General features: G+C 55.5%; 87 protein-coding genes, 1 tRNA gene and 1 pseudogene (1 of these 89 running past the window's edge). 60 read left to right on the forward strand and 29 right to left on the reverse strand.

From position 1 onward, the window contains the following. On the forward strand, positions 1 to 607 hold the final stretch of the coding sequence (locus CR155_RS17380; protein WP_158238297.1) for a helix-turn-helix domain-containing protein. Its footprint begins 1349 nt before the window's first position; only the last 607 of its 1956 coding nucleotides appear in the window; its start codon lies beyond the left edge, outside the window; it ends in the stop codon at positions 605 to 607. A gap of 28 nt (positions 608 to 635) precedes the next feature. Here CR155_RS17380 and CR155_RS17385 read toward each other — a convergent pair whose 3' ends face one another. Both CR155_RS17385 and CR155_RS17390 read right to left on the reverse strand, forming a co-directional pair. Next, a complete protein-coding gene (locus tag CR155_RS17385) occupies positions 636 to 1094 on the reverse strand; it encodes a CBS domain-containing protein (RefSeq protein WP_102071301.1) in 459 nt (152 codons plus the stop codon). Beyond that, complete coding sequence (locus CR155_RS17390; RefSeq protein ID WP_102071302.1) at positions 1078 to 2487, reverse strand: YihY family inner membrane protein; 1410 nt, start codon at positions 2485 to 2487, stop codon at positions 1078 to 1080. The genes CR155_RS17385 and CR155_RS17390 overlap by 17 nt, the downstream gene beginning before the upstream one ends. A 76-nt stretch (positions 2488 to 2563) precedes the next feature. On the opposite strand from CR155_RS17390, the gene CR155_RS17395 reads away from it, so the two are divergent. From CR155_RS17395 to pdeR, 15 genes are all read left to right on the forward strand, one after another. Next, positions 2564 to 2938: a DUF2069 domain-containing protein gene (locus CR155_RS17395; RefSeq protein WP_102071303.1), complete on the forward strand. Its 375-nt coding sequence runs from the start codon at positions 2564 to 2566 to the stop codon at positions 2936 to 2938. A gap of 9 nt (positions 2939 to 2947) precedes the next feature. Next, entirely contained in the window at positions 2948 to 4423 is a 1476-nt protein-coding gene (locus CR155_RS17400; RefSeq protein ID WP_102071304.1) for a protein adenylyltransferase SelO, read from the forward strand. Between the two features lie 62 nt (positions 4424 to 4485). After that, a complete protein-coding gene (gene aroC / locus CR155_RS17405) occupies positions 4486 to 5544 on the forward strand; it encodes a chorismate synthase (protein WP_102071305.1) in 1059 nt (352 codons plus the stop codon). 30 nt (positions 5545 to 5574) lie between these two features. Further along, positions 5575 to 6414, forward strand: coding sequence for a M48 family metallopeptidase (locus CR155_RS17410; RefSeq protein ID WP_102071306.1), 840 nt, complete (start codon positions 5575 to 5577; stop codon positions 6412 to 6414). Between the two features lie 161 nt (positions 6415 to 6575). Further along, positions 6576 to 7979: a 3-isopropylmalate dehydratase large subunit gene (gene leuC, locus CR155_RS17415; protein WP_102071307.1), complete on the forward strand. Its 1404-nt coding sequence runs from the start codon at positions 6576 to 6578 to the stop codon at positions 7977 to 7979. 9 nt (positions 7980 to 7988) lie between these two features. Continuing rightward, positions 7989 to 8639, forward strand: coding sequence for a 3-isopropylmalate dehydratase small subunit (leuD, locus tag CR155_RS17420; RefSeq protein WP_102071308.1), 651 nt, complete (start codon positions 7989 to 7991; stop codon positions 8637 to 8639). A 95-nt stretch (positions 8640 to 8734) separates the two neighbouring features. Continuing rightward, on the forward strand, positions 8735 to 9811 hold the full coding sequence (gene leuB, locus CR155_RS17425) for a 3-isopropylmalate dehydrogenase (protein ID WP_102071309.1): 1077 nt from the start codon (positions 8735 to 8737) through the stop codon (positions 9809 to 9811). Positions 9812 to 9849: 38 nt separating this feature from the next. Beyond that, a complete protein-coding gene (gene asd, locus CR155_RS17430) occupies positions 9850 to 10980 on the forward strand; it encodes an aspartate-semialdehyde dehydrogenase (RefSeq protein WP_102071310.1) in 1131 nt (376 codons plus the stop codon). A gap of 41 nt (positions 10981 to 11021) precedes the next feature. Next, complete coding sequence (locus CR155_RS17435; protein ID WP_158238298.1) at positions 11022 to 13064, forward strand: FimV/HubP family polar landmark protein; 2043 nt, start codon at positions 11022 to 11024, stop codon at positions 13062 to 13064. A 5-nt stretch (positions 13065 to 13069) separates the two neighbouring features. Then, on the forward strand, positions 13070 to 13882 hold the full coding sequence (truA, locus tag CR155_RS17440; protein ID WP_102071312.1) for a tRNA pseudouridine(38-40) synthase TruA: 813 nt from the start codon (positions 13070 to 13072) through the stop codon (positions 13880 to 13882). A 138-nt stretch (positions 13883 to 14020) separates the two neighbouring features. Continuing rightward, a complete protein-coding gene (locus tag CR155_RS17445; protein WP_102071313.1) occupies positions 14021 to 14650 on the forward strand; it encodes a TRAP transporter small permease subunit in 630 nt (209 codons plus the stop codon). Positions 14651 to 14652: 2 nt separating this feature from the next. Further along, on the forward strand, positions 14653 to 16341 hold the full coding sequence (locus tag CR155_RS17450; RefSeq protein WP_102071314.1) for a TRAP transporter large permease: 1689 nt from the start codon (positions 14653 to 14655) through the stop codon (positions 16339 to 16341). A gap of 18 nt (positions 16342 to 16359) precedes the next feature. After that, on the forward strand, positions 16360 to 17037 hold the full coding sequence (locus CR155_RS17455) for a phosphoribosylanthranilate isomerase (protein WP_102071315.1): 678 nt from the start codon (positions 16360 to 16362) through the stop codon (positions 17035 to 17037). After that, entirely contained in the window at positions 17031 to 18281 is a 1251-nt protein-coding gene (gene kynU / locus CR155_RS17460; protein ID WP_102071316.1) for a kynureninase, read from the forward strand. Before CR155_RS17455 ends, kynU begins: the two co-directional genes overlap by 7 nt. Positions 18282 to 18623: 342 nt before the next feature. Continuing rightward, positions 18624 to 20612: a cyclic di-GMP phosphodiesterase gene (pdeR, locus tag CR155_RS17465; protein ID WP_102071317.1), complete on the forward strand. Its 1989-nt coding sequence runs from the start codon at positions 18624 to 18626 to the stop codon at positions 20610 to 20612. A gap of 93 nt (positions 20613 to 20705) precedes the next feature. Here the strand turns inward: pdeR and CR155_RS17470 are convergent, their stop codons facing one another. Then, entirely contained in the window at positions 20706 to 21575 is an 870-nt protein-coding gene (locus CR155_RS17470; RefSeq protein WP_102071318.1) for a crotonase/enoyl-CoA hydratase family protein, read from the reverse strand. A 436-nt stretch (positions 21576 to 22011) separates the two neighbouring features. Then, positions 22012 to 22088, reverse strand: a tRNA-Val gene (locus CR155_RS17475). A 373-nt stretch (positions 22089 to 22461) separates the two neighbouring features. Between CR155_RS17475 and thrS the strand changes: the two genes are divergently transcribed. The 6 genes from thrS to ptsP are packed head-to-tail and all read left to right on the forward strand — an operon-like array spanning position 22462 to position 28510. Continuing rightward, on the forward strand, positions 22462 to 24384 hold the full coding sequence (gene thrS, locus CR155_RS17480) for a threonine--tRNA ligase (protein WP_102071319.1): 1923 nt from the start codon (positions 22462 to 22464) through the stop codon (positions 24382 to 24384). A gap of 36 nt (positions 24385 to 24420) precedes the next feature. Then, entirely contained in the window at positions 24421 to 24990 is a 570-nt protein-coding gene (infC, locus tag CR155_RS17485) for a translation initiation factor IF-3 (RefSeq protein ID WP_233214404.1), read from the forward strand. 59 nt (positions 24991 to 25049) lie between these two features. After that, complete coding sequence (gene gshB / locus CR155_RS17490; RefSeq protein WP_102071321.1) at positions 25050 to 26009, forward strand: glutathione synthase; 960 nt, start codon at positions 25050 to 25052, stop codon at positions 26007 to 26009. After that, entirely contained in the window at positions 26010 to 26402 is a 393-nt protein-coding gene (locus tag CR155_RS17495; RefSeq protein WP_102071322.1) for a PTS sugar transporter subunit IIA, read from the forward strand. A gap of 51 nt (positions 26403 to 26453) precedes the next feature. Beyond that, complete coding sequence (locus tag CR155_RS17500; protein ID WP_102071323.1) at positions 26454 to 26723, forward strand: HPr family phosphocarrier protein; 270 nt, start codon at positions 26454 to 26456, stop codon at positions 26721 to 26723. 29 nt (positions 26724 to 26752) lie between these two features. Next, entirely contained in the window at positions 26753 to 28510 is a 1758-nt protein-coding gene (gene ptsP, locus CR155_RS17505) for a phosphoenolpyruvate--protein phosphotransferase (protein WP_233214400.1), read from the forward strand. On the opposite strand, the gene CR155_RS17510 is transcribed toward ptsP, so the two are convergent. Next, complete coding sequence (locus CR155_RS17510) at positions 28507 to 29733, reverse strand: ammonium transporter (RefSeq protein WP_102071325.1); 1227 nt, start codon at positions 29731 to 29733, stop codon at positions 28507 to 28509. The two genes, ptsP and CR155_RS17510, sit on opposite strands and share 4 nt — an antisense overlap. Positions 29734 to 29813: 80 nt before the next feature. Further along, positions 29814 to 30152 (reverse strand): P-II family nitrogen regulator, encoded by a 339-nt coding sequence (locus tag CR155_RS17515; protein ID WP_102071326.1) that lies wholly within the window; start codon positions 30150 to 30152, stop codon positions 29814 to 29816. Positions 30153 to 30659: 507 nt separating this feature from the next. On the opposite strand from CR155_RS17515, the gene CR155_RS20840 reads away from it, so the two are divergent. From CR155_RS20840 to CR155_RS17565, 10 genes are all read left to right on the forward strand, one after another. Further along, positions 30660 to 31148: a hypothetical protein gene (locus CR155_RS20840; protein WP_158238299.1), complete on the forward strand. Its 489-nt coding sequence runs from the start codon at positions 30660 to 30662 to the stop codon at positions 31146 to 31148. Between the two features lie 118 nt (positions 31149 to 31266). Beyond that, complete coding sequence (locus tag CR155_RS17525; protein ID WP_102071328.1) at positions 31267 to 31542, forward strand: accessory factor UbiK family protein; 276 nt, start codon at positions 31267 to 31269, stop codon at positions 31540 to 31542. 133 nt (positions 31543 to 31675) lie between these two features. Then, on the forward strand, positions 31676 to 33190 hold the full coding sequence (locus CR155_RS17530) for a YifB family Mg chelatase-like AAA ATPase (protein WP_102071329.1): 1515 nt from the start codon (positions 31676 to 31678) through the stop codon (positions 33188 to 33190). Between the two features lie 164 nt (positions 33191 to 33354). Continuing rightward, complete coding sequence (gene rpmI, locus CR155_RS17535; protein ID WP_073101588.1) at positions 33355 to 33552, forward strand: 50S ribosomal protein L35; 198 nt, start codon at positions 33355 to 33357, stop codon at positions 33550 to 33552. 19 nt (positions 33553 to 33571) lie between these two features. Then, a complete protein-coding gene (gene rplT, locus CR155_RS17540; RefSeq protein ID WP_102071330.1) occupies positions 33572 to 33931 on the forward strand; it encodes a 50S ribosomal protein L20 in 360 nt (119 codons plus the stop codon). 70 nt (positions 33932 to 34001) lie between these two features. Next, positions 34002 to 35024, forward strand: a complete 1023-nt coding sequence (pheS, locus tag CR155_RS17545) for a phenylalanine--tRNA ligase subunit alpha (protein ID WP_102071331.1) — start codon at positions 34002 to 34004, stop codon at positions 35022 to 35024. A gap of 100 nt (positions 35025 to 35124) precedes the next feature. Continuing rightward, entirely contained in the window at positions 35125 to 37533 is a 2409-nt protein-coding gene (gene pheT / locus CR155_RS17550; protein ID WP_102071332.1) for a phenylalanine--tRNA ligase subunit beta, read from the forward strand. A gap of 15 nt (positions 37534 to 37548) precedes the next feature. Further along, positions 37549 to 37872, forward strand: coding sequence for an integration host factor subunit alpha (locus CR155_RS17555; RefSeq protein WP_102071333.1), 324 nt, complete (start codon positions 37549 to 37551; stop codon positions 37870 to 37872). Positions 37873 to 37957: 85 nt separating this feature from the next. Beyond that, the gene (locus CR155_RS17560) at positions 37958 to 38362 is read left to right on the forward strand and encodes a MerR family transcriptional regulator (RefSeq protein ID WP_102071334.1); all 405 of its coding nucleotides are present in this window, start codon (positions 37958 to 37960) and stop codon (positions 38360 to 38362) included. A gap of 20 nt (positions 38363 to 38382) precedes the next feature. Then, positions 38383 to 39768: an L-serine ammonia-lyase gene (locus tag CR155_RS17565; RefSeq protein ID WP_102071335.1), complete on the forward strand. Its 1386-nt coding sequence runs from the start codon at positions 38383 to 38385 to the stop codon at positions 39766 to 39768. 13 nt (positions 39769 to 39781) lie between these two features. Here the strand turns inward: CR155_RS17565 and CR155_RS17570 are convergent, their stop codons facing one another. From CR155_RS17570 to CR155_RS17590, 5 genes are all read right to left on the reverse strand, one after another. Continuing rightward, a complete protein-coding gene (locus CR155_RS17570) occupies positions 39782 to 40858 on the reverse strand; it encodes an anti-sigma factor domain-containing protein (RefSeq protein WP_102071336.1) in 1077 nt (358 codons plus the stop codon). Continuing rightward, positions 40855 to 41382 carry a sigma-70 family RNA polymerase sigma factor gene (locus CR155_RS17575; protein WP_102071337.1) on the reverse strand — a complete coding sequence of 176 codons (528 nt, stop codon included), beginning with the start codon at positions 41380 to 41382 and terminating at the stop codon, positions 40855 to 40857. Before CR155_RS17575 ends, CR155_RS17570 begins: the two co-directional genes overlap by 4 nt. Positions 41383 to 41492: 110 nt before the next feature. Continuing rightward, on the reverse strand, positions 41493 to 42467 hold the full coding sequence (locus CR155_RS17580) for a Bug family tripartite tricarboxylate transporter substrate binding protein (RefSeq protein WP_102071338.1): 975 nt from the start codon (positions 42465 to 42467) through the stop codon (positions 41493 to 41495). A 26-nt stretch (positions 42468 to 42493) separates the two neighbouring features. Next, complete coding sequence (locus CR155_RS17585) at positions 42494 to 42862, reverse strand: AtuA-related protein (RefSeq protein WP_102071339.1); 369 nt, start codon at positions 42860 to 42862, stop codon at positions 42494 to 42496. 6 nt (positions 42863 to 42868) lie between these two features. Beyond that, a complete protein-coding gene (locus tag CR155_RS17590) occupies positions 42869 to 44215 on the reverse strand; it encodes an acyclic terpene utilization AtuA family protein (RefSeq protein ID WP_102071340.1) in 1347 nt (448 codons plus the stop codon). Between the two features lie 93 nt (positions 44216 to 44308). On the opposite strand from CR155_RS17590, the gene CR155_RS17595 reads away from it, so the two are divergent. The 11 genes from CR155_RS17595 (at position 44309) to CR155_RS17645 (ending at position 55922) form a co-directional block, all read left to right on the forward strand. After that, positions 44309 to 45202, forward strand: coding sequence for a LysR family transcriptional regulator (locus CR155_RS17595; RefSeq protein ID WP_102071341.1), 894 nt, complete (start codon positions 44309 to 44311; stop codon positions 45200 to 45202). Between the two features lie 97 nt (positions 45203 to 45299). Then, positions 45300 to 47282 (forward strand): acyltransferase family protein, encoded by a 1983-nt coding sequence (locus tag CR155_RS17600; RefSeq protein WP_102071342.1) that lies wholly within the window; start codon positions 45300 to 45302, stop codon positions 47280 to 47282. Next, entirely contained in the window at positions 47279 to 49081 is a 1803-nt protein-coding gene (locus CR155_RS17605; protein WP_102071343.1) for an ABCB family ABC transporter ATP-binding protein/permease, read from the forward strand. Before CR155_RS17600 ends, CR155_RS17605 begins: the two co-directional genes overlap by 4 nt. 79 nt (positions 49082 to 49160) lie before the next feature. Continuing rightward, positions 49161 to 49658, forward strand: coding sequence for an SUF system Fe-S cluster assembly regulator (locus CR155_RS17610; RefSeq protein ID WP_102071344.1), 498 nt, complete (start codon positions 49161 to 49163; stop codon positions 49656 to 49658). Then, complete coding sequence (sufB, locus tag CR155_RS17615) at positions 49655 to 51100, forward strand: Fe-S cluster assembly protein SufB (protein ID WP_102071345.1); 1446 nt, start codon at positions 49655 to 49657, stop codon at positions 51098 to 51100. The genes CR155_RS17610 and sufB overlap by 4 nt, the downstream gene beginning before the upstream one ends. A 12-nt stretch (positions 51101 to 51112) precedes the next feature. Continuing rightward, positions 51113 to 51886, forward strand: a complete 774-nt coding sequence (gene sufC / locus CR155_RS17620) for a Fe-S cluster assembly ATPase SufC (protein ID WP_102071346.1) — start codon at positions 51113 to 51115, stop codon at positions 51884 to 51886. Further along, on the forward strand, positions 51883 to 53190 hold the full coding sequence (gene sufD, locus CR155_RS17625; protein ID WP_102071347.1) for a Fe-S cluster assembly protein SufD: 1308 nt from the start codon (positions 51883 to 51885) through the stop codon (positions 53188 to 53190). Before sufC ends, sufD begins: the two co-directional genes overlap by 4 nt. Further along, on the forward strand, positions 53187 to 54449 hold the full coding sequence (locus CR155_RS17630; protein ID WP_102071348.1) for an aminotransferase class V-fold PLP-dependent enzyme: 1263 nt from the start codon (positions 53187 to 53189) through the stop codon (positions 54447 to 54449). The genes sufD and CR155_RS17630 overlap by 4 nt, the downstream gene beginning before the upstream one ends. Then, positions 54442 to 54897 (forward strand): Fe-S cluster assembly sulfur transfer protein SufU, encoded by a 456-nt coding sequence (gene sufU / locus CR155_RS17635; RefSeq protein ID WP_102071349.1) that lies wholly within the window; start codon positions 54442 to 54444, stop codon positions 54895 to 54897. The genes CR155_RS17630 and sufU overlap by 8 nt, the downstream gene beginning before the upstream one ends. 15 nt (positions 54898 to 54912) lie before the next feature. Further along, complete coding sequence (gene sufT / locus CR155_RS17640; protein WP_102071350.1) at positions 54913 to 55467, forward strand: putative Fe-S cluster assembly protein SufT; 555 nt, start codon at positions 54913 to 54915, stop codon at positions 55465 to 55467. A 29-nt stretch (positions 55468 to 55496) separates the two neighbouring features. Beyond that, on the forward strand, positions 55497 to 55922 hold the full coding sequence (locus CR155_RS17645) for an OsmC family protein (protein WP_102071351.1): 426 nt from the start codon (positions 55497 to 55499) through the stop codon (positions 55920 to 55922). 65 nt (positions 55923 to 55987) lie between these two features. Here the strand turns inward: CR155_RS17645 and CR155_RS17650 are convergent, their stop codons facing one another. From CR155_RS17650 to CR155_RS17700, 11 genes are all read right to left on the reverse strand, one after another. After that, positions 55988 to 56806, reverse strand: a complete 819-nt coding sequence (locus CR155_RS17650; RefSeq protein WP_102071352.1) for a response regulator transcription factor — start codon at positions 56804 to 56806, stop codon at positions 55988 to 55990. Between the two features lie 280 nt (positions 56807 to 57086). Continuing rightward, positions 57087 to 57395 carry a curli-like amyloid fiber formation chaperone CsgH gene (gene csgH / locus CR155_RS17655; protein WP_102071353.1) on the reverse strand — a complete coding sequence of 103 codons (309 nt, stop codon included), beginning with the start codon at positions 57393 to 57395 and terminating at the stop codon, positions 57087 to 57089. A 118-nt stretch (positions 57396 to 57513) separates the two neighbouring features. Next, positions 57514 to 58215 carry a hypothetical protein gene (locus tag CR155_RS17660; RefSeq protein ID WP_102071354.1) on the reverse strand — a complete coding sequence of 234 codons (702 nt, stop codon included), beginning with the start codon at positions 58213 to 58215 and terminating at the stop codon, positions 57514 to 57516. A gap of 92 nt (positions 58216 to 58307) precedes the next feature. After that, positions 58308 to 59249: a CsgG/HfaB family protein gene (locus CR155_RS17665; RefSeq protein WP_102071355.1), complete on the reverse strand. Its 942-nt coding sequence runs from the start codon at positions 59247 to 59249 to the stop codon at positions 58308 to 58310. After that, on the reverse strand, positions 59246 to 59710 hold the full coding sequence (locus CR155_RS17670; protein ID WP_233214401.1) for a curli assembly protein CsgF: 465 nt from the start codon (positions 59708 to 59710) through the stop codon (positions 59246 to 59248). Before CR155_RS17670 ends, CR155_RS17665 begins: the two co-directional genes overlap by 4 nt. Then, positions 59711 to 60235 carry a curli production assembly/transport protein CsgE gene (locus CR155_RS17675; RefSeq protein WP_102071356.1) on the reverse strand — a complete coding sequence of 175 codons (525 nt, stop codon included), beginning with the start codon at positions 60233 to 60235 and terminating at the stop codon, positions 59711 to 59713. It lies immediately after the preceding gene. Positions 60236 to 60491: 256 nt separating this feature from the next. Further along, positions 60492 to 60974, reverse strand: coding sequence for a poly-beta-1,6-N-acetyl-D-glucosamine biosynthesis protein PgaD (gene pgaD / locus CR155_RS17680; protein ID WP_102071357.1), 483 nt, complete (start codon positions 60972 to 60974; stop codon positions 60492 to 60494). Continuing rightward, a complete protein-coding gene (pgaC, locus tag CR155_RS17685) occupies positions 60971 to 62299 on the reverse strand; it encodes a poly-beta-1,6-N-acetyl-D-glucosamine synthase (protein WP_102071358.1) in 1329 nt (442 codons plus the stop codon). Before pgaC ends, pgaD begins: the two co-directional genes overlap by 4 nt. Continuing rightward, the gene (pgaB, locus tag CR155_RS17690) at positions 62292 to 64325 is read right to left on the reverse strand and encodes a poly-beta-1,6-N-acetyl-D-glucosamine N-deacetylase PgaB (protein WP_102071359.1); all 2034 of its coding nucleotides are present in this window, start codon (positions 64323 to 64325) and stop codon (positions 62292 to 62294) included. Before pgaB ends, pgaC begins: the two co-directional genes overlap by 8 nt. Before the next feature lie 9 nt (positions 64326 to 64334). Beyond that, the gene (gene pgaA / locus CR155_RS17695; RefSeq protein WP_102071360.1) at positions 64335 to 66788 is read right to left on the reverse strand and encodes a poly-beta-1,6 N-acetyl-D-glucosamine export porin PgaA; all 2454 of its coding nucleotides are present in this window, start codon (positions 66786 to 66788) and stop codon (positions 64335 to 64337) included. 403 nt (positions 66789 to 67191) lie between these two features. Beyond that, entirely contained in the window at positions 67192 to 67467 is a 276-nt protein-coding gene (locus CR155_RS17700) for a hypothetical protein (protein WP_102071361.1), read from the reverse strand. Positions 67468 to 67531: 64 nt separating this feature from the next. On the opposite strand from CR155_RS17700, the gene acuR reads away from it, so the two are divergent. From acuR to CR155_RS17735, 7 genes are all read left to right on the forward strand, one after another. Then, entirely contained in the window at positions 67532 to 68167 is a 636-nt protein-coding gene (acuR, locus tag CR155_RS17705) for an acrylate utilization transcriptional regulator AcuR (protein WP_233214402.1), read from the forward strand. 57 nt (positions 68168 to 68224) lie between these two features. Beyond that, positions 68225 to 69211, forward strand: coding sequence for an acrylyl-CoA reductase (NADPH) (gene acuI, locus CR155_RS17710; protein WP_102071362.1), 987 nt, complete (start codon positions 68225 to 68227; stop codon positions 69209 to 69211). A 1-nt stretch (position 69212) separates the two neighbouring features. Beyond that, positions 69213 to 70376 (forward strand): acyl-CoA dehydrogenase family protein, encoded by a 1164-nt coding sequence (locus tag CR155_RS17715; RefSeq protein ID WP_102071363.1) that lies wholly within the window; start codon positions 69213 to 69215, stop codon positions 70374 to 70376. A 49-nt stretch (positions 70377 to 70425) separates the two neighbouring features. Further along, entirely contained in the window at positions 70426 to 71403 is a 978-nt protein-coding gene (locus CR155_RS17720; protein ID WP_158238300.1) for a Bug family tripartite tricarboxylate transporter substrate binding protein, read from the forward strand. 35 nt (positions 71404 to 71438) lie between these two features. Continuing rightward, positions 71439 to 73031: an AMP-binding protein gene (locus CR155_RS17725; protein WP_102071387.1), complete on the forward strand. Its 1593-nt coding sequence runs from the start codon at positions 71439 to 71441 to the stop codon at positions 73029 to 73031. Positions 73032 to 73263: 232 nt separating this feature from the next. After that, complete coding sequence (locus CR155_RS17730; protein ID WP_102071365.1) at positions 73264 to 74034, forward strand: ComEC/Rec2 family competence protein; 771 nt, start codon at positions 73264 to 73266, stop codon at positions 74032 to 74034. 450 nt (positions 74035 to 74484) lie between these two features. After that, positions 74485 to 75024: a DUF8426 domain-containing protein gene (locus CR155_RS17735; RefSeq protein WP_102071366.1), complete on the forward strand. Its 540-nt coding sequence runs from the start codon at positions 74485 to 74487 to the stop codon at positions 75022 to 75024. Positions 75025 to 75661: 637 nt separating this feature from the next. On the opposite strand, the gene acnA is transcribed toward CR155_RS17735, so the two are convergent. Genes acnA through CR155_RS17755 form a run of 3 tightly spaced genes read right to left on the reverse strand, consistent with a single transcriptional unit; the run spans position 75662 to position 79969 of the window. After that, entirely contained in the window at positions 75662 to 78340 is a 2679-nt protein-coding gene (gene acnA, locus CR155_RS17745) for an aconitate hydratase AcnA (protein ID WP_102071388.1), read from the reverse strand. Positions 78341 to 78383: 43 nt separating this feature from the next. Continuing rightward, positions 78384 to 79244, reverse strand: a complete 861-nt coding sequence (locus CR155_RS17750) for an isocitrate lyase/PEP mutase family protein (protein WP_102071367.1) — start codon at positions 79242 to 79244, stop codon at positions 78384 to 78386. Positions 79245 to 79264: 20 nt separating this feature from the next. Continuing rightward, entirely contained in the window at positions 79265 to 79969 is a 705-nt protein-coding gene (locus CR155_RS17755; protein ID WP_102071368.1) for a GntR family transcriptional regulator, read from the reverse strand. A 196-nt stretch (positions 79970 to 80165) separates the two neighbouring features. On the opposite strand from CR155_RS17755, the gene CR155_RS17760 reads away from it, so the two are divergent. Genes CR155_RS17760 through CR155_RS17770 form a run of 3 tightly spaced genes read left to right on the forward strand, consistent with a single transcriptional unit; the run spans position 80166 to position 83228 of the window. Beyond that, the gene (locus CR155_RS17760) at positions 80166 to 81179 is read left to right on the forward strand and encodes a Bug family tripartite tricarboxylate transporter substrate binding protein (protein ID WP_102071369.1); all 1014 of its coding nucleotides are present in this window, start codon (positions 80166 to 80168) and stop codon (positions 81177 to 81179) included. 36 nt (positions 81180 to 81215) lie between these two features. Further along, positions 81216 to 81716 (forward strand): tripartite tricarboxylate transporter TctB family protein, encoded by a 501-nt coding sequence (locus CR155_RS17765; protein ID WP_102071370.1) that lies wholly within the window; start codon positions 81216 to 81218, stop codon positions 81714 to 81716. A 15-nt stretch (positions 81717 to 81731) separates the two neighbouring features. After that, positions 81732 to 83228, forward strand: coding sequence for a tripartite tricarboxylate transporter permease (locus CR155_RS17770; protein WP_102071371.1), 1497 nt, complete (start codon positions 81732 to 81734; stop codon positions 83226 to 83228). A 30-nt stretch (positions 83229 to 83258) separates the two neighbouring features. On the opposite strand, the pseudogene CR155_RS17775 reads toward CR155_RS17770, so the two are convergent. Continuing rightward, positions 83259 to 83753 (reverse strand): annotated as a pseudogene (locus CR155_RS17775) (IS3 family transposase); the annotation flags it as partial. 89 nt (positions 83754 to 83842) lie between these two features. Beyond that, positions 83843 to 84772, reverse strand: coding sequence for a reverse transcriptase domain-containing protein (locus tag CR155_RS17780; RefSeq protein WP_369406187.1), 930 nt, complete (start codon positions 84770 to 84772; stop codon positions 83843 to 83845). A 172-nt stretch (positions 84773 to 84944) separates the two neighbouring features. Here CR155_RS17780 and dctP point away from each other — a divergent pair, with 172 nt between their 5' ends. The 3 genes from dctP to CR155_RS17795 all read left to right on the forward strand — a co-directional run bounded on the left by dctP (position 84945) and on the right by CR155_RS17795 (position 87890). After that, complete coding sequence (gene dctP / locus CR155_RS17785) at positions 84945 to 85973, forward strand: TRAP transporter substrate-binding protein DctP (RefSeq protein WP_102071372.1); 1029 nt, start codon at positions 84945 to 84947, stop codon at positions 85971 to 85973. Positions 85974 to 86035: 62 nt separating this feature from the next. Next, positions 86036 to 86563 (forward strand): TRAP transporter small permease subunit, encoded by a 528-nt coding sequence (locus CR155_RS17790; protein ID WP_102071373.1) that lies wholly within the window; start codon positions 86036 to 86038, stop codon positions 86561 to 86563. Between the two features lie 16 nt (positions 86564 to 86579). Continuing rightward, a complete protein-coding gene (locus tag CR155_RS17795; RefSeq protein WP_102071374.1) occupies positions 86580 to 87890 on the forward strand; it encodes a TRAP transporter large permease in 1311 nt (436 codons plus the stop codon). A gap of 39 nt (positions 87891 to 87929) precedes the next feature. Here the strand turns inward: CR155_RS17795 and CR155_RS17800 are convergent, their stop codons facing one another. After that, on the reverse strand, positions 87930 to 88709 hold the full coding sequence (locus CR155_RS17800; RefSeq protein ID WP_158238301.1) for an IclR family transcriptional regulator: 780 nt from the start codon (positions 88707 to 88709) through the stop codon (positions 87930 to 87932). Between the two features lie 176 nt (positions 88710 to 88885). On the opposite strand from CR155_RS17800, the gene CR155_RS17805 reads away from it, so the two are divergent. Genes CR155_RS17805 through CR155_RS17820 form a run of 4 tightly spaced genes read left to right on the forward strand, consistent with a single transcriptional unit; the run spans position 88886 to position 95328 of the window. Further along, on the forward strand, positions 88886 to 90961 hold the full coding sequence (locus CR155_RS17805) for a hydantoinase/oxoprolinase family protein (protein ID WP_102071376.1): 2076 nt from the start codon (positions 88886 to 88888) through the stop codon (positions 90959 to 90961). Positions 90962 to 90963: 2 nt separating this feature from the next. Next, entirely contained in the window at positions 90964 to 92637 is a 1674-nt protein-coding gene (locus tag CR155_RS17810; RefSeq protein ID WP_199171813.1) for a hydantoinase B/oxoprolinase family protein, read from the forward strand. Then, positions 92634 to 93962, forward strand: a complete 1329-nt coding sequence (locus CR155_RS17815) for an aspartate aminotransferase family protein (RefSeq protein ID WP_102071378.1) — start codon at positions 92634 to 92636, stop codon at positions 93960 to 93962. Before CR155_RS17810 ends, CR155_RS17815 begins: the two co-directional genes overlap by 4 nt. Before the next feature lie 43 nt (positions 93963 to 94005). Then, a complete protein-coding gene (locus CR155_RS17820) occupies positions 94006 to 95328 on the forward strand; it encodes an aspartate aminotransferase family protein (protein ID WP_102071379.1) in 1323 nt (440 codons plus the stop codon). 121 nt (positions 95329 to 95449) lie between these two features. Here CR155_RS17820 and CR155_RS17825 read toward each other — a convergent pair whose 3' ends face one another. Next, entirely contained in the window at positions 95450 to 96031 is a 582-nt protein-coding gene (locus CR155_RS17825; RefSeq protein ID WP_102071389.1) for a hypothetical protein, read from the reverse strand. Positions 96032 to 96293: the final 262 nt, after the last annotated feature.

Below are 96293 nucleotides of genomic sequence, written 5' to 3' on the forward strand. Positions count from 1 at the left end.
ACGGGCGACCTACATCGCGCAGCAGTTGCGCCGGCTGCTGGACGGCTTCCATGCTCTCTTCGACGAAGTCGGCGATGCATTGGTTTTCGTGGTCGACCAGATTTCGCTCGCGCGCCTGAAGGAGTCGCTGACGCGTTATTTTGTCGAACGCCGCCTGGATTTCACCGGCGTCGTTTCGGAGCCCACTGCCGATCCATCGCGTATTCCGGCCTCTTACCAATCCGCGAGCAACTGCCTGCGCTTCCTGGGTGTGCTGGAACGCCGAGGTGAAATTTTCCGGGAACGCGAACTTGGCATGTACTCGTTTCTGTTCGGAAGACTGGATCCGCTCGAGATTGACGCCTACTTGCAGTCGATATTGGGACCCTTATATCAGGCTTGCGACCCCCGGAAGGTGGAGTTGGGACGTTCGTTGCTTGCCTACCTGGATCATGGCTATAACGCGCGTACCGCTGCCCGTGCGCTGGACATACACATCAATACATTTCGTCAGCGCCTGGATGGGCTGGACAGGCTGTTGGGGGCATGGCGCGACTCGGCCCGTGCCCTTGAAGTTCATATCGCGTTGCGTTTGTGGCGTTTGCGCGACCCGTCTGTCGTGGGATAAGGCGAGTCGCGCGCCGATGCAGCTTCGCCTACTGGCTGGCTGCTTCCGAGTCAGATGGCCAGTCGCGGATATAAGCCTTGAGCATGTTGTTCTCGAAGGCTTGGGCGGCAACGATGGCTTGCGCCATGTCGTAAAAGGAAATGACCCCCATCAGAATGGGGCCGTCCATGACAGGCATATAGCGCGCATGCTTTTCCAGCATCAGGCGCTGAACTTCGTCGGCGCTGGTATTGGGCGAGACGCTTACGGGTGCATCGTCCATGATGCTGCGTACCGTGTGCGTGCCGGTATTGCCATGGTTATCGTGCAGATGGCGGATGATTTCCCGGAAGGTCAGCATACCCACTAGTTGGCCATGTTCCATAATGACCAGCGAACCGATGTCTTGCTCGCTCATGGTTTCTAGCGCTTGCAGGATGGGCATATCTGGCGTGGCGGTATAAAGGGTGTCGCCCTTCACGCGTAAGATTTCACTGACTTTCAACATGGTTTTGCTCCTGTGTTTCCCCGTGCGCCACGGTAGACCTATTTTGCACCATATATGTGCTTTCGGGTAGTGCTATATGGCCGTCCATCAAGTCTGCCAGTCTTTGATCCGCATGTGTCAAAGATATGGAAAGCGCATCAAGCAGTAAATCCTCTACGGCCAGCCCAGGCTGGTTTCGATCGATGAGGAGGCCATCGATCAGAGGCCCGATCGTCGTTTCACGCTGGTCGCAAGCCAGAACCCACTGGTCGGCATCCTGGCCTTCGGTGTCCACGACGTAACCCAGTTTTCTCAGCGCACTCAATACGGCACTGAGTTCGTCCTGGTGCAGTTGTAGACGGGCACAGAGAAAGCGCATGCTGCGCCCGGGCGGTTGGGCGCCTTGCGCCAGCCACAGTAAGCGCAATACCCGGATGGCGTCGACAAACAGGGCGCCGGGGTAGTGTTGAAGTTCCCAACGACGCTGTTTTAGCGCGGGAAGGGTGGCTGCGACCGTGGCGCCCAGCAAAATGGCCAGCCAGGAAAGATAGATCCATAACAGGAATATCGGCAAGGTGGCAAAGGCGCCATACACGATGGTGTATGAGGGAAACTGGGTAAGGTAATAGGCAAAGCCCGCGCGCATTATTTCCAGCACAATGGCGGTTCCCATGCCGCCGACCAGCGCATCGCGCCACAGTACACGGCGATTCGGGACACCGACAAAAAGGGCGGTAAACCCCAGACCGGTGACAATCAAGGGTACAAAAGAAAGTGCGAAGCCGACAATGGCCGGAAGTTCTTCGACATGGCCCAAAGACTCCCTCGCCAGCATGGACGTCGCCCACAGGCTGCCGCCAGCCAGTATGGGGCCCAGGGATATGATTGCCCAATAGACCAGCATGCGCTGGCGCAGCGGCCGCTGGCGTTCGACCTGCCAGATGTCGTTGAATGCTTCGTCGATGGTCATGAATAGCATGACTGATGTGACGATCAGGAAAAGCGTACCGGCGGCGGTAAGACCCGAAGCCTTGGCGGCAAACTGGTTTAAGTACTGCATGACGTTTTCCGACACGGACGGCGGCATCAGGCTGCTGGTCAGAAAACTTTCCAGTGCAACCCTGAACTCCGCAAACAGTGGGAAAGCGGTAAAGAGCGAGAGCACGACGGCGAGCAGAGGCACTATGCTCAGGACGGTGGTGAAGGTTAAGCTGGCGGCGACCTGAGTGAGCTTTTTTTCGGCGGCGCGTTGCAAGGCAAAGGTGGCTATTTTTTTTGCGTTGTTAAAGCCCACTGCCGGTGTGCTGGTGTTTTCCAGTCGCGGCCCTTCCGTTGGGTCGTTTGGGGCTGGCAATGCCGCGCCATCGGCAGAGCCGGAGGGCGAGGGCTTGTCGCTGATCGGGTCAGTAGTCATGGTAGCGGCGCTCTTAGCTTTACATTCCGGAGCATTGTTCGGGCGAGACTCGTCCCTTTCGAGTCATAATACCAGTATGAATACGCAACTTAACCCTGTTTTGCGCCATGGCGCGTCGGCATCGCTCATCGGGCTCATCGTTTTATGCCTGTTGTGGGAGATGTACATCGCGCCGCTGCGGCCCGGTGGCTCCCTGCTGGCTTTGAAAGTTCTACCGCTGTTGTTGCCCCTGCCGGGCGTCCTGAAGGGACGCTTGTACACGCTGCAATGGGCCGCGATGCTGATAATGCTCTATTTTATGGAAGGCGTGGTGCGGGCATGGTCCGACCCTTCTCCCATGTCAGCACTCATGGCGGGCTTCGAGATACTGTTCTCGCTGGTGTTCTATTTATGCGCTATCTTCTATCTTAGGCCTGCAAAGCAGGCCTCCAAGAAGAAAGCCGCAGCCTAAGGACGTAGCATGATCAATTCCATTGAACAGCTCCGGGTGGAAAACTCCTTTGCGCAATTGCCCGCGGCATTCTATACACGGCTGGAGCCGCAAGTCTTGCGCAACCCGCGCTTATTGCACGCCAATGCCGATGTCGCACGCTTGCTGGGGTTGTCCCAGGCGGCACTGGATACCCCGGAATTCCTTGATGTGGTCGCCGGATCGGCTCCGTTGCCAGGTGGCTTGACACTTGCCGCTGTCTACAGCGGACATCAATTTGGCGTCTGGGCGGGTCAATTGGGCGATGGCCGTGCACACTTGCTGGGCGAGGTCGTCAGTTCATCGGGATCGTGGGAACTGCAGCTGAAAGGTTCTGGACGAACTCCTTATTCGCGCATGGGCGACGGGCGGGCGGTACTACGCTCGTCAGTACGAGAGTATTTGGCCAGTGAGGCGATGGTCGGTCTGTCCATACCAACGACACGGGCCCTGGCGCTCGTCGTATCGGACGACCCGGTTTATCGCGAAACGGTGGAAACGGCTGCCATAGTCACCCGGGTGTCCCCAAGTTTCATACGGTTCGGTTCATTCGAGCATTGGTCCTCCTCACCCGATAATCTGCGCATCCTCCTGGACTACGTCATAAATCGGCATTACCCGGAATGCAGGGATGCGGATCCCGGCGAGGGTGGCGGTGACGACGGCGCCGTGTTGCGGTTCCTGAAATCGGTCGTCGTGAAAACGGCACAACTGGTGGCCCATTGGCAAACAGTGGGGTTTTGCCACGGCGTCATGAATACCGACAACATGTCGATTCTGGGTCTGACCATCGACTACGGCCCTTACGGTTTCATGGATGCGTTTCAGGCCAATCATGTGTGCAATCACAGCGATGAGCAGGGCCGTTACGCGTGGAACGCCCAGCCCTCCGTGGCCCACTGGAATTTGTATCGCCTCGCCAGTAGCTTGCTGTGCCTGGGTGTGGATGCGCAAGCACTCAAAGAGCAAATTGCGCATTTCGAACCTGCTTTCCTCGACGCCTATCGTGGCGATATGTGCAAAAAACTGGGCTTGAGCCAGTGGGAGCCGACTGACGAAAAACTGGTGGACGACTGGTGGGCCTTGTTGCACGGTCAGCGCGCGGATTTCACCTTGAGTTTTCGCGGTCTAGCCAACGCGCCACGGGACAATGACGCGTTTGTGGCCGCGTTCGAGGACGCGGCTGCCGCGCAGACATGGCTCGATCTCTATGTGGCGCGGCTGTCCCGGCAGGCGCTTCCCGATCAAGAACGACGTGCGCTGATGAATAGTGCAAACCCCCTCTATGTACTGCGGAATCATCTGGCAGAGGCGGCGATACAGGCCGCCAGCAAGGGCGATGCGAGCGAAATCGAAACATTGCTCAAGCTGCTGCGTGATCCTTATACCGAACGGCCCGGCTATGATGCCTATGCGGCCAAACCGCCTGAATGGGCATGCCAGCTCGAGGTCAGTTGTTCGTCATGATGCTTGCCGGACCAGTGTCCGTCTTGCTTGTTTTTCACCGTCTTGAATCATAAAAATCGACTATGTCCGGTAATACTCTAGGTAAGCTCTTCTGCGTCACCAATTTTGGCGAATCGCATGGCCCCGCCATTGGGGCTGTCATCGATGGTTGCCCGCCCGGACTCGCATTGACCGAAGCGGATCTCCAGATAGAGCTCGACAGGCGCCGTCCCGGCACGTCGCGGCATGTCACCCAGCGCCAGGAAGCGGATCAGGTCGAAATTCTTTCAGGAGTCTATCAAGGGGTCAGCACGGGCACGCCTATCGGGATACTCATCCGCAACACCGATGCGCGCAGTAAAGACTACGGTAATATTGTCGACACTTTCCGTCCCGGACATGCCGACTACACGTATGATCGCAAGTTCGGCGACCGAGACCCGCGCGGTGGAGGCCGGTCATCGGCGCGCCTGACGGCGCCTACGGTCGCCGCGGGTGCCATTGCCAAAAAGTGGCTGGCCCAAACCCATGGCATTAAGATTCGAGGCTACATGAGTCAGTTGGGCCCTGTGTCCATTCCCTTCGAATCATGGGACGAGGTCCCCAACAACCCATTCTATGCTCCGAATGCGCGGGTCGTACCCGAACTCGAGGCCTACATGGATCAATTGCGCCGGGACGGTGACTCCATCGGGGCGCGTATCGAAGTTGTCGCGGAAAATCCGCCTGCCGGGTGGGGCGAGCCGCTGTATGATCGGCTGGACGCCGATATTGCCCATGCCATGATGGGCCTGAACGCTGTAAAAGGGGTATCCATCGGGGCGGGCTTTGCCTGTGTGACACAGCGCGGATCGGAACACGGCGACGAGATCACCCCGGAAGGTTTTCTCAGCAACCATGCGGGTGGTGTGCTCGGGGGCATCTCTTCGGGACAGGCCATCACGGTCTCCGTGGCTATCAAGCCGACATCCAGCATACGGATCGAGCGCCAATCGATAAATCGCGCGGGCGAAGCCGTTAAGGTACAGACTCTGGGTCGCCATGACCCTTGCGTTGGCATACGCGCCACACCTATCGTTGAGGCGTTGCTTGCCATCGTTTTGATGGACCATGCATTGCGTCATCGCGCGCAATGCGGCTGAATAAACATGCGACCACAGAAAGGAACTCTCATGCACACTAAAACCTCGATTTCCCGAGTACTTTCCGGACTGGGCATTGCCTGCGTCATCACAGCACTTTCAGCCTGCTCGACCGTCGAAACGACAGGTGCGGGTTCAGTAGGTGTTGAACGCAAACAATATATGTCCGGCATGGTGTCGGCCCAGGCTCTCGACCAGGAAGCAGCGCAACAATACGCAACCCTGGTGTCGCAGGCCAAGGCTCAGGGCGCGCTCGACGCCGACCCGGCGCAAACCCGGCGCGTTAAGGCCATCACTCAAAAGCTGATACAACATGTCGGAAGTTTCCGGCCGGATGCCACCGGCTGGAATTGGGAAACCCATGTATTCAGTTCCGACGAGGTCAATGCGTGGTGCATGCCCGGCGGCAAGATTGCCGTCTATACAGGTCTGATTAACAAGATCAAGCCGACAGATGCCGAACTCGCTGCGGTCATCGGGCACGAAATGGCGCACGCCTTGCGTGAGCACTCGCGTGAGCAAGTGTCTCAGAAAATGGCTACCAGCGTAGGCTTGTCGGTGCTTTCGGCCGTAACGGGCGTCGGCGGCGCGGCCGACCTGGGCAGCGCGCTCAGCGAGGTCATGTTCACCTTGCCCAACAGTCGGACGCATGAGACCGAAGCCGACCGCATTGGCGTGGAATTGGCCGCACGTGCGGGCTACGATCCGCGCGCCGCGATCACCCTATGGCAAAAAATGGGATCACTGAGCGCCGGCAGTTCGCCACCGGAATTCCTGTCTACTCATCCCTCGGCGGCCAGCCGTACCGGCGATTTGACCGAAGCCGCCAACAAAGTCATGCCTTTGTATCAACAAACGGGCGGCAAATAAGGCGCAAGGTTTGTGCTTGGCCGGTGGAGAGCCGGCTCAATCGAATTGAACGTGCAGGGTGGCACTCGGTATACCAGTATACGTACTAGTCTTGTACCAGGTTAAGGGACTGGCATAATTAGGGGAGGTTTCTTTTTCCCCTTATTTCAAAGAGCAATGCCATGGCACAAACCTTGTACGACAAGCTCTGGAATGCGCACGTAGTGCATCAGGAGTCCGACGGTACCTGTTTACTGTATATCGACCGCCACCTGGTCCACGAGGTCACCAGCCCTCAGGCCTTCGAGGGGTTGGGACTCGCCGGCAGAAAGCCATGGCGCATCAGCGCCAACCTGGCGGTCGCCGACCATAACGTTCCGACCACAGCACGCGCGGCCGGCATCGCCGATCCGATCTCGCGTCTCCAAGTTGATACGCTGGACGAAAACTGCGAAAAGTACGGTATTACCGAATTTCGCATGAACGATGTGCGCCAGGGTATTGTGCACATCATCGGGCCGGAGCAGGGCGCAACCTTGCCTGGCATGACGGTCGTCTGCGGCGATTCCCACACCAGCACTCATGGCGCGCTGGGTACATTGGCATTCGGGATCGGCACGTCGGAAGTCGAACACGTACTGGCTACGCAAACATTGCTCATGAAGAAAAACAAGAGCATGTTGATCAAGGTTGATGGCGAGCTTCCGTTTGGCTGTACGGCCAAGGACCTGGTTCTTTTTGTCATCGGGAAGATCGGCACGGCTGGTGGTACGGGCTATGCCATCGAATTTGGCGGCAGCACAATACGGTCGTTGTCCGTCGAGGGTCGCATGACGGTATGCAATATGGCTATCGAAGCGGGCGCCCGTTCCGGAATGGTCGCCGTCGACCAGAAGACTATTGATTATTTCCGGGGTCGTCCTTATGCGCCCTCCGGCATCTTGTGGGATCAGGCCGTCCAGTACTGGAGTACATTGCACACCGATCAAGGCGCCCATTTCGACCGCGTCGTGGAAATCAATGCGCGTGACATCATGCCGCAAGTTACGTGGGGTACGTCGCCCGAAATGGTTTTGTCGGTCGATGGCCGAGTGCCGGATCCGGACAAAGAGAAAGACGATGTGCGACGCAGCGGCATGGAGCGCGCCTTGCAGTATATGGGTCTGAAACCCAATACACCTCTGGTCGACATTCCCGTCGATCGCATTTTTATTGGTTCCTGCACCAATGCCCGTATCGAAGATCTCCGTGCCGCGGCGCTCGTCGCACGCGGCAAACGGGTTGCGTCTTCAGTCAAGCAGGCCATGGTGGTTCCCGGCTCGGGGCTCGTCAAGCTCCAGGCAGAACGGGAAGGCTTGGACAAGATCTTTCTGGAAGCCGGGTTCGAGTGGCGTGAGCCGGGCTGCTCCATGTGCCTGGCAATGAACGCTGACCGCCTGGAACCCGGCGAGCGCTGTGCTTCGACATCGAACCGCAATTTCGAGGGGCGTCAGGGTCAGGGAGGACGCACTCACCTGGTGAGCCCTGCGATGGCTGCCGCCGCAGCCATCGCCGGTCATTTTGTTGACGTACGCAATTTTCGATAGGAAGCCATCATGCAAGCATTTACGACCCATCATGGCCTGGTAGCGCCGCTCGACCGTGAAAACGTCGATACCGACCTGATCATTCCCAAGCAGTTTTTAAAGTCCATCAAGCGTACAGGTTTTGGCGAGAACCTATTCGACGAGCTGCGGTATCTGGACCACGGAGAGCCGGGCATGGACAACAGCAAGCGCCCTCTGAATCCGGATTTCATCCTGAACCAACCGCGATACCAGGGTGCTTCCATTCTGCTCGCGCGGAAGAATTTCGGCTGCGGATCGAGTCGCGAACATGCGCCCTGGGCACTTGTGCAGTTTGGGTTTCGCGCGGTCATTGCGCCGTCTTACGCCGACATCTTTTTCAACAACAGTTTCAAGAATGGCCTTTTGCCCATTGTCCTGCCTGAGCTTCAGATTGCGCGCCTATTCGACGAGGTGAAAGGATTCGTCGGCTACAAGCTGCGTATCGATCTCGAACGCCAGGTCGTCATTACTCACGATGGTCGTGAGTTGGCCTTTGACATCGAGCCTTTTCGCAAGCATTGTTTAATAAATGGCCTGGATGAAATTGCGCTTACTCTGCAAAAAGCCGATGTGATTCGTGCGTTCGAGGCTGATCGGCTGGCGCGCCACCCGTGGCTGGAAGCGCATCCGATTGCTTAGGGACCTTGTCCCGGTTCGCCAAGAAAAGAGAAGGGCCGCCGGGACGCAGCCCTTTTCTGTTGTATATAGCCAACAAATTAGTTTAGGAAAAAATAATGAGTCACAAGATTGCCGTACTGCCGGGCGATGGGATCGGTACCGAAATAACCGAGCAGGCTGTTCGGGTATTGACCGCGCTGGGCCTGGACCTGGAATTGCATAGCGAGCCGGTAGGGGGAGCCGCTTTCGATGCCCATGAGCACCCACTGCCGCCGGCCACGCTGGACTTAGCCAAAAATTCCGCGGCAATCCTGTTTGGTGCGGTAGGCGACTGGAAATATGACACCTTGCCACGCGAACTGCGTCCCGAACAAGCCATATTGGGACTGCGCAAGGCATTAGGCCTGTTTGCCAATTTGCGTCCCGCCATCTTGTATCCTCAATTGGCCAATGCTTCGTCGCTGAAGCCCGAAGTGGTGTCGGGCCTCGACATTCTTATTGTCCGCGAGCTGACGGGTGACATTTATTTCGGGCAGCCGCGTGGCGTCCGGCAGGTGGAAGACGGGCCTTACAAGGGTGAACGCCAGGGGTTCGACACCATGCATTATGCCGAATCCGAAGTGCGGCGCATTGCGCACGTAGCATTCCAGGCCGCCCGCAAACGTGACAAGAAATTGTGCAGCGTCGACAAGGCCAATGTGCTTGAAACATCGCAGTTCTGGCGCGACATCATGATCGCGGTCGCCTCCGACTACCCGGATGTCCAGCTTTCACATATGTATGTGGACAATGCAGCAATGCAGCTTGTTCGCGCTCCGAAGGAATTTGACGTCATTGTTACCGGCAATCTGTTCGGCGATATCCTTTCCGATGAAGCGGCAATGCTTACCGGTTCCATCGGCATGCTACCTTCGGCGTCGCTGAATTCATCCAATCAGGGGCTATACGAACCCAGTCATGGCTCCGCTCCGGACATTGCCGGGAAGAATATCGCCAACCCCCTGGCGACAATACTGTCGGCAGCAATGCTGTTGCGCTATTCATTGAATGAAGCCGGGCAGGCCGAACGCATCGAGGCCGCGGTCCAGGCGGTTCTCGAGCAGGGCTTGCGCACGGCTGACATCCATGAGGCTGGGACGACCAAGGTTTCGACCTCGCAAATGGGCGACGCCGTTCTCAAAGCATTAAACTAACAATTCAGATCTATTTCTATTTTTAAAGTGACAGCAACATGAACCAAGTAGTCGGATTGGTCGGCTGGCGTGGCATGGTGGGTTCGGTCCTCATGCAGCGCATGCGCGACGAGAATGATTTTTCCCTTTTCGAGCCCGTGTTTTTCTCGACCAGCGACGCAGGTGGATCCGCGCCAACGTGGGCCCAAGCTGCGGGTCCATTGCAAGATGCCTACGACATCGACGCGCTCAAAAAACTGCCCATCATTCTCACCGCTCAGGGTGGGGACTACACCTCGGCCGTGTATCCCAAACTGCGTGCAGCGGGCTGGTCCGGAATCTGGATCGACGCGGCCAGCACCTTGCGCATGGCCGACGACGCCATCATTGTCCTCGACCCGGTCAATCGTCCCGTTATCGATGCCGCGTTGCAACGCGGTGTGAAGAACTTCATCGGCGGAAACTGCACGGTCAGCTGCATGCTCATGGGTCTATCGGGCCTGTTCAACAATGATCTCATCGAATGGATGAGCAGCATGACCTATCAAGCGGCGTCGGGAGGCGGCGCCCAGCATATGCGGGAATTGCTCACCCAGTTCGGCGCGCTGAACGCAGCGGTCAAGCTGCAGCTGGACGACCCCGCATCGGCAATTCTCGACATTGACCGCGGTGTGCTTCGTGCGCAGCAAGATCCCGATCTTCCCCACGAACACTTCGGCGTACCACTGGGCGGCAACCTTATACCGTGGATTGACAAAGACCTCGGCAACGGCATGTCGCGCGAAGAGTGGAAGGCCGAGGCTGAGACCAACAAGATTCTCGGCCGGGGCGCGGCGTTCGGCACGGCGTCTACGCCTATCGATGGCCTTTGCGTTCGGATCGGGGCCATGCGTTGTCACAGCCAGGCTTTGACCATCAAGCTCAAGCGCGACGTGCCCTTGGACGAAATTTCCTCCATGCTGCGGGAAGGCTCGGCATGGGCCAAGGTTATTCCGAACGAGCGCGATATAACCATGCGACAGCTGACTCCCGTTGCGGTCACCGGCACCTTGGATATTCCGGTGGGTCGCTTGCGGAAAATGTCAATGGGACCAGAGTATCTAAGCGCTTTTACCGTAGGAGATCAGCTATTATGGGGGGCGGCCGAACCGCTGCGCCGAATGTTGCGAATTACTCTGGGTGAACTATAAAAATGTATATGTCCCGCCGCGTGTCTACGTCTGCTCCCGCAATGCAGAAACCGAGGTTCCTGGTTGGGGTCTTGGCGACGGCATTGCTGATGTGTACAACGGCACACGCGGCGGGTTTCGGACATTCTCGTATCCTATCCACGCTGGGGCAGCCGCTACGCATTGATGTGCCGGTCAAGCAGCTTAGTGCCGAGGACTTGCGGACCCTTCAGGTCAGTCCCGCTCCAGCCGCCGCCTGGGCGCAGGCTGGCCTCACACCTCCGGTCGACCTCGGTACCCTGAAAACGCGGATCGCTGACGGTCTGACTCCGGGTAGTAAAGTCATACAGGTAAGTTCCTCGCAGGCTTTCGATAAGCCTGTGGCCGATCTATTACTCGACATCCGCACGGCTTCGGGCCAGCAACGGTATCAGGTCAGTCTCCTGACGCATTCCAGCACGTCGGCAAAAGCGGGTGGCGTGTCGCGCTCCATCCGCGTGCAGCAGGGCGACACCATGTTTGACATCGCGCAGCGCCATGCCGTGCCAGGTGTCACGGTTTACCAAATGATGGTAGCGCTGCAACGGCAAAACCCGAAAGCCTTCATCGAAAACAACCTTAACCTTGTCAAGGCTGGCGCCACGCTGACCATGCCGGGCAGGGCACAACTCACTGCCATTTCCGATCGCGAGGCGCGACGGATTTTTCAAAAGCAGGCACAAGCTTTTGCCTTATATCGTCAGCGTCTGGCAGGGCAGGCCCCCATAGTCGGGCAGGAAGGCAGTCCAGCCAAAGGCGTCGTCTCCGCAGCTGGCGCCCTGGACGAAGCCCAACCCGAGCAAGGGCAGCGCGATCAGTTGCGTTTATCCGGTAGCCCGGGTCCATCGGTTGGCGCTGACGGCGCGTCGGGCGGCACCGCCGCACAAGCCAGCGGCCAAGATGCCGCCGGGGCGGGCAATGAAACCTCCAGTGGGCAACCATCATCCGACGTGCGTGCAGATGACCGTCTAGCAACGCAAAAAGGCATTAAAGATTCTGAAGCACGCGTGTCACAACTTGAGCGTAACGTCAAAGACTTGAATCAGGCCTTGCAGGCGCAGGGCGAGGCGGCCACAGATCTGCTGGTCGATGGCGCCAAGGGGTTGGGCATCACGTTGCCGGGCATGGCAGGCGATGCGGGCACGGCTGGCAGCGCCCGTACCGGTGTTGCACCGGGAAATACAAATGCCACGCCCGCCTCTGGTACGAATGCCAATGTCGCTGGTGGCTCAAGTCCATCAAGTAGCGTCGGTAGTAGCAAAGCCAATACGCTTGTCGATTCAGCGTCCGCGCCTGCGGATGGCAACGCGACAGAAACCGGCTCGAATCAGGCGCGCGCCCCGAGTGGCGATTCCGCAGGCACTGCTGCAGCGGTGAACGGCGTGCCTGCGAGAAGCCAAACCGGTACGGGCCAGGGCGCCGCTTCCAGTACTAACATCGGGTCTGGCCAGGATACGGGCGTGGCGCCCGGGCAGCGCGCAGGCTCCAGCCAGAGTGCGGACTCGGCGACCGGTGAGGGTGCAGGCTCAACACCCGGTGTGGATGCAGATTCGAAACCCGGTGTGGATGCAAGCTCAACACCCAGTGAGGCGACAAGTGCTGGCATTGGCCAGGGCTCCAGTCAAAATGGCGGCGGCGACTCCGCGGCGGCGGGCACATCAGCCAAGGACAGTACTTCGAGGACGACGGCAGCAACGCCGACACCGTCGGAATCACCGGCCGCCGCAGACAAGTCCAACGCCAATACTTCCGGACCCGATAACAGCAATGCAGGCAAATCATCGTCGCTATCCGGGGCCAACGAACCGGATGGCGTGACAGAATCCATTTCAAGCAAGGCAGAACAAACCGTGTCGTGGATACAAGAACATATGCTGGGTGTCATTACTGGCCTTCTGGCATTGGTGGTACTGATCATCGCCTGGATATTGCGTCGGGCAAACGCGGCGCACGACGACGATCACCCAGGGCTCGTCACAGAGGCCATGGTCAAGGAAAAACTTGATCAGATCAATCTGGATCTCGAACACTCGACACCGGGTGAACCATCGGCACCTAGGCGCTAGATACCGTGCCGCGTATGGCTCTTGGCGTCGCCTACGACGGTTCGTTCTGGCAAGGGTGGCAAACGCAACCTAGCGGGCGCACCGTGCAGGACCGCGTCGAGAACGCGCTCAGCACGTTTCTGACAGAAGAGGTCGGCACTATTTGCGCGGGTCGTACCGATACCGGCGTGCATGGACTGGGCCAGGTGGTCCATATCGACACCGCCGTCCAGCGACGCATGGAATCCTGGGTGCGTGGACTCAACGCCTTGCTTCCAGACAGCATTGCCGTACAGTGGGCGCAGACGGTGCCGGACAGCTTTCATGCGAGGTTTTCCGCCGCTTCCCGTACCTATCTTTATATTGTTCGCAATGCGCGTGTGCGGTCGCCGATGTTGTACGGTCGCGCTGGTTGGGTCTATCATGCCCTTGACCTTGCCCGCATGCGCGAAGCCGCGCAGATGCTTGTCGGCGAACACGATTTCAGTTGTTTTCGTTCTTCCCAGTGCCAGGCCGCCAGTCCGGTCCGAACTTTACAGGCATTGGAGATAGATCAACACAGCGATTTTTTTCTATTCACCTTCAAAGCGAATGCCTTCCTGCATCACATGGTGCGCAATCTGATGGGTGCGCTCCTGTATGTGGGCCAAGGGAAGAACGAACCGTCATGGATGGCCGAATTGCTGCGGCATCGCGATCGCCGGCTGGCTGCGCCCACATTCTCGCCTGACGGCCTCTATCTGGCCAAAGTCGACTATCCGCAGGAGTTCAACCTTCCGGATATATCCGCACGCGAAGCTTTGTTTTCGCATCTCGGGATCAGCTTGGCGCGCTGCTGACCCTGGGCATATACCGACATCGTAAATCGGTGGGATCGTCTAAAATCCGTTCCGTTTCTTTTAGCAACATGGTCTATACTTGCAGGCTTTTCGCCTTGCGGATGGCACCAGCGTTTTGCTTCTCTTCGAGTTGATCTCATGAAATTCCTTCTGACTTTGTCCAGGTTGATTGACACGCTGAACGTGAGGGTTGGGCAGGCCGTTATATGGCTCACGCTTGTCGTCGTGCTGGTCAGCGCCTCAAACGCGGTCGTACGCAAAGTGTTCAATATCAGCTCCAACGCATGGCTCGAGTTGCAGTGGTATTTGTTCGGTGCAATTTTCCTCTTGGCAGCCGGATATACCTTCTTGCGAAACGAACACGTGCGCGTGGATGTGCTTGCACAGCGGTTTTCCAGGCGTACACAAATAATGATCGAGATCTTCGGGGTCATTTTCTTTCTGTTCCCTGCTTGCATTCTCATTTTTTGGCTATCCCTGCCATATTTCTACGAGTCCTTTGTGCTGAACGAGCTGTCGTCCAATACGGGTGGCCTGATCCGCTGGCCGGCAAAATTGTTGATTCCCGTCGGCTTTGGCTTATTGATACTCGCCGGCCTCTCGCACCTCATTAAATGCGTCGGCTTTCTGATCGGGGTTTGTCCCGATCCTACCGTCCGAACGAATGGAAAGACTGCCGAAGAAGAACTGGCCGATGAAATCCGCCGGTTGGCGGAACAGGATCCGGTCGCAGCTGAACGAAACATAGCCTCAGGAAAGGGCCGTTAATCATGGAGTTTTTTGTCGATAATCTGGCCCCGATCATGTTCATCAACCTGATCGTGTTCCTGTTGCTGGGGTTTCCCGTGGCCTTTTCACTGGCTGCCAACGGTATCCTGTATGGTCTTGTGGCGATCGACCTCGGATTGATGCAACCTGCGCTGTTTCAGGCCTTGCCTCAGCGGGTGTTCGGTATCGTGGCCAACGACACCTTGCTCGCCGTGCCATTCTTCACGCTCATGGGGCTTATTCTCGAGCGCTCCGGAATGGCGGAGGACCTTCTTGAAACTGTCGGGCAGTTATTCGGGCCCATACGCGGTGGGCTTGCCATTGCGGTCGTGCTGGTGGGCGCCATGCTTGCGGCAACCACGGGCGTGGTATCTGCGTCGGTGATCTCGATGGGGCTTATTTCGCTGCCCATCATGTTGCGATATGGCTATGACCGGCGACTGGCCACCGGTGTCATTGCGGCATCCGGAACCCTTTCGCAAATCATCCCGCCTTCGCTGGTGCTGATTATCCTTGCCGATCAGCTGGGCCGATCCATCGGCGACATGTATCGCGGCGCCATGATCCCAGGTATGTTGCTTGCGTTGTCATACATCGCTTATGTCGTGGTCGTGTCTCTGATCACGCCGGCGAAAGCGCCCGCACTGCCGGAAGAAGCCCGCATCTATGTTAAGCCGGACGGCAGCCGAGGCTTGCGTTCACTGGCCATTCTGACCATCATTGCCTCCATCGTTTCCTATTTCGGGGCGGAATACTATTTCAGCGAACACACCCAGGTCCCGGTGGACGAGCGCGTTGTCATCTACCTGATGGGCTGGGGCATAACCGCACTGATTATTGCCTTGGTGAACAGGGTGCTGCGTCTGGGGTTGCTCTCCGAGATCGCCGAGCGTGTCACCTTCGTGATGATTCCGCCTTTGTTCCTGATTTTCCTAGTGCTCGGTACCATTTTCATCGGCGTGGCCACGCCCACTGAAGGCGGTGCAATGGGGGCCGTGGGCGCATTGATAATGGCGGTCTCCCGGGGCAGGTTTAGCTGGACATTGCTCAAGCAGGCGATGGACACTACTACCAAGCTGTCGTGCTTCGTGGTTTTCATCCTGGTAGGTTCCACGGTGTTCACCCTGAGCTTTCGGGGTGTCAACGGCGATCTGTGGGTGGAGCACTTGCTGATCGGCCTGCCTGGCGGCGAGTGGGGCTTTCTTATCGTCGTAAGCCTTCTCACGTTTTTCCTGGCGTTTTTCCTCGACTTTTTCGAGCTGGCATTTATTATTGTTCCGCTGCTCGGTCCCGTAGCCGATAAAATGGGCATAGACCTGATTTGGTTTGGCGTGCTGCTTGCCGTCAATATGCAAACTTCTTTCATGCACCCGCCGTTTGGGTTTGCCTTGTTTTATCTTCGTTCGGTGGCGCCGAAAGACGACTATCAGGATCGTGTTACGGGCAAGCTCATACCGAAGGTCACCACGGGGCAGATATACTGGGGTTCGGTGCCGTTCATTTGTATCCAGATCGCGATGGTCGCCGCCGTCATGCTTTTTCCGGGGATGGTTACGCACTATAAAGATGACGTTGTGGTGGTCGATCCAGCCACCATCAAGTTTGGGACGGAAGACGCATATGGATCTGATTCCTACGATTCAGGTTCCAGTTTTGACGGTGCGCCGGACCCCGGCGCCGCGTTCAAGTAATTACAGGAGCATTCAAGCATGTTGGCGGCCGCTCGCACTCGCATAAAGATATGTGGCCTGACGCGGCCTGACGATATTCTTTCGGCTGTACAAGCGGGCGCCGATGCCATCGGCCTCGTGATGTATTCGAAGAGCTCCCGGGCACTCACGGTAGATCAGGCCCGCGCCTTGCGATCAGGAGTCCCCGCCTTCATTTCAGTGGTTTGCCTGGTTGTCAACGCATCGGAATCCGAGGTAATGGAGGTCATCGAAAAGGTGCAGCCAGACCTCCTGCAATTCCACGGCGACGAGTCTCCCGAATATTGCCAGCGGTTTGGCCGCCGATATGTACGGGCCTTCCGTATCGGAGCACCTGGCCTGGACAGCGCTGATGCTGTTCTACAGCAGTGCAGGCTGTATCAGTCGGCCAGTGCCTGGTTGTTCGACAGCTACAGTGAAGGCTATGGCGGGAGCGGCCGGACGCTCGATACGTCCTTGCTGCAGGCGGTTCAAAGTGCCGATGACAGCCGACCCATGATTCTGGCTGGGGGCTTGACGCCGGACTCCGTCTGCGCATCCGTACAAAAAGTTCGGCCTTATGCCGTCGACGTCAGCAGTGGTGTCGAGACGGCGCCTGGCATTAAATCGCCTGATAAGATCCGCCGATTCGTAGCTGCCGCTCAGGCATTCAACTTGTCTGGTGTACCAGATTGTTGAGTCGTAACGAGTGTGTCGCGCTGGACCAGCACGACCCGCTGGCGCCTCTCAGGAACGAGTTCCTTCTGCCCGAAGGGCTGATTTACCTGGATGGCAATTCGTTGGGCGTCACCCCCAAAGCGTCGGTATCCCGGGCTCGCCAATTGGTCCAGCACGAGTGGGCCGCAAACTTGATACAAAGCTGGAACAAGGCAGGGTGGTTCGATCTGCCGACAAGGCTGGGCGACAAGCTTGCGCCCTTGATAGGGGCCAACGCCGGAGAAGTCGTGGTTACGGACTCGACCTCGATCAATCTGTTCAAGGCGCTTGCGGGAGCCCTGCGCATCCAGAGCCTCGAACCAGCGACGGCGCAGCGCAAGGTCATTGTCACCGAGCGCAGCAATTTTCCCAGCGACATCTATATCGCCCAGGGCCTGTCCCAATGGCTCAATCGCGGATACCAGCTGAGACTCGTGGACAGTCCCGAGGAACTCCACGAAGCGATCGACAGCGATACAACGGTGGTAATGCTCACCCACGTCAATTACCGCAGCGCTCATATGCTGGATCTGCAGGGCGTCACCGCCCATGCTCATCGTCAGGGCGCCTTGATCATATGGGATCTTGCACATTCGGCTGGTGCGGTTCCAGTCGAACTGAATCTGGCCAATGCCGATTTTGCCGTGGGATGCACATACAAGTATTTGAATGGTGGACCAGGCTCACCCGCCTTCATATGGGTGGCGCCCAGGCACCAGGCACACTTCTTCCATCCTCTGTCCGGATGGTGGGGCCATGCCGCGCCGTTTGCCATGGACCCGTCGTACCAGGCGGGTTCGGGCATCAAGCGGGCCCTCTGCGGTACGCAGCCCGTGATATCACTGGCGCTCGTAGAATGCGGACTGGATATATTCTCCCGGACTGATATGGGTGCAATTCGCAAGAAATCGCTGGCCTTGACGGACCTGTTCATCGACCTCGTGGAAACCCGTTGCGCAATGCATCCGCTGAAGCTCGCGACACCGCGTGAACATCATCTGCGTGGGAGTCATGTCAGCGTCGAGCATCCTGACGGCTATGCCGTCATGCAGTCACTTATTGAACGCGGGGTCATAGGCGACTATCGCGAACCACATATCATGCGTTTTGGGTTCACACCCTTGTATCTGCGATTCAGCGACGTATGGGACGCCGTGGATACCCTGTTCGATATTCTTGATAGTTCTGCGTATCAGTCTGGGCAGGCTCGTGTTGCCGTCACGTAACGGGGTTCGACGCAGTACGTCACCGATTTTCTGCCCCTATGTCCCGACCCACGAACCTTGATCCGCGCTCGCCATTATGGGCTTGCTGGTTATGGCTGGACCTCGACAGGCTGGGTCGGCGCAGCGCTGGCCACCAGGGGATTGCTGATTTTTGGGGTGGCGCGGCGGCGACTACATAGGAAAAACATGAAATAGGCATACTTTAAAGTTAAAGTCTGAAATAATTGTTAAGAAACTACACAGTAACGGTATACTCCAACAAGTTATTGCCAACGCGTCTGTATCAGTTTTCTAAATAAACGGTTGCGTACGCACGGCCAACCTGTCAAAGAAGAGAGTGCTATGCTCGACGGGCTTTCCGACTCATTATTGTTTGCGTATTTCGGCACCAGGAGCCCTTTCTGGGAACTGACATCCGATAGCGATGCCTTGCAATTGGCCGGCGCCAAAGGCTCTCCGAACCTCGCAGTGGCGTTGGTCCCCGATCAGGCCGACGAAATCCGCGCGTTTACCGGGGTGACCTCACATGCGATCATTGATATCAAGCTTTTCGGTGAGTCCCAGAAGCTGAGCTTGGTCGGCAAGAAGAACGGAAGCAACTCATGGCTGGGTACGGCCTCCGACTATAGCGACGCCCCGGCGGTGGCCAAAGATCTGGCCCATGGACTCGACTTCGCCGAGCAAGTCATATCTGAAGTCAATTCGCTGGTGGTGATCATCGACCACAACAGCAACATATTAAGATTTAATCGCTTATGCGAAGAAATCACAGGCTTGCGCGAAGAAGATGTTATCGGGAAAAATGCACATGCTTTCATGCAGTCCGATCAGCAAGCCGCATCGAGGGCAAATATAACTGATTTCTTCAAAGCTTCCACGGCTTACGAAGTTGAGCGAAACATTAATACGCTGAACGGCATGCGGACCATTTTATGGCGCAATAAGTTTGTGCAAAGCGGCAGCGGTCCAGACGAGCGGTATCTGGTTTGTTCCGGTACGGATGTCACTGAAGAACGCAAGGCGCAGGCAAGGCTGCTTGAACTTGCCACCGTCGATACGCTCACAAGCTTACCGAATCGACATGCCATTTACGAAAAAATCACCGCTGCCATTAAGCTGGGTGACCGCTTTGGCGTCATTTTCCTGGACCTGGACAACTTCAAACAAGTCAATGATCATTACGGCCATTTGATAGGCGACAACCTTATTCAGGCCGTAGCGCTTAACATCAAGACTTGCTTGCGGGACGGCGATATCGTAGCCCGCCTCGGCGGCGACGAATTTCTGGTCTTCGTAAAGGATGGTACCGACGCCTTGATGGAAGGGGTAGCGCAGCGCATCATGGATCGACTCAGGATGCCCATCAGCCTCGGCCTCATCGAAGTCTATACAGGGTGCTCCATCGGTATCGCAATGTTCCCGGCGCACGGACAGACGCTCGACGATCTCATCCGCTGCGCGGACACTGCCATGTATGTCGCCAAGGATGCAGGGAAACGAACTTACCGGATGTTCGCGCCCCAAATGGATGACAAGGTTTCCGAGTACATCTGGCTTGATCGCAACCTCCGTAAGGCACTCGATCTTGACCAGCTCGAGCTTTATTATCAGCCTAAGCTCTGCCTCGAAACAGGTGTTGTGCGTAGCGTAGAGGCATTGCTTCGGTGGGACTCGCCAGAAAGAGGCAGGATATCGCCCATTGACTTCATCAAGTTTGCTGAAGACAGCGGACTCATCGTTCCGCTTGGCAAGTGGGTGATGAGGACAGCCGCCAAGCAGGCTGCCTCGTGGCTGGCTAGCGGCTTGAACATTCGTGTCGCCATTAATGTATCTGCACGACAGCTAAGCAATTCTTTTGTCGTCCAAGATTTTGCGCAGGCCATCCGCGAGTCGGGACACGCTTCGTGTCTGCTAGATATTGAGCTGACCGAAAGCTGCCTCATCGAAGATGAGGCCATGGCCTTGGCGGCAATCCGCCAGTTCCGTGAACTCGGCGCTCAAATACATCTGGATGATTTCGGAACAGGTTATTCTTCGTTGTCGCAGGTGGCGCGCTTGCCGCTGGACATGATTAAACTAGATCGCAGTTTTGTCAGCGCCATCAACGAGAAGCCAACGTCACAGGCCCTGGTGCGATCCATGGTCGCTGTCGCGGAGCAACTGAAGATCCAGGTCGTGGCTGAGGGTGTGGAAACAGATGCCGAAGCAGAATTCCTCAAGAGTATCGGCGTCGATTATGCCCAGGGCTACCTGTATGCAAGGCCTATGCCGGCCAAAGAGTTTGCGGACTGGTTGAATAACAAGGGCAAGAAATTGAGACTTGTCGCCTGACGGGCATCACGGTGGCGGGGCTGTGGATCTTTAAATAAATGCGTGCATTGCAGGCAGGCAATGGCACAGTTGCTCAGGATGGGTATAACGGGCTTACGCCGCCCTCTGGCTACCGTTTCTAACATGTTTATTCTGCAGCATGACCAAACGTTCGATGTAGGCAAGATCCTTCTCTTCTATGGTGAACGCCGCAGCAGCCCAGTCTTCGGTTATCTCCATGAGTTCAGCGCGATCGAGCGGCAGTACGCGCTGCCGGGTACGCAACATGGCACGAATACCGTTCAACTTGGGGCGAATGACATCTATAAAGGTACGGGTGGCCTTGAATGCGCCGCCTTTCTCGAACACGCTATCCACCAGGCCTCTGTCCAGGTACCATTCGGCGGTATGCGACTCGCCCGTGCTGATTAACTCTTCGGCCAACCGCATGTGCGACTTGCGCGCCACCAACGAATAGCCTCCCATGCCGGGAAAGAGATTGAAGGCAATTTCGGGGAAACCCATTTTTACGTCTTTTTGGGCAAGTACGTACTGATGTGCCAACGCGGCCTCGAAACCGCCTCCTAGTGCGGTGCCCTCTACCATGGCGATTGAAATCGCTCCTGTGTTGAAGCCGGTTGCGGCCTGATAGACTGCGTCGATGCATGCGCGCGCGTACGCCAGTAGGGGTTCGTATTCGCCAGCACGGATGTGTTGCGCGAAAAGCTGTAAATCGCCACCGACATTATAAATTTGCGGTACCGAAGAGCCGGTAACCCAAAAATCGATGCGAAGTCCACTGCCACGGGCCGCTCTTCCCAGCTGAGCTATATCTCGAAGGAGGTCGAGATTGAAGCAGGGCCGAGGTTGAGCGTTGAGCATCATCCACAGGATGTTGCGGCCTTCTTCATAATAGGGATCAATCTGCGTGAGATTTCCTGCCTCAGTGAAGGGACGACAGGCCGGATGGTCCTCTAGGTTCATGTTTCAAAGCCGCCTGATGAACGTCCAGATCTTGACGTGGACGAGTGGAGGCCGACGAGCCACCTGACGCCGCAGCGGAAATCCAGTAATGGAAGCGTGTCCGATTTCGGACCATAGATGGCATATTGAAGCGCGGTCATGGGTTCCTGTACTGACTACACCCAGGCTAAATGAGGATCGCTTCTGCGCATCCATATACTGTTCACTTCGCAGGGGAATTCAATCGCTGAAAGGAATACGGCATCCAGCATACTACCAGAGAAGCCCACTTTCGGATTAAATTCGCCGCATAATGTTACGTTCTGTTTTATGTTGGGCGCTTTTGCGCCCGATGCAATAGTTCGGTGTCAATCCGAAGCTCGATGTAAAAAATCCCGCAAAAGCAAGGTGCTTCTGCGGGATTTTAAAACCATTGCGTGGCGCAACAATTTGAATTTGGTAGGCAGTACTGGGTTCGAACCAGCGACCTCTACGATGTCAACGTAGCGCTCTAACCAACTGAGCTAACCGCCTAGGAAGAACAGCATTCTAGCGCGATTAATGGGGCTTTGTCAAAACGCCATTTCGCTGTGGTTTTTTAACAGGTCTATTCAGCCGAATCTCCAAAACGTGTCTTATGTGGGATACGGTTTGGTATTTTCACAACACACTGGATTTCCATTGCGTCATCAAGGGAGGAATCTCCGCCAAGCAAGGCGGTTCGTGGGCTCCAGGTGTTACACTGAAACAACGATTCCATTACTTATATTTTGATAGCCATGAACTCCACGTTTACGCGAACTACGACTTGTTGTGCCTAATTCCCCCGCGTATTGTGCAGTTCGGACGGTAAATTAATAAAACCAAAACGCGGCGAATGCCGCGTTTTTGCATTCCAGGACAACCCATGGTTCAAATTACCTTGCCTGACGGCTCGCAACGCGAGTATCCGGGTCCCGTATCCGTTAGCGACGTGGCGCACTCCATCGGCGCCGGATTGGGGCGGGCCGCCCTGGGTGGGCGTGTTTCGGTAGAAGGCAGTCAAACCAATCTTGTCGACACAAGCTATGTCATCGAATGCGACGCTAAACTGGCGATCGTAACGGCCAAGGACGCCGATGGCCTCGACCTGATCCGTCACTCCACAGCCCACCTGTTGGCGTATGCCGTCAAATCGCTTTTTCCCGACGCGCAGGTCACCATCGGTCCGGTCATCGAAAACGGCTTTTATTACGACTTTTCCTATAAGCGTCCTTTCACTCCCGAAGATCTCGAAGCCATCGAAAAGAAAATGACCGAGATCGTGCGCAGAAATGAGCCAGTCACACGCGAAGAATGGCTGCGCGACGATGCGGTTGCCTATTTCAACGGTATTGGCGAGCACTACAAGGCTGAAATCATCGCCTCCATACCTTCCAACGAACCTATCAGTCTGTATCGTGAAGGCGATTTCATTGATTTGTGTCGGGGTCCCCACGTACCGTCCACTGGACACCTGAAGGTGTTCAAGCTTATGAAGGTTGCGGGCGCCTATTGGCGGGGCGACAGCAAGAACGAGATGCTCCAGCGCATCTACGGGACCGCTTGGGCGTCCAAGGATGACCAATCCAATTACCTGACTATGCTGGAAGAGGCGGAACGGCGCGATCACCGCAAGCTGGGTCGCGAGCTCGACTTCTTTCATTTCCAGGACGAAGCGCCGGGGCTGATTTTCTGGCATCCCAAGGGCTGGACGCTATGGCAGCAGGTGGAACAGTATATGCGCGCGGTGTATCGCGACAATGGCTACCAGGAAGTCAAGGCGCCGCAGATTCTTGACCTTTCCCTATGGAAGAAGACGGGGCACTGGGACAATTACGCCGAGAACATGTTTACGACGGAATCGGAAAATCGTACATATGGCCTCAAGCCCATGAATTGTCCTGGCCATGTGCAAATATTCAATTCTGGCCTGCATTCCTATCGCGAGTTGCCCATACGCTATGGGGAGTTCGGCCAGTGTCATCGGAACGAGCCGTCCGGCTCGCTCCATGGCATGATGCGAGTACGGGGTTTCACTCAGGACGACGGCCATATTTTTTGCACTGAAGACCAGTTGCAGGAAGAGTGCGTCGCCTTCACTGCCTTGTTGCAAAAGGTATACGCCGATTTTGGCTTTACAGAGATCCTGTACAAGGTCGCAACGCGTCCCGAAAAACGCATCGGCTCCGATGAGGTGTGGGACAAGGCAGAGCAGGCCCTTATGGACAGCTTGAACCATACCCAGTGTCAGTACGAAGTCTCGCCGGGCGAGGGCGCATTCTATGGTCCGAAAATCGAATATACGCTGAAAGACGCTATTGGGCGCCATTGGCAATGTGGCACAATCCAAGTTGATTTCTCGATGCCTCAGCGTTTGGGTGCCGAATATGTCGATCAGGCCGATCAACGCCAAACGCCAGTGATGCTGCACCGTGCCATACTTGGCTCATTCGAACGATTCATAGGCATGCTTATCGAGAATCATGCTGGCGCCATGCCCGCGTGGCTGTCGCCCGAACATGTCGTCGTATGCTGTATTTCCGAGCCTTCGGCCGAATATGCTGGCGAAATCGTTCAACGCTTGAAAAAACAAGGCTTTAGAGCCACCTCTGATTTGCGCGCTGAAAAAATCACCCGTAAAATCCGAGAACACAGCATGCAAAAAATACCGTACATTCTAGTGGTTGGCGAAAAAGAACGTGAAGCCGGCAGCGTGGCGGTACGCGGCAGGGGTGGAGTCGATCTGGGGGTAATGTCCCTGGATGGTTTCTCCGTACTGCTGCAAAACGAAATCAACGCCCGGGCGTAATACCGGGCAAGCCAGCAAAGGCCTGATTTTTTATTAATTCTAGGAGTCTCAGACATCGCAACCGAAAAACCACATCGCATCAATGGTGAAATCCGCGTCCCCGAGGTGCGTCTTATCGGAGTAGAGGGTGAACAGTTGGGGGTTGTCAAGACCGCTGATGCTCTCGTTCTCTCGGAACAAAACGAAGTAGACCTGGTCGAGATTGCACCCAATGCGGAACCACCGGTCTGTCGACTGATGGATTATGGCAAGTTCAAATATCAAGAACAAAAGCGCCAACAAGAAGCACGCTCGAAGCAAAAGATTATCCAGGTAAAAGAAGTCAAGTTTCGTCCCGGAACCGACGAAGGCGATTACCAGGTCAAGCTGCGCAATTTGCGCCGCTTTATCGAGGAAGGCGACAAGGCAAAGGTCACGCTGCGTTTCCGCGGCCGCGAGATGGCCCACCAGGAACTCGGTATGCGCGTACTCGAGCGCGTACGCGACGATCTCGTTGAATTGTGCTTGGTCGAAGCCATGCCCAAGCTCGAAGGGCGCCAAATGGTGATGGTGTTGGCACCCCGTAAGAAAGTGACTCCGGGCAAGCCCGGCGATGCTGCTTCCTGAACTGAACCTTTACATTCCACCCCTCGGTCCATCCGGCGGGTGGAAGCCTGCAGGTGTCTATGCACGTCCTATTTGTTATTGATCCCTTACTCTCTTTAAGGGCCTATAAAGACTCTTCAGTAGCAATGATGCGTGCGTTGACCGCCCGCGGCCACACCCTGAGTGTCACCCATCAGGGCGATCTGTACATTGATGAAGGCACGGTCAAGGCCGTAACGACAGGAATTACCCTGGTCGACGGTGCCGACCTGAACGGCACTTCATGGTGGCGGGAACGCGGTGCTAGCAGCGAGAATACGCTGTCAGAGTTCGACGCGGTGCTCATGCGCAAGGATCCGCCTTTCGACATGGAATACGTGTATGCGACGCATCTGCTTCAGTACGCGCAAACCCAGGGTGCGCGCGTTGTCAATTCGCCAGACGCAATTCGCAATCATCCTGAAAAACTGGCGATTATCGAGTTTTCCTCTTTCACCGCGCCTACTCTGGTCACCCGCGACATAGCCCGATTGCGCGCATTCCATAGGAAATATCAAGACGTCATTGTCAAGCCGCTGGACGGGATGGGTGGAACCGGTATTTTCCGCCTGCGCGAAGCCGAACATAATGTGGGCGCCATCCTCGAGACGCTCACAGACGACGGTACACGTACCATCATGGCGCAACGCTATATCCCTGAAATACTATTGGGTGACAAGCGTATCCTCCTGATTGCCGGTAAACCGGTGCCGTATGCGCTGGCCCGCGTCCCACTTGCGGGCGAGACTCGCGGCAACCTGGCCGCCGGGGGGCAGGGGATGGCTCAGCCACTGTCGGCGCGTGACCTTGAACTGGCAAATGCGATAGGTCCGAAATTGAATGCGCGTGGATTACTGCTCGTCGGTCTCGATGTCATCGGCGATTACATCACCGAAATCAACGTAACCAGTCCCACGTGTTTCGTGGAAATCACAGAGCAAACCGGTTTTGATGTCGCAGACTGTTTCGCGACAGCAGTTGAACAGGCCGTAGGTATTTGAATGACACGCATCGTACTGGTCATGCACGAACCCCTGGGTTCCGGATTCGCTGCATGTGCCGAACATGTTTTGGGCCAGAAACCAGAACTCACCGTCTTCGACGTCGAGGCCGACGCGCAGCCGTCTGAACTGGTTCCCGAGCTCACACGGCAACTCTTGCAAGATCCCGACGAAGCAACGCTGGTTTTATGCGACATATTTGGCGCAACACCGTTCAATATCGCCAAGCAGGCGCTTAAATTGGCTAGCGAACAGGGTTTGACAGCGCATCTGATCACCGGCACCAATCTTTGCATGGTCCTCAAAGCGCTGACCGATCAACAGGAAAACCCGGATAAGCTCAGCGAGAGCGTCCGGCTTGGTGCCTTAAGAGGCATCGTCAATGCCGATTAGACAAGCTGATTCCCAGTCCGCCGTGCATGCCGTTAAACCGAAATGAACTCTATGCCTTCCATCGACATCGTAATTTGCAACAAGTTGGGCCTGCACGCCCGCGCGGCGGCCAAGCTCACCCAACTGGCCAGCAGGTTCAGCAGCGATATTTTCATTGCCCGCGGAGCTCAGCGCGTCAATGCCAAGAGCATAATGGGCGTCATGATGCTTGCTGCCGGCCTGGGCGTTACGGTTAAGGTGGATGCCACTGGAACTGATGCCGAACAGGCTCTGCTCGATATCCAGTCTTTGTTCAGCAACAAGTTCGGTGAACACGAATAGAAGCGCCACGACAGCCTGGATATCGCTTAATGACCTCACGCTCATCTCACGGCAATTGTGGATTCGGGTCCACGTTGTGTATGCAGGGACAAGGCGTTGTCAAAGGCTATGCCATAGGCAGAGCGGCAATCATGAGCGCGGCGGCACTCGAGGTTGTGCATTACCGTATTGCAGAGCAGGATGTCGAAGCCGAATGCGAGCGTCTGAAAAAGGCCCTGGCCACCGCCAGTGGCGAACTCCAGGCCATGGCAGTGTCCTTGCCAGACGATGCGCCACGTGAACTTGGTCCATTGTTGACCGTGCACAGTCTGTTGCTCGATGACGCGGCGCTCTTGCAAGAGACGTGTGATCTCATCATAAATCGTCACTACAACGCCGAATGGGCGTTGACCACACAGGGCCAACTGCTGGCCGAACAGTTTTCCGTCATGGAAGACGAGTATTTGCGTGAGCGGGGCGCCGACATACGCCAAGTCATCGAACGTGTGTTGCGAGTCCTGTCGGGATCCACCGCTTTACTGCCTAGCCTTGAGGCAGGAGACGCCGGCGATTCGCTTATTGTCGTGGCTCGCGACATTTCTCCTGCCGATATGCTCAAGCTGCGTGGCGCCCGGTTTGCTGCATTCCTGACTGATCTCGGTGGTCCGACCTCACATACCGCTATTGTTGCGCGCAGCATGAATGTGCCGGCGGTAGTAGGGCTGGGTCATATCCGCATGCTGGTGCGCGACGGCGATATATTGATTGCCGACGGCTTCACCGGTGCCGTGTTGGTCAATCCTTCCGAACTTGTGCTTCAGGAGTACCGGCAGCGACAGGCGGCTTATGCGGGTGATCGTGCCGAACTGGCATTGCTGCGTGATGCGCCTGCAGTAACGCTCGATGGCATCCAGATCAAGCTCGAGGCCAATATAGAACTGCCTGAAGAGGCCGTTGCCGCTCTGCAGGCTGGGGCCGACGGCATCGGATTGTTTCGCAGCGAGTTCCTATTCATGGGCCGTCGGGATCTGCCCAGCGAAGAAGAGCAATACCAGGCGTACGCCTCGGTCGTCAGGACCATGGCCGGCCGGCCTGTGACGATACGCACGCTGGATCTTGGCGCCGACAAGACGCTTGATGGTGATGTCACGGTTGCCACGAATCCGGCGCTGGGTTTGCGAGCTATCCGCTATTGCCTGGCGAATCCGGAGCTGTTTGCTACTCAGCTGCGTGCGCTGTTGCGTGCCTCTCTGCACGGCCACGTTCGAATTCTCATCCCCATGATTTCCCACATGCACGAGGTGAGGGCCACCAAGCAGGCTATCGAAGCGGCATGCGAAAGTCTTGAAGCCAGCGGTGTGCCGTTTGCGCGAAACATCTCGTTGGGCGCGATGGTCGAGATTCCCGCCATGGCAATTGCTATCGAACCTTTCGCGGATGCCTTGGACTTTTTGTCCATTGGCACCAACGACCTGATCCAATACACGCTTGCCATTGACCGCGGTGACAGTGAAGTTGCCGATCTGTACGATCCCATGCATCCGGCTGTGCTGCGGCTCATTGCGCATACCATCAACTCGGCCGAACGTGCTGGGATACCGGTGGCAGTCTGTGGAGAAATCGCGGGAGACTCGCGGGTCACCCGGATGTTGCTGGGACTTGGCCTGACCGAATTCTCGATGCACCCCCAGCAAATGCTGGATGTAAAGAAAGAGGTCAGGCTGGCCCATTCGAATGCACTCCGGGTCAAGGTGGCTTCGGCGCTGAACCGTGCTGAACGCATCGATTTAGCGGCCTTGTCCAATTAGTAGTGGTAGGCGGTTTCGCCGTGGGAATTGATATCCAGGCCTTCGCGTTCGACTTCCGTGCTCACGCGCAGCCCGCACACTTTGTCGGCCACGAAGTAAGCAATAAAGGCGACCACGCCGGACCACACAATGGTGATGATGATGCCTTCGAACTGTACCCACAGCTGATGAGGAATTTCGCCTAGTGTCGCCAGACCCGGCCCGCCCAATGCCTGGGCATTGAAGATACCCGTAAGTAGTGCGCCCACGATCCCGCCTACGCCGTGAATACCGAATACGTCAAGGCTGTCGTCGGCACGCAGTGCCCGTTTCAAGCCATTTACTCCCCAGACGCATACTGCCCCGGTCACCACACCAATAAGCAGGGCTCCTGCGGGACCGACCAGGCCAGCCGCTGGGGTGATGCCGACCAAGCCGGCCACGGCGCCGGAAATGGCACCCAGCAGGGAAGGCTTGCCTTTGTATTTCCATTCGACCAGTAGCCAGGCGAGTATTGCGCCTGCCGTGGCAACCATGGTATTGAAGAAGGCCAGGGCTGCGGTCTCATTGGCACTGAGTGCCGAGCCAGCGTTGAAGCCGAACCAGCCTACCCATAAAAGTGCTGCTCCGATCATGGCCATGGGCAGGTTGTGAGGTTGCATCGATTCACGTCCGTAACCCACCCGCTTTCCAACATAATATGCGCCAACCAGTCCGGCCACTCCGGCATTGATGTGGACGACGGTTCCGCCTGCAAAATCTAGGGCGCCACGCTCGAACAGCCAACCGCCCGGAGACCAGACCATGTGGGCTATCGGTATGTACGAAAAGGTCAGCCAGATCGCAGTGAAAATCATGACGGCGGAGTACCTGGCGCGTTCTGCGAATCCACCGACGATCAGTGCGCAAGTAATGCCGGCGAACGTCGCCTGGAATGTCGCGAAGCTCAGTTCGGGAATCGAACCGGCAAGCTCGAATTTCATGCTGCTCAGATCCAGCATCCCGCTGAACATAAGTCTGGAGAACCCGCCGACGAGTGCATTTCCTTCAGTAAAAGCAAGTGAATATCCATAAATAAACCAGATAACGAGGGCGAGGGAAAAGGTCGATACGACCTGAATCAATACTGACAGCACGTTCTTTGCGCGCACCAGGCCGCCATAAAAGAGTGCGAGCCCCGGCATGACCATTAGCAGTACCAGCATGGTGGAAACGCTTACCCATGCCAAATCGGCTTTATCCATTTTCTACTCCTGAGTTTCCGCCGCCATGCTCGGCGCGGAACGATGGTTTTTTTAGAATGATTTGATAGCGGCTCTGCGGCTTACAGCGCGCTCTCGCCAGACTCGCCGGTGCGAATTCGAATTGCTTGTTCGACCGGCGTGACAAAAATCTTGCCATCACCGATCTTGCCGGTATGGGCCGCCGCAGACAGGTTCTCGATAGCCTGCTCGACCATGTGATCAGAGACCACCATTTCGAGCCGCAGCTTAGGCAGGAAATCGACCGTGTACTCGGCGCCCCGGTAGAGTTCAGTGTGACCTTTCTGTCGGCCGAAGCCTTTGACTTCAGTGACGGTCATACCCTGTATGCCTATCCCGGATAAGGCTTCCCGGACTTCATCCAGCTTAAAGGGTTTGATGATGGCGGTGATGAGTTTCATTGCTATGTCCTCGTAAGGTTGACCACAGGACATACGCAAACCATATGCCAACTTTGCTCATTTATAGATCGTTTCTAGAACATCGTCCGTGCTACACGTGGTCGTCGATTTGCGCTGAAAGAGGGCGCGTCCGCCACGCGAAGTGCATCTTTAAGCCCTGATCTGGTGCGAATTCCCGGTGCAAGCGCACCGAAAACGAGCGCGCCGGGCTGAGAAAAAGCGCACAAAACTGTAACGATACCTTGGATCAGCAGGGCTTTTGTATCTCGATGTAGAGAAACCGGATGTGTTGGAGCCGCTCGAAGCGGTTGATGTCCCGGGACGTTCTGGAAAATTATGAACACGGGAATGAATATTATTGAAATCAGTATTTACACTAGCTACGGGGCTTTTATTGAGTCTGTCGCTAGAATCAACCTAAGCAAGTTGTAACAGGCTCGCTGCTGAACCTGCTAGTCGCACCGGGTCAGCACATCGCACCGCGACTTAGGATTAGTGAGGAATATTATGAAAAAGACTCGTATCAATCTTGCCGTTATTGCAATGGTCGCTTCCATGAGTCTGCTTGCCGCATGCTCGGACGGTGACGATACCGCCGCTCCAGGCACTGCCGGTTCAGAAACTCCCGCGCCGACGCCAAGTCCTACGCCGGCACCGACCCCGGCGCCCACACCGACACCTGAACCCACGCCAAGCCCGACTCCAAGTCCAACACCAGCCCCGGATACGGCACCATCGACTTCCCCATCCAACGGGACAGCACCGGCCACCCAATCCCCCACAAGCTTCGGCACGGAACTGAAGGAAGATGCCAAGCAAGTGGCTGCGGCCGTCAGCGCCAAGGCGGGAGATCTTAAAGACGCCACCGCCCAGAAGATCGGCGAAATGGGGCAGGCGATCAGGGGCGGAGCCGCACAGGCCGATAAGGCTATTCAGGGCTCCGAGGGCACCCCTGCCACGTCGAGTACTGGCGCCGATTCGACCCTGAAGCCCTGATAGCGGCAACTATTGAATCAGCCGCGCCTCTGGTCGCAGTGTAAATAAAGCGGGCCGTCGCTCAGTCGCGGCTCGTTTTATTTATTACACTGGATGCTCAAAATCAACGGAGCCTGCGATGATCAACAAAACGGATTGGATTGAAGACTTCCAAAAGAATATATCGGACCTGATTGCCAAAAGTCCTGCCGCCGATATTGAACGCAACGTGAAAGCGATGATGGCCCAGACGTTTGCGCGCCTTGACCTGGTGACCCGGGAGGAATTCGATATTCAAGCCCAGCTGCTCGAGCGGTCACTGGCTCGAATTACGGCACTTGAGTCCCGAGTGCAGGCGTTGGAAGGCCGCCCAGCCACGCCATTGCAATCAGGGCCGGTCACAGACGCCCTATAACCCCATGCGGTCCCTGTGGGAGCGTTTGTCCTACCGTAGTTTTCCCATAGACAATCGAGCAGCTGGGCCCGTCGCCCGGCGTGCTTGAGGCGGCATACTTCTTTCTCGAGGAGCTATTGAACGAGGAGGAGGAATGTCATTGGCAATCCTGGCTAGCCGCGCCCTATGTGGCCTGGAGGGTCACCCCGTGCGAGTTGAAGTGCATGTGGGCCCCGGGTTGCCGGCCTTTCACCTGGTGGGCCTGCCTGATACTGGTGTACGCGAAAGTCGCGAGCGCGTACGGTCGGCGATCATCAGCAGCGGGTTCGAGTTCCCGGCAGGACGGATAACCGCGAATCTCGCGCCAGCCGATCTTCCCAAGGAGTCTGGTCGATTCGACCTACCTATCGCGTTGGGCGTGTTGCTTGCCTCGGGACAGGTGCAACCTGAGGCCGGTGCCGATCTGCCCGATTTGCGGCATTACGTGTTCGCCGGCGAACTTTCTCTCACCGGAGCCGTTGTCCCGGTAGGTGCCCCGCTGGCGATTGCGTTGGCGGTCGCGCGTTGCGGTCAGGATGCGAAACTGATAATGCCGCCCGACTGCGCCCGCATTGCGGCCAAGGTTCCTGGGCTTATCGTGTTTGGCGCAGCAACGTTGAGCCAGGTGGTCGAACATTTCTCAGGGCGGGTTCCCCTCGTCGCGGCGCAACCCATGCAGATGGAACCTGCCAAGGCGGCCCTGCGCTGTCTTTCCGAGGTGCGTGGCCAGCCGCTGGCGCGTCGTGCCCTGGAAATTGCGGCAGCGGGTGGTCATAGCCTGCTCATGGCGGGGCCGCCGGGGACGGGAAAAAGCATGTTGGCGCATCGTCTACCCGACTTGCTTCCGCCTCTGGATCAACATCATGCTTTAGAAGTTTCGGCAATAGCCAGTCTTTGCGGACTGGAATCCCGGTTCAGCGAAACTCCCCCATTCCGGGCTCCGCATCATTCGGCCTCCGCCCCGGCACTGGTAGGGGGCGGTGTACGGGCTCGTCCCGGCGAAATCAGTCTGGCGCATCGGGGCGTGCTGTTCCTCGATGAACTGCCCGAGTTCGGACGCAGAGTCCTGGAATCGCTGCGCGAACCCATGGAAACTGGCTGCATATCCATAGCAAGGGCGGCGGGAACGATTACTTTTCCGGCGGCATTTCAGCTTGTCGCGGCCATGAATCCTTGTCCTTGCGGCTGGTTGGGGCACAAGAAACTACCATGCACTTGTACTAGCGAACAAATTCAAAGATATCGCAGCAAGCTATCCGGACCCTTGCTCGATCGCGTGGATCTTCAAATTGCTTTGCCCGCTGCCGATTCGGACTGGATGGATGCACCGCGCGGCGAGACCTCGGAATCCGTGCGTATCCGGGTGGTGCAGTGCCGGCAGCGGCAGGCAGACCGCCAGAAGCGCGTCAATGCCAGCCTGGACGTATCTCAACTCGATCAGCATTGCGTGCTGGATCCTGCTGCAAAATCGCTATTGCAGCAGGGCATGGCCCGATGGAGCTGGTCGGCCCGTGTCATGCACCGCATTCTGCGTGTTGCCCGGACCCTGGCCGACCTGGCGAATGACGACGTCATTGGCAGCAGGCATGTTGCAGAAGCCATACAGTATCGGCAGCCATGGGGCAGCTAGCCACGAGGAATAGACAGCGACTGAACAAGCATCGTATAATCAAGGGCTTTTCCGGATATTTCTTCGGGGAAGGCAGCAACACCCTAACAAGTGGATGTTGGGTCATGCAAGCATTGCCATGTAGTCTGGCAGTCACCTACTTTCATAAACAACAGAGTTACATCATGCCTAAGATGAAAACCAAAAAAGGCGCTGCCAAGCGCTTTAAGGTTCGTGGTAGCGGGTCGATCAAGCGGGGCCAGGCGTTCAAGCGCCACATCCTCACCAAGAAAACAACCAAGAGCAAGCGTCAATTGCGCGGCTCAACCGCGGTGCACAAGTCTGATGTCGCCTCGGTCAAGGCAATGTTGCCTTTCGCTTGATTAACGGAGATCTCATACCATGCCACGCGTAAAACGCGGCGTAACTGCCCGTGCTCGTCACAAAAAAGTTATTAAAGCAGCTAAAGGTTATCGCGGTCGCCGCGGTAATGTATTCCGTATCGCCAAACAGGCGGTAATGAAAGCTGGGCAATATGCCTATCGCGATCGTCGCAACAAGAAACGGACATTCCGCGCACTCTGGATCACGCGTATCAATGCCGCCTGCCGCGAACTCGGTGTTTCGTACAGTGTATTTATCGCTGGCACGAAGAAAGCCTCGATCGAACTGGACCGCAAGGTACTGGCCGACATGGCTGTGCACGATAAAGCCGGCTTTGCGGCTGTGGTTGCTCAAGCACAAGCTGCCTTGGCTGCCTAATCGATTTCGATTCTGTATTGCTGCAAACGGGGCTCAATTGGGCTCCGTTTGTATTTGGAAAAGCGACACTATGACTCCTCCGGTTGATGACCTGATTGTTCAGGCTGAAGAACAGTTCGCCCAGGCTGCCGATGCGGCGGCACTGGAGAACGCCAAAGCCAAGTTCCTGGGAAAGCAGGGCGCCCTTACCACAATGCTGAAAGGATTGGCTAAGCTTGATCCCGAACAGAAAAAGGCGGAAGGCGCGCGCATCAATCAGGTGAAGCAGCATATTGAAGGCCTGCTTAATGCCCGCCGCGCGCAAATGGCACAGGCGGAGCTCGATAAGCGACTGGCCCAGGAGACGATAGACGTCAGCCTGCCGGGCCGGGGCAGAGGGTTTGGCGGAATACATCCGGTCATTCAGACCTGGCAACGCGTGGAAGCCATTTTCCGTTCTATCGGTTTCGACGTGGCCGATGGCCCCGAAATCGAAAACGACTGGACCAATTTCACTGCGTTGAACAATCCCGAAAATCATCCCGCTCGTTCCATGCAGGATACTTTTTACGTCGATATGAACGATGCGCAAGGCTTGCCTCTGCTGTTGCGTACTCATACCAGTCCCATGCAGGTGCGCTACGCCCGGATGAACAAACCACCCATCAAGGTCATTGCTCCCGGGCGCACCTATCGGGTCGATAGTGATGCCACGCACTCTCCGATGTTCCATCAGGTTGAAGGGTTGTGGATCGCCGAAGACATTTCATTTGCAGACTTGAAGGGCGTTTATACCGATTTTCTGCGGGCGTTTTTTGAAACCGACGAGCTGACACTGCGGTTTCGACCATCATTCTTCCCGTTCACCGAACCCTCGGCCGAGATAGACATGATGTTCGGCTCAGGTCCGAATCAAGGCAAGTGGCTTGAAATATCCGGCTCGGGGCAGGTGCATCCCGAGGTTGTCCGCAACTTTGGGCTCGATCCGGAACGATACATTGGCTTTGCCTTCGGATCGGGACTCGAGCGTCTCACGATGCTGCGTTATGGCGTCAATGACTTGCGCCAGTTTTTTGAAGGCGACCTGCGCTTCTTGCGCCAATTCAACCGCTAGCCAAACAAGCCGTTTATAGCGCTGAATTGTCGGTATGTACTGACTTACAATTCCTGCGATCAAGCCCTTGCAGTAGTTAAACGAATCCAACGAGTATCTTATGCAATTCCCCGAGTCCTGGCTGCGTGCTTTTGTCAATCCCGACCTCGATACGGATGCCTTGTCGCATCAATTGACCATGGCCGGCCTTGAGGTCGAGGAAACGACGTCCGCGGCGCCGCCGTTCAGCGGCATTGTCGTGGCGCACATTGTCGACGTGGCGCCTCATCCCAATGCTGACAAGCTAAGGGTGTGCCAGGTCGACGACGGTAGCGGCGCGCTATTGCAGATCGTTTGCGGGGCGCCCAACGCAGCAACTGGCATCAAGGTGCCTTTGGCGCGTGTCGGGGCACACCTTCCTGGCGGCATGGAAATAGGCACTGCCAGGATGCGCGGTGTGGAATCGGCCGGCATGTTGTGCTCGGCTCGCGAATTGGGGCTGTCGCAGGACCACGCCGGCTTGCTGGAACTGGATGCCGATGCACCCGTCGGCCAGTCGCTGCGTCAGGCGCTTGATCTTGACGATACACTCTTCACCCTTAAACTGACCCCCAATCGCGCCGACTGCCTGTCGATCCTGGGCGTTGCCCGCGAGGTATCGGCTCTTACCGGCGCAACGCTCACTTTGCCTTCCTTCGAGCCGGTTGCCGTCACCTTGACAGACCGTCTAGCGGTCACCGTCGAGGCACCCGACCTTTGCGGGCGCTTTGCCGGACGCGTTATCCGGGGCGTAAATGCCAGGGCACAGACGCCGTCGTGGATGAGAACCCGCCTTGAGCGCGCCGGTCAGCGCTCGGTTTCAGCGCTGGTCGATATTTCCAACTACGTGATGCTCGAGCTTGGACGCCCCACGCATGTGTTTGATTTAAAGCGCATACAGGGCGGTTTGTCGGTACGCTGGGGCAAGAAAGGCGAAACCCTTGAACTTCTTAACGGCCAGACGGTAGAAATCGACGAGAGCGTCGGCATCATCGCCGCCGGTAATGTCGTTGAGAGCCTTGCGGGCATCATGGGTGGCGAAGCGACTGCCGTAACGCTTGACACCACCGACATCTACCTGGAAGGAGCGTTCTGGTGGCCCGAGGCCATCATGGGGCGGGCGCGGCGTTATAAATTCAGCTCCGAAGCCAGCCATCGCTTCGAACGTGGCGTGGACTTTGAATCCGTCACCGAGCACCTGGAATTGATGACTCGCTTGCTGGTGGATATCTGCGGTGGTGAAGCAGGGCCACTCGATGACCAGATCATCAGGTTGCCGGAACGCGCGCCGGTCAATATGCGTCTGCAACGCTGTCATCGTGTCCTGGGCGTACCCGTGGCGCAACAGGAAGTTGAACAAATTTTCACGCGCCTGGGCTTACCTTTCGAGGTGGAGGAGGGGACATTCACTGTAAAACCGCCTTCGTACCGGTTCGATTTGTTCATCGAGGAAGACCTCATCGAAGAAGTGGCGCGGATCTATGGTTTTGAGCGCATGCCCGATGTGCCCCCGATTGCACCGGCAAAGATGCTCTCACGTCCCGAAGCCTTACGCGGCCCGCACACCTTGCGCGAACGCATGGCGGACCTGGACTACCAGGAAGTTATTAACTTTGCCTTCGTTGAAGACGCCTGGGAACGTGATTATGCCGGCAACCACGATCCCATCCGTTTGCTCAACCCCATAGCAAGCCAGCTGGCCGTCATGCGCTCGAGCCTGATCGGCGGCTTGCTGGCCAATATCGTGCACAATGCCAATCGGAAGCAAAACCGTGTCCGTGTCTTTGAACTGGGACGGGTATTCCTGCGCGATTCGTCCGTGGTCGATGGCGATCTTAGCGTGGCGGGTGTGCGTCAGCCACAATACCTGTCCGGCGCGGCATGGGGGCCTGTGGTGGACGAGCAGTGGGGTTTGCCAACGCGGCAGGTCGATTTCTACGATATAAAGAAGGACCTCGAAACCCTGCTGGGGACCCAGGCAAGCCGACTGATATGCGCGCCGGCAAGCTACCCAGCGCTGCACCCAGGCCGTTCGGCCAGACTTGAACTGGATGGCGTCGCGGTAGGCTGGATGGGCGAGATACATCCGCGCTGGGCGCAGCAAAGCGATTTGATTCATGCTCCGGTGGTGTTCGAGATCGACGTTGCCGCCATCTCGGTCAATGCCATGCCAGCACCGGCGGAATTGTCCCGCCAGCCGGTGGTCATCCGCGACTTGGCCGTATGGGTTAAGGACGATGCATCGTATCAGGATTTGTTGAATACGCTTACCCAAACGATAGCGTCCAATGCTACTCTTGAAATAGTCAACGATATCAAGCTGTTTGACGTGTGGCGCGATAAGTCCGCACAAACCGGGGAAAAGAGCATGGCCTTCCGTTTCTGGCTGCAAGGACACGAATCGACGCTGGACGACGAAACCGTCGAGCAGTGCATCAGTGGCCTGTTGCAGGCGCTCGTCAGCCAGCACGGCGTGCGCCCGCGCGCTTAAAGGAGTAACAGAGTAATGACTATTGATCACACCCTGACCAAGGCCGAGCTTGCCGAGCTGCTATTTGACCGCGTGGGACTGAACAAGCGTGAAGCCAAAGATATCGTCGATACGTTCTTCGAGGAGATACGCGATTCGCTTGCGCGCGGCGTCGAAGTCAAGTTGTCGGGATTCGGCAATTTCCAGGTCCGGGACAAGCCCCCGCGCCCGGGTCGCAACCCCAAGACTGGCGAGGTCATACCTATCGCGGCGCGCCGGGTGGTGACATTTCACGCCAGCCAGAAGCTGAAAGGCGCTGTCGAAAATAGCGGCACTGTCGCCGCCCCGGAAAAAGAATAGCCCGCCACGGATGGCATACGAGCCGTCGATGCTGGATGTTCCTCCTCAAATTGGTGTTCTCAATTAACCGGCCTACAATCTGCTCATGAGTTCTAGCGAAAAACCTGTCACCTTGCCTCCCATCCCTGCCAAGCGGTATTTCACGATAGGCGAAGTCAGTGATCTGTGTTGTGTCAAACCCCATGTATTGCGCTATTGGGAGCAGGAATTTACTCAACTCAAGCCGGTCAAGCGGCGAGGAAATCGCCGGTACTATCAGCACCACGAGGTATTGCTGATTCGCCGCATACGCGATCTGCTTTATGAACAAGGTTTCACCATCAGCGGCGCCCGCAATCGCCTGGGTGATACCCACGAGGTGCCGCATGATCAAGATGCCGCTGTGCGTCTGTCGGGCGCCGAGCTGCAGGGGCTGCGCAACGACCTGATCGCCGTCAAAGAAATGCTGTCCAGCGCGCTTGAAGAAACGAACGGCGTCCGCAACTTTTAATCCACTGAGGTGCTGCCGCCATGACACTTTCAGTGTTCGATATATTCAAGGTTGGCATCGGACCGTCCAGTTCGCATACCGTCGGACCCATGCGGGCAGCACGCAATTTTGCCCGCAACCTTAACGATCGCGGGGTGCTGGACGATGTCGTAGCAATGACGGTCGAGCTGTACGGCTCTTTGGCTGAAACCGGACGGGGTCATGGCACCGATATGGGCATCATGCTTGGGTTGTCGGGTGAGTCGCCGGACACAGTAGTGCCCTCGGATATTGCCGGGCTCATCGCGCACATCAAGGCGGCACAAGAACTTCGGCTATGGGGGAAACGACCGATAAAATTCGACCCCGACAAGGTTTTCAGCTATCGCATTCGTCCCATGGTGGAACATCCCAATGGCATGCGCTTCTCTGCTTTCAATGAAGATGGCCTGGCGGTTCTTGCCGAGCGCTATGTTTCCATAGGCGGGGGATTCATTCGTGCCCTGGATGTCATCGATACCGATGAAACCATCCCTCAGCACGATCCCATACCGTTCCCGTTTTCGACTGGCCGGGAGCTGCTTGATCTCTGCCAGGAAACAGGAAAGTCCATAGCCCAGATCATGATGGCCAATGAAGCCACACTGTTGCCTGAAGACCAGGTACGGCGGGACGTCCTGCATCTTGCCGATGTCATGAACGCTTGTATTGACCGCGGTTGTGGCATTGGCAACGATCAGGCCGGCGAACTCCTGCCCGGGGGGCTTAAAGTTCGCCGGCGGGCGCCGGCCTTGTACCGTGAGTTGCAGCGCGAATGCGGCAAAGACGATGTCATGGCAGCGATGGATTGGGTCAATCTGTTTGCAATGGCTGTCAACGAGGAAAACGCCGCAAGCGGTCGGGTCGTTACCGCACCGACCAACGGAGCGGCCGGCTTGCTGCCCTCTGTGTTGCGCTACTACCAGGTCTTTACGTCTGCGCCCACGCCAGAGGGTGTTGTGGATTTTCTGCTTACAGCAGCCGCCATTGGTTTCCTATACAAGACGAATGCTTCCATATCCGGTGCGGAGGTCGGTTGCCAGGGTGAGATTGGTGTGGCCTGCTCGATGGCGGCCGCTGGTCTCACGGCCGTGCTGGGCGGCATCCCGCAGCAAGTCGAAAACGCCGCCGAAATCGGCATGGAACACAATCTGGGCCTCACTTGCGACCCCATAGGCGGTTTGGTACAGATTCCCTGTATCGAGCGTAATGCCATGGGTGCTGTCAAGGCGATCAATGCCTCGCGTTTGGCCTTGCAAGGCGACGGTAAACACCATGTTTCGCTGGATGCGGTGATAGAAACCATGCGCCAGACCGGCGCCGATATGCGTAGCAAATACAAAGAAACATCACGTGGCGGCCTGGCCGTCAACGTGGTGGTTTGCTAGAAGATCCGCAGCGCTATTGGCCGGGCGTCAACCCGTCGGCAGGCGGCGGGTTAACCGCCGACCTGCCAAATGTCACGACGCGTCCTATGAACAGTATGGGCCCGCTTGGGCTGGCGGTCGGAGACCCGCCGGCTGGTTCCTGGGTCATTTCGAATAGTTGGTCCGGTCCGATTTCGCCCATGAGTGTGGCAGGTACCGTCACCGGTTGATTTACGTCTATCAAGCCAAGCGACCGTGGCTGCGTCATGGTCTTGTTATAGGTCCAGAGCTGGACCGACGCGTCAGCCGGAACATCGCTGCGCACCTGCGGATTCATCAGGACATTGCCTTGAGGATCTATGGTGACAACCCAGCCGGGCGTTGAACTTTGTCCGGGTGCCTGCATGATCGCAGCCCTCGTCGCTGCGACTTCTACGACGGTAATCGGTGGGGCAGCCGGTTCGTTGGGCATGAGTCCCAATACGATCGCAATCGAAGCAAAGATGCCGCTTGCGATGCGCCAGAACCATATATTGCCCTTCTTCGGCTTGGCTACTGGCTCTGACACGGGTTTCACCGTGGGTTCAGGTTTCATCGCCTTCTTTGGCGAACCAGTCGGAGCCTTGGTGTGGGATGCGCTGGCGGCCGTTTTCTTTTCAGTCGCGGGGACGGAAGCCCTGTTTTGCGGAGATTCGAGAGGTTTCTCCCTGGTGCGCAGCACAGTGGCCACCGTGAGTGGTGCTTCCTGTTCCGATTTCTGTGCACTAGCCGCTGTCCGCTCGGGCGCCCGGATGGGTGGCTGCGCAATAGGAGCTACTTTCCTGATTGCGGCGGGAATCGTTGCAGGGGTCGCTGGATTTGCAGGACGTTTGGTGGTGGAGTGTCCTAGAGTCGCTTGCAGGCGCTGCAGTGATTGAGGTCCTGGATGGACGGGCGCAAGCAAATCGACCAATTCGAGGAAGTGACTTTCCCACTTCAATGCCACCGCGGCGGCCTGGATGTCTTCGCCCAGCAGTTGTTGCGCCTGTGATGACTCCTGCGAATTTAGGAGGCCCAGCGTATATTCCGCGATCAGGATCTCGCGATCGTAAGTTGTCGGCGAGCTGCTCATACTGGCTGTTGCTCCACGATGCGGTTCAGGCCGGTTTGCACGCATTGTTTGATGTGTGCTGCTGGCGCATCGAGACGTGCCGCAATTTGTTCGTACGTATAGCCATTATAGAAAGCCATCAATAGGGGCCGCCGCTGCGCTTCATCGAGTGCGGCAATGGCGTCGAGAATCGTGGAGGAGGGTGAATGATCGCCGCCTGTGTCGGGCAGTTTTTCGGTCCAGCCCATGTCCAGGGATTGAGCTGGGCGCGACAGCCGCAGCCGATGTAGCGCCCTGTAGCGCAGGATGCTGTACATCCAGGCGCGACCAGCGCCGAGGCCGGGATCGTAGCTGTTCGCATGTTTCCAGATCGATACAAAGGTATCCCGCATCAGATCTTCAGCGATAGTGCGCTGGGCGAGCATCTTCAGGCACAAGGCCAGCATGCGGGGCGACTCATGCTGGTACAAATCTTGAAGTGCATCCTGATCGCCTTGCGCGCACGCAAATAGCGCCGCTTCGTAATCGAAGGGTGAAACAACCATACTATCTCCGTTTTCGTCCGGGACCAGGTTTGTCCGGGACAACGTTATTGTATTAGGAGTTTTCGGACGATACGAGCGGTGGACATGGAAGGTCAATAAATAAAATCAGCTCAGGACGGCTCGATACCAGCCTTCTTGATGATTGCTCCCCACTTTCCGGTTTCTTTTTTCTGGAAGTCTGCCAGTTCAGCGGGTGTCGATGTGACGGGCTTGGTGCCAGTGCTGGCGTAGAACTGTTTTGCAGCCGCGCGTGTGGTCGCCCCGACCAGCAGTTCGTTTAGCCGGTTCACGACCGCATCCGGGGTCTTGGCGGGAACGTATGCCGCGAACCAGTACCCCATTTCATAGCCCGGAACCCCTGCGGAACTAATGGTGGGTACGGTTGGCGCGAGCGATGAGGGCTCCACCGTGGTCACGCCCAACGCCCGCAGCTTATCCGCCTTGACCTGCGGCAGACCGGTGGCCATATCGGCCATCATCATGTCAATCTGCCCGCCCAATAAATCAGTGATGACCAACGGGTTGCTCTTGTAAGGGACGTGCAATAGCTGTACATCGGCCATTTGTTGAAAGAGTTCGCCTGCAACCCGGCTGCTGGAACTGCCGCTGCCAAAAGAGAGTTTTCCAGGATTCTCCTTAGCGATCTTTATAAAGTCACCTACTGTCTTGGCCGGGGAGGATGGATTCACAACCATGATCTGGCCGCCAGTTCCGAGGAGGGTGACTGGCGCAAAATCCTGGACCGGGTCGTAACTGAGTTTCTTGTAAAGGTGCGGGTTGGCTGATTGTGAGGTGTTGGTAGTGATAAGCACGCGGTAGCCATCCGGTGTCGCGCGAGCGACATCGCTGGCACCTATCATGGCGCTTGCTCCGGGTTTATTCTCGATGACCACTGTCTGGCCGGCTTGTTCTGTCACACCTTGGGCAATGGCACGCGCCAGCTGGTCAGTGGCGCTCCCAGGACCGAAGGGTACTACGAAAGTGATCGGGCGGCTGGGGAAGGTGTCCTGGGCTTGCGCAGCCCATGGCACGCACAAGCTTATGGCAGTTGCCAATATCGTTTTCTTGATTTTTGTATGAAACATGATGGTCTCCTGGGATTTGATTTGTTTTAGCCTTGAATGTCAGGCAGGGTCTTGGCAAGCTCGGTGCTTACACGGATGGGAAAATCGAGCAGGTAAAAAGATAAGGCTTTGCCATGCGTATCCAGGTTCAGTGCGTCGTTGACCCCCCCATCGAGAACGCCTTCGAGCACAAAGTTCATGGCAGCGATGGATTCGAGCAGATAGCGTTTGACGGAAGTGGGGCGCCGGAAAGCAAACCATTCCTGAACTGCCGCCTCGGTTAGCTGCTCTTCCAGTATCGGGAGGTGGTCGGGCAGCCAGGCGATGACGCTGATATTCGAGATGTTTCCTTTGTCGCCCGTGCGGCTGTGCGCCAGTCGGTATAAAGGGACGGTACGCGTGGACAAGACGGTCATGGTCTATTACTCAAGGAAATGCCAGCTTGCCGGTGCCAGATCCCGGGGAACAAGACTGGACAAGGTATTCAATCGGGGATGCAAGGAAGTACGCACTCCGCCGCCGCCAGCCGGCCCACAGGTGTAAAGGGCAGTCACTTCACGCAAGACCTTTTCAGCAATATCCTTTTGCGGATGCGCACCCGCAATCCGCAAGCGTATGTCCCTGGAGCGTCCGGGCGTCTGCCTGCGCAAATATTCGCCGTCGTCGTCCCCGAAAATACTGCTCGCTCCAATCAGGTCGATACGCAGCTTCAATTGCGTGCCCAGGCGTTTTTGCACAGTTTCCGCAGCGAGCCGGGCGCGGGCCTCTGCTTGGATGCCTGCATAGGAAATCTCGGCCTCGGCCAACCATCCTCCCTGGTAGCAGATATTGACCTTGAGGGTATCGGGCCTGGCATGCCCGGTGACGCAATCGATACGCACGACATCTTTTGCTGTTTCGGTGACGGTGACGCGACTGATGTCGGCCGTAACGTCAGGTGTCAGATAAGCCGCGGGATCATGCACCTCATAAAGCAACTGCTCTTTGACTGTTTGCTTGCTGACCAGGCCGCCTGTGGATGTTGCCTTGCTGATCGAAAAGCTGCCTGAATCGTCGATAGCGGCAATTGGATAACCAAGGTCATCCATGCCTGCAACATCTTTCAGACCTGGTATTGCAAAATATCCGCCGGTGACCTGAGTGCCACATTCGAGTAGATGGCCGGCCATGGTCGCGCAGCCCAGGCGGTGCCAGTCGTCGATTCTCCAGCCGAAATGCGCCAGGGCCGGACCTACCACCAAAGAAGGATCGGCAACGCGCCCGGCAACGACGACGTCCGCGCCTGAAAGCAAGGCGTCGGCAATTTCAGCCGCACCCTGATAAGCGTTGATGCTTACGATATCCAGTCGATCAAATTGCGGGCCCATGCGTTGGCGCAGGTAATCCCGTTGAGCGTCGTTGGTCAACTGGTCGCCCGCGAGGACGGCAACCCGCGGTATTCGCAAGCCTCGTTCTCGTGCCAGGGCTTTGATGCGCCGGCCCGCGGCCGGCGGATTGGCGGCACCGAAGTTACTGACAATCTTGATTTCATGCTGCAGGCACAAGCCCAACGCGGGGCCAACCAGATCCACAAGCAAAGGCTCGTAGCCGAATTCCGGGTCACGATTCTTGGCAAGTTGGGACAAGGCCAGTGTGCGTTCAGCCAGGGTTTCGAAGATGAGCACCTGGCCGCCGGTCTGAATGAGCGTATTGACGACAGGCAGCACGCCGTCAGTGCGGTCGCCGGAGAAACCAGTGGCGCAGCCTATCTTGAACGTGCCCGAGCTCATTAATTTGCCTGTGTGTGTAACGGGACTTTCACTATAGGGTCGTGTCATTAATAAGTAAAATAGAAATATCATATCCATTATGTCCATATACCCATGAATCTTTCTTCGCGTCAATTGAGGGCTTTTGTCGCTCTGGTCCAGGAACGGCAATTCACCAAAGCGGCGCAGCGTTGTCACCAGACGCAGCCGGCATTCAGCGCCCTGATCAAATCCCTTGAGGACTCAATGGGCATTCGCTTGTTCGACCGCACAACGCGCCGTGTCGAATTGACTCCCGAAGGACGCTTGTTCAATGTGTCGGCGTTGCGTTTGTTGAACGATATGGACGCCGTCATGGGTGACCTGAAGGAACATGTGGCCAAACGGCGTGGACGGGTTTCCGTCGCGGCGCTGCCGTCGTTGGCGGCTGGCTGGCTACCTGCCATCTATGCACGCTTCCATTCTGAGTTCCCCGGTGTCCAATTACAACTCCATGACGCATTGCTGGAACCTTGTCTTGACCTGGTGCGACGAGGTTCTGCAGACATTGCCGTGGCGGCCAAAGGGCAGGATATGACCGGCCTCGTCGCGCAGCCTTTATGCGAAGACTCTTTCTTTGTTGTATGCCGGCGCGATGACGCCTTGGCAGCCAGGAAATCCGTTGACCTGGCAGATATCAAGAACCGCGCCATCATCCAGTTGGGTAAGGGCAGCAGCATCAGACAAAGCCTGGCTGACAATCCGGCTTCTGCCGACTTCGATTCGCTGCTGGAGGTCGATCACCTGGCGACAGTCACAGGCTTGGTCGTGGCCGGACTAGGGATAAGTCTCGTCCCTGCGATGACGTTATTTCACTTTCAACATCCCGACCTGAGCATAGTACCTTTGTCCCCAAAAGATGCAGTGAAGCGCTCGCTGTTCCTGATTCGACGCAAGGAAAAAAGCCTCTCCAGCGCCGCGCAGGCGTTCTATGACTTATTGCTGGAACAGCGCAAGGAACTTCAATGAAAAGCCGCCGTGGTGGTTCAGCGACGCGTTGATACATATTCCACGAGCGGTGCTTGCTACACTTCGCCACCTCTTCCCGTAACAACATAGCGGATACATGTCTGGTAGTCTTCCCTTTGCCTCAGTGACGGGCACATCCAAATCCTATCGTCCGGAAGTCGACGGACTGCGGTCAGTTGCTGTACTAAGCGTGCTGCTCTTCCATGCGGGTTTTGCTCCGTTTGGCGGCGGCTTTGTTGGGGTCGACGTTTTTTTCGTTATCTCCGGCTACCTCATTACCCAGATCATCCAGTCGGACTGTGAACGTCAACGGTTCAGTCTTTTGCCGTTCATGGCGCGGCGCGTTGCACGCTTGTACCCCGCCTTGATTGCTACCTTGGTGCTGGTCATGGTCGCGGGTTTTGTACTATTCGACCCCACCCAGTACCGGACTCTGGCGGCGTCCAGCGTGGCCGCCTTCTTCTCGGCGTCCAACGTTGTCTTCTGGCAGGTAGCCGGCTACTTTGACACATCGTCGGAGTTGAATCCCTTGCTTCATACCTGGTCGCTGGGCGTCGAACAGCAGTTCTACCTGGTATGGCCTTTGGTCATCTATGGCGTCTGGCGCTGGCGCCCGGCCATGCTGCCCTGGGCCATATTGTTGGTCGGTATGCTGTCACTCGCGGCGTCCCAATGGTTCACGTTGCGCGATCCATCGGCCAATTATTTTCTTATGCCATTCCGGATGTTTGAATTTGCTGCGGGCGGATTGCTGCCGTGGCTGGAGCGCAGATTCATGCCGGCTAACAGGACGCAGGAAGCGTTACTTGCTACGGGCTTGCTGTTGTTGATGTATAGCGTATTGGCCTTTGACAGCACGACTATTTTTCCGGGCGTCAATGCGTTGATCCCCGTGACCGGCGCGGCGCTGTGCATATACGCCGGGCGTGCGCGCTATCTGGGTGTGCTTTTGCGTAACCGGGTCGCGGTGTTTATCGGGCTGAGCTCATACTCCCTGTACTTGGTCCATTGGCCGCTGATTGTTTTCTATAAGTTTCATGTTTATCGTCCTCTGGAATTCCAGGACAAGTTCCTTCTTTTCGGTCTGCCATTCTTCCTGGCATATCCGATGTACCGGTGGGTGGAGCGCAGATACCGGAGGGTCGATCTCATCAGCTGGAGCCGGGTCAAGGCTGCGTCCTGCGCCGCGGCGATTGCGCTGGTGATTGCACCCAGTGCCTACGTGTATTTTCAGCAAGGATTGCCATTCAGGGTTAATGACCAGTACGAGCAACGTATCGCCGACCCATCGATCGCGCAGGCGCGTCTTTTCGGCGGTGAAGGCTACGCGCTTGACGCAGTACTAGGCGAAACGTCAACTAGCAGGCCGCTGGCGATTTTCGCAGGCGATAGTTTCGCCCTGCAATATGCCGCCGGCTTTGATTTTTGGCTGAAGCAGAGCGGGGACAGTATGCAAGGCGTGTTCCGGCACGGCTGCATACTGGGTCCTGACGTTACACGCCTTCTCGCCGGTCGTCCGCGCCAGGATTGCCTCGACACCAGCGGGCGACTTCAGGCCCTGCTTGACGACAATGACCTGCCCCTGGTCTACACAATGAGCTGGACCGGATACCGGCATTTGTTGGCACGCCCCGATGGCACTCGACTGGAGTTCGCAACCTCGGCCGATTATGGCCGCTTCTTAATTGCGAATGTCATGGAGCTGGTCGCCGACAACCCGCGGCGCAAGCTGGTCGTCATCGGCAACCAGCCTGGCATTCGCGCGGCGGGCGGTGCCAGCGCCTGTCTGGAGCGTCCGGATTATGTGCCCATGGCATGCCTGGCATCGTTGCAGCTGCCGTCGGAGCGCGGGCTCGGATACGAATTGAACCAGCAGTTGGCGCGCGCGTTTCAGTCAAATTCACAGGTGCTTTTCCTGAACCCTTACGATGTCCTGTGCCTGCATGGCGTATGTTCGGCCACGAGCGACCAGAATGTCCGATATTCCGATACATCGCATCTTTCAGTCGCCGGTTCGCTGGAAGTGGCGCAGATATTCCTGCAGCAAATCATGAAGTTCTTGAAGGATCCCGCTAAATGAGAATACGTCACCATGGACCAGCGCCGGAAGGGCGCGATGATATAAAGACGATAAAGTCCCTGCTGCCCTATGTGTGGCAATTCAAGCGGCGCGTGGTTGCGGCCCTGGCATGTCTGGTGGCTGCCAAGGTCGCCGGTGTAATCCTCCCGTTGTTTCTGAAAGACATCGTCGACAAACTTAGCCTGCCGGGAACGTTGCTCATTCTGCCTGTCGCGGCCCTGCTAGGCTACGGTTTCGCACGCTTGGCGTCCAGCGTCTTCGGAGAGCTACGTGATGCGCTGTTTGCACGCGTAACACAGGGGTCCATCCGTCGTATTGCTGCGCAACTGTTCAAACATCTTTTTGCATTATCGCTGCGCTTCCACATGCAACGACAAACGGGCGGCTTGAGTCGGGATATTGAACGGGGAACCAAAGGCATAGGCTTCTTGTTGAATTTCATGGTGTTCAATATCCTGCCGACCTTGCTTGAAATCGGCATGGTGACTGCCATTTTGTTGTGGCGCTATGACTGGCGCTTTGCCGTGGTGACTTTGGGTACCATCGCTGCGTATATTGTCTTCACACTGCTGGTCACTGAAAAGCGCATGGTCTACCGACGCAGCATGAATGATCTGGACAGCAAGGCCAACAGCAAGGCGATCGATGCCTTGATCAACTATGAAACCGTAAAGTATTTCGGCAACGAAGGCTATGAGCTGGATCGATATGACACCAATCTTGGAAAGTGGGTGGATTCGGCCGTCAAGAACCAGGTCTCCCTCAATTTCCTCAACATGGGGCAGGGGGTCATCATCACCGCTGGCATCACGTTGCTGCTGTGGCTATCGGCTGAAGGGGTCGTAAGCAACACGATGTCGGTGGGAGATGTGGTTCTTGTTTCGGCCTATCTCACGCAGCTTTATGCACCGCTCAATTTCCTTGGCTTTGTGTACCGTGAGATCAAGCACGCCTTGGCCGATATGGAACGCATGTTTGGTTTGATGGAGCAGGGCGAGGAAGTTGCCGACCGCGCTGACGCGCACCCGTTGCGAACATCGCAGGCAGCGATCCGCTTCAATCATGTTGATTTCGGCTACGAGTCGAATCGTCAGATTCTCTTCGATGTCAGTTTCTCCATACCGGCGGGCAAGACGTTGGCAGTGGTAGGATCGTCGGGGGCCGGCAAATCGACCTTGTCGAGATTGCTATTTCGTTTCTACGACGTCCATTCCGGCTCGATCACGATCAACGATACCGATATACGTGACCTCACCCAGGCCAGCCTGCGCCAGCATATCGGCATCGTTCCCCAGGACACGGTGCTGTTCAATGACACCATCCTGTATAACATTGCCTATGGCAGGCCAGGTGCGTCCGAACAGGAAATCGTCCAAGCCGCAAAGGCCGCAAGTATCCATGATTTTGTGATGAACCTACCGGATGGCTATCAGACACAGGTCGGTGAGCGGGGCCTGAAATTATCGGGCGGCGAAAAACAGCGCGTTGCCATTGCGCGTACAGTCCTCAAGAATCCGCCTATCCTGATCCTGGACGAAGCGACCAGTGCGCTCGATACACGCACCGAGCGTGTGATCCAGGACGAGTTGCGTTTGGTGGCCAAGGACAGGACCACACTGATCATTGCTCATCGCCTTTCCACGATCGTCGATGCCGACGAGATCATCGTACTGGATCATGGCAAGGTTCTTGAACGCGGTTCGCACCGGGATCTCATCAGCCAGAACGGCCGGTATGCACAGATGTGGGCATTGCAGCAAAGCGGCAAGGACCAGGATGTTCCCAATGGAGCTGCATGAGTGAATCCGGATTGACAATATAGTACTGGAACGGTACTATATGATTTGATTCGCAAGAAATTATCCGGAGAGTACGCAGATGCTGCGTATCAGCAAGATTATCGACTATGGCACCTTGGTGCTTACCCACATGGCGAGCGCGCCTGAACGCGTGTTCAGCGCTGCCGAATTGGCAGCCACGCTGGGGCTTGGTCAACCCACTGTCAGCAAGGTGCTTAAACTGTTGGGACAACACGAACTGGTGAAAAGCAGCCGTGGCTCGCGTGGCGGTTATATGCTGGGCCGGCCAGCCGACACCATCAGCATCGCGCACATTATAGACGCTCTGGAAGACCAGCCATTCGGCCTGACCGAATGCACATCCATGCCGGGTGCCTGCAGCGTCGAGGCAGGCTGCCACATACGCACTAACTGGCAGCGCATCAATTCCATCATTCGGCACACGCTCGAAGACGTTAGCGTCGCCGACATGCTCAGTCCCACACCCATCGAATTTCCGCTGATACCCCGGCATTTGCCCGCATCGCAAGCAAGAACACGGGCCGCCCAGGCCACGACATGGAGTTTTCCCGAATGAATACCGTAAACGACAGCCTCGACTCATTTCTGGACCGCGAATATTCGGCCGGTTTCGTTACGTCGATAGAGTCGGACACCATACCCAAAGGTTTATCCGAGGACACGATACGCTTGTTGTCGTCGAAGAAAGGCGAGCCCGAGTTCATGCTCGAATGGCGTCTGGCAGCCTACCGGCACTGGCTCACCATGACGCTTCCGGAGTGGGCCCAGGTCAGTTTTCCGCGTATCGATTTCCAGGACATCAGCTACTACTCCGCGCCCAAGAAGAAAGAGGGCCTCAAAAGCATGGACGAGGTCGATCCCGAGCTTCTGCGTACTTACGAGAAACTGGGTGTCCCGCTGCACGAACGCGCCCGCCTGGCCGGTGTGGCCGTGGATGCGGTATTCGACTCTGTATCGGTCGCGACGACATTTCGCAAGCAACTGGCCGAAGTCGGCGTCATCTTCTGTTCATTCTCGGAGGCGGTCAAGGACCACCCCGAACTGGTACGCAAGTATCTGGGTACAGTGGTACCCACCAACGACAATTACTACGCTGCCCTGAACTCCGCCGTGTTTTCGGACGGATCGTTCGTATATATACCCAAAGGCGTGCGATGTCCCATGGAGCTGTCGACGTATTTCCGCATTAATGCACAAGACACGGGTCAGTTCGAGCGTACTCTCATTATTGCGGACGAAGGTGCGTCAGTCAGTTACCTTGAAGGCTGTACGGCGCCCATGCGGGATGAAAACCAATTGCACGCCGCGGTCGTGGAACTGGTAGCGCTCGACGACGCCAAGATCAAGTATTCCACGGTACAAAACTGGTACCCCGGCGATAAAGACGGCAAAGGCGGCATTTATAACTTCGTGACCAAGCGCGGCGACTGTCGCGGCGCCCGTTCGCGCATCTCCTGGACTCAGGTGGAAACCGGATCGGCCATCACCTGGAAATATCCCAGCGTGATCCTGCGTGGCGATGATTCCACCGGAGAGTTCTATTCCGTGGCGCTCAGCAATCATCGCCAGCAAGCCGATACGGGCTCAAAAATGATACATATGGGCCGCAATACACGCAGCACCATCATCTCCAAGGGAATTTCTGCCGGGTATGGCAGCAATACTTTCCGTGGTCTGGTCCGCATGACGCCAAAGGCGGAAAACGCACGCAATTATACGCAGTGCGACTCGCTTCTTATTGGCAAACGGTGCGCGGCGCACACGTTTCCCACCATCGAGGTGCAGAATCCCACGGCCAGTGTGGAGCACGAAGCAACCGCCTCGCGCATCGGGGAAGATCAATTGTTTTATGCCATGCAGCGCGGCCTGACGGCGGAAGACGCCGTCTCCATGATCGTCAATGGTTTCTGCAAGGAAGTTTTCAAGGAATTGCCAATGGAATTTGCAGTCGAGGCTCAGAACCTGCTCGGCGTAAGTCTGGAAGGCAGCGTAGGTTAAGGAGAAGTCGTAATGCTGAATATTAAAGATCTGCACGCCTCGATCGAGAACAAATCGATACTGCGCGGCCTGAATTTAACAGTCAACGCTGGCGAAGTGCATGCCATCATGGGGCCCAACGGCTCCGGAAAAAGTACCCTGTCGCAAGTGCTGGCAGGGCGTGAAAGCTACACCGTCGAAAGCGGCTCTGTCGACTGGATGGGCCAGAATCTCCTGGAAATGCCAATTGAAGAGCGTGCCCGCTCAGGCCTGTTCATGGCTTTTCAGTATCCCATCGAGATCCCCGGTGTATCAAATGCCTATTTCCTCAAGGCCGCCGTCAATGCCGTCCGTCGACATCAGGGCCTGCCCGAGCTTGACGCCATGGATTTCCTCAAACGTGTAAAAAGCGAAATGAAGGCCGTGGGCATGAAGGAAGAGTTTCTGTATCGCTCCGTAAACGAAGGCTTTTCGGGTGGGGAAAAGAAACGCAACGAGATCCTGCAAATGACCTTGCTTGAACCCAAGCTCGCCATACTGGATGAAACCGATTCGGGGCTCGACATCGATGCCTTGAAGGTCGTGGCCGACGGTGTGAACCGCTTGCGTTCCCCAGAGCGGGCCCTTATTGTCATCACCCATTACCAGCGGCTGCTCGACTACATCGTGCCCGATTTCGTGCATGTGCTCGCCGGTGGCAAGATCGTGCGCTCGGGTGGACGCGAACTGGCCCTGGAACTCGAAGAGCGTGGATACGGCTGGATAGGCGGCGAATCGTCCGTCACCGGAAAAGGAGCGGCGGCATGAGCACTGTACAAACCTGGGTGGCCGACTTTGCGGTTCGCGAGCAGGGTTTGACAGGCGCCAACGTGCCTTGGCTCGCCGCCATGCGGAAAAACGCCATCCAGCGGTTCGCCGAGGAAGGCTGGCCGACCACCAGACATGAAAGCTGGCGCCATACATCGCTGGCGACACTCGAGCAGCAATCGTTTGTTCCGACGACTGATGCGCCGGCCGACGACCTGGCCAGCCAAGTGCGTGGCGCCGACTCTGGTCATTGGCTCGTCTTTGTCGACGGCCGCTATGCCCCCGGGCTGTCGAAAGTGGGTTCCTTGCCGGCTGGTGCAGAGCTGCGCAGCCTATCTCAGGCCCTGGTCACTTCACCTGACCAGGTCCAGGACGCGTTCGGGACTGAAAGCCAGGGTTCAAGCGCGACGGCACTGAATGTGGCACTGGCTTCCGATGGTGCGTTCATTCATCTGGCGCGAGGTGTCGTGCTTGAAGAGCCCGTGCACCTGCTCTTCATTGCTGCCAGCGCTCAGGGCGCCAGTTTCCCGCGCAACCTTATCAGCGCCGAGACCAATTCGCAGGCCACCATCGTGGAGCATTATGTCGGCCAGGGCAGCAGTGTCACCTTTACCAATACGGTGACGCGTGCCAATCTCGCCACGGATGCACGAATCACCCATATCAAACTGCAGCAGGAAAGCGAAGAGGCATTCCACCTGGGCGCCCTGAACGTAGAACAGGCCAAGGGATCCGTATTCAATTCCCACTCCATGTCCTTCGGGGCACGCCTGGCACGCCACGATATCGCCACCACATTTGGCGGGCAGCGTTGCGAGACCTTGCTGAATGGGCTGTACTACGTCGATGGGCGACGCCATGTGGATCACCATACGCTAATTGGTCATGCCCAGCCTCATGGCGTCAGCCGTGAATACTACCGTGGCATTCTTACCGATAAGGCGCGCGGAGTATTCGGCGGACGCATCCTAGTTTCACCCGGAGCCGACGGCACCGACGCCGTTCAGCGGTCCGACAGTCTGCTATTGTCCCGCATGGCCAAGGCCGACGCCCGTCCCGAGCTTGAAATATACGCCGACGACGTCAAGTGCGCCCACGGCGCCACCGTGGGCCAGATCGACGAAGACAGTATGTTCTACCTGCGCTCCCGGGGTCTGGATGAAATTCATGCGCGCAATATACTGACGTACGCCTTCGCGGCCCAGTCGCTCGAGCGCATTGAAATTGAATCCGTGCGCCAGCGCGTAGCGCATGCAATTCGATCGTTGTTGCCCGGTGGTGCAAGTCTGGGGGTCCTCGCATGAATGCACCCTTGATCAACGCAGGCCATGCATCCCTATTGGATCGTGCGGGCGACTTTCCCATCTTGTCGCGTCAGGTGCAAGGTCGGCGTCTCGTCTACCTTGATAACGGTGCAACCACACAGAAGCCGGTGGCGGTCATACAGGCCGAATCCCGTTTCTACGAGCAGTCCAACGCCAATATCCATCGTGGCGTGCACTGGCTCTCGCAACACGCCACCGATCTTTACGAGCAAGGACGCGAACGCGTACGGCAGTTGCTTAATGCGGCCCGGTCCGAAGAAATCGTCTTCACCCGCGGCACGACCGAAGGCATCAATCTTGTGTGCTGGAGCTGGGCGCGGTCGGCATTGAAGCAAGGCGATGAAATTCTTATTACCGGCATGGAGCATCACTCCAATATCGTGCCGTGGCAACTGCTGTGCGAGCAAACGGGGGCTGTGCTGCGCGTTGTTCCGGTGACGGATTCCGGCGAGCTCGATCTGGACGAGTATCGGGCCTTGCTGGGCCCGCGGACACGCCTGGTGGGGGTGGTGCATATTTCGAATGCGCTGGGCACCATCAACCCTATCGCCGAAATGATCGCCATGGCGCACGAAGTCGGCGCCAAGGTATTGATCGACGGCGCGCAGGCCGTTGCACATCAAACGGTCGATGTCCAGGCGCTCGATTGTGACTTCTATGCCTTTTCCGCACACAAGCTCTATGGGCCTACTGGCATTGGCGCTTTGTACGTGCGTTACGACATCCTTGCCGACATGCCCCCTTGGCAAGGCGGTGGCGACATGATTCATACGGTTAGTTTCGAGCGCAGCACTTATGCGGATGTGCCTCAGCGATTCGAGGCAGGCACGCCCAATATCGCGGGCGTTGTGGGCATGGACGCCGCCATACGGTATATGCAGGAAATCGGCATGGACACCATCGCTGCCCATGAACAATCATTGCTGGATGCCGCGACCGCCGAGTTGGCGTCGTTGCCAGGCATTCGAATAATCGGCACTGCCGATCGCAAGGCTGGCATTGTGTCGTTCGTGGTCGATGGCATACATCCGCACGACCTGGGCACAATTCTGGATATGGAAGGCGTCGCGATTCGGGCCGGACACCATTGCGCGATGCCTTTGATGACGCGTTTCGGCATACCCGGCACGGCGCGGGCGTCGTTCGCCTTGTATAACAGCCACGACGACGTTGCCGCGCTTGCCGCCGGTTTGCGCAAGGCACAGAAATTGTTTGGAACAGGACCCCGGGATGACTGAACAGTACGGCGATCTACGCGAGCTTTATCAGGAAGTGATTTTCGATCACAACCGTCATCCACGCAACTTTCACGCAATGGATGACGCAAGCCACACGGCAGTCGGCCATAATCCATTGTGCGGCGATCAGCTGACGATCTATGCGCAAGTCAAGGATGGTGTGGTGCACGAGACCAGTTTTGTGGGTCATGGGTGCGCCATTTCCAAAGCCTCAGCCTCGCTCATGACTGAAGCCGTCAGGGGCAAGTCCATCGATGAGGTCGAATCCTTGTTCCGCGATATGCACGCTATGCTTACCGAAGCCCAGCCAGAGGGCCGTGATTTCGGCAAGCTTGAGGTTCTTTCGGGCGTCCGCGAGTTTCCCGCCCGAGTGAAATGCGCCACGTTGGCGTGGCATACATTGCACAATGCCATTACGCAGGCCAGAGACGTTGCCCGCACCGAATAGAGAAAGAGGCCTATCATGAGTTATGCACGCCAGGAAGTCATTGTGAATCGCGACTGCCCCGCAGTGACGGTTCCCTACGGGTCGCCCGTCACCATCGAGGAAGGTTGTTCGGCCACCATCACCCAGCAACTGGGCGGAAGCTACACCGTTGTCGTGGAAGGCAACCTGTACCGAATTGAAGGTATCGACGGCGATGCACTAGGATTTGATCCCATCGAGGCGCAGGCGCATGTCCCGGAAGGACCGGTAACGGCCCAGTCGGTCGAAGATGCGGCCTGGAGCCTGCTTGCCACTTGCTACGATCCCGAAATCCCGGTCGATATCGTCAACCTCGGCCTGGTCTACGCCTGCAAGGTGTTGCCGGTCGGTGAAGAAAAGTTCCGCATCGAGGCGCAGATGACACTCACAGCCCCCGGTTGCGGCATGGGCACCATGATTGCTGACGAAGCGCGCAGCAAACTGTTATCCATACACGGCGTGGACGAGGTCACAGTAGACCTCGTCTGGGACCCGCCATGGAGCCGCGAAATGATTAGCGAGCCGGCGCGCTTGCAGATGGGTTTGTTGTAATTTTATATCCGTCCATACAAGGAGCAGTGATGATTAAACATGCATCGGCAGTCTGGAAGGGAAGTATCAAGGAAGGTGGTGGCACGATCTCAACCGAGACGGGGGTGCTGAACAACGCTCCCTATGGCTTCAAGTCCAGGTTCGAAGATGGCCCGGGAACGAATCCGGAAGAACTCATCGGTGCCGCGCATGCAGGCTGCTTTTCCATGGCTTTGTCGCTAATGCTGGGCGAGGCCGGTCTTACACCGGAAAGCATAAATACCAGTGCAGCGGTAACCCTCGAAAAGGTCGGCGATGGCTTTGCCATCACTGCCAGCCATCTTACGGTCGTCGCCCGCATACCAGGAGCGGACGAGGCCAAGTTTGACGAGATTGCAAACCAGGCCAAAGCGGGGTGCCCGGTATCCAAGGTGCTTAATGCCAAGATAACGATGGATGCAAGGCTCGAAGCCTGATCATCGGTACAAGCAACTATTCTGCTGTGTTCTCTGGCCTGCGCTTGCACAGGCCAGAGTGGTTTTCAAGGTCGAATTCCAGTCCGCGCCCGGGCCGCCGTGCCCGGTCTGAAGTCGATATTGTTATGTGCTTCAAGCTCGGGCTTGATGGGTGCGGAACCGGACTCCTGATTTCCGCTGATCGACGCCCAACCCAGTGTGGCGCCGCGCGACACAGCGGCATAAACTGCCGCGTTCCGGTTATGTACGTCAAGGCGCTGATATAGGGTTTCGGTATGGGCCTTTGCGGTCGCCACCGAGATATTCAGGTAGCGGCCCACTGTCTTCATGGGATAGCCCCGGGCAAGCAGTACCAGGACTTCGTATTGACGCGGAGTCAGCCCCAGCATCTGGCATTCCGAATTGGCCTCCGATACCATCTTAGGTTTTGTTTCGGGTGCGGGAGGCCATTTGACCGATTCGTATAACGGTGTCAGCGTCTGGGGTGGTTTGCTTCCGTTGGGCCGCAACGGAAAGCACGTGCCGCCTGCCAGTATCAGGCGTACCGATGCTTGCAACACTTCCGGTGGTACATTCTTGGGCACATACCCAGCCACAGAGGCTGGCAACCCCTTGGCCGAAGTCGGCATATCGCTGCTTTCGGCCAGTAATAAGACGGCCTTGGGCGAATAGGATCGATCGGCGGCCGTTACCAGGTCGTGCACGTCGTCCAGCGACGAGATCGACAGGAGCAAAAGGGCGCATTGGCCGGACTTGTGAACGTCTTGCGGGGGGGACGCATATTCGCCGCCTTCCAGTTGCACGCCCGGCACGACATCCGATAAAAGCTGCAAGATACCGAGCCTTAGCAAGGGGTGAGGCTCGATGACAATAATAGTCGGCATTCTTCTTCTTCCTAGGTTCCTCGCCGCTCTTGTGAGCGCCGATTGAGTGGCTGAAGCACTAGGCCCCATGGCCGTCCGCCGTATGCGGTACTGTCACAAAGCGACGTCGGCACTGATTACCATCGTGATACAACCATCTGTCTAGTTCCGCTGATAGCGAAACGAATATCCAACTGGATTGTTTCTTTATGGTATTGGCACAGCGTTTAATACGCAAGCATATGCTGCATAAAACACGCTGTAAGTCATTACTTTAAATAGACAAAATCCCTGGATGCCTTTAATCTGGGCATTTGAAGTGGTAGTTTCGGTCGGCCGCTCCGGCCTCGGAAAGCACTAAATCGATTTCACATTCATCGTTGGGCGTACGACTTAAAGACATATGTGACAGCGCCGCCGGCACATTCGCCAGTACTGTGACGACTCCGCCTTGCCCTATCACGGTTTTACCAGTGTCGCTCTTCTTCACGGTACGCACCTTATAGCGTAGCGTCGTGTCAGCGCTGCTGCGCACATAGGGTACAACGACAGCGGGCTGCGCTTTTGCAAAAGTCTCTAGCCAAACCTGTATATTGCTATCCGCGACCATTTCACTTCTCCAGTATTTTGATCTGTGTCAAATTCACAACGTTCCCCGATGTGGACGCATTTTCTTGGATTGGGCCACAAGCAAGTAAAGTTCCCGCTTGTGGCCGTCCACAGGTAAATTAACGCTGGTTGATGTAGGCCACGTTGCGATAGCCGTTAGACTGCGACACCGTTGCAAGCTTGTCGGAGCCGGTTTGCTGTACTGTGGCTTCGTGTCCCATGCCACGCTGACTGATATTCGCTACCAGGTTGCTGCCATTCTGCGTGATGTAGGCGTCGTTATACTTTCCGCGTTGATCGATGGTTCCCTCGTTGTGAGCACCGCCTGTACCATGTTGAACGATACCGGCCGTGTTAAGAACGCCGTCCTGCACGATGATGGCGTCCACATTGCTGCCGGTTTGAGTAATCCACGCATCGTTGCTGTAGCCGCCGCTTTTCTGCTCAATATGCGCGGTCTGGTTTACGCCATTGGACCACTGTCCTGGAACGTACTGCCAGCCGCCACCATGATGGCCACCTGTTCGTACCCACTGACCTACTCCCAGTTGGCCACCCTGATTGATGGTCGCAGTACCGGCGCTACCATCCTGCGTGATAGCCGCCAACGAATTGGTGACCCGTTGTTGCAGAATGACGCCATCGTTGCCAAAACCGCTCTGTGAAATCGATGCGACGGCTCCGCTGTTGTCGTATTGTTCAACGGACGCGTCGTTGAACCAGCCTTGTTGGTAGATGCTGGCTTCATCGGCTGCCATGGCCGCAGTGGCGCCATAAGCGAGAGTGATGCCAATGGCGAGTGCAGACAATTTGATACTCATATGTTTCTCCTCAGAATAAAGACCAAATATTGCAAGCCAGTCCGGCGGTCTTTGATACCGAACGGCGGTACGACACTACTGATACGCTGTAATCAAAGGTCTTTGGGAGCCGGCGAAACGGCGGTGGTATTTGAGTCCGCGGGCATATTGAGTGGGACTGAGGCGTAATTCGTCGCCTCCCGCAAGTAATTCTGAATAACTGGCAGATTCCAGTCGTTCTCGTTCCGAAGAACCCAGTTTCTGTCTTTGAGGCCTTGAACGGTAAGATGGACAACGGCAGCTTCTATGGCTTCCTTGACGCACAACTGCGCAGGCTCATTGGTTGTGATACCACCTTCAATTTCCAGCAGGTCCTTGAAATTCACGAACTTATAGACGCTGGGACGCACTTCGTACGAAAAAATCGTCTTGGTGGTCGAAACGGTCTGCAAGACTTGGCCTGTCCGGATGTCCACACTGCGCAAGCCTATGGTCACCTGATCCATCCGGTATTGAGTTGACAATCCCACACCTAGGAACTTGGCACCGAGCCCGCCCGACCTGACATTGCTTTCATAGGAAATAATTCCTCCGTCTATCAGGATGGAGGCGGGGACGAGGGCCGGAATGAATATCTCCGGCGCGTCCTTCGCCTGTGAACCGTCCAGCGCACGCACAATTCGGCGTTCCGTCAGCAATTCTTGCAGGCTTTCGCGTTCGACCGGAGTAAACCAGCCCGACTCGCGCAGGGCCTTCACCAGCATCGAGGCCGCGCCTTGAGTCACAGATGTCGAGAACGAACTATCCGGCGAAGGCTTGTATTGCCCCGTCTGGTCCCGGAACCCATAGACCGCTACAACGACCTTGCCTTTCGGTGGTGGAAGGTTGCGCAGGTCATGTGATGTCGGAGTCGGGGGTGTCAGCTGTGCCGCAGTCGTCACCTGAACCGGTGTACTTGGTACGGCGCACGCGCCCAGCGCGCCGCAAAGAATGGTAGTCACCCCAGCAAGGGCCAGGCGCTGATAGGCAGCGCGATTTTTATTTGTCGTATTCATCCCTGATTGCTCACATTGAAGACCGTGGTCGCGCCCGTAAGCTTGTCCAGTGTCGTAATCGTCAAGTTGTTGGGATTGGTTGGCGATACAGCGACCGTGATCGTGAAATTGCTGGTCTCCAGCGTGCCCGGTACAAAATTGCCATTGCCATCCATGATCTGGCCGCTGGCGGCTGTGGCCATCCGGTTTATCACGGTGCGTTCGATCGTCTCGTTAAGCAGTTGCGCCGGCGTTTTGTCTTCAATGCCGTAGGCGTCGGCGGCCGGGTCGGTGTGCTTGTTTGTGGCCAGTGCCGAATTCAACAACACCGACCCGTTAAGGGCGTTGCCTCCAAATGATGGGTTCAACGGGTAGTACACGAGTTCGGATGCAGCAGCCTGACTTGCCAGGGCAACTGACGCAATCAATAACGCAGTGCGTATGCGGTGTTCTGTTGTTTTTGCCACGATCTCTCCTTTCATTTACATCTCCTCGGGTCCTAGATCAGGGGTTTTCACCATGATCCGTTCTAGTTCACTGTCGTTGATGTTCTGGTAGACCAATTCAACAGCCGACCAACTGATCTTCTTGGTTGCGGCCCGCGCAGGCGGCAAGAAAGCATGGAACATCCTTTTTTGTCGAAATTGCACCCAGATTTCGCTGCCAAATCGGGCCGAAGGACGTTCATGTATGGAAATGGTGTACTGGCCGCTGATATCTTTCTGGCGCCACCGCGAGCTGAAATACTGGTAAAAGTCTTTGCCCAGCACAGTGACGGTCCGATTGACCACGATTCCGCCCAAGGGGTCGTCGAACACGGATTTCCGCGGCTGGTCGGCGCCTGTCTTGGTAGGATCTGTGCCATTCACGGCGGGTTGAGGAAGCCGTGCTTTTGATACCACTGGCGCCACCTTTTCTGCATTTTTTGTAACAGGGGTGACAGCTGCAATGGTTGCGGCGCCATGCAAGGCAAATGCCAGTGGGGCCAGTACAGTCAGTAAACGCATCTAGTCCTCTCCCTGCAGCGATCTTGGTTTTATTTAGTAATACCGAGGCAGGAAGGGATGCAGATGCATGTCTTCGAGTCCTCCGTCCCGCCACCTTTGTATCCTTATGTCATTTCTTCTTAACTTAAAGAAACGAAATGCATGGATGTATCTTAGGGGCGTAGGCTTCTCGAAACATGCGGTAGATGGCGTAAGCCGCGTTCAGCTTTTCGTCATAGATGAGGCCGCCACGGCCGTAGCCGAACGGCCTAGGCCGCTATGCTACTTTCATGGGTGCAAGCAGCGAACCATTCAGCGCGGACTGCATTTGGAGCTGGTCCGTCTCAAGATGGGCAATGGCGCCATCGGTCGCGTGGTAGATGACGGTTACGCGGCTGGTTTGAATTTCTCTTAGCTGGTTCAGCGTAAGCTGAAAATGATCGGCAATCGTGGCGTCATCGATATGCGACAAAGCTTTTGGAACGTAGAGATCCTTGAAGAATAGGTCGTGATGCCGGGCCCAAAGCACGAGTATCAAGGCATTGGTCGCGCCAACCAGCAGGTAGGTGGCCAGGGTAGTCACGGTGGGGATGTAAGGTTCCAGCGCGGAGAGCTGCTGTGCGCTTCCAGTCGTAGCGGCTTCCACCACACCCACGACTCCACGGGTAAACAAATAGAAGAAGCCGATCCATCCAATTGCAGTCAGCGTCGTGTCAATCGCCAGAAAAACACTCGAACGCTGCGTTGTGATAATCATCATGACAACTCCTTTATGCCGCGATCCGGACTGGACCAACGCGCTCGCTGGCGCCGGATGCGAAGCATGACTTTGGGGAAACTGAAGAGGGTGGTGAAAAAGTTGATAATCCAGTATGCAAATGGATACCAGATGATCCAGTACAAAGAGCGGGGAAGGGCAGGTTCGTACCGCCGATCTATCAGGATGCTGACCGAGAACTGCAGCAGACACACCATGGCGAGCACCATGCCGGTGAATGCTGGTGGAAGAAAGGTGGTGACTTGTATATTGCTGGGCAGGGGCATGATATGGCCCAGGATCCAAAGGACAATTGAAAGAGCCAGTGCAAAGGCCCAGGCTATGGATAATGAGTATTCCAACATCAACAGCCACATCCGGCGATACTTCCAGTTCCATATACTGACGAGATTCTTCAGGAAGACTTCCGCGCCTCCTTGGGCCCAGCGTACCCGTTGTTTCCACAGCCCTTGAAGCGTTTCGGGCATGAGAATCCAGCATAAGGCCCGTGGCTCATACAGGACGCTCCAGTTCTCGCGTTGTAGTTTCCACGTGATGTCTATATCTTCCGTAATCATGTCCAGGCTCCAGTAATCCACCTGGTCAAGCGCCTGCCGCCGGAACGCGGCGACTACACCGGAAACGGAAAACAGCTGTCCGTAAACCCGTTGCGTGCGTTTGATAAGGCCGATGATGGAGGAGAACTCACCGACCTGTATGCGTCCAATGAGTGTCGATCGGGTACGTATACGAGGATTTCCGGTTACGGCTGCCACATTCGGGTTGTGAAGCATGGGAGCAACGAGATAACGAACGGCGTCCGGATCGAGATGCGCGTCGCCGTCTATGCAAACTAGGTATTCGCTGCGCGCGGCCATGGCTCCCATGCGTAGCGCCATGGCTTTTCCCTGATTTTGCGCCAGATGTATCACTCGCAGCCTGGGATTGTCCGCTGTCAGTCTATCCAGCATCGCAGGCGTCGCATCGGACGATCCGTCGTTGACAGCTATTACTTCGATATTGGCATAGTCTTGGTTCAGCGCCGCCTGGATTGTTTCCTCGCCGTGATGCTCCTCGTTATAGCAAGGAATTATTATGGTAATTAGAGGTTGTCCAGCAAGGTCCGGCGAGCGGTATGGCCGCCAGTTCCAATGACGTTCTGAACTGAACCAGAAGTAGAGACCCCCGGCAATCCATATCCCCGACATGAACAATGGATAGAAAAAAACAAAGTTAAGCAAGACGCTGCTTGTCAGCACGAGAGTCAGGCCGATAGGCGCACCAAGCGCAATACACAACACCAACAGGGCAATGAGTCGATCAATCATGGAAGGGATACCAGGCGTTTGAGATTGCGGGCCGGATGACGTCCAGTCGGGGTTCGTTTTTGGTGAAGTCGTCGGGGTAATAGCCAAAGCTTCTGGCGCCGCTCAATTGCAGTCGCTTCAGCCAGCGAGCCATCAACTCGGAATCGATGTGTCCGGAATCTTCCTGGCCTTCAGTTGGCCGCCAATCACGGCCTTGTATCTCGAATACCGTCTTGTTCAAAGCGCCCGGTCGACTCCCGACAGTAGTGACCAGCCTGCCGAGCCAGGCATCGGCTTCATCGGCAGGGACGTTCTCCATCCACGGCATTGCCATGGGCGCTGTCCAGTTATAAGCCGCCAGGAAATCGTCCAGGTTCTGTGCAAACCACGCTTCGCTCTCGGGGTTAAGAATCGGCTCGGCAAAGATGTTCCGTGCCGTCTTGATCTGTGGGCCCCGTATGGCGCGGACATGTTCGGTCAGCTCCTTGGTAAAGTCGACCAGATACTGGCTTTTGTAGCGGGTCCACCGATGCATGGTGTCCTGATCGGCACGCAATTCCTGAATACTTCCTGGAAGGCCGGCTTTCTGATAGGCGGCCAAGGCGGGGGGGCTGGCATCTTCATAGTCGGACAGAATCGCATCGTCGTGAAAGAGGATGCCGTTGAAAATGGAATGTTTGGCCAGGTCTTCATAGATTTCCGTGATCTGCTGGCGGGCAACCGGGTCGAATGGGGAAAGTCGTCGATATTGGCTCGTGTCTATCGCTGTTACGCCGGTGTCTGGATTCCACCGCCTCACGCGCGGGATGGACGCCGATAAGTCGTAGCTGAGGACCGGCATCCATGCGTAGATGTCGACCGAAGCGCGGCTTTTTAATTGCCAAGCGGCGCGATTGAAGAGGTCGGCCCTTACCGGCAGATGACGATTGGGAAAGTAAACCGACTTGACCAAACCGTCACCCGTGGGATCGGCGTATGCCTGCAGGAAGACGGTGGTGATTTTCATGTCCGAAATGCGTTGCACCAGGGCACCCAGATTTCGATCCATCTGGACGGGGTCCGGGTCATAGACGTAGTCCAGATCGACATGGGCGACGCGCATGACCTCGTTGTTCTCCATGACCGTGCTGACATTGGCAAAGTTGCGCAATTGCGGATCGTTGGACACCAGTACGCGCGGGGTATCGATCAGGTTATCGATGGAACCCAGGCCAGAATCCAGCGTCAATATCAGCGGATACCCCTGTTCCCGAACTATCTTCATTGTCTCGCCATTGGCGGCACCATAGGGCCAGACCCACACCCGCGGCTTCTTGCCGGTAGCCCGGATGATTTTGGCGGTGATCCGCTTTACATCTTCCGTAATGCGCGTTTGGAATTCCGCATCGGTCTCGTATTTTCCGGTAGCGGCGTCATACACGCGGATGGCAGCGGCGGGCAGCAGATTTCCTTGAGGATTGCCCTGGATTCCGTAGTGGAGGTCATCGGTGTGTGCACCTATTTCCACAAGTCCAGAGCGTGCCACTTCGCTGACCTGGTCCCACGTCAGGAACCGTTCGCGTTCTATCATCCGGCCGCCAAAATTCACCTGTTTATCGTCCGGCGTATCCAGCCATTTGCCTACTGGGGCGAGGACGGCCGGCCAGTTGTAGGCCTTCAGCAGCGGAAATACCCGCGTATAGAAGCTGCGGTATCCGTCGTCGAACGTAAGGAGTACCGCTTTTTCGGGTAGCGGTTTGCCACCCGCGCTGGCAGTCAGGATTTGATCGACCGTAATGGGTTGATAACCATTTTCCCGCAGCCAGGAGAACTGCTCCTTTAAGCGTTCCGTTGTGACACTTACGAATGTCTGGTCCGGGTCGGTGTCTTCGACATCATGATAGGCCAGCGCCAGGTATTTATTCTTGGGCCAAGGTTCATTGAAGTTGTGGCTGGGACGTTGTTCCGGTGGAACGAACGCCGGAACGCTTTTGGAGCATCCACTCAACAGCAAAAGAGAGCATAAGAAGCCGGCCATGTAACGTATAAAGCTAAAGTTGACAAACATATTGGTTCTCTAAAAACGCAGATTCATCTCGAGCATGACGCGAACTTCCCGTTCGCGTACACCGTCATACGGCCGGCTTATGCCGGTTACTGTGGCGCCTACGTCGAAGGCCTCGCTGAACTGATAGCGCATGCCGTACCCCAGTGCACCGATAGCTCCTGAGCCGTAGCCTTTCTGCGCATAAAGCCCGGCGCCGAGCAGAAAGCGCTGTTCCCATACCGTCTCGTATCGGCGATAGAGGATATGTGTGAGATTCAGTGTGGGAAGCACTTCAAGGTCTGAACGCGGATTGAAATAGGGGACGTCCTCGATGGAATTATGTGAGGCGGCAATATTCATCTTCAGATCGGCTTTCAATTTCGGCGAGGTGTATATCCGCTCCGTCCCCGAGATCACTCCGGTCCACCGGTCGTTTCCATCGCTGAAGCGGGAGGGAGCCACGGAAAAAGTCCATTCACGTCGTTCATTGGCGCGCCACCGGACATAAGCACCGAGACTGTTCGACGAAATGTCGCTGCGCAACGCACGTAGAGGCGTCTCTTTTGATCGCCATTCGGCCGAGCCGCCGACCTGCCAATGGTCATTGAGATCGTAGGCCGCACTCGCGCGGGCACCGGGCTTGGTGCCGTGTCCGTAGTTGTGGCTGGAGACTTCGAGCTCGGCGGTGATGTCGCGAGCGCGCCATTCCAGCCCCGTACGCAGCCATCGATAGTGGCCCGTGCCTTCTTCGAACTCCCCTGTCGCGTATCCGCCACCACCGAACACTCGCCAGTTAAAGTCCAGCGGTGCTGAATACAGCACCGATTCGACGCTGAAGTCGCCGCTTCCGGTGACGGGGCTGTCCGACGCTATACCCCGGTTGCCCGACACTCTGAGCTCAGCCTTCTTGTGGACAGCCCATTTACGGGCCAGGCTGTCAGTTGATTTGGCCTCTGGAAAGCGAGCAGCCAAGTCAAGAGCCAGCGAGTTGGCTTGCCGCCATTCCTGCAAGTCGATGGCGGTCAGGCCTTGCCCAGCTTCTGTTTCCACGCCTCGCGGTTCCAGCGGCTCGGCCATCTTGAGCTGTTGTTCAGAGGCGCGCGGTAGGCTGCGTCCGCGATAAACACCGGCCAGCGCCGCACGCAGACCGACGTTTCTCGGCGCCAGGTCGACAAGCTCTTCCAGTCGCTGTTGCGCCGCAGGAGTGTCATCGGCGTAATACAAGCCCAGTGCGGCGGTTTCTTCTGCGTAGAGATGCAGGTCGTTGGGAACAGGTTGAGGTACGCCCCTTATCCGGCGCCATTTTGGTTGGGATTTTCTTGCCGCCTCGATTAGCGCGGATGCTTCGTCGAACTGCTCGCTTTCAATCAGAGCGTTGAACAGCCCGATCTGATTGCTGAGTTTTTCTGCCGGGCTGTCAAGTTTGCTGTCGCTGTCGCTCAATACCTGCTTGTAAAGATGTGCGGCGACTTCAGGTTCACGCAGATAAAAATAGGCATTGGCGACATCATTGAGTACGTAGCGGGGCACTTTGGTACCCTGCGCGGTCAATGATTCGTACTCACTGACGACTTCCGACATGCGCATGCGTATCTGCAGCGCCTGCAATCTGTCCATACGGAGGCGAAGTAGTTCATCGCTTGCTTCCGGTCCCAATGTTTCCCATTGTTGGATCAGACGGTCGTACTCGGCCAGGGCACGGTCGGCAATAACGAACCGTTCGGTTTCCTGGCGGCTGGGCATTTCCGCCAAGCGCACCAATTCAGCGGCATAGTCCGCCTGCAGCTTGCGGATTTCTTTGTCGTTAAGCAGCCCGGGATGCTGACGTGCGGAATTCAAAGCGGCTAAGGGCACGCCCGCCCGCTCGAGACTTTTGGTGTACTCGCGGGTGACATATTCCTTGCCCGGCGCAATAGTTGTAGCCTGGTCAGCCAATTCCAGGGCGGCGTAGGGAGAGTTTTTCCCTCTATATGCGTAGCCGAGTGCCAATCGGAGGTCCACATCGCCCGGATGCTGCTCGACCAGTTTCTGACCCAATAAAACGGCAGCATCCGCGTTTCCCGCATCCGTCAAGACCATAATTTCGCCGACGACAAATGATCTCTGGCGTGGATACAGTTTTTGACCCTGGCGGTATCGTGCCAAGGCATCATCCCAGCGTTGAGTGTCGCGATAGGCCTGGGCGATTGTCCTCAGTACATCAGCGGGTGGCCTGTTCGGAGGCGGGATTAGGGCCTCGTAGGCCAGTATGGCTTCGCCCGGATTCCCGGCCCACCCCGCGATAAGGATACGGTCATAGGCGGCGCGCCAGTCTCTCGGATGTTCGGCGCTATGTTGCCGCAACATGTTCAATGCGGGCTCATAATCACCAGCGCGCGCACCGCGTATCAATGCGTCGTAGTCCGTACGCGATACTCTGGCCTCGGCGACGACGGCTGTCGTCGATAGGATCAATGAAAAAAGGCAGGTAAAGGCGATCTTCATGATTGTCCATTCAGCCGTGAACGGACAGCATCATTCGTCTTGCGGATGGGCACATGGTGTTCCTTCCCTAGGGATTTTCTATGGATTCGTAGACAACGACGGTTTCACCACCTGCATAGAAAGGCGGAAAGCGAACTTGTCAGGATTATTGATGTCTGGATACAGACACGCTGAGGTGAATGATAGAGAGGAACGTCTAGGCGTCAAATGCGGTGTATGGCTTAATACGAGTGCTCGCCGAAAGGACTAGTCCGCTTCGGCGGACTCATCTTTTCGGCTGGGTCGGGCAACGAACTGGCAATATTCGCAAAAGTAACTTACAGTTTTGAACTTGTAAGTCCTTGATTTATTGATTGAAACAAAAATGTTCTAACCTTCAGCCGTACGACAGGCATTGAACGCCTTATGCGAGAATGTTGATTGTGTTTTTTTCGGTCATCACTCGCAACACAATATAAAAAGCCATGGCCAATTGCTCAGCACATGGCTTTGCTGCAACCCCAGTCTCCTTGTCGCGGATTGCCTTGTAAGGAGTCATTTGAGCGTTTGTTTTTGTGAGGAAGAGGAAATCCATTCGATCCGTGGTCACTGACCATTGAATGAGCACCACCGCCAGTGGGACATTGCCGTGCGTGGGCGATGTTGTGTCTAGCCATCTTCCGGTATGGAGAGCACCCATCGTCGGGCGGCTGCAGGATCCACATATGTTCCAGAATTGACAGCAACTAATAGACTGGTCTAGTATGATCGGTATGCTAATAGAAGAATCAACGCTTATGCCTAACTCTTCGCAAAAAGCCGAACGCGGTGCCGCTCGCGGGAGCCTCATCCGCGTAGGCGTTGAACTGTGTACGCAGACTGGCTTTCAAGCGACCGGCATCGATCAGGTGCTGCGCGCGGCAGGGGTACCGAAAGGCTCCTTTTATCACTACTTCCCAAGCAAGAAAGACTTTGGTCTCGCCGTAATTGATGCATACGCTGACTACTTCTGCACTAAGTTGCAGCGCATATTGGAAAACCCACACGTGGCTCCTCTTCAGCGCTTGCAAGACTTTGTCCAGGAGGCTGAAAAAGGGATGAAGAAGCATGATTTCCAAAGGGGTTGTTTGGTGGGCAACCTGGGACAGGAGATGGCCGGCCTAGACGATCAGTTCCGCGAACGCCTTGAATCGGTGCTTAAGTTATGGGAGTCGCAAACCAGTCGGTGCTTGAAGGCGGCGCAAGAAGCTGGTGAAGTGGATGCTTCACTCGATGCGGACCAACTTGCTGAGTTTTTCTGGATCGGTTGGGAAGGCGCCATCTTGAGGGCCAAGCTTACTCAGTCGTCCAGGCCAATGCATGTGTTCGCCGAAGGATTCCTGGCGCAATTAAAAATTTAAAATTTTTGACCGTTTATAAACCGACCGGTCTAATCATGAGGAAGTAGGAGGTAGGCAATGTTCAAGGCAATAATGCTGCGCAAGGCGGAAGATGGATCCACCGTTGCAGGAATCGAAATGGTTGATGCGGTAGATTTACCCGAGGGAGATGTGGAGGTTCAGGTTGCATACTCCACCTTGAACTACAAAGATGGCCTCGCCATCACTGGCCGTGGCCCGGTCGTCAGAAAGTGGCCCATGATACCCGGCATCGACTTGGCGGGCACGGTGACCAAGAGTACAAGCGCCGACTTCCCTGAGGGTAGTGAGGTGATCGTGAATGGTCACGGTATGGGCGAGGTGCATTGGGGCGGTCTGGCACAGGTCGCGCGCCTCCCGGCCGCATGGTTAACGTCCAAACCCGAATCTTTGAGCTTAAAGGACACCGCCAGCATTGGAACGGCCGGTTACACGGCCATGTTGTCAGTCCTCGCTCTAGAACGACACGGTATCAAGGTTGACGATGGCCCCATACTTGTGACCGGCGCCAACGGAGGCGTGGGCAGTTTCGCCGTGGCAATTCTTGCCCGGCGTGGCTTCGAGGTGCACGCGTCTACGGGTCGCCCGGCCGAGAGTCAACGATTGCAACTACTGGGGGCCAGCAAGGTAATCGATAGAGCCGAGCTTTCGGAGAAAGGAAAGCCGCTACAGAAAGAGCAATGGGCAGGCGCCGTAGATTGTGTGGGTAGCCATACTCTTGCAAACATATGTGCGCAGACCCGGTACGGCGGTGTCGTTACAGCATGCGGTTTAGCGCAGGGCATGGATTTTCCTACGTCGGTCGCACCGTTCATCTTGCGCGGTATAACGCTCGTTGGCATCGATAGCGTCTACGCATCCCAGGCGCTACGAAACGAAGCGTGGAGCTGCTTGGCACGGGAAACTGACCGTGCTCTTCTGGATGAAATTGCAGACACCGTCGGCTTGGACGATTGTATCGATCTGGCGCACAAGCTAATGAGCGGGCAGGTCAAAGGGCGAATTGTGGTCGACTTGGCGATATGACATGGATATCAAGACCTCTTTTGATGCTCGATTCGCGCGTATAGAACTTGACCTGGTTCAGAAGGCGCGCGAGTTCGCTAGCCGCCATTTGGATATTCCCGGGCCCATTAGCATCTCCGCGCATCGACTCCTTTTGCAAGATGCGTGCCGTAGTGGCTTGGCAGGCATTGAGGTACCCGCCAACTTTGGAGGCGCATCGGCCTCCTTTTCCACGAGAATGCGGGTATGTGAGGAGCTTGCGCTTCTTCATGCGGGATTTGCGTTCTCCCTAGTGAATCATCACAACGTCGTGTCGCGAATTGCACAATCCCAGGATTCCGAGGCACGTAGGCGACTGATCGAAGCCATGCTGGACGGAAGTCGCATTGGCTGCACGGCGATGACAGAGCCGCAGTCGGGTAGTGATTTTACCGCGATGCGGACTGAAGCCTTGCCCACACAGGATGGATGGATCCTGAGCGGAGCCAAAGCTTGGATTACCAACGCTAGCCTCGCCGATGTATTCCTTGTTTACGCACAAACTGATGCGGCAAAGGGTGCTGACGGCGTGGCAGGATTTATCGTGCTTGCTGACGACATCGGTTTCGAGCGAGGCCATCCCTATAGCGCCGCGGGCATAGAAGGCATGGGCGTAGGGCAGTTTACGCTGACAAAATGTGCCATCCCGAACGATAGGCTTCTCTATCCACCCGGTGAAGGTTTTCGGGCCGCGATGCGAGGCGTGAACCAGGCCCGCGTGCATGTGGCGGCAATGAATGCGGCGATGGTGGAGTACGCATTGGCCGTGTCTCTCAACTATGCCGGCAGTAGGCAGGCATTTGGAGCGCCCGTTATCGAATTCCAAGGATTGGGCTGGTCTTTGGCAAATGTGGCGACACATTTGCAAGCCATGCGCCTGCTCACCTATTCAGCAGCCGATGCGATTGATGCACGTGAAGATGCTCAGTCCATGGCCGCGATGGCCAAGAAATATGCCAATGACACCACTATGCAGGCCATTTCCGCGTGCATGCAGGCGATGGGAGCACAGGGGATTACGGAGGACGCACGCCTTGGCCGCTTGCTCGCGTGGGCGAAAGCATTCTGCTACACCGACGGCACGCCCGAAATGATGAATGAACGGATCCTGCGCTATATGCGCAAAGCACGAAGGAATGGACCGTGAAGGATTAATTACATCGCTACACACCACAATCCGAAAAGGAGGAGACATCATGAAATCACATCGCTTATATACTATGACGGCACTTACTCTGGGTCTAATCATGGCAGGATCCAGTCCTGTACTAGCGGCGGATAGTTATCCATCACGCCAGGTTCGCATGGTCGTACCCTTTCCACCCGGAGGCTCGGTTGACTACATCGCTCGGATCGTGGTTCCAGAGTTTGCGAAGACGTTGGGTGAGAACGTGTTTATTGATAACAAGGGAGGAGCAAGCGGTGCGATTGGCACTGCCGACGTAGCTCGGGCTGCGCCTGATGGATATACGCTACTCATGGTATTTGACACGCATGCCGTGAATCCGCACATCAATAAGAGCTTGTCGTACGACACCTTCAAGGCCTTTGACTATATTACCGGCATGACCAGTGCGCCTATGGTTCTGGCTACGCGTAAAGACTTTCCGGCTGATTCACTGCCGCAAATGACCGACTATGCAAAGAAGAACCCGGGCAAAGTGACCTATGGCTCTTCTGGCGTGGGCGGCTCAAATCATTTAACCGCTCTGGATTTTTCCAACGCTGCGGAAATTTCTACGTTGCATGTGCCATACAAGGGCGGCGGTCCCATGCTTACTGCTGTGATAGGCGGGCAAGTTGACTTCGTGGTGACCACATTTCCCCTCGTCGTCGAGCGTATAAAAGCAGGTCAACTCAAAGCACTTGGTATGGGGAGCAAAGAGCGTGTCAAGCAGTTGCCAGACGTTCCAACTGTTGCTGAGCATCTGCCTGGCTATTCGGCTACCTCCTGGATAGGTCTAGTCGGGCCCGCAGGTTTGCCACCGGCCGTAGCAGAGAAGATCAACGAAGCAATGAGACAAGCCCTTGATTCGCCCAAAGTGAAGGATAGGCTTACCAGCGAGGGCTTCGACATCATGGCCGGCACACCTGAGGAGTTCAAAACTTGGGTGCGGGACCGTTATGACGAGGCTGAAAAGCTCATCAAGGCAGAAAATATAGCAATGAACTGAAAGACTGCCTATTGACGGTGGGGAGAGAGGGGGACATGGACGACATTCCACTACATGAGTATCTACGGCTGCACGCTCGTACCACGCCAGACAAGACTGCGATAGTTTGGTATGGGTATGAAATGAGCTATGCGGAATTGGATCGGCTTTCCGATAACTGCGCAGCATTCCTGCGTGGCTTGGGGGTCCGCAGAGGCGAGCCGGTAGCGCTCTTTATGCAGAATTGTTGCCAGTACATCATTGCCCACTTTGGAATACAAAAGCTGGGAGCAATAGTCAGTCCATGTAGCCCGCTCTTCAAACACCACGAACTTAACTACCAACTACGGGACCTTGAGTGCCGTGTGATTATTGCGGCTGAGAATTTGGTGCCGATCGTGCAGGCGGCAAGACCGCAGACGCGGCTGCAACACGTGATTTCAACTCACTATGGCGACTTTCTACCGGAACTTCATGCGTACACAGCGCCTGAGGAAATCAAGCACCATGGTGGTGACTGTGCGGAAGGCACTGTAAATTTCTGCGCCGTGATAACGAATTCTCCGAGTGCCCCAATTATTGAGAACGTCAGCTTAGACGATATTGCGCTCTTGGCTTATACCTCGGGGACCACCGGTCGCCCCAAGGGGGCTATGCTGACTTATCGAAATGCGCTCTTCAAAGCGAGAGGAGGCGCTATTGCGAGCACTCTGACCCAAGACGATATACATTTGGCGATTCCACCGCTTTATCATATCTCCGGCATGCTGTGTGGCATCAATATTCCGATCTATCTTGGTGGGACGATAGTGCTGCATTACCGCTTCAATCCGCTGTCGACGCTCGAATCAATTGAACGGTATCGCCCTACCTACTGGAAAGCCATCGCACCGATGCTCCCCGCAATTATGGAGGACCCCGAATTGCAGGACTTTGATCTTTCCAGCTTGCGGAAATGCCCGACGACCAGTTTCGGGATACGTACCACGCCTGAATTGGCTGAACGGTGGCAGGCCTTCACAGGCGGGGCCCAAGTGTTTGAAGCCGGATATGGACTCACCGAGACGCATACCTTCGACTCTGTGACACCGCCGGATGCCGTGCGCTGGGGTACGAACGGCAAGTTGCTACCCGAGGTGGAGTGCAAAATCCTCAGCGTTGAGGATCAAAAGGCGTTGCCGGCGGGCGAGGAGGGTGAGATATTCCTGCGTAGTCCAGGTTGCTTCAAAGGGTATTGGAATCAACCGGAGAAAACAGCAGAAACGCTTATTGACGGCTGGGTGCGAACGGGTGACATTGGCCGCTTAGATATCGATGGATATTTGACCTTGTCGGGCAGGATAAAAGAGCTCATCAAAGTCTCCGGCTACAGTGTCTTCCCAGAGGACGTGGAGTCCATTCTGATGATGCATCCCGGCGTAGAACAGGTTGCTGTCATTGGTGTAGACGACGCCAAGAAGGGGCAAGTGGTTGTGGCATTTGTGGTCCCAAGGCCGGGCAGCACACTCAATGCCGACGAGCTCATCGCCTGGAGCCGCGATAATATGTCGGCTTATAAGGTTCCCAAAGCAATTGAATTTCGTGAAGCATTGCCGATGACGGCGTCGGGCAAAGTGAAGAGAAATCAGTTGCTACTCGAGCAGGTCTAGATGATGTTTTACGCTGATCCGTTCAGTTTTATGCGCGCATCAGTATGCTCGACGTGTCTTCTCTATCGTCCTTTGCAGGCTCTGTGAGGCGTCAAGCGCGGCGACATGGGCTTAGATGTGCTGCTAAGTGGCTTAAGAACACCCTCGTGATATCCGAAGGGCTGTTCTTACCCGCTTAGCGCATCATTTTCCAGACTCCGCCAGTACGCTAGGCAATTTGGAGCGTGCAAGCGTGACCGGGCGTATCTGTCTGTTGGCTTTCGTCGCGGCAACCGGGGCGGTGCAGTTGTTGCCTTATCTTCCCGGGCGGGCTTTATGGCTGAATGCGCTGGGGGGCGCAGCCGCATTGTCTTTTTCGGTTTACCTGCTTGCGCCTGCAATCCGGTGGCGCGTGCTGCTGCCGATGTGGGCCGCGCTGGCCGGTTTGCTTATTACTGTAGCAAGGGCAGAGCACAGGCTGGCGGATGAACTTGCACCCATTAACGAAAACCAGGTATCACGGGTTGTGCTGCGCATCGCTGCGCTACCCAAATCCAGTAACGACAGCCGCCAGTTCGAGGCCCAAGTTCTTTCTTCCATGCCCGAGGGTGTGCCGTCGCGCATCCAGGTTTCCTGGGCGGCGCCGAACTGGGCGGGTCCTTATGGCGGTGGTGCCCGGGATGCCGACGGGACCGATGCCGACCAGGCCGCTTTTCCGGAATTGATTCCAGGTCAGATCTGGCGCATGGCGCTAACGTTGAAGAAACCCCATGGGAACCGAAATCCGCACGCATTCGATTTCGAAGCGTATATGTTTGCGCACGGCCTGAGAGCGTCCGGCAGCGTACGCGGCAAGCCCCGATATATTGGCGACGAGCCGTGGGCGAGCCTGCCGATAGTTGCGCAGCGCGCACGCTACCGTGTGCGTTCCGCCATGCAGCCCTATCTGGAAGGCAAGCGCTATGGCGCGGTGATGCTGGCACTGGCAATCGGGGATCAGGCCAGTGTCGACGCTGGTGACTGACATTAAAGATCTGTCCTGACGATCATTGATTTATAACGACTTTCTAGCTTTTCAAAAATTAGGTGACATTAAAGTTCTGTCCCAGCCGTTCCGCTAGGGAGTGATCACCTGAGCTAGGGGAATAGGTTGACGAAGTAAAAGGTGCGAAATGGAAAGCCAAACCGGATGAGTTGGCAGGTATTGCCTACCTAGCCCAGAAGGAATATTGCCCGGAGCAACCCGCGAAAGACAACGATAAGCAAAATGCAAAGTACAGTGATTGTTTGATTTGACTTGAGACCTGCACCATTCTTGGTATCTCAACATTTCCACAAAATGGTCGATTTCGGCTTAGGCAGTAGAACTGGTTAAGATATATTGAAGATTTATCTAAGATATATTCAAAATAACTTGAAGATATTTTTAAAGTCGTTTAGGATGACACCTTGTCAACGATTATGAGAACTAAAAATGTCTACAGAAGCGAAGGTATGGGGAGTCTTTGTTGGTGAAGCTGGGAACCAACTTGAGACCTTCAACACTATGGCAGGCCCTTTTCCGCCAGAGCCAGGTACAGAGGGTTACGTTGCAATTGGCTGGCCTGCCATTGGTGACATGCGACTTTACGCGGGTAACTATGCGGATTACGTGGAAAAATTCAGAGTGGTCTATCCAAAGAATGACGAGCGTACCTTCAAGACTGCGGCCAACATGCCTTGGAATTTTGCTTTCAAAATGAAGGACGGAGATTGGGTCATCAGTCCCTCGTCAACAGCTGGATTCCTCTTAGCCGGGAAGATTCAGGGGGAATACATCCCCAACTTTCACGGCAAGAAGTCTCTTCCCAAAGGGGGAGTCGATTTCGTTCACCTGCGCAAGGTTAAGTGGCTGTATGTGGTCGCCGACAAGGATCCGCGCTATGCCAAACTCCATCGGATTGGCCTGCTAACGGTTGTTCAGCCGGATCTTTCGAGTTCTGAGCTACAGGTGATCCTCAACGGCCAAGTCTGATCTCTCTTTTATCAAGCGGTCTTTTTTGAATGCGTTGAGCACGCTCAACGCGGAAACTTGTTGTCTTTCATGCTGTTTGTTAAACGGCCGTTTAACAGAAATGGCTCACTGGAGTCCGAAGAAGGCCTTTTTCGAGGTGTACGGACCTAAAAATCCGTCCACAAATCAACATCTCTAGAATTTCATCATTTACGGGTCTGTGGATGATGAAATGAAAATCGGCTAGGCCAGGGCCTCAACCTACGACCAAGGAATGGACTTGCAGCAAGACGCTTTGACCCACGCCGGGTGTCAAAAGACACCAGTTCGACTCTAATCCAGCTGACAGCACATGTCAGATCGAATCTTAGTCAGTACCTATAGCGTTATACCAACGTTACGTTTAGTTGGTATAACTTTTTAGTTCTGATCCAGGGAGGGCGGCTCGGGACAGCCCAGCGCTATAGAACTTCCCGGCCGACTAGGCGCGCATCATCCCAATCATCAAGCTTCGGTAATCCATCGGGCATTTCTGCCATCAAATCTGCCCATTTGGCCACTTTATGCTTTACGGCACAAGTAGTTCAGACGGTGTTTGTAAATGCTTTATGAGTGTGCGCGCGCTGCACTGTTGGTCTTTTGAGGCCGAACTTGAACGCTACGCCGGCTCGAGCATATGTCTCGCGATGTAGTGCAGTATTCCGCCGTGCTCGTAATACGCTGCTTCGAGTGGAGTATCGAGGCGACAAAGCAGTTCGACGCTAGCCTGAGTGCCGTCGACGCGTGTGATAGTGCAGACCTTCGTGCTTCTTGGCACGATTTCTTCCACGTTAGCTATGTCAAATGTTTCTGAGCCGTCCAGGCCCAACGTTGCCCAAGTGACTCCTTGTGGGAGCTGTAGCGGTAAGACGCCCATACCGATCAGGTTGGATCGATGGATTCGCTCAAAGCTTTCTGCGATGATTGCTCGAATTCCCAGTAGCTGAGTGCCTTTGGCTGCCCAATCTCTCGAAGATCCGGCGCCATAGTCCTTGCCCGCAATCACAATTAACGGTACGCCTTCTTCCTTATAACGAGCTGCCGCCTCGTGAACTGACATTACTTCGCCATCAGGCCTATGTCTCGTCCAGCCGCCTTCGCGGCCATCGGCCATTTCATTCCGAATACGGATGTTGGCAAACGCCCCGCGTAGCATCACATCATGATTAACACGCCGCGCGGCAAAAGAGTTGAAGTCGGCAGGCTCTATCCCAAGGCTGCGCAAGTATTGCCCAGCTGAGGAGCTTGCAGTAATCGTACCAACAGGGGAGATATGATCCGTAGTGATCGAGTCGCCTAAGACGAGGAGCGCTCGAGCGCCCTCTAAGGTCTTACGCTCGGGTAGCTCAGGGGTGAGATCGTCAAAGAAGGGCGGTTGCTTCATATAGAGGCTCGTGGGTTCCCATTGGAACGTATCGGTACTCGCCACATGCAGCGCATTCCAGCGCGCGTCTCCCTCAAAGACGTTTTTATAGCGCTCTCGGAATCGCTCAGGATCAAGCGCAGTATTGACAAGTTCAGCGACCTCTAGCGCGTCGGGCCAAATGTCAGCGAGAAATACTGGTTTGCCGTCAGGTGAAGTGCCTAGCGGGTCATTTTCAAAGTCTATCCGAGATGTACCCGCCAGCGCATAGGCCACAACAAGCGGAGGCGAGCAAATGTAGTTCGCCTTAACGAGCGGATGGATGCGGCCTTCGAAGTTTCGGTTGCCAGACAGAACCGCAGTGGTAACGATCTCACTGTTTTCGATCGCTTGGGCGATGTGAGAATCTAACGGCCCCGAATTGCCCATACAGGTGGCGCAACCAAAGCCCACCAAATTAAAGCCCAACTCATCGAGGCTGTCCTGGACTTTTGCGGCCGCCAGGTAATCCATGACTACGCGCGATCCTGGTGCGAGAGACGTTTTCACCCAGGGTTTGCTAGCCAACCCGAGGCGCAAGGCGTTCCTGGCAAGTAAGCCCGCTGCCAACATATTTGAGGGGTTTGACGTATTGGTGCAGCTTGTGATTGATGCGATGACCACGTGGCCATGATCCATCGTCCATTCGTGGCCAGCCACCGGTACGACACCATTGGGCAAGGCAGGTGCGTTCTTGTACACGTCCTCGTCAAAGCGAGCAGCCGCTTCGCTAAGGGCGATACGATCTTGCGGTCTGCGTGGCCCGGCAATACACGGAACAATCTCAGAAAGGTCTACTTCAAGCACTTCATCGTAGGATGGCTGAGGCTCATCTGGGTCGTGCCATAGGCCTTGCATGCGCGCGTAATGCTCAATGAGTTCATTCGACTCGCCTCGGGCCGTCTGCGCTAAGTATTGCAAGGTCTGAGCATCGACTGGGAAGAAACCCATCGTAGCGCCGTACTCAGGCGCCATGTTAGACACGGTGGCCCGGTCCGAAAACGCAAGGCTTGCCAGACCCGGCCCGAAATATTCTACAAACGCGGCGACAACCTTATATTCGCGCAAACGCTGGGTAAGCGTGAGCACAAGGTCTGTTGCCGTGACGCCAGGTTGCAAGCGCCCAACAAGACGGCAGCCAACCACGCGCGGTAAAGCCATTGTGATGGGCTGGCCGAGCATGGCCGCGCCTCCCTCGATGCCACCTACGCCCCAGCCCATGATGCCAAGCGAGTTGATCATAGGTGTATGGCTATCTGTTCCAAGAAGCGTCTCCGGATAGACCAACACCGTATCGCCAGCTTCTGCAGTCCAAATTCCGCGTGCCAGGAACTCTACGTTAACTTGATGGCAGATGCCGGTGCCGGGAGGTACCACGCGAAAGTTTGAAAAGGACTGCTGGGCCCACCTAAGGAACTTATAGCGCTCGGCGTTCCGAGAGAACTCGATGTCAAGGTTGTCTTCGAAAGCTTGCGCGGTGCCATAGGCGTCGACCATAACCGAGTGATCCACCACCATATCGGCAGGAATCTGCGGATTGATACGATCCGGGTCGCCCCCATTTCGGGCAACCGCGGCCCGAAGAGCAGCCAGGTCTGCCATAAGCGGGATACCCGCGGAATCATTCATCAGAATTCGTGTGGGATGAAAGAACACTTCCTGATCAAAGTGCTTGGCACGAACTGCCTCACAAAAAGAGGTGAGGTGTTCGCGTGTGACTGCCAACCCGTCTTCATGGCGCAACATGTTCTCATATAGCACCTTAAGTGAACGGGGCAAGCTCATGACGGGTCCCGCACCGTTTTCTTCTGCGGCCTTTAGGCTGTAATACTGATGGGGCCTATTGTTGAATTTAAACTCGCGCAACACCGACATGCTGTCTTTAGATCGACCCATTTTTGTCTCCGAATATGTGATTGTTGTGGGCGCCTCCCTATCTTTAGCTCGCATAGCGGGCTTCTCTCTCCAGATACTCGGACGTACCGATATAGACCTCGCGATCCTGAAAACTCACCATTGCCTCATACGCGGGGTGGTACTCATTGCCTGATTTAATAGCTTCAAGGGCGTTTTGCATGCTCTTGATTGCTGCCCGTTGCAGATCGCTTGGTACGATAACGATCTTGTAGCCAAGCTCGGCCAAGCGTGGGGCGGGCACGAAGGGCGTTTTGCCTCCTTTAAACATGTTTATTAGCTTGGGATAAGGAAGATCTCGAGCGATGGACTCAATTTGCTCAATGGAGGTGGGCGCTTCCACGAAAATCAGATCGGCGCCAGCTTCCATATATTTGTGGGCTCTTTCGATCGTTTTCTCGTAGCCTTCAATCGCCAGACCATCGGTTCGCGCAATGACGACAAAATCATCATCAGTGAGTGCATCACGCAACGCCCGTAATTTCTGTGCCATTTCTTGTACCGGAACGATGCTTTTATCGTCGTAGTGGCCGCAGCGCTTAGGGTATTGCTGATCTTCCAAGTGCAGGCCGGCTACGCCTGCGCGCTCAAACGCCTTGGCCGTACGCTGGGCATTAAGCGCATTGCCGTAACCGGTGTCCGCATCGGCAATCACAGGTATGTTTACGGCCTCGACCATGGTCTCAAGGCGCTGTACCACCTCAGACATGCTCATCAATCCGAGATCCGGGATACCAGTGCTTCGCGCGATCGCGCCACCACTTGCATAGACGGCGTCAAAGCCCGCCTGCTCGATAAGCCTGGCCCCGAGACCATCGTAGGCGCCAGGCGCCACGAGTGCCTGCGCTCGGTTTATCAATTCGCGCAATGTCTTTGTCGTTGTCATAGGTATGTATTCCCTTCGTTTTAGGCAGCTTCAGACTGCTTTTGGGGGTTTAAAGTAATCGCATCAAGAAGATGTTTGCGCGAGGAAGCAAGGTGGCGCAGCATCAGTAGCTGCGCAAGCTCCCCATCTCGGTTGCTAATGGCATCCACAATGGCGCGGTGCTCTTTTAGGGCACTGTCTGCCCGGCCTTCTACAACTTTGTGCTGGTACCGGTACATCCGTATGAGCGGATAGAGCTCCCTGCATAAAAGCCCTTCGATGATGGAGTTGCGCGCGCCGCGAACAATACAAAAGTGGATGTCTAGCGTACTTTCTGTGCGGTAGTACGTCTCCCCTTGCGCAACTAAGGTGGCATCAGAGTCCACGATCGCATTGAGCTGCTTAATCTCATCATCACTCATATTTTCAGCGGCCAAGCGGCAGGCGGCACTCTCGAGCAGTTCGCGCACCATTGAAATCTCCGCCAGAACTTCGGAAGAAAGTTCGGCCACCCGTGCGCCATGACGAGCGGTTCGCACGATAAGCCGGCGCTCATCTAACCGGCGCATGGCCTCGCGGAGCGGCCCCCGACTGATTTGGTAGCGCTCCGCAAGATTTATCTCAATGAGACGCGAACCGGGAGGGTATTCGCCTCGAATAATGGCATCGGCCATCATGACGTACACCCGATCTGACAACGTCGCATTGTTTAATTCACCGGAAGAGGAAGAGGTCTGATTGTTCATATTGTTGACAATAGTCTATGTGAATTCTAATTAGTAGGAAGCTTTATTTAACCATAGTAAGGATAAACCCTTAATTATTAAGGGTTTTAACCTACATCAAGAAAAATATTAAAACGGAAATTGTTGACAATGTGAGACTAGCGAATTATGGTGAATCGGCACTTTAATCACAACAAAGAAACATTCGGAGGAAGACATGTCGCATCCAATACCCGTTTCGCGCCGCCTTGCCCTATGGGGTGCATCTTGTGCCTTTGTCATCTCGGCGATGACTGTACAAGCGCCGGCGATAGCCGCCGATGATTGGCCAAGTCAGCCAGTTAATTTTGTTGTTGGCTTCGGTGTCGGCGGCAGTGCTGATCGCGTAATCCGATTATTAGCGCAATACCTGGGGGAAGAGCTCAAGCAGCCAGTTGTGGTGGTAAACCGACCTGGGGCAGGGGGACAGTTGGCAGCCACTTACGTGTTAGCTCAGCGCGAAGAGGGCTATACGATGCTAGCAAGCTCCATATCTCCGTACCTTGCAAACTCAATTGTGCATACCAATGCAACCTACTCGCTTGATGATTTCGCTTTTGTCAATGCGCAGTGGTCTGACTACGATCTCATTGCCGTGCATAAAGACCAGCCATTTAAGACATTGCCAGAGTTGTTAGAGTCTATCAAAGCAAATCCGGGCAAGCATAGCGTCAGTGTTGTACCAAGTTCCGCTGGCCAGATCACTACGCACCTTCTTCTGGAAGCGGCTGGAATCCCAATTAAAAACCTGAACATTGTCACGTACGAAAGCGGGGGGCAAGCACGCTCGGCTGTAGCGGGTGGCCAGGTCGACTTCACCATCTTGGCCGCAGAAGGCAGCGATGGCATACGAGATATGATCCGCCCGATCGCTATTGTTCGCGATCAGCCCCTCGAAAATTGGGAAGAGGCCACCCCGGTAAATGAAGCGCTGAAGCCTATGGGCATTGAGATCCCTTTGCTTGATGGGTCGATCCGCGGCGTGGCTACCTCAGCGGCATTTAAGCAAAAGTATCCCGAGCGATTCGATAAATTGGTAGCAGCGTATGAGCGCACGATGAAGAATGAAAAGTTTCTCAAGCAGCTAAACAGCATGCAAATGGGTGCGGATTGGCTAGGTCCAGAAAAAACAACTGAAATCATGCAGCGTAACTTCGACATCATCAATAAATACCGAACCCTCTTGAACTGACCCAGTACCAAACATAGGTAATAAACGGGACCGCTCATGGAAAATAAAGACTGGCTCAGACGCGTGGACTGGCGCCACGGACTTGTCGTCCTTGGCATCGGTGTTGCAATTGGCTTGTACCTTTTTGATGCCATGGGGGCGTCATCAAAGGTGGGCAACCTGGTATTAATCCTACCAGCATCTATTTTGGGACTGTTGCTCTGTGTACTCACGCTAGGAGGCATCGTTCGTGATGCCCGACGTGAGGTCAATGATGTCCATGTCGAAGCACCAGTGGAAGAGTCTAAAGGAGAAGCGGAGTCCTTCTACGACCGCGCGCGGCCCATAGTGATGCTGGGGCTCTTTGCGATCTACATTTTACTGCTGCCGGTCCTTGGGATGGATGTGGGTTCCGCTATTTTCTTAGCGGTGGCCCTTCTCGCTAATGGTGAGCGCCGAGTTGTTTTTATCATCGGATACTCCGTGATATTTGCTGCGGCGTCCACTTTGCTATTTAAGTCGATCCTTCCGTACCCCCTACATACGCTGCTTCTCTAACATTAACGGGCCATTATGTTCGATTTCACTTCGATTGCAGATGGATTTACGCTTTTGTTCTCTGCGTGGGGTCCGTGGTCCCTCGTAATACCGGGGCTCATCATTGGATTGGTGTTTGGCGTCATCCCTGGGCTACAGACCAGCATGGCCATGGCCATGTTCTTACCCATTACGTTTACTCTGGACTTTTTGACGGCTATCCTTTTTTTGACCTCTATCTTTACGGGGGGCATGTTCGGAGGAGGCATAACGGCCATTCTTATGAATATTCCAGGAACCTCATCGGCCGTTGCAACCACCTTTGATGGGTATCCCATGACCCGCAAGGGACTGCATAATGAGGCGCTCGGCATTTCATTAGGAGCCTCTTGTATAGGCACCTTTATCGGCTACTCAATCCTGATGCTGATGATTAAGCCTATGACTGGAATCGTGCTCAGCCTTGGCCCAACTGAGATGTTTGTCATAATTCTATGGGGGTTGACGCTTATCGCTACGCTTAGCGGCGGCTACATGGTTCGAAGTCTTTTGATCGGAGTAGCAGGATTGCTTGTTGGCACCATAGGTATGAGCGCTACGGGGATGATCAGGGGAACCTTTGGTAGCCCGTATCTGCTTGACGGTGTAGCAATCATTCCGGCGATGATCGGGATGTTTGCAGCAGCGGAGCTGTTCTCACTACCCAAGGACGATCCGACTGCTGACAAAAACCTGAAGTCGATCAGCATACGCGGAGTATTGCGCGGGGTGCGAGTGTCGCTCACGATGCCTGGCACAATCATCAGAGGCGGCATAATCGGCACGATGATTGGCGCCGTACCAGGTATTGGTTCGTCTGTTGCCAATCTTGTGTCTTACGGCAGTGCGAAGCGCCGAAGCAAAGATCCGGATTCTTTCGGCAAGGGAAATCCACGGGGCGTAATCGCCTCAGAAGCGGCCAACAGCAGTTCCGAGGGCGGTGGCATGGTGAGTCTCTTTGCTCTGGGCATACCAGGTGGTGCAGGTACGGCGGTGCTTTTGGCCGCGTTTAGCGTGCACAATGTAACGGGCGGGCCGCGCTTCATGGCAGAGCAGGCTGATGTCATTTATGCCATCATCTTTGCCAACATAGGCCAAGCCGTCCTACTATTTTTTGTTGGACTGGCGTTGCTCCCACTTCTGGCTACCATTGTTCGGGTGCCCAGAAGCATATTGGGTCCCTCTGTACTAGTCATGGCTACCTTTGGATGCTTTGGGATAACCGGTGATATCGTAGGTCCCATGACGTTGCTGGTTTTCTCAGCGATCGGTTGGCTACTACGTAAGTATCATTACTCGGTGGCGGCCGCAGTGATTGGAATGCTGCTCGGGGGTATGGCAGAATCCGAACTGCTTCGAAGCTTTCAGATAAGTGGCGGAAACTTCTCCTACGTGCTAGGGCGTCCTATCACGCTTGGTCTGCTTGCTTTGCTGATCGGCTCGCTTGTCGCGCCGTACGTATTGTCGCGCCTTAAGCTGCTACGCCGCGGGTGAATCGTCCCGGAAATCGCGGAGGCTGTTTGGTTAAAGTAAAACAGGTTCCGCAGTGGGTGCCGCGAGCTGTCGATAATAACGCTCTTCGGCTTCGGCCGGCGGCACATCCCTGATCGACCCTAGCAGGCGTTGGTGGTTGAACCAGGACACCCATTCGAGCGTTGCCAATTCCACGGCTGCTCGGGTTTTCCAGGGCGTCCTGCGGTGGATCAGTTCCATTTTGTACAGGCCGTTAATCGTCTCTGCCAAGGCGTTGTCATACGCGCTTCCCGTGTTGCCAACAGAGGGGTTAATGCCAGCTTTTGCCAGGCGTTCTGTGTACCGAATAGATACGTCTTGGGAGCCGCGATCCGAGTGGTGAATCAATCGGTCCGATTCGCTCGGGCGTCGGTCATACACCGCCTGCTCCAGCGCATCTAAAACAAAGTCCGTGGTCATACGGGTACTTGCTCGCCAGCCCACAATTCGTTTGGCAAAAGCATCGATCACAAAGGCCACGTAAAGCCATCCTTGCCAGGTGGAGAGTAGAGCAAGAGACAGGGCGTAGTCGAACTATTTCCCTGCCTCTCCGCTCCGAACCGGACGCGCACCTCTCAGCGCATCCGGCTCTCCATTTAAGCGTTGCTTAGAGCAAAGGCGACATCAGCGTAACGCGACTCGATGGTGCTGCGTTTCTCATCGCACAGAATGAATGGGTTTCCCGCAGGATTGCGCCACGTGAAGCGGGCCTTGCGGCTGTTAACAAGACGCCGAAGCGCCACCGCCCCGTACCAGCCCCGACTATTCCGGCCGCGAAGCACCCATGTTTTCGCCTGTCCCGCTTCGGGCCGCCGGACAAGGTCGCGCATCAACGCTGCAAAGCCGCGTCGATACTTGCGTGCAAGCCAGTACCCGAACTTCCAGAGGACAGTACGGTCCAGCTTGGCGAACATGGTCGCCGTGTAGTCGGTGTATTGATAGAAGGCAGCCCAGCCAGCAATTTGCCGGTTCAGGCTCTCCATAAGGTCCATCCGATTCATACTGTAGTTGCCAGACAATTGCTTGACCAGTCTCTCGGCCAAGCACCGGTACTTCTCCCACGGGATGGTCGTCACAGGTCGCATACGACCGCGTGGTCCTCGCTTGCGGATGATGCGGTGACCCAGGAAGACGAAGCCGTCATTCACATGCGTAATATGGGTCTTCTCCATATTCAACGTGAGCTTCGGTTCGCCTTCAAGGAAGCCGCGACATGCCTTACGTACGGTCTCAGCATGTTTACGAGTTCCCTTGACCGCGATCACAAAGTCATCGGTGTACCGGCAATAGGCTACAGCAGGTTTCCATTGCCGGTTTTCTCGCACAGCAATGGGCCGCTGCTTGAGAATGCCGAAGTTCCACGCCCACCGATCCTTGCGCACCTTCTTATTCAGGTAGTTCCCTTCCATCCACGCATCGAACTCATGCAACATGATGTTGGATAACAGGGGTGAGATGACACAGCCCTGAGGAACGCCTTCGCTCGAAGCACGGAACAGATCGCGATCAACGCAGCCCGCCTTGATGAACTTTCAGAGCAGGGCTACGGTCCTGGCCAGCAGCGGAATTGTGTCCGTACAGTATAAATCCCTATGCCAACTGTGCTCGATCTCTGTTGCAATACGGGAAGGTGTTATGAAAAACGAAACTTAGTTTTGATTTATGAGATTTTTTGCTCAATCTGTTTAAGGAGTAGTGATGAGAAAAGTGTTCCTTTTGATGGGAAAGGCGCTGTTGAGCGTCTGTGTCGTTGCAGTTTGCTCTGCCGGTGCATCTGCTCAGGAAAAGTTTCATTGGCGGTTGCAGAGCAATCTGAATACGGGTGATCCAGGCTATATAGCAGTGCAGAAAAAGTTCGCGGAACTGTCCAATAAGATGTCGAACGGTCGGATCACGATTGACGTTTTCCCGGTTGGGGCGCTTTTTCCGATTAGCGACGGCCTCGAAGCAGTTGGCGGCGGACTCGCTGAAGTCGCAGTGCTGACAGGGGGCTACTACGCTGGAAAGATTGGTCCGTTTGCAAATCTGGAAAATGGTGTCCCAGGGTCATTGCATACTCCACTTGAGCGCTACAACTTTTTTTACAAAAAGGGATTCATTGATTTAGCGCGTGAGGCCTATGGCAAGTATGGCGTGTACTACTTAGGCCCTCAGTTGTCTCCCAGGTGGGACATCATGTCGAAAAAGCCTATTACCTCTATGGCCGATTTTAAGGGACTAAAAATTCGATCATTTGGTCTTGAGGCAAAGTGGTATTCAAATATGGGTGCTACACCCGTGTTCATGGGCGGCGGAGAAATTTATACAGGTCTAGCAACCGGCGTTATCGACGCTGCACGGTGGGCGAGTCCTGCGGGTAACTTCAATGGCTCCTTTCACGAGGTGGCCAAGTACTATGTCGAGCCCTCACCTCTACCCGTGCCGAATAACTTTTTTGCCGTTAATAAGAGAGCATGGGATGCATTGCCGGATGACCTTAAAGCGATTTTGGAGGAGGCGGCAATTGCTTCGTCTTTTGACTACTTGGCGCTAGGTGAAATGCACGATGCGAAAGCTATGCAAGAAATGAAAAAGGCGGGCGTGCAGGTCAGTACCATCCCCCCAGAGGAATTCGCCAAGATGGAGGAGGCAGCGCGCGCATTATGGCGCGCCTATGAAAAGGAAGATGCGTTGGCTGCTCGTGGGGTGAAGATGCTTAACGAGTACCTAGCCGAACTGGGCCGTTAAATTTGCGCCCATACAGATGCTGCGTTCAGCGGTATCTGTCATTTTCACTAAAGGGAAATCCGATGCTTGATGGCATTACCCGAATTATCGATGGCTTTCTAGCGGCCATAGGCCGATTTGTTTCACTATTTGTACTGGCGATGATAGCGTTGATCGTCCTGGAAATGGTGTCGCGCGGAGCGCTTTCTTATTCGTTATCGTGGACGCAGGAGATCAGTACATGGTTGCTTACGGTTTTCGTCATGATTGGTGGGCCGTATGCCTTGCTCCGCGGCCACTTTGTCAGAGTGGACATTTTTTTTGCGCGACTTAGTCGTCAAAATCAGAAGTATGTTGATACTTTCCTGTCCACAACGCTGCTCGTTCTATTCGTTGGTGTCCTGGTGTGGCGTGGAGGTGACTTCTTTTTATCGTCCTTTGCAATGGGTGAGCGGTCTGCCACGGGTGCATGGGCAGGACCGGTTTGGCTTCCCAAGTTAATGATTCCTTTGGGCGGTGGGCTGCTTGGTCTGGCTTGGTTATCGCATTTGTTGCATTTATGGCGTGATCCTCCCGCGCAGACCTCCGAACCTAACACCGTTTCGATGTAACACTGAAGGAACCAACATGGGCGACCCCTTACTCGTTACCGGCCTGCTATTTGGCGGTATGTTATTTTTTCTCGCCGTCGGCGTCCCGATCGCTATTACTTTATCCGGTGTCAGCATCGCAATGATTGCCGCCTTTTGGAGTCCCATGGCGTTGACCATGGTCCCAATGCGGGCTTTCTCTACAACTACAAGCTTCGAGTATCTAGCGATTCCGCTCTTCGTGTTCATGGCCTCTATGCTGCAAAAGGCAAAAGTTGCAGAAGACATGTATGACGCTATGGAACGATTCTTTGGTTCGGTCCGCGGCGGGCTTGCAATAGGCACGGTTCTGATTTGTACAATCTTTGCGTGTATGGCCGGTATCAGCGGAGCCTCGACCGTTTCGATGGGTATGATTGCTGTTCCGGCAATGCTCGCACGGGGTTATGGAAAAGATATGGCCCTGGGTACGGTCGCAGCCGGCGGGTCATTAGGAATTCTGATTCCCCCCAGCGTAACCATGATCGTATATGCGTTGGTTTCGGGCACTTCCGTTGGCAAGTTGTATGCCGGGGGACTGGTTCCCGGTCTTTTATTAGCGGCGCTATTTTGTGTCTATATTTTAGTTCGAGGATGGTTGCAGCCTTCGACTGCTGGCGGGACGTCGATTCGAGCTTACTCTTGGAGCGAAAAGCTCGTCGGTCTGAGGGGCTTATTTTTTCCGCTCGTGATCGTAGTCGCGGTACTTGGATCAATGTTCACCGGCATTGCCAGTGTGTCAGAGTCGGCGGCTGTTGGTGCGGCGGGCTCCTTAATCGCGGCATTATGTTTACGTCGGCTGCGGTGGACGGATGTAAAAAGCGCATGCCATGAAACACTAATGCTCTCATGCATGATTTTCTGGATCATCATCGGTGCCAGCGCCCTCTCCACGTTCTATACAGGAATGGGAGCAGGGCGCATGATTGAAAGCTTTGTCCTCGGACTAGAGGTCAATCGCTGGGTAATCCTCGTTGGAATGCAGCTTATTCTTCTATTGATGGGGATGGTGCTTGATACGGTGGGAATCATCATGATTACCGTGCCGATCTTTCTTCCGATCATATTGGCGTTAGGCTTTGATCCAGTATGGTTTGGAATTCTCTTTATCATCAACATGGAGATCGGCTTTCTATCACCACCTTTTGGCTACAACTTGTTTTACTTGCGCGGCGTGACCCCGCCGTCTATCACGATGCCTGATATCTATAGGTCGGTATTGCCGTTCATTGCTATTATGACCGGTGCGATTGTGCTAATGATGGCTGTGCCCGAGATTGTCCTGTGGCTTCCGCGACAGCTATTCTAGAACCGTGTTTATGATTGGCATAGCGTCCCTTGGGGGGCGCTACAGTTCCTCTGGAGCCAGGCCGGCTTGCAACATTTTTGCGAATTGGTCTGCTCCGATTCTGAGGGCTTCTACCCAGTAATCTGCCGGCTTTTGCGAAAGTCGGTTCACTGGGCCAGTTACTCCCACGCTGTAGATCACTTCATTGTCCCCTGAGAAAACGGGACATCCGTACGCCATGATTCCGCTATCGATCTCTCGATCGCATATTGCGTAGCCCTGTTTTCGCACTTGATCCAGGTCTTCCATGACATGCACCATCGTCGACTTGGTTTGGTCGGTGTAGCGCTTAAAAGGAGGGTGCAGTAGGCGCCGGATGGTTGCGTCATCTTGATAAGCCAGAATAGCCTTCGCTGAGGCCGCTGCATGAGTAGGAAGTTCGTGGCCGGGAAAAACGTGCAGCCGATAACCTTGGTCGGGAACTGATCTCGCGATAGTGTGCACTGCGTCATTTCCGATGCGCACGAGATAGCAGGTTTCGCCGACGGTTTTCGTCAGTTGATCGCACACAATCTGCGCATAGTTATTGATAACGGAAGGATCCTGACTGAGATGCAGCAAGCGCGTTACGCGCCGCCCGATCGAGAACCCCCGCTGATTTCGCTCTTCGGTTTTTAGTGCTCCGCAAGCTTGCAGGGATCCGACCAAGCGATGAACTGTAGGTTTAGGCAGTTGGATGATATTTGCCAGCTCAGTCAGGCTGAGGGGGCGCTGGGACGCGGCGATGATCTCTAAAATAGATAAATAACGTTCCAGTGGGCTTTGCCGCTCTGCGTTCATTGATTTGAATAGTCCTTTGTTTGTGCCAGCGACTGTCCGCGTGCGGTGCATACTTGTGCCATATATGTGATGCGCCGTCAATCGGTATGTGCCTTATTGACGGAGATAATTATAGCTGGCTTAATTTCGTTTATCGGAATTAGATTTCGAAATTCGAAATAACAAAGGATGGGTTTATGGGAAGCGTGAGTGTAGGCGTCGATGTCGGTGGCACTTTTACCGACTTCATTCTGCTGGATAGCGAAGCCGGAATTCTCCGGACTGCGAAGGTGCCGACGACCGTCGACGACCGTGCTACCGGATTCCTCTCCGGCCTGCATGCGCTCGAGGTTCCGATTGATAGCATTGACTGGCTTGTACACGGCACGACGGCTGGCACTAACGCCGTCCTTGAGCGCAAGGGGGCGCGTTGCGGCCTGATAACTACTCAAGGATTTCGCGATGCGCTGGAACTAGGACGTCGCACCCGTCCGCACGCATATGGACTGTCCGGCAGTTTCCAACCGCTGATTGATCGTTGCGATCGTCTGGAAGTGCGCGAGCGCATGGACGCCCGGGGCAACGTTGTCGTACCTCTATCCGAGGATGACGTGAAGCGCGCTGTTGATCATTTTCTCCGAGCAGGTGTTGAATCTATCGTTATTCATTTTCTGCATTCTTATGTGAATCCGGATCATGAACGTCGATGTGCGGAAATCGTTCGCGCTCATTGGCACAATCAAAATGTGGTTGCCGGGCATGAGATCATCCGGGAAATGCGTGAGTTCGAACGTGGCTCCACGGCAGCTATACACGCCTCAATACGACCAATTGTCAGCGACTACATCGATCGGGTAGCACAGCGACTCAAAGATGAAGGTTTTAAGAACCAGTTGCTTGTGATGCAAGCCAACGGCGGGATGATGTCATCATCCATTGTTGGGCAGCATGCAGTTCAAACTGTAATGTCGGGCCCAGCAGCAGGTGTGCTCGCAGCGGCGCAAATCGCAAAGGCTTCGCATCTGCCGCATGTGATAACTGGCGACATGGGCGGCACCAGTTACGATGTCGCGATCATTGTCAATGGCGAGCCTGTCATTACGGCAGAAAAAGATTTGGCTTATGCGGTCCCAATTCGAATCCCGATGATCGACATCCACAGCATTGGATCGGGTGGGGGCAGTATCGCCCATATTGATAAGGCGGGTATGTTGCGCGTTGGACCTGAAAGCGCTGGATCCTTCCCCGGTCCGATTGGCTACGGGCGTGGCGGTGAGCGCCCGACCATTACTGACGCGAACTTCCTATTGGGCCGTATCAACCCGAATTCAATTACTGGCTCCGATGAGAAAGCTTCGATTGTGAAGATCGAAAAGGCAATGGTTGAAGAGGTGGGGGCGCCGCTAGGTTTAACGGCAATCGACGCAGCGGCAGCGATTATTGAAGTGGCAGTACAAGATTTGGTGGGGGCGATCCGGCTGATTTCGATCGATAAGGGTTGTGATCCTCGAGATTTTGCTTTGATGCCTTATGGGGGAGCCGGTCCGCTACACGCGGTTGCTATCGCGCGCGAACTGGGGATTCCACAAGTGGTTGTGCCTCGTTTTCCTGGCCTGACATCGGCATTGGGCTGCGTCATGGCAAATGTCCGTCATGACTTTGTGCAAACGATTAACAAGCTGTTCGATGACCTTGATCCACTGGAGGTTGTCGAACTGATGAACGCGCAGGCAGATGAAGGAAGGGCCTTGCTGCAAATTGGGAATGTCGAAGTGGAATCGATAGAAATTTGCAACGAGGTTGATGTTCTCTATCGTGGCCAATCACATGTAATGACCATCCCGGTGGTCAGTGCAGAGTTCAATATTGAAGCGGTGAAGGGAAAGTTCACGGAGCTGTATCTGGACCGATTCAACCTTTCACTGCCTGAAATGAAACCCATGCTTGTGAATGTACGTACGACTGTGATTGGTGTTCGGGCGCCTGTGGATCTTTCTATCTTTCGCCCTCAAAATGGCGACGTCGATCAGGCAATTGTGGGAAAGCGTCGGGTGTACTTCGCCGGCGAATGGCACGATGCGCTCATCTTCCAACGTGAAAAACTACCGTTACATGGCATTGTAGAAGGGCCTGCGATCATTGAACAGGCTGATACGACCATCGTAGTTGACCCCGGTGCGTCATGTGTGGTCGACGAGTTCGGCAGCATTCTTATCAAAGTGGGCAGTGTTAACACTGTCAGGTATGCGTCGCAAGCGGCGGTGGAGGCATGAACATGAACACTAACATAAGGGCGGTTAGCAAGCTTGATCCCGTCACTCTCACGGTCATTGATAAGGGTTTGCAACAGGTCTGCAACGAGATGGACCTCGTGCACCAGAAAACATCTTTCTCTCCGATTATCTCAGAATCGTTTGATCGCTCGAATGGTATCTATGGACTTAACAATGGCCGGCTGATCGCACAGGGCGCGCTTGGGCTCCCAATTTTTATCGGCGTCATGCAGGAGACCACACGTTGTGTCTGCGAAGCTCGCGACGATCTAAACGATGGAGACGTGATCATCATTAATGACCCATACCAAGGCGGCACGCACCTCATGGATGTCAAGATGGTGCGCCCCTTCTATTACAAGGGTAAGCCATGGTGTCATCTGGCGAATACAGGTCACTGGCCCGATACCGGTGGCATGGTGCCGGGCGGCTTCAGCAGTACCGCTACCGAGATTCATCAGGAAGGCTTGCGCATACCGCCAATCAAGCTGGTGGATCGAGGCAAGATGAACCCGGAAATCGTCAAGTTGGTATTGGCGAATATTCGGGTCGCCGATGAGCGCATCGGAGACATTAAGGCACAGATCGCTGCATTGGACGCAGGGGCTCGCCGATTGACTGCATTGTTGGATCGTTATGGCGTAGATCTGGTGGAAGCAGCGATCATGGAGCTCGAAGTGCGGGCAGAACGCATTATGCGCTCTCACATTGAAACCATCCCGGACGGTACTTATTCGGCAACGGCGTATATGGACAGCGATGGCATTGTGAATGAAGCATTGGAAATTGCTGTCGATATTTGCGTGAAGGGGCCTGAGATATCGTTTGACCTGTCCCGATCCAGCGCACCGTGTGCCGGTCCACTGAATTCTGTCTGGGCTACGACGCTTTCGTCTGTTTACTTGGCCATGAAGCATATATTTCCCGACGTGCCACTAAACGCGGGTTGCTTCAAACCGATTACGGTTGCCCCGCCGCGCGGAACTTTCCTTTACGCCGAATACCCGCGGCCCGTTGCCGGTTGTGCAGCTGAGGTATCGCAACGGATCATGGAGGTGGTTTTCCTGGCATTCGCTGAAGCGCTACCCCAGAAGATTTTCGCCGCACCGGCGGGTACGAGCGGTAATCTCGGCATGGGCGGTTTCGACCCTGAAGATAAGAGGGAGTACATCATGTACTACTTCTCTGGTGGCGGTTACGGCGGCTGGTGGGGCGGCGATGGGATTACCAATGGTTGTTCCACTATTGGAATCTCGAAGAGTCAACCTGTTGAGGTGCTTGAGCAGCGTTATCCGTTGATTTTCGATCATTATGCTTTGCGAGAAGACTCGGCAGGCGTGGGAAAATTTCGTGGGGGCTTTGGCGTCAATTACAAAGTGCGCCTGCTCCGAGGCACAGCCAAGGCGTCATTTCTTATGGATCATGGTCGCACTGGGCCTCCGGGTATTCTAGGCGGCGAGCCCGGGGCACCTAACACCATACGGGTTTGTCAGAGCGGCGAGATCAGTGTTCCGGAACACCTATCGAAGGGAGAGGATTTCGAGCTCAAGGCCGGTGATTGGATCGAGGTCGGGACTCCTGGCGGCGGAGGCTATGGCGATGCTTCGCAGAGAGAGTCGGAGTTGGTTGCCTCGGACGAAAGGAATCAATATTTTTCAGAGAGCACGCGCTCATGACGTACATACTGCATCGTCAGCTTGGGCAATCCATGCCTGTCGCCGTGCGCGGCAGCGGCGTATGGCTCGAAGATGGTGAAGGCAAGCGTTACCTGGACGCCGTCTCCGGCGGCGCGGCCGTTTCGTGCCTGGGCCATGGTCATCCTCGTATTGCTTCTGCTATTGCAAATCAGCTGGATTACCTTGCGTATGCTCACGGAAGTTTTTTTACCTCGCAGCCGGCTGAACAACTAGCTACTGCATTGCTCAAAGATGCTCCACCGAGCCTATCGCGAGTCGTGTTCTCTTCGGGTGGTTCGGAGAGTACAGAATGCGCTTTGAAACTGGTACGCCAGACTTGGGTGGAGCGTGGTAAACCTGAGAAGAATCGCATTATTGCCAGGCGCCAAAGCTACCATGGAGCGACAGTTGGAGCGCTATCGGTGAGCGGAAATGTGGGGAGGCGTGTTACCTATGCACCCATGCTTTTCGAGGTCCACTTCATAGACCCCTGCTATAGCTATCGCCTGAAGCATCCCGGTGAAACGGATCTGGAGTACGGCATGCGTGCGGCAAATGAACTCGAGCGGGCAATATTAGAGCTAGGGCCGGAAAATGTCGCTGCATTCATTGCCGAACCGATTGTTGGTGCGACATTGGGATGTGCACCACCCGCGCCGGGATATCTCAAGCGTATACGAGAGATCTGCAATCAATACGAGGTTCTGCTTATCCTTGACGAAATTATGTGCGGCGCCGGTCGAACCGGCGTGTTCTACGCATGCGCCGAAGATGAGGTTACTCCTGATATTCTCACCATCGCGAAGGGTCTCGGTGGCGGTTATCAATCTATCGGTGCGACGCTAGTAGCTGAGGATATTGTCCGCACGCTCGAGAATGGAAGCGCGACTTTGCTGCATGGCTTCACCTATATGGGACATCCCGTTGCTTGTGCGGCTGCCCTTGCTGTCCAAGAGGTCATCGTCGAGGAGGGCCTTTTAAACAATGTGCGTGAGCGCGGGAGGCAGCTAATAATCGGGCTTAACGAAAACCTAAAAAATCACCATAACGTGGGCGATGTGCGCGGTCGCGGCCTCTTCGTTGGGGTCGAATTGGTCGCAGACAGGAATCTAAAAACGCCATTTTCTCCCGAGCGAAAGCTTTATGCAAGGGTAAAGCAGGCTGCACTGGATTGCGCCCTGATGGTGTACCCCGGAGGAGGTACGGTGGATGGCGTCAATGGGGATCACGTCCTTTTTGCTCCAGCCTATAACGTTACCGCGGACGAAATCGACGAAATAGTCAGTCGATTTACTGTGGCGCTCGATAAAGCATTAATTCAGTAAACAAAACATCCGTGTATTAGGGCCTTCACTGGGGATCGACAATATGAACGTTAAAACTGCGCTTGCATCCAATATTTCCGCTGAGCTCGAGGCGGCACACGAACGATATCGTGATGCCAATCCCCGTAGCTACCAGCAACATCGCAAGGCGGCTGAAGTGCTTCCAGGAGGCAATACTCGTACCGTGCTTTATAGCGATCCATTTCCGATCACGCTGGCGTCGGCGGAAGGATGTCGTGTGACATCGCTGGATGGTAAAGAGTATGTGGACTATCTGGGCGAGTTCACGGCTGGCCTTTACGGACACTCAGATCCCCTGTTACGTGAAGCGGTAGAGAGCGCGCTACAGAGCGGATGGGTTCGGGGTGGACATATCGAGCAGGAGGAGAAGCTGGCGCGTCTCATTTGTGACCGGTTCCCCTCTATTGAGCGTGTTCGTTTCACGAATTCGGGGACTGAAGCGACCCTATATGCGATTTCCGCTGTACGTGCGATTAGCGGCCGCAGCAAAGTTCTAGTATTTGATGGTGCTTATCACGGTGGCGTTTTTGTCTTCAAGACAGTACAGAATCCCCTTACTGCTCCTTTTGACTTCGTGGTTGCGCCATATAACGACTGGGACGGAACGCGCGCTTTATTGGAAGCAAACGCACAGGCTCTCTCGTGCGTTTTGATCGAGCCCATGCAAGGTTCTGGGGGCTGCATTCCAGCCAGCCCGTCCTTTTTAAGGCAATTGCGAGACTGGACGGAACAGAACGGTGTGACGCTGATCTTTGACGAAGTCATGACTTCGCGACTATCAGGCGGAGGTCTTCAGGAAATGTATGGCATCACGCCAGATATCACGACTCTCGGGAAGTACATAGGAGCCGGATTCAGTTTTGGAGCGTTTGGCGGACGAGAAGATTTGATGAGCCACTTCGATCCGTCACGTGTTGGTGCCTTTTCCCATGCAGGTACCTTCAACAATAACGTCTTTACCATGACCGCCGGTGCCGTCGGCCTCGAAAAGGTATTCACCCCAATTATTGCGGAGCAGCTTACTGAACGTGGGAATAGTCTACGTGAACGCCTAAATGAGATCGCGGCTCAAGCGAGTTTCCCAATGCAGTTTACCGGTGTGGGGTCGTTGATGAATGTTCATATGTGCGGAGGCGAGATAGAGAGTGTGCGCGATCTTACTGGGAGCGATATGAATTTACGAGACCTGTTCTATTTCGATTTGATCGAACGTGGTATCTGGCCGGCTCGGCGCGGCATGTTCAACCTCTCGCTGCCAATGGGTGTTCTGGAATTCAGTGTTTTAGAAGAAGCCGTCAAGGATTTCGTTCGAGTAAGGAGCAAGCTGTTTACAAGCGAACGCTAGAAATAAGCCCGGCGCGAGGATAATGGTTCGCTCGATCAGTTCTAAATCGACATCGTCGGCTCCGAAGCTCAATACGACACGTTCGGAGCTTTGTGAGCGGCGAATGTGGCTTATCCGCGCATCAGGCCCTAACCGCAGAATTGAGCCTACATTGCAAAGCCATCTCGTAGGCTTTCTGCAAGTGTTGTGCCATTTGCCTTCCCGCGTCTATATGCTGAGCGATGACGGTGTCCTTGTCCCCATCACTCAACCTGTTAGTAAATATGAGCCAAGAAAACAGGTGCGGCGTTGATTGAGAGTGAGGATGACCGAAGTCCTTCGCCAACGTCTGAGCCTGTCTGTCATCGGTGATGAACCCTTGGCGGATCTTCATGGCGAAGGCAATCGAGGAGAGCTCGCCTTTACCTAGCTTGTTGCGTTTTTCTAAAATCTCGACGATTTGAAGATCCTCAATGCTACACGAGTGGGTCTGAAAGGCACCGCGCTGTTGCTCAGCGCGTAAGCGATCCATCAATGCCTGTTCTCTAGGCAAGATAGACTTTCGCGACTTAGTCAGGCACTCATACTGGACAAAGTTAGTCACGCAAAAGTCACATTTAGCCTCCTTGGCTGCTGCGTTTAGCCGCGGCGAGGACAGGATGTTCCAAACCGAGCACGTGTCGACGACGTTGATCGGATGGAATCTGGATGGATCAATGGCCATGGAGAGATCGCCCGTAAAGATTTGCCAGTTCGAGCAATTCGGCATGGCTGCATAGAAGCGCCTCGGCCAGTCGGCCTTGGCTTATAACGCCGGAATTGTAGGCATCGAAGCAGAGCGCGACATAGTGGTCTGAGAGTAACGGCCCGCCCTGTACCGCCTAGAAATTTGGGTTAAATCTCATCAAGATACGTGTCCATGTATTTTTTGAGATGGACACGTATTTCGATGAGCGATTCTCTTTCTTTGGTGGCGGCCTCTCAAG

This window comes from Pollutimonas nitritireducens (assembly GCF_002849615.1).
GTDB classification, from domain to species: Bacteria; Pseudomonadota; Gammaproteobacteria; order Burkholderiales; family Burkholderiaceae_B; genus Pollutimonas; species Pollutimonas nitritireducens.

Excerpts from the sequence above, each read along its gene's own strand:
- CR155_RS17385 (WP_102071301.1), bottom strand. The coding sequence starts at position 1,094 with ATGTTGAAAGTCAGTGAAATCTTACGCGTGAAGGGCGACACCCTTTAT.
- CR155_RS17390 (WP_102071302.1), bottom strand. The coding sequence starts at position 2,487 with ATGACTACTGACCCGATCAGCGACAAGCCCTCGCCCTCCGGCTCTGCC.
- CR155_RS17395 (WP_102071303.1), top strand. The coding sequence starts at position 2,564 with ATGAATACGCAACTTAACCCTGTTTTGCGCCATGGCGCGTCGGCATCG.
- CR155_RS17400 (WP_102071304.1), top strand. The coding sequence starts at position 2,948 with ATGATCAATTCCATTGAACAGCTCCGGGTGGAAAACTCCTTTGCGCAA.
- aroC (WP_102071305.1), top strand. The coding sequence starts at position 4,486 with ATGTCCGGTAATACTCTAGGTAAGCTCTTCTGCGTCACCAATTTTGGC.
- CR155_RS17410 (WP_102071306.1), top strand. The coding sequence starts at position 5,575 with ATGCACACTAAAACCTCGATTTCCCGAGTACTTTCCGGACTGGGCATT.
- leuC (WP_102071307.1), top strand. The coding sequence starts at position 6,576 with ATGGCACAAACCTTGTACGACAAGCTCTGGAATGCGCACGTAGTGCAT.
- leuD (WP_102071308.1), top strand. The coding sequence starts at position 7,989 with ATGCAAGCATTTACGACCCATCATGGCCTGGTAGCGCCGCTCGACCGT.
- leuB (WP_102071309.1), top strand. The coding sequence starts at position 8,735 with ATGAGTCACAAGATTGCCGTACTGCCGGGCGATGGGATCGGTACCGAA.
- asd (WP_102071310.1), top strand. The coding sequence starts at position 9,850 with ATGAACCAAGTAGTCGGATTGGTCGGCTGGCGTGGCATGGTGGGTTCG.
- CR155_RS17435 (WP_158238298.1), top strand. The coding sequence starts at position 11,022 with ATGCAGAAACCGAGGTTCCTGGTTGGGGTCTTGGCGACGGCATTGCTG.
- CR155_RS17445 (WP_102071313.1), top strand. The coding sequence starts at position 14,021 with ATGAAATTCCTTCTGACTTTGTCCAGGTTGATTGACACGCTGAACGTG.
- CR155_RS17450 (WP_102071314.1), top strand. The coding sequence starts at position 14,653 with ATGGAGTTTTTTGTCGATAATCTGGCCCCGATCATGTTCATCAACCTG.
- CR155_RS17455 (WP_102071315.1), top strand. The coding sequence starts at position 16,360 with ATGTTGGCGGCCGCTCGCACTCGCATAAAGATATGTGGCCTGACGCGG.
- pdeR (WP_102071317.1), top strand. The coding sequence starts at position 18,624 with ATGCTCGACGGGCTTTCCGACTCATTATTGTTTGCGTATTTCGGCACC.
- CR155_RS17470 (WP_102071318.1), bottom strand. The coding sequence starts at position 21,575 with ATGAACCTAGAGGACCATCCGGCCTGTCGTCCCTTCACTGAGGCAGGA.
- thrS (WP_102071319.1), top strand. The coding sequence starts at position 22,462 with ATGGTTCAAATTACCTTGCCTGACGGCTCGCAACGCGAGTATCCGGGT.
- gshB (WP_102071321.1), top strand. The coding sequence starts at position 25,050 with ATGCACGTCCTATTTGTTATTGATCCCTTACTCTCTTTAAGGGCCTAT.
- CR155_RS17495 (WP_102071322.1), top strand. The coding sequence starts at position 26,010 with ATGACACGCATCGTACTGGTCATGCACGAACCCCTGGGTTCCGGATTC.
- CR155_RS17500 (WP_102071323.1), top strand. The coding sequence starts at position 26,454 with ATGCCTTCCATCGACATCGTAATTTGCAACAAGTTGGGCCTGCACGCC.
- ptsP (WP_233214400.1), top strand. The coding sequence starts at position 26,753 with ATGACCTCACGCTCATCTCACGGCAATTGTGGATTCGGGTCCACGTTG.
- CR155_RS17510 (WP_102071325.1), bottom strand. The coding sequence starts at position 29,733 with ATGGATAAAGCCGATTTGGCATGGGTAAGCGTTTCCACCATGCTGGTA.
- CR155_RS17515 (WP_102071326.1), bottom strand. The coding sequence starts at position 30,152 with ATGAAACTCATCACCGCCATCATCAAACCCTTTAAGCTGGATGAAGTC.
- CR155_RS20840 (WP_158238299.1), top strand. The coding sequence starts at position 30,660 with ATGAAAAAGACTCGTATCAATCTTGCCGTTATTGCAATGGTCGCTTCC.
- CR155_RS17525 (WP_102071328.1), top strand. The coding sequence starts at position 31,267 with ATGATCAACAAAACGGATTGGATTGAAGACTTCCAAAAGAATATATCG.
- CR155_RS17530 (WP_102071329.1), top strand. The coding sequence starts at position 31,676 with ATGTCATTGGCAATCCTGGCTAGCCGCGCCCTATGTGGCCTGGAGGGT.
- rpmI (WP_073101588.1), top strand. The coding sequence starts at position 33,355 with ATGCCTAAGATGAAAACCAAAAAAGGCGCTGCCAAGCGCTTTAAGGTT.
- rplT (WP_102071330.1), top strand. The coding sequence starts at position 33,572 with ATGCCACGCGTAAAACGCGGCGTAACTGCCCGTGCTCGTCACAAAAAA.
- pheS (WP_102071331.1), top strand. The coding sequence starts at position 34,002 with ATGACTCCTCCGGTTGATGACCTGATTGTTCAGGCTGAAGAACAGTTC.
- pheT (WP_102071332.1), top strand. The coding sequence starts at position 35,125 with ATGCAATTCCCCGAGTCCTGGCTGCGTGCTTTTGTCAATCCCGACCTC.
- CR155_RS17555 (WP_102071333.1), top strand. The coding sequence starts at position 37,549 with ATGACTATTGATCACACCCTGACCAAGGCCGAGCTTGCCGAGCTGCTA.
- CR155_RS17560 (WP_102071334.1), top strand. The coding sequence starts at position 37,958 with ATGAGTTCTAGCGAAAAACCTGTCACCTTGCCTCCCATCCCTGCCAAG.
- CR155_RS17565 (WP_102071335.1), top strand. The coding sequence starts at position 38,383 with ATGACACTTTCAGTGTTCGATATATTCAAGGTTGGCATCGGACCGTCC.
- CR155_RS17570 (WP_102071336.1), bottom strand. The coding sequence starts at position 40,858 with ATGAGCAGCTCGCCGACAACTTACGATCGCGAGATCCTGATCGCGGAA.
- CR155_RS17575 (WP_102071337.1), bottom strand. The coding sequence starts at position 41,382 with ATGGTTGTTTCACCCTTCGATTACGAAGCGGCGCTATTTGCGTGCGCG.
- CR155_RS17580 (WP_102071338.1), bottom strand. The coding sequence starts at position 42,467 with ATGTTTCATACAAAAATCAAGAAAACGATATTGGCAACTGCCATAAGC.
- CR155_RS17585 (WP_102071339.1), bottom strand. The coding sequence starts at position 42,862 with ATGACCGTCTTGTCCACGCGTACCGTCCCTTTATACCGACTGGCGCAC.
- CR155_RS17590 (WP_102071340.1), bottom strand. The coding sequence starts at position 44,215 with ATGAGCTCGGGCACGTTCAAGATAGGCTGCGCCACTGGTTTCTCCGGC.
- CR155_RS17595 (WP_102071341.1), top strand. The coding sequence starts at position 44,309 with ATGAATCTTTCTTCGCGTCAATTGAGGGCTTTTGTCGCTCTGGTCCAG.
- CR155_RS17600 (WP_102071342.1), top strand. The coding sequence starts at position 45,300 with ATGTCTGGTAGTCTTCCCTTTGCCTCAGTGACGGGCACATCCAAATCC.
- CR155_RS17605 (WP_102071343.1), top strand. The coding sequence starts at position 47,279 with ATGAGAATACGTCACCATGGACCAGCGCCGGAAGGGCGCGATGATATA.
- CR155_RS17610 (WP_102071344.1), top strand. The coding sequence starts at position 49,161 with ATGCTGCGTATCAGCAAGATTATCGACTATGGCACCTTGGTGCTTACC.
- sufB (WP_102071345.1), top strand. The coding sequence starts at position 49,655 with ATGAATACCGTAAACGACAGCCTCGACTCATTTCTGGACCGCGAATAT.
- sufC (WP_102071346.1), top strand. The coding sequence starts at position 51,113 with ATGCTGAATATTAAAGATCTGCACGCCTCGATCGAGAACAAATCGATA.
- sufD (WP_102071347.1), top strand. The coding sequence starts at position 51,883 with ATGAGCACTGTACAAACCTGGGTGGCCGACTTTGCGGTTCGCGAGCAG.
- CR155_RS17630 (WP_102071348.1), top strand. The coding sequence starts at position 53,187 with ATGAATGCACCCTTGATCAACGCAGGCCATGCATCCCTATTGGATCGT.
- sufU (WP_102071349.1), top strand. The coding sequence starts at position 54,442 with ATGACTGAACAGTACGGCGATCTACGCGAGCTTTATCAGGAAGTGATT.
- sufT (WP_102071350.1), top strand. The coding sequence starts at position 54,913 with ATGAGTTATGCACGCCAGGAAGTCATTGTGAATCGCGACTGCCCCGCA.
- CR155_RS17645 (WP_102071351.1), top strand. The coding sequence starts at position 55,497 with ATGATTAAACATGCATCGGCAGTCTGGAAGGGAAGTATCAAGGAAGGT.
- CR155_RS17650 (WP_102071352.1), bottom strand. The coding sequence starts at position 56,806 with ATGCCGACTATTATTGTCATCGAGCCTCACCCCTTGCTAAGGCTCGGT.
- csgH (WP_102071353.1), bottom strand. The coding sequence starts at position 57,395 with ATGGTCGCGGATAGCAATATACAGGTTTGGCTAGAGACTTTTGCAAAA.
- CR155_RS17660 (WP_102071354.1), bottom strand. The coding sequence starts at position 58,215 with ATGAGTATCAAATTGTCTGCACTCGCCATTGGCATCACTCTCGCTTAT.
- CR155_RS17665 (WP_102071355.1), bottom strand. The coding sequence starts at position 59,249 with ATGAATACGACAAATAAAAATCGCGCTGCCTATCAGCGCCTGGCCCTT.
- CR155_RS17670 (WP_233214401.1), bottom strand. The coding sequence starts at position 59,710 with ATGAAAGGAGAGATCGTGGCAAAAACAACAGAACACCGCATACGCACT.
- CR155_RS17675 (WP_102071356.1), bottom strand. The coding sequence starts at position 60,235 with ATGCGTTTACTGACTGTACTGGCCCCACTGGCATTTGCCTTGCATGGC.
- pgaD (WP_102071357.1), bottom strand. The coding sequence starts at position 60,974 with ATGATGATTATCACAACGCAGCGTTCGAGTGTTTTTCTGGCGATTGAC.
- pgaC (WP_102071358.1), bottom strand. The coding sequence starts at position 62,299 with ATGATTGATCGACTCATTGCCCTGTTGGTGTTGTGTATTGCGCTTGGT.
- pgaB (WP_102071359.1), bottom strand. The coding sequence starts at position 64,325 with ATGTTTGTCAACTTTAGCTTTATACGTTACATGGCCGGCTTCTTATGC.
- pgaA (WP_102071360.1), bottom strand. The coding sequence starts at position 66,788 with ATGAAGATCGCCTTTACCTGCCTTTTTTCATTGATCCTATCGACGACA.
- CR155_RS17700 (WP_102071361.1), bottom strand. The coding sequence starts at position 67,467 with ATGGGTGCTCTCCATACCGGAAGATGGCTAGACACAACATCGCCCACG.
- acuR (WP_233214402.1), top strand. The coding sequence starts at position 67,532 with ATGATCGGTATGCTAATAGAAGAATCAACGCTTATGCCTAACTCTTCG.
- acuI (WP_102071362.1), top strand. The coding sequence starts at position 68,225 with ATGTTCAAGGCAATAATGCTGCGCAAGGCGGAAGATGGATCCACCGTT.
- CR155_RS17715 (WP_102071363.1), top strand. The coding sequence starts at position 69,213 with ATGGATATCAAGACCTCTTTTGATGCTCGATTCGCGCGTATAGAACTT.
- CR155_RS17720 (WP_158238300.1), top strand. The coding sequence starts at position 70,426 with ATGAAATCACATCGCTTATATACTATGACGGCACTTACTCTGGGTCTA.
- CR155_RS17725 (WP_102071387.1), top strand. The coding sequence starts at position 71,439 with ATGGACGACATTCCACTACATGAGTATCTACGGCTGCACGCTCGTACC.
- CR155_RS17735 (WP_102071366.1), top strand. The coding sequence starts at position 74,485 with ATGTCTACAGAAGCGAAGGTATGGGGAGTCTTTGTTGGTGAAGCTGGG.
- acnA (WP_102071388.1), bottom strand. The coding sequence starts at position 78,340 with ATGGGTCGATCTAAAGACAGCATGTCGGTGTTGCGCGAGTTTAAATTC.
- CR155_RS17750 (WP_102071367.1), bottom strand. The coding sequence starts at position 79,244 with ATGACAACGACAAAGACATTGCGCGAATTGATAAACCGAGCGCAGGCA.
- CR155_RS17755 (WP_102071368.1), bottom strand. The coding sequence starts at position 79,969 with ATGAACAATCAGACCTCTTCCTCTTCCGGTGAATTAAACAATGCGACG.
- CR155_RS17760 (WP_102071369.1), top strand. The coding sequence starts at position 80,166 with ATGTCGCATCCAATACCCGTTTCGCGCCGCCTTGCCCTATGGGGTGCA.
- CR155_RS17765 (WP_102071370.1), top strand. The coding sequence starts at position 81,216 with ATGGAAAATAAAGACTGGCTCAGACGCGTGGACTGGCGCCACGGACTT.
- CR155_RS17770 (WP_102071371.1), top strand. The coding sequence starts at position 81,732 with ATGTTCGATTTCACTTCGATTGCAGATGGATTTACGCTTTTGTTCTCT.
- dctP (WP_102071372.1), top strand. The coding sequence starts at position 84,945 with ATGAGAAAAGTGTTCCTTTTGATGGGAAAGGCGCTGTTGAGCGTCTGT.
- CR155_RS17790 (WP_102071373.1), top strand. The coding sequence starts at position 86,036 with ATGCTTGATGGCATTACCCGAATTATCGATGGCTTTCTAGCGGCCATA.
- CR155_RS17795 (WP_102071374.1), top strand. The coding sequence starts at position 86,580 with ATGGGCGACCCCTTACTCGTTACCGGCCTGCTATTTGGCGGTATGTTA.
- CR155_RS17800 (WP_158238301.1), bottom strand. The coding sequence starts at position 88,709 with ATGAACGCAGAGCGGCAAAGCCCACTGGAACGTTATTTATCTATTTTA.
- CR155_RS17805 (WP_102071376.1), top strand. The coding sequence starts at position 88,886 with ATGGGAAGCGTGAGTGTAGGCGTCGATGTCGGTGGCACTTTTACCGAC.
- CR155_RS17810 (WP_199171813.1), top strand. The coding sequence starts at position 90,964 with ATGAACACTAACATAAGGGCGGTTAGCAAGCTTGATCCCGTCACTCTC.
- CR155_RS17815 (WP_102071378.1), top strand. The coding sequence starts at position 92,634 with ATGACGTACATACTGCATCGTCAGCTTGGGCAATCCATGCCTGTCGCC.
- CR155_RS17820 (WP_102071379.1), top strand. The coding sequence starts at position 94,006 with ATGAACGTTAAAACTGCGCTTGCATCCAATATTTCCGCTGAGCTCGAG.
- CR155_RS17825 (WP_102071389.1), bottom strand. The coding sequence starts at position 96,031 with ATGGCCATTGATCCATCCAGATTCCATCCGATCAACGTCGTCGACACG.